The sequence below is a fragment of the Streptomyces aureocirculatus genome (assembly GCF_000720475.1).
GTDB lineage: Bacteria > Actinomycetota > Actinomycetes > Streptomycetales > Streptomycetaceae > Streptomyces > Streptomyces aureocirculatus.
The window spans coordinates 230687-345266 of record NZ_JOAP01000005.1 but is presented as its reverse complement, the minus strand read 5'-3'; the positions used below and the strand labels follow the sequence as shown (position 1 = coordinate 345266).

General features: G+C 72.2%; 97 protein-coding genes, 7 tRNA genes and 2 pseudogenes (2 of these 106 cut by a window edge). 31 read left to right on the top strand and 75 right to left on the bottom strand.

What is annotated here, in order from left to right:
* Positions 1-505, top strand: partial view of a DUF349 domain-containing protein gene (locus IG78_RS0106805; RefSeq protein WP_030560454.1) — the end only. It extends 725 nt beyond the left edge of the window; only the last 505 of its 1230 coding nucleotides appear in the window; its start codon lies beyond the left edge, outside the window; the stop codon is at positions 503-505.
* A 91-nt stretch (positions 506-596) separates the two neighbouring features.
* Here the strand turns inward: IG78_RS0106805 and IG78_RS0106800 are convergent, their stop codons facing one another.
* The 15 genes from IG78_RS0106800 to pgsA all read right to left on the bottom strand — a co-directional run bounded on the left by IG78_RS0106800 (position 597) and on the right by pgsA (position 16969).
* Positions 597-3284 (bottom strand): RelA/SpoT family protein, encoded by a 2688-nt coding sequence (locus IG78_RS0106800; protein WP_030560453.1) that lies wholly within the window; start codon positions 3282-3284, stop codon positions 597-599.
* A gap of 221 nt (positions 3285-3505) precedes the next feature.
* Positions 3506-4054 (bottom strand): adenine phosphoribosyltransferase, encoded by a 549-nt coding sequence (locus tag IG78_RS0106795; protein ID WP_030560452.1) that lies wholly within the window; start codon positions 4052-4054, stop codon positions 3506-3508.
* A complete protein-coding gene (secF, locus tag IG78_RS0106790; RefSeq protein WP_030560450.1) occupies positions 4051-5196 on the bottom strand; it encodes a protein translocase subunit SecF in 1146 nt (381 codons plus the stop codon). Before secF ends, IG78_RS0106795 begins: the two co-directional genes overlap by 4 nt.
* Before the next feature lies 1 nt (position 5197).
* The gene (secD, locus tag IG78_RS0106785) at positions 5198-7009 is read right to left on the bottom strand and encodes a protein translocase subunit SecD (protein ID WP_030560449.1); all 1812 of its coding nucleotides are present in this window, start codon (positions 7007-7009) and stop codon (positions 5198-5200) included.
* Between the two features lie 184 nt (positions 7010-7193).
* Positions 7194-7676: a preprotein translocase subunit YajC gene (yajC, locus tag IG78_RS0106780; RefSeq protein ID WP_030560447.1), complete on the bottom strand. Its 483-nt coding sequence runs from the start codon at positions 7674-7676 to the stop codon at positions 7194-7196.
* Between the two features lie 177 nt (positions 7677-7853).
* A complete protein-coding gene (gene ruvB, locus IG78_RS0106775; protein WP_030560446.1) occupies positions 7854-8993 on the bottom strand; it encodes a Holliday junction branch migration DNA helicase RuvB in 1140 nt (379 codons plus the stop codon).
* A gap of 97 nt (positions 8994-9090) precedes the next feature.
* Positions 9091-9702 carry a Holliday junction branch migration protein RuvA gene (gene ruvA / locus IG78_RS0106770; protein ID WP_030560444.1) on the bottom strand — a complete coding sequence of 204 codons (612 nt, stop codon included), beginning with the start codon at positions 9700-9702 and terminating at the stop codon, positions 9091-9093.
* Positions 9699-10256, bottom strand: coding sequence for a crossover junction endodeoxyribonuclease RuvC (gene ruvC / locus IG78_RS0106765; RefSeq protein WP_030560443.1), 558 nt, complete (start codon positions 10254-10256; stop codon positions 9699-9701). The genes ruvA and ruvC overlap by 4 nt, the downstream gene beginning before the upstream one ends.
* 194 nt (positions 10257-10450) lie before the next feature.
* Positions 10451-11203, bottom strand: coding sequence for a YebC/PmpR family DNA-binding transcriptional regulator (locus tag IG78_RS0106760; RefSeq protein WP_030560441.1), 753 nt, complete (start codon positions 11201-11203; stop codon positions 10451-10453).
* Between the two features lie 48 nt (positions 11204-11251).
* On the bottom strand, positions 11252-11860 hold the full coding sequence (gene pdxT, locus IG78_RS0106755) for a pyridoxal 5'-phosphate synthase glutaminase subunit PdxT (RefSeq protein ID WP_030560440.1): 609 nt from the start codon (positions 11858-11860) through the stop codon (positions 11252-11254).
* Between the two features lie 3 nt (positions 11861-11863).
* Positions 11864-12787: a pyridoxal 5'-phosphate synthase lyase subunit PdxS gene (gene pdxS / locus IG78_RS0106750; protein WP_030560438.1), complete on the bottom strand. Its 924-nt coding sequence runs from the start codon at positions 12785-12787 to the stop codon at positions 11864-11866.
* A gap of 175 nt (positions 12788-12962) precedes the next feature.
* Positions 12963-13508 (bottom strand): membrane protein, encoded by a 546-nt coding sequence (locus tag IG78_RS0106745; protein WP_030560437.1) that lies wholly within the window; start codon positions 13506-13508, stop codon positions 12963-12965.
* A gap of 511 nt (positions 13509-14019) precedes the next feature.
* A complete protein-coding gene (locus IG78_RS0106740; RefSeq protein WP_030560436.1) occupies positions 14020-15186 on the bottom strand; it encodes a glycosyltransferase family 4 protein in 1167 nt (388 codons plus the stop codon).
* A complete protein-coding gene (locus IG78_RS0106735; RefSeq protein ID WP_225881946.1) occupies positions 15183-16244 on the bottom strand; it encodes a phosphatidylinositol mannoside acyltransferase in 1062 nt (353 codons plus the stop codon). The genes IG78_RS0106740 and IG78_RS0106735 overlap by 4 nt, the downstream gene beginning before the upstream one ends.
* Positions 16241-16969: a phosphatidylinositol phosphate synthase gene (pgsA, locus tag IG78_RS0106730; RefSeq protein WP_030560433.1), complete on the bottom strand. Its 729-nt coding sequence runs from the start codon at positions 16967-16969 to the stop codon at positions 16241-16243. Before pgsA ends, IG78_RS0106735 begins: the two co-directional genes overlap by 4 nt.
* A 207-nt stretch (positions 16970-17176) precedes the next feature.
* On the opposite strand from pgsA, the gene IG78_RS0106725 reads away from it, so the two are divergent.
* A complete protein-coding gene (locus IG78_RS0106725; protein ID WP_030560432.1) occupies positions 17177-19387 on the top strand; it encodes an elongation factor G-like protein EF-G2 in 2211 nt (736 codons plus the stop codon).
* Between the two features lie 231 nt (positions 19388-19618).
* Positions 19619-21274 carry a hypothetical protein gene (locus IG78_RS0106720; protein ID WP_030560430.1) on the top strand — a complete coding sequence of 552 codons (1656 nt, stop codon included), beginning with the start codon at positions 19619-19621 and terminating at the stop codon, positions 21272-21274.
* Positions 21275-21394: 120 nt separating this feature from the next.
* Here IG78_RS0106720 and IG78_RS0106715 read toward each other — a convergent pair whose 3' ends face one another.
* The 4 genes from IG78_RS0106715 to IG78_RS0106700 all read right to left on the bottom strand — a co-directional run bounded on the left by IG78_RS0106715 (position 21395) and on the right by IG78_RS0106700 (position 25954).
* Positions 21395-21955, bottom strand: coding sequence for an HIT family protein (locus tag IG78_RS0106715; RefSeq protein ID WP_030560429.1), 561 nt, complete (start codon positions 21953-21955; stop codon positions 21395-21397).
* Positions 21956-22030: 75 nt separating this feature from the next.
* Positions 22031-24013 carry a threonine--tRNA ligase gene (thrS, locus tag IG78_RS0106710; RefSeq protein WP_030560427.1) on the bottom strand — a complete coding sequence of 661 codons (1983 nt, stop codon included), beginning with the start codon at positions 24011-24013 and terminating at the stop codon, positions 22031-22033.
* 148 nt (positions 24014-24161) lie between these two features.
* The gene (locus tag IG78_RS0106705; protein ID WP_030560426.1) at positions 24162-25391 is read right to left on the bottom strand and encodes a hypothetical protein; all 1230 of its coding nucleotides are present in this window, start codon (positions 25389-25391) and stop codon (positions 24162-24164) included.
* Positions 25388-25954: a DUF4365 domain-containing protein gene (locus tag IG78_RS0106700; RefSeq protein WP_030560585.1), complete on the bottom strand. Its 567-nt coding sequence runs from the start codon at positions 25952-25954 to the stop codon at positions 25388-25390. The genes IG78_RS0106705 and IG78_RS0106700 overlap by 4 nt, the downstream gene beginning before the upstream one ends.
* Before the next feature lie 166 nt (positions 25955-26120).
* Here IG78_RS0106700 and IG78_RS0106695 point away from each other — a divergent pair, with 166 nt between their 5' ends.
* Entirely contained in the window at positions 26121-26846 is a 726-nt protein-coding gene (locus tag IG78_RS0106695) for a 3'-5' exonuclease (RefSeq protein WP_030560425.1), read from the top strand.
* 122 nt (positions 26847-26968) lie between these two features.
* On the opposite strand, the gene IG78_RS0106690 is transcribed toward IG78_RS0106695, so the two are convergent.
* The 4 genes from IG78_RS0106690 to IG78_RS0106675 all read right to left on the bottom strand — a co-directional run bounded on the left by IG78_RS0106690 (position 26969) and on the right by IG78_RS0106675 (position 28385).
* A tRNA-Val gene (locus IG78_RS0106690) sits at positions 26969-27040 on the bottom strand.
* 16 nt (positions 27041-27056) lie between these two features.
* Positions 27057-27527: an SRPBCC family protein gene (locus IG78_RS0106685; RefSeq protein ID WP_030560424.1), complete on the bottom strand. Its 471-nt coding sequence runs from the start codon at positions 27525-27527 to the stop codon at positions 27057-27059.
* Positions 27528-27761: 234 nt separating this feature from the next.
* A tRNA-Val gene (locus tag IG78_RS0106680) sits at positions 27762-27833 on the bottom strand.
* 105 nt (positions 27834-27938) lie between these two features.
* Positions 27939-28385 (bottom strand): TIGR02611 family protein, encoded by a 447-nt coding sequence (locus IG78_RS0106675; protein WP_030560423.1) that lies wholly within the window; start codon positions 28383-28385, stop codon positions 27939-27941.
* Between the two features lie 191 nt (positions 28386-28576).
* Between IG78_RS0106675 and IG78_RS0106670 the strand changes: the two genes are divergently transcribed.
* Positions 28577-28990: an SsgA family sporulation/cell division regulator gene (locus tag IG78_RS0106670; RefSeq protein ID WP_003959770.1), complete on the top strand. Its 414-nt coding sequence runs from the start codon at positions 28577-28579 to the stop codon at positions 28988-28990.
* Positions 28991-29250: 260 nt separating this feature from the next.
* A pseudogene (locus tag IG78_RS0106665) lies at positions 29251-29814 on the top strand (CGNR zinc finger domain-containing protein); the annotation flags it as partial.
* Between the two features lie 133 nt (positions 29815-29947).
* Here the strand turns inward: IG78_RS0106665 and IG78_RS0106660 are convergent.
* The gene (locus tag IG78_RS0106660) at positions 29948-30139 is read right to left on the bottom strand and encodes a hypothetical protein (protein WP_030560420.1); all 192 of its coding nucleotides are present in this window, start codon (positions 30137-30139) and stop codon (positions 29948-29950) included.
* A 219-nt stretch (positions 30140-30358) separates the two neighbouring features.
* Positions 30359-30802, bottom strand: a complete 444-nt coding sequence (locus IG78_RS0106655; protein WP_030560418.1) for a hypothetical protein — start codon at positions 30800-30802, stop codon at positions 30359-30361.
* A gap of 226 nt (positions 30803-31028) precedes the next feature.
* Here IG78_RS0106655 and IG78_RS0106650 point away from each other — a divergent pair, with 226 nt between their 5' ends.
* Positions 31029-31565 (top strand): DsbA family protein, encoded by a 537-nt coding sequence (locus IG78_RS0106650; RefSeq protein ID WP_030560417.1) that lies wholly within the window; start codon positions 31029-31031, stop codon positions 31563-31565.
* A gap of 71 nt (positions 31566-31636) precedes the next feature.
* Here IG78_RS0106650 and IG78_RS0106645 read toward each other — a convergent pair whose 3' ends face one another.
* From IG78_RS0106645 to IG78_RS0106635, 3 genes are all read right to left on the bottom strand, one after another.
* The gene (locus IG78_RS0106645; RefSeq protein WP_030560416.1) at positions 31637-32461 is read right to left on the bottom strand and encodes a GNAT family N-acetyltransferase; all 825 of its coding nucleotides are present in this window, start codon (positions 32459-32461) and stop codon (positions 31637-31639) included.
* Positions 32462-32533: 72 nt separating this feature from the next.
* Complete coding sequence (locus IG78_RS0106640) at positions 32534-33355, bottom strand: aminotransferase class IV (protein ID WP_030560415.1); 822 nt, start codon at positions 33353-33355, stop codon at positions 32534-32536.
* A 35-nt stretch (positions 33356-33390) separates the two neighbouring features.
* Positions 33391-34443 (bottom strand): chorismate-binding protein, encoded by a 1053-nt coding sequence (locus IG78_RS0106635; RefSeq protein ID WP_030560414.1) that lies wholly within the window; start codon positions 34441-34443, stop codon positions 33391-33393.
* 156 nt (positions 34444-34599) lie between these two features.
* On the opposite strand from IG78_RS0106635, the gene IG78_RS0106630 reads away from it, so the two are divergent.
* The 5 genes from IG78_RS0106630 (at position 34600) to IG78_RS0106610 (ending at position 35079) form a co-directional block, all read left to right on the top strand.
* Positions 34600-34672, top strand: a tRNA-Gly gene (locus IG78_RS0106630).
* 42 nt (positions 34673-34714) lie between these two features.
* Positions 34715-34788, top strand: a tRNA-Cys gene (locus IG78_RS0106625).
* A 1-nt stretch (position 34789) separates the two neighbouring features.
* Positions 34790-34861, top strand: a tRNA-Val gene (locus IG78_RS0106620).
* Between the two features lie 30 nt (positions 34862-34891).
* Positions 34892-34963 (top strand) — tRNA-Val (locus IG78_RS0106615).
* Positions 34964-35004: 41 nt separating this feature from the next.
* Positions 35005-35079, top strand: a tRNA-Val gene (locus IG78_RS0106610).
* Positions 35080-35151: 72 nt separating this feature from the next.
* Here IG78_RS0106610 and IG78_RS0106605 read toward each other — a convergent pair.
* The 4 genes from IG78_RS0106605 to IG78_RS0106590 form a co-directional block, all read right to left on the bottom strand.
* Positions 35152-35460 (bottom strand): TFIIB-type zinc ribbon-containing protein, encoded by a 309-nt coding sequence (locus tag IG78_RS0106605; protein ID WP_078964756.1) that lies wholly within the window; start codon positions 35458-35460, stop codon positions 35152-35154.
* A 69-nt stretch (positions 35461-35529) separates the two neighbouring features.
* The gene (locus IG78_RS0106600) at positions 35530-36561 is read right to left on the bottom strand and encodes a phosphotransferase family protein (protein ID WP_030560412.1); all 1032 of its coding nucleotides are present in this window, start codon (positions 36559-36561) and stop codon (positions 35530-35532) included.
* A gap of 227 nt (positions 36562-36788) precedes the next feature.
* Entirely contained in the window at positions 36789-36992 is a 204-nt protein-coding gene (locus IG78_RS0106595) for a hypothetical protein (RefSeq protein WP_016644343.1), read from the bottom strand.
* 242 nt (positions 36993-37234) lie between these two features.
* Positions 37235-37501 (bottom strand): hypothetical protein, encoded by a 267-nt coding sequence (locus IG78_RS0106590; protein WP_030560410.1) that lies wholly within the window; start codon positions 37499-37501, stop codon positions 37235-37237.
* Between the two features lie 196 nt (positions 37502-37697).
* On the opposite strand from IG78_RS0106590, the gene IG78_RS0106585 reads away from it, so the two are divergent.
* Positions 37698-39191, top strand: coding sequence for a serine/threonine-protein kinase (locus tag IG78_RS0106585; protein ID WP_030560408.1), 1494 nt, complete (start codon positions 37698-37700; stop codon positions 39189-39191).
* Positions 39192-39248: 57 nt separating this feature from the next.
* Here IG78_RS0106585 and IG78_RS0106580 read toward each other — a convergent pair whose 3' ends face one another.
* From IG78_RS0106580 to cobT, 3 genes and pseudogenes are all read right to left on the bottom strand, one after another.
* The gene (locus IG78_RS0106580; protein WP_030560407.1) at positions 39249-40049 is read right to left on the bottom strand and encodes a TrmH family RNA methyltransferase; all 801 of its coding nucleotides are present in this window, start codon (positions 40047-40049) and stop codon (positions 39249-39251) included.
* A gap of 55 nt (positions 40050-40104) precedes the next feature.
* A pseudogene (cobA, locus tag IG78_RS45375) lies at positions 40105-41322 on the bottom strand (uroporphyrinogen-III C-methyltransferase); the annotation flags it as partial.
* A gap of 148 nt (positions 41323-41470) precedes the next feature.
* Entirely contained in the window at positions 41471-46060 is a 4590-nt protein-coding gene (cobT, locus tag IG78_RS51120; protein WP_249926083.1) for a nicotinate-nucleotide--dimethylbenzimidazole phosphoribosyltransferase, read from the bottom strand.
* A 6-nt stretch (positions 46061-46066) separates the two neighbouring features.
* Between cobT and IG78_RS52600 the strand changes: the two genes are divergently transcribed.
* Positions 46067-46771: a hypothetical protein gene (locus IG78_RS52600; RefSeq protein ID WP_157855767.1), complete on the top strand. Its 705-nt coding sequence runs from the start codon at positions 46067-46069 to the stop codon at positions 46769-46771.
* Between the two features lie 296 nt (positions 46772-47067).
* Here the strand turns inward: IG78_RS52600 and cbiE are convergent, their stop codons facing one another.
* The 6 genes from cbiE to IG78_RS0106535 form a co-directional block, all read right to left on the bottom strand.
* Complete coding sequence (gene cbiE, locus IG78_RS0106560) at positions 47068-48348, bottom strand: precorrin-6y C5,15-methyltransferase (decarboxylating) subunit CbiE (RefSeq protein WP_030560399.1); 1281 nt, start codon at positions 48346-48348, stop codon at positions 47068-47070.
* Between the two features lie 197 nt (positions 48349-48545).
* Entirely contained in the window at positions 48546-49196 is a 651-nt protein-coding gene (locus IG78_RS0106555) for a GNAT family N-acetyltransferase (protein WP_030560397.1), read from the bottom strand.
* A 174-nt stretch (positions 49197-49370) separates the two neighbouring features.
* Positions 49371-50192, bottom strand: a complete 822-nt coding sequence (locus IG78_RS0106550) for a MetQ/NlpA family ABC transporter substrate-binding protein (RefSeq protein WP_030560396.1) — start codon at positions 50190-50192, stop codon at positions 49371-49373.
* A 1-nt stretch (position 50193) separates the two neighbouring features.
* Positions 50194-51021 (bottom strand): MetQ/NlpA family ABC transporter substrate-binding protein, encoded by an 828-nt coding sequence (locus tag IG78_RS0106545; RefSeq protein WP_030560394.1) that lies wholly within the window; start codon positions 51019-51021, stop codon positions 50194-50196.
* A gap of 83 nt (positions 51022-51104) precedes the next feature.
* Positions 51105-51875 carry a methionine ABC transporter permease gene (locus IG78_RS0106540; RefSeq protein ID WP_051852409.1) on the bottom strand — a complete coding sequence of 257 codons (771 nt, stop codon included), beginning with the start codon at positions 51873-51875 and terminating at the stop codon, positions 51105-51107.
* Positions 51872-52966 (bottom strand): methionine ABC transporter ATP-binding protein, encoded by a 1095-nt coding sequence (locus IG78_RS0106535; RefSeq protein ID WP_030560391.1) that lies wholly within the window; start codon positions 52964-52966, stop codon positions 51872-51874. Before IG78_RS0106535 ends, IG78_RS0106540 begins: the two co-directional genes overlap by 4 nt.
* Positions 52967-53601: 635 nt before the next feature.
* On the opposite strand from IG78_RS0106535, the gene IG78_RS0106530 reads away from it, so the two are divergent.
* Positions 53602-53961 carry a hypothetical protein gene (locus IG78_RS0106530; protein ID WP_030560390.1) on the top strand — a complete coding sequence of 120 codons (360 nt, stop codon included), beginning with the start codon at positions 53602-53604 and terminating at the stop codon, positions 53959-53961.
* Position 53962: 1 nt separating this feature from the next.
* Positions 53963-54397 carry a hypothetical protein gene (locus IG78_RS0106525; RefSeq protein WP_030560389.1) on the top strand — a complete coding sequence of 145 codons (435 nt, stop codon included), beginning with the start codon at positions 53963-53965 and terminating at the stop codon, positions 54395-54397.
* Here the strand turns inward: IG78_RS0106525 and IG78_RS0106520 are convergent.
* The 3 genes from IG78_RS0106520 to IG78_RS0106510 all read right to left on the bottom strand — a co-directional run bounded on the left by IG78_RS0106520 (position 54394) and on the right by IG78_RS0106510 (position 56752).
* Entirely contained in the window at positions 54394-54903 is a 510-nt protein-coding gene (locus IG78_RS0106520) for a GNAT family N-acetyltransferase (RefSeq protein WP_030560387.1), read from the bottom strand. The genes IG78_RS0106525 and IG78_RS0106520 overlap by 4 nt on opposite strands.
* Before the next feature lie 40 nt (positions 54904-54943).
* A complete protein-coding gene (locus IG78_RS0106515; RefSeq protein WP_030560386.1) occupies positions 54944-55465 on the bottom strand; it encodes an RNA polymerase sigma factor in 522 nt (173 codons plus the stop codon).
* Between the two features lie 111 nt (positions 55466-55576).
* A complete protein-coding gene (locus IG78_RS0106510) occupies positions 55577-56752 on the bottom strand; it encodes a glycerophosphodiester phosphodiesterase (protein ID WP_030560385.1) in 1176 nt (391 codons plus the stop codon).
* Between the two features lie 467 nt (positions 56753-57219).
* On the opposite strand from IG78_RS0106510, the gene IG78_RS0106505 reads away from it, so the two are divergent.
* Positions 57220-57909 (top strand): lysophospholipid acyltransferase family protein, encoded by a 690-nt coding sequence (locus tag IG78_RS0106505; RefSeq protein WP_078964768.1) that lies wholly within the window; start codon positions 57220-57222, stop codon positions 57907-57909.
* Between the two features lie 83 nt (positions 57910-57992).
* Here IG78_RS0106505 and IG78_RS0106500 read toward each other — a convergent pair whose 3' ends face one another.
* The 5 genes from IG78_RS0106500 to IG78_RS0106480 all read right to left on the bottom strand — a co-directional run bounded on the left by IG78_RS0106500 (position 57993) and on the right by IG78_RS0106480 (position 64075).
* Complete coding sequence (locus tag IG78_RS0106500) at positions 57993-59534, bottom strand: MFS transporter (protein WP_030560382.1); 1542 nt, start codon at positions 59532-59534, stop codon at positions 57993-57995.
* A complete protein-coding gene (locus tag IG78_RS0106495) occupies positions 59531-60082 on the bottom strand; it encodes a TetR/AcrR family transcriptional regulator (protein WP_030560380.1) in 552 nt (183 codons plus the stop codon). The genes IG78_RS0106500 and IG78_RS0106495 overlap by 4 nt, the downstream gene beginning before the upstream one ends.
* A 101-nt stretch (positions 60083-60183) precedes the next feature.
* Complete coding sequence (locus tag IG78_RS0106490) at positions 60184-61155, bottom strand: aldo/keto reductase (protein WP_030560379.1); 972 nt, start codon at positions 61153-61155, stop codon at positions 60184-60186.
* Between the two features lie 196 nt (positions 61156-61351).
* A complete protein-coding gene (argH, locus tag IG78_RS0106485; protein WP_030560378.1) occupies positions 61352-62788 on the bottom strand; it encodes an argininosuccinate lyase in 1437 nt (478 codons plus the stop codon).
* Positions 62789-62881: 93 nt separating this feature from the next.
* A complete protein-coding gene (locus tag IG78_RS0106480; RefSeq protein ID WP_030560376.1) occupies positions 62882-64075 on the bottom strand; it encodes an argininosuccinate synthase in 1194 nt (397 codons plus the stop codon).
* Positions 64076-64257: 182 nt separating this feature from the next.
* Between IG78_RS0106480 and IG78_RS0106475 the strand changes: the two genes are divergently transcribed.
* From IG78_RS0106475 to IG78_RS0106455, 5 genes are all read left to right on the top strand, one after another.
* The gene (locus IG78_RS0106475) at positions 64258-69201 is read left to right on the top strand and encodes an HD domain-containing protein (protein WP_030560375.1); all 4944 of its coding nucleotides are present in this window, start codon (positions 64258-64260) and stop codon (positions 69199-69201) included.
* Positions 69198-69563, top strand: coding sequence for a hypothetical protein (locus tag IG78_RS0106470; protein WP_030560373.1), 366 nt, complete (start codon positions 69198-69200; stop codon positions 69561-69563). The genes IG78_RS0106475 and IG78_RS0106470 overlap by 4 nt, the downstream gene beginning before the upstream one ends.
* Entirely contained in the window at positions 69560-70189 is a 630-nt protein-coding gene (locus IG78_RS0106465) for a hypothetical protein (protein WP_030560371.1), read from the top strand. The genes IG78_RS0106470 and IG78_RS0106465 overlap by 4 nt, the downstream gene beginning before the upstream one ends.
* Before the next feature lie 115 nt (positions 70190-70304).
* Complete coding sequence (locus tag IG78_RS0106460; RefSeq protein ID WP_037684986.1) at positions 70305-71282, top strand: bile acid:sodium symporter family protein; 978 nt, start codon at positions 70305-70307, stop codon at positions 71280-71282.
* Positions 71283-71399: 117 nt separating this feature from the next.
* Positions 71400-76499, top strand: a complete 5100-nt coding sequence (locus tag IG78_RS0106455; protein ID WP_051852408.1) for an HD domain-containing protein — start codon at positions 71400-71402, stop codon at positions 76497-76499.
* Here the strand turns inward: IG78_RS0106455 and IG78_RS0106450 are convergent.
* The 7 genes from IG78_RS0106450 to IG78_RS0106420 form a co-directional block, all read right to left on the bottom strand.
* Complete coding sequence (locus IG78_RS0106450) at positions 76496-77041, bottom strand: arginine repressor (protein ID WP_030560367.1); 546 nt, start codon at positions 77039-77041, stop codon at positions 76496-76498. The two genes, IG78_RS0106455 and IG78_RS0106450, sit on opposite strands and share 4 nt — an antisense overlap.
* A 7-nt stretch (positions 77042-77048) precedes the next feature.
* On the bottom strand, positions 77049-78275 hold the full coding sequence (locus IG78_RS0106445; protein ID WP_030560366.1) for an acetylornithine transaminase: 1227 nt from the start codon (positions 78273-78275) through the stop codon (positions 77049-77051).
* Positions 78272-79189 (bottom strand): acetylglutamate kinase, encoded by a 918-nt coding sequence (gene argB, locus IG78_RS0106440; RefSeq protein WP_030560364.1) that lies wholly within the window; start codon positions 79187-79189, stop codon positions 78272-78274. The genes IG78_RS0106445 and argB overlap by 4 nt, the downstream gene beginning before the upstream one ends.
* Before the next feature lie 45 nt (positions 79190-79234).
* Positions 79235-80386: a bifunctional glutamate N-acetyltransferase/amino-acid acetyltransferase ArgJ gene (argJ, locus tag IG78_RS0106435; protein ID WP_030560363.1), complete on the bottom strand. Its 1152-nt coding sequence runs from the start codon at positions 80384-80386 to the stop codon at positions 79235-79237.
* A gap of 64 nt (positions 80387-80450) precedes the next feature.
* On the bottom strand, positions 80451-81479 hold the full coding sequence (gene argC, locus IG78_RS0106430; RefSeq protein ID WP_030560362.1) for an N-acetyl-gamma-glutamyl-phosphate reductase: 1029 nt from the start codon (positions 81477-81479) through the stop codon (positions 80451-80453).
* A gap of 309 nt (positions 81480-81788) precedes the next feature.
* Positions 81789-84008 carry an NADP-dependent isocitrate dehydrogenase gene (locus IG78_RS0106425; RefSeq protein ID WP_030560360.1) on the bottom strand — a complete coding sequence of 740 codons (2220 nt, stop codon included), beginning with the start codon at positions 84006-84008 and terminating at the stop codon, positions 81789-81791.
* A gap of 121 nt (positions 84009-84129) precedes the next feature.
* Positions 84130-84570 carry a MerR family transcriptional regulator gene (locus IG78_RS0106420; RefSeq protein ID WP_051852407.1) on the bottom strand — a complete coding sequence of 147 codons (441 nt, stop codon included), beginning with the start codon at positions 84568-84570 and terminating at the stop codon, positions 84130-84132.
* A gap of 62 nt (positions 84571-84632) precedes the next feature.
* Here IG78_RS0106420 and IG78_RS0106415 point away from each other — a divergent pair, with 62 nt between their 5' ends.
* A complete protein-coding gene (locus IG78_RS0106415; protein ID WP_030560357.1) occupies positions 84633-85586 on the top strand; it encodes an oxidoreductase in 954 nt (317 codons plus the stop codon).
* On the opposite strand, the gene IG78_RS0106410 is transcribed toward IG78_RS0106415, so the two are convergent.
* Positions 85583-87181 carry an alpha/beta fold hydrolase gene (locus IG78_RS0106410; protein WP_030560356.1) on the bottom strand — a complete coding sequence of 533 codons (1599 nt, stop codon included), beginning with the start codon at positions 87179-87181 and terminating at the stop codon, positions 85583-85585. The two genes, IG78_RS0106415 and IG78_RS0106410, sit on opposite strands and share 4 nt — an antisense overlap.
* Before the next feature lie 267 nt (positions 87182-87448).
* On the opposite strand from IG78_RS0106410, the gene IG78_RS0106405 reads away from it, so the two are divergent.
* Both IG78_RS0106405 and IG78_RS52410 read left to right on the top strand, forming a co-directional pair.
* Positions 87449-88438 carry an aldo/keto reductase gene (locus IG78_RS0106405; RefSeq protein WP_030560355.1) on the top strand — a complete coding sequence of 330 codons (990 nt, stop codon included), beginning with the start codon at positions 87449-87451 and terminating at the stop codon, positions 88436-88438.
* 330 nt (positions 88439-88768) lie between these two features.
* Positions 88769-89164, top strand: coding sequence for a DUF6314 family protein (locus tag IG78_RS52410; protein WP_063760713.1), 396 nt, complete (start codon positions 88769-88771; stop codon positions 89162-89164).
* A gap of 28 nt (positions 89165-89192) precedes the next feature.
* On the opposite strand, the gene IG78_RS0106395 is transcribed toward IG78_RS52410, so the two are convergent.
* Both IG78_RS0106395 and IG78_RS0106390 read right to left on the bottom strand, forming a co-directional pair.
* Entirely contained in the window at positions 89193-89654 is a 462-nt protein-coding gene (locus IG78_RS0106395; protein WP_030560352.1) for a GNAT family N-acetyltransferase, read from the bottom strand.
* Positions 89655-89721: 67 nt separating this feature from the next.
* Positions 89722-91164, bottom strand: a complete 1443-nt coding sequence (locus IG78_RS0106390; protein ID WP_030560351.1) for an aminotransferase-like domain-containing protein — start codon at positions 91162-91164, stop codon at positions 89722-89724.
* Here IG78_RS0106390 and IG78_RS0106385 point away from each other — a divergent pair.
* Positions 91163-92101 (top strand): DMT family transporter, encoded by a 939-nt coding sequence (locus tag IG78_RS0106385; protein WP_030560349.1) that lies wholly within the window; start codon positions 91163-91165, stop codon positions 92099-92101. The genes IG78_RS0106390 and IG78_RS0106385 overlap by 2 nt on opposite strands.
* 136 nt (positions 92102-92237) lie before the next feature.
* A complete protein-coding gene (locus IG78_RS0106380; protein ID WP_030560348.1) occupies positions 92238-92432 on the top strand; it encodes a DUF1918 domain-containing protein in 195 nt (64 codons plus the stop codon).
* 52 nt (positions 92433-92484) lie between these two features.
* Here the strand turns inward: IG78_RS0106380 and IG78_RS0106375 are convergent, their stop codons facing one another.
* Positions 92485-93708, bottom strand: a complete 1224-nt coding sequence (locus IG78_RS0106375) for a glycoside hydrolase family 10-like protein (protein ID WP_030560346.1) — start codon at positions 93706-93708, stop codon at positions 92485-92487.
* A gap of 184 nt (positions 93709-93892) precedes the next feature.
* Between IG78_RS0106375 and IG78_RS0106370 the strand changes: the two genes are divergently transcribed.
* Both IG78_RS0106370 and IG78_RS0106365 read left to right on the top strand, forming a co-directional pair.
* The gene (locus tag IG78_RS0106370; RefSeq protein WP_030560345.1) at positions 93893-94750 is read left to right on the top strand and encodes a 3-hydroxybutyryl-CoA dehydrogenase; all 858 of its coding nucleotides are present in this window, start codon (positions 93893-93895) and stop codon (positions 94748-94750) included.
* A gap of 236 nt (positions 94751-94986) precedes the next feature.
* On the top strand, positions 94987-95244 hold the full coding sequence (locus tag IG78_RS0106365) for a hypothetical protein (protein ID WP_030560343.1): 258 nt from the start codon (positions 94987-94989) through the stop codon (positions 95242-95244).
* 21 nt (positions 95245-95265) lie between these two features.
* Here IG78_RS0106365 and IG78_RS0106360 read toward each other — a convergent pair whose 3' ends face one another.
* The 9 genes from IG78_RS0106360 to infC form a co-directional block, all read right to left on the bottom strand.
* Entirely contained in the window at positions 95266-95808 is a 543-nt protein-coding gene (locus IG78_RS0106360; protein WP_030560342.1) for an NUDIX hydrolase, read from the bottom strand.
* 154 nt (positions 95809-95962) lie between these two features.
* Positions 95963-97312 (bottom strand): NsdA family TPR-like regulatory protein, encoded by a 1350-nt coding sequence (locus tag IG78_RS0106355; RefSeq protein WP_030560341.1) that lies wholly within the window; start codon positions 97310-97312, stop codon positions 95963-95965.
* Between the two features lie 406 nt (positions 97313-97718).
* A complete protein-coding gene (pheT, locus tag IG78_RS0106350) occupies positions 97719-100337 on the bottom strand; it encodes a phenylalanine--tRNA ligase subunit beta (protein ID WP_030560339.1) in 2619 nt (872 codons plus the stop codon).
* A complete protein-coding gene (gene pheS, locus IG78_RS0106345) occupies positions 100337-101467 on the bottom strand; it encodes a phenylalanine--tRNA ligase subunit alpha (RefSeq protein ID WP_030560338.1) in 1131 nt (376 codons plus the stop codon). The genes pheT and pheS overlap by 1 nt, the downstream gene beginning before the upstream one ends.
* A gap of 205 nt (positions 101468-101672) precedes the next feature.
* Entirely contained in the window at positions 101673-102821 is a 1149-nt protein-coding gene (locus tag IG78_RS0106340; RefSeq protein ID WP_030560337.1) for a sensor histidine kinase, read from the bottom strand.
* Between the two features lie 58 nt (positions 102822-102879).
* Positions 102880-103737: a TrmH family RNA methyltransferase gene (locus tag IG78_RS0106335; protein ID WP_030560336.1), complete on the bottom strand. Its 858-nt coding sequence runs from the start codon at positions 103735-103737 to the stop codon at positions 102880-102882.
* Between the two features lie 125 nt (positions 103738-103862).
* A complete protein-coding gene (gene rplT / locus IG78_RS0106330) occupies positions 103863-104246 on the bottom strand; it encodes a 50S ribosomal protein L20 (protein WP_030560335.1) in 384 nt (127 codons plus the stop codon).
* 96 nt (positions 104247-104342) lie between these two features.
* Positions 104343-104537, bottom strand: a complete 195-nt coding sequence (rpmI, locus tag IG78_RS0106325; RefSeq protein WP_030560333.1) for a 50S ribosomal protein L35 — start codon at positions 104535-104537, stop codon at positions 104343-104345.
* A 106-nt stretch (positions 104538-104643) separates the two neighbouring features.
* Positions 104644-105321, bottom strand: coding sequence for a translation initiation factor IF-3 (gene infC, locus IG78_RS0106320; RefSeq protein WP_213084188.1), 678 nt, complete (start codon positions 105319-105321; stop codon positions 104644-104646).
* A gap of 358 nt (positions 105322-105679) precedes the next feature.
* Here infC and IG78_RS0106315 point away from each other — a divergent pair, with 358 nt between their 5' ends.
* Positions 105680-106054: a DUF1844 domain-containing protein gene (locus tag IG78_RS0106315; protein WP_030560331.1), complete on the top strand. Its 375-nt coding sequence runs from the start codon at positions 105680-105682 to the stop codon at positions 106052-106054.
* Positions 106055-106097: 43 nt separating this feature from the next.
* Here IG78_RS0106315 and IG78_RS0106310 read toward each other — a convergent pair whose 3' ends face one another.
* The 3 genes from IG78_RS0106310 to IG78_RS51115 are packed head-to-tail and all read right to left on the bottom strand — an operon-like array spanning position 106098 to position 110297.
* On the bottom strand, positions 106098-106829 hold the full coding sequence (locus IG78_RS0106310) for an SseB family protein (protein WP_030560329.1): 732 nt from the start codon (positions 106827-106829) through the stop codon (positions 106098-106100).
* Between the two features lie 10 nt (positions 106830-106839).
* Entirely contained in the window at positions 106840-108024 is a 1185-nt protein-coding gene (gene mycP / locus IG78_RS0106305) for a type VII secretion-associated serine protease mycosin (protein ID WP_030560328.1), read from the bottom strand.
* Positions 108021-110297 (bottom strand): hypothetical protein, encoded by a 2277-nt coding sequence (locus IG78_RS51115; RefSeq protein WP_225881949.1) that lies wholly within the window; start codon positions 110295-110297, stop codon positions 108021-108023. Before IG78_RS51115 ends, mycP begins: the two co-directional genes overlap by 4 nt.
* 208 nt (positions 110298-110505) lie before the next feature.
* On the opposite strand from IG78_RS51115, the gene IG78_RS0106295 reads away from it, so the two are divergent.
* Entirely contained in the window at positions 110506-111708 is a 1203-nt protein-coding gene (locus IG78_RS0106295) for an amino acid deaminase/aldolase (protein WP_030560325.1), read from the top strand.
* A gap of 27 nt (positions 111709-111735) precedes the next feature.
* Here IG78_RS0106295 and IG78_RS0106290 read toward each other — a convergent pair whose 3' ends face one another.
* From IG78_RS0106290 to IG78_RS0106280, 3 genes are all read right to left on the bottom strand, one after another.
* Positions 111736-112701 carry a DUF2510 domain-containing protein gene (locus IG78_RS0106290; RefSeq protein ID WP_030560323.1) on the bottom strand — a complete coding sequence of 322 codons (966 nt, stop codon included), beginning with the start codon at positions 112699-112701 and terminating at the stop codon, positions 111736-111738.
* Positions 112702-112766: 65 nt separating this feature from the next.
* Positions 112767-114065: an HAD family hydrolase gene (locus tag IG78_RS0106285; protein ID WP_030560322.1), complete on the bottom strand. Its 1299-nt coding sequence runs from the start codon at positions 114063-114065 to the stop codon at positions 112767-112769.
* A 91-nt stretch (positions 114066-114156) separates the two neighbouring features.
* Positions 114157-114580, bottom strand: partial view of a 3-oxoacyl-ACP reductase gene (locus IG78_RS0106280; protein WP_030560321.1) — the 3' portion only. The gene runs 359 nt beyond the window's last position; 424 of the gene's 783 nt are visible here — the last part of the coding sequence; its start codon lies off the right edge, out of view; its stop codon occupies positions 114157-114159.

Below are 114580 nucleotides of genomic sequence, written 5' to 3'. Positions count from 1 at the left end.
CGAGGACGACCTGTGGAACCGCTTCCGCGGCGCCCAGGACGTCTTCTTCGCCGCCCGCAGCTCGGTGTTCGCGGAGCGCGACGCCGAGCAGTCGGAGAACCTGAAGCTGAAGGAGGAGCTGGCCGAGGAGGCCGAGAAGCTCGTCCCGGTGACGGATCTGAAGGCGGCCCGCGCGGCCTTCCGTTCCCTCAACGAGCGCTGGGAGGCCATCGGCCATGTCCCGCGTGACGCCCGCCCGAAGGTCGAGGGCCGGATGCACGCGGTGGAGCGGGCGCTGCAGGAGTCCGAGGAGGCCGAGTGGCGCCGGACCAACCCGGAGGCGCGGGCTCGGGCCGAGGGCCTCACGGGCCAGCTCCAGGCCGCCGTCGACAAGCTCCAGGGCCAGATCGAGACGGCGCGCGCCGCGGGCAACAGCTCCAGGGCGGACAAGCTCCAGAGGGAGCTCGACGGCCGTCAGGCGCTGCTTGAGCAGGCGCTCAAGGGTCTGCAGGAGTTCGGCGGTTAGCCAGAGGTCACATGCCGAGGGGCTTGCGTACGGTGCGTACGCAAGCCCCTCGGCATGTGCGGGCGGCCTCGACCCCGGCTCTGCGGGCCGCTCAGGGCCTTCGCGCCGACGTCACGCGGTACACGTCGTAGACGCCCTCCACTCCCCTGACCGCCTTGAGCACGTGCCCCAGGTGCTTGGGGTCGCCCATCTCGAAGGTGAAGCGGGAGGTGGCGACGCGGTCGCGGGAGGTCTGGACGGCCGCCGACAGGATGTTCACATGCTGGTCCGAGAGGATGCGCGTGACGTCCGAGAGCAGCCGCGAGCGGTCGAGGGCCTCCACCTGGATGGCGACGAGGAACACCGAGGACTGCGTGGGCGCCCACTCGACCTCGAGGATGCGCTCGGGCTCACGGGACAGCGAGTCCACGTTCACACAGTCGCTGCGGTGCACCGACACACCGCTGCCGCGCGTGACGAAGCCGATGATGGGGTCGCCGGGCACCGGCGTACAGCAGCGTGCGAGCTTGACCCAGACATCCTCGACGCCCTTGACGACGACTCCGGGGTCGGTGTTCGAGCGGCGCTTGGAGCGGCTGCGTGAGGGCGGTGTGCTCTCGGCGATGTCCTCGTTGGCGGCCTCCTCGCCGCCGAGCGCCTGGACGAGCTTCTGTACGACGCTCTGCGCGGTGACGTGGCCCTCGCCGATCGCCGCGTACAGCGAGGAGATGTCGGGGTAGCGCATCTCGTGGGCGAGGGTGACGAGGGAGTCGCCGGTGAGGATGCGCTGGATCGGCAGGTTCTGCTTGCGCATGGCGCGCGCGATGGCGTCCTTGCCCTGCTCGATGGCCTCCTCGCGGCGCTCCTTGGAGAACCAGGCACGGATCTTGTTGCGCGCCCGCGGCGACTTGACGAAGCCGAGCCAGTCGCGGGAGGGACCCGCGCCCGCGGCCTTGGAGGTGAAGACCTCCACCAGGTCGCCGTTGTCCAGGGTCGATTCGAGCGGTACGAGCCGGCCGTTGACCCGGGCTCCTATGGTGCGGTGGCCGACCTCGGTGTGCACCGCGTACGAGAAGTCGACCGGGGTCGCGCCCGCGGGCAGCGCGATGACGTCGCCCTTCGGCGTGAAGACGAAGACCTCGTTGCGCGACAGGTCGAAGCGCAGCGACTCCAGGAACTCGCTGGGGTCCTCGGTCTCCTTCTGCCAGTCCAGGAGCTGGCGCAGCCACGCCATGTCGTTGAGGTGGTCGTCCTTGCCACCGGACTTCCTCGGTACGTCGGTGCGCACCTTGGAGGCACCGGCGACGGCCTCCTGCTTGTACTTCCAGTGCGCGGCGATGCCGTATTCGGCGCGGCGGTGCATGTCGAACGTGCGGATCTGCAGCTCGACGGGCTTGCCGTTGGGGCCGATGACCGTCGTGTGCAGCGACTGGTACATGTTGAACTTCGGCATCGCGATGTAGTCCTTGAACCGGCCGGGGACCGGGTTCCAGCGCGCGTGGACGGTGCCGAGGGCCGCGTAGCAGTCGCGGACGGTGTCCACGAGGACGCGGATGCCCACCAGGTCGTAGATCTCCGCGAAGTCACGGCCGCGGACGATCATCTTCTGGTAGACGCTGTAGTAGTGCTTCGGCCGTCCGGTGACGGTGGCCTTGATGCGGGCGGCGCGCAGGTCGGCCTGGACCTCGTCGGTCACTATGGCCAGATACTCGTCGCGCTTGGGGGCGCGCTCGGCCACCAGGCGCACGATCTCGTCGTACATCTTGGGGTAGAGGATCGCGAAGGCGAGGTCCTCCAGCTCCCACTTGATGGTGTTCATGCCCAGGCGGTGCGCCAGCGGAGCGTAGATCTCCAGGGTCTCGCGGGCCTTCTTCTCCTGCTTCTCGCGCTTGAGGTAGCGCATCGTGCGCATGTTGTGCAGACGGTCGGCGAGCTTGATGACCAGGACCCGGGGGTCCTTGGCCATGGCGACGACCATCTTGCGCACGGTCTCGGCCTGCGCGGCCTCGCCGAACTTGACCTTGTCCAGCTTGGTGACGCCGTCGACGAGCAGGGCGACCTGGTCGCCGAAGTCACGGCGCAGTGTGTCGAGGCCGTACTCGGTGTCCTCGACGGTGTCGTGCAGCAGGCCCGCCATCAGCGTCGCGGGGTCCATGCCCAGCTCGGCGAGGATCGTGGTCACGGCGAGCGGGTGCGTGATGTACGGGTCGCCGCTCTTGCGCTTCTGGCCGCGGTGCCAGCGCTCGGCGACCTGGTAGGCCCGCTCGATCTGGCGGAGCGTGGCGGTCTCGATCTTCGCGTCGTTGCTGCGCACTATGCGCAGCAACGGCTCCAGGACCGGGTTGTACGGGTTGGAGCGCTGGACGCCGAGGCGGGCGAGGCGGGCCCGCACCCGGTTCGAGGAGCCGGAGCGCTCCGGCTTGCCGGTGGCGGCGGGCTTGGCGGGAGCCGGGCGCACGGGAGGGGTTTGGCGGACCGGCGGCGCCGGGTCGGCCCGGGGCGGGTCGGCGGGGGGCGTCGTCCGGGCGGGGCCTGCCGGGGGCGTGGCGCGGGGCGGGTCGGCGGGGGGCGTCGCCCGTGGCGGACCGGCGGGGGGCGTGGCCCTGCCCTGCGTGGTCGGCTTGGGGTCGGTTCCCGGCGCGGGGCGGGGTTCCTTGGCCGACTGGTGCGCCGCCTGCTCGCCCTGCGCGGACGTCCCGCCGGGCGCGCCCGGCGCCTTCTTCGCGGGCGCGGACGCCGCGGCCCGCTCGGCCTGCTGGGCGGACTTGGCGGTGGCAAGTGGCTGGGACTCGTCTGGCAAGAGCGCTCCCTGTGCGCGATCGGGTCCCCCGGTGAGGTCCCGAAGTCTCCATGGTATCGATCCTGGGCCAATGGCTCGCCCTCGGCCGGTGGGACGGCTCCGTACTGCAGAAACACCGGAGGCGGGTGCCGGATTCCGCCGGACCCGCCTCCTCGTGCTGTCGGGGTGCGGGGCGCCGCCTGCGCGGCGCCCGTTCCCGTCCCACCGTCTCCGTGTGCTTCTCAGACCGTGAGCAGGGCCTCCAGAGGGGCGCCGTCCAGGGCGGGAACCAGCCGCTCCCTGCCGCCGAGGAAGCCGAGCTCCATCAGTACGGCGACACCGGCCACCTCGGCCCCGGCACGGCGGATGAGCCGCAGCGAGGCCTCCGCCGTGCCGCCGGTGGCCAGGACGTCGTCGATGACCATGACACGGTCACCGGCGGCCAGGTCCTCGGCGTGCACCTCGATCTCGGCGCTGCCGTACTCCAGGTCGTAGGCCTGGCTGAGGGTCGCTCCGGGGAGCTTGCCCGCCTTGCGTACGGGAATGAAGCCGAGCCCGGCGCGCACGGCGACCGGGGCCGCCAGGATGAAGCCGCGCGCCTCCAGACCGACGACCTTCGTGGCCCCCGAGCGCACGCTCGACTCGACGAGCGCCTCGGTCAGGGCCGTGAACGCCACCGGGTCCGCGAGCAGCGGTGTGATGTCCTTGAACGTCACACCGGGCTCGGGGTGGTCCGGTACGTCACGGATGCGGCTGAGCAGCAGCGCGCTGGGATCGGCGAGCTCGGTCATCGGCGCTTCCCCGACGGGCGGCCGCGGCCGCGGTTACGGGCGGGCTGGGAGCGCGGACCCGAGCGCGGCCCGACCACGGCGGGCGCCGCGCCCTCGGACGCCGCGTCCCCGGGCTCGTCGTCCCGGCCGTCGTCACCCGCGGGCTCCGGGGCCTCCGCGGACTCGCCCTTGGCGGCGGCCGCCCTGCGCTTGGCGAGCACCCGCTTCTTGAGCGCCTTCATCTGCGGCTCGGTCTCCTTGAGATCGGCGACCAGCGGGGTCGCGATGAAGATCGAGGAGTACGCGCCCGCGGCGAGGCCGACGAACAGCGAGAGCGAGATGTCGTTCAGCATGCCCGCGCCGAGGAAGCCACCGCCGATGAACAGCAGCCCCGCGACCGGCAACAGCGCCACGACCGTGGTGTTGATGGACCGCACCAGGGTGCTGTTGATCGAGCGGTTGGCGACCTCGCTGTAGGTGAAGCGGGTCTGCTTGACGAGGTCCTTCGACTGTTCCTTGAGGCTGTCGAAGACCACGACCGTGTCGTACAGCGAATAACCGAGGATGGTCAGCAGACCGATCACCGTGCCCGGTGTGACCTCGAAGCCGACCAGGGCGTACACACCCACGGTGATGGTGATGTCGTGGATGAGCGCGATGAGGGCGGCAACCGCCATCCGCCACTCGAAGGCGATCGCCAGATAGATCACCACCAGGACCATGAAGATCGCCAGGCCCTGCCAGGCCTTGTTGGCGATCTGCTCACCCCAGCTCGGACCCACCAGGTCGGCGTTGATGTCGTCCGCCTTCATGTCGAACTCGTTGGCGAGCTCGGCCTTGACCTGGTCGGACTTGCCGGTGTCCACACCGGCGATCTGGATGCGCAGGGTGTCGTTGCCGAGCTTCTGTACGAGCGCGTCGTGACCGGAGGCCTTTTCCGCGGCCTCTTCCGCCTTGGCGACCGACACGCTGGTCTTCGGCGTGTTGAAGACGGCGCCGCCCTCGAACTCGATGCCCATGTTCAGGCCGCGCACCGCAAGGCCGACGATGGCCGTGATGGTGATCAGGATCGAGATGCCGTACCAGATCTTGCGCTTGCCGACGAAGTCGTAGCCGACCTCGCCGCGGTAGAGCCTGGCGCCGAGATCTCCCAGTTTCGACATCTCACGCCTCCTTCGGGGTGGTCGAGTCGACGGGGACGGTCGGACCGCTGGGGCGCGAGCGGCGCAGCGGCGGCTTGGCACCGAGACGCTTCGGGTCGAGGCCGGACCACTTGCCGCCGCTCGCGAAGAACTTCTTGCGAGCCATGATCGTCATCAGTGGCTTGGTGAAGAAGAACACCACCACGACGTCGAGGAGCGTCGTCAGACCGAGCGTGAACGCGAAGCCCTGGACCTTGCCGACCGTGACGATGAAGAGCACCGCGGCGGCGAGGAACGACACGAAGTCGGAGACCAGGATGGTGCGCCGCGCCCGCGGCCAGGCACGCTCGACGGCAGGCCGCAGCGTACGGCCCTCGCGGACCTCGTCCCTTATGCGCTCGAAGTACACGATGAACGAGTCGGCGGTGATTCCGATGGCGACGATGGCGCCACAGACCGCGGGCAGGTTCAGCGCGAACTTAATCGTCGGGCCGAGCAGCGTCATGATCGTGTACGTCAGCGCCGCGGAGACGAAGAGGGAGGCGATGGCGATGAGCGCGAGACCGCGGTAGTACGCCACCAGGTAGATGATGACGAGCGCGAGGCCGATGGCACCGGCGATCATGCCGGCCCGCAACTGCTCGCCGCCCAGGGCCGCGCTGACCGTGGTGACGCTCTGCTCCTTGAAGGTCAGCGGGAGCGCGCCGTACGACAGGATGTTGGCCAGGTCCTTGGCCTCGTCCTGGGAGAAGCTGCCGGAGATCTCGGCGTCGCCGGTGGTCAGCGCCTGGCTGACGTACGGGGCGGAGACGACCTCGCCGTCCATGACGATGCCGAACTCGTTCTGCGGCGGCTGCTTGCTCGCGAGCTTGCCGGTGATGTCCGCGAACTGCTTCGTGCCCGTCTTGGAGAAGTTCATCGTGACCTTCCAGCCAGCGGCACCCTGGGTGTCGTAGACGGCCTTCGCGTCATCGACCTCCTTGCCGTTGACCTCGGAGGGTCCGAGGATGAACTTGTCCCAGCCGTTCTTGTTCTCACCGCAGGCCACGACCGGGTCGGAGGGCTTGATGCCCTCCTTGACCTTCGCGCGGGCCTTCTTGTCGGTGCAGTCCAGCTTGGCGAACTGCTCCTGGAGCTGCGCGGTGGGGTCGCCGGAGGGAGTGGGCGACGGGTCCTTCTTGCCGTCGTCCTTCTTGTCCTTGGCCGGGTCGTCCTTGGCGTCGGTCGTCGAGGACGGGGTGGCGTCGGCCTTCAGGGCCTCGGTGACGGAGCGGCCCTGGGTCGTCGGCGTCCCGCTCGGCGAGGTCGCCTCCTCCTTGGGCTCGTCGCTTCCCTTGGGCTTGTCGCCGTCCTTGGACTTGTCGCCGCCTGACTTGTCCTTGCCGGAGTCCGACGGCTTCGGCGTCGGCTTCTCGGCGGCGCCGGTGCTCGGCTGCTGGGCCAGGACGGGCCGGAAGTAGAGCTGCGCGGTCGTGCCGACCTGCTCACGCGCCTGTTTGGCGTTGGTGCCCTTGGGAATGTTGACGATGATGTTCCGGTCGCCCTGGGTCTGCACCTCGGCTTCGGAAACACCCAGACCGTTGACACGGTTGTTGATGATGTCAACGGCCGTGTTCAGATTGGTCTGGTTGATCGCGTTCTTCTGGCCCGGCTCGTTCTTCGCCTCGAGCGTGATGCTCGTACCACCGGCGAGGTCGATGCCGAGACGGGGCGTCGTGTGCCCGGAGAGGAACATCCCTCCGGTCATCGCCACCAGGGCGATCATGATCAGGACCAGGGTGCGGCCCGGTTTCCCCTGGGCGGCCTGCTTGCGGCCCTTCTTGGGTGCTGCCACCTTCTCGTTCTCCCTGTCCAACCGTCCGGCCTGCGGGGTGCCTCCCCATCACCTGCGCTGAGCGGAGGCCTGCGTGGAGGGGACCCGGGCGGGCGGCCATGAAGTTGTGTCGAGACGCGGCGCGAAATCACCTGGGCGGGGGTGGTGGTGCGCGAGCGGGCGCACGCCGGTCCCCCGGCCGTGACTACTTCGCGCCGGACTCGCCGTCGGTCTTCTTCGGCTCTGCGTCAGCGGCCTCGGGGGCCTCGTCGGCCGCGTCCTTCTTGCCGAGGTCGATGCGCGAGTCGTCCGAAGAGTCCGCGGCGTCGGCGCGCGCACCGGTCTCGGTGAGGGAGGAGGCGTCGTCCGGGACCACCGGGGCGTCGTCGGACGCCGGCTCGTCCTCCGCACCGTGCACGATGCGGTTGTACTCGTCGTCGTCGAGGACGGCGCCGATGGAGTTCTTCGCGTACACCGCGTGGACGCCGGGGGCCACCTCGAGGAGGACAGCGTCGTCGTGGACCTCCTTGACGGTGGCGTACATGCCTCCGATCGTGCGGATGCCGGTGCCAGGCGTCATGTCACTGCGCATCTGGGCAGCCGCCTGCTGCTTCTTCTTGGCGGACCGGGTCATCAGGAACATGGCCCCGATGAGCACGATGAAGGGGAGGAGGGTCACGATATTCACGGGACGGAGTTTCCTTCGCACGACCGCGTAAGAGGGCGGCCTGATGGATGGGGGTGGGCGGCGCCGCCCACAAGGGCGGCATCGGCGGAGTCTAAGCGAGTCCGCACCTTACGAACAACGCTCAGCATGGCACCGCGGTTCCTGACAGGGCGACTCTCCGCGCCGCCGCGCGCCACGTCACGACCCGAACAAGTCCTGTTGTCCAGTTCCCGCTCCCTGCCGGGGCGGTACGAGACCCAGATGGGCCCACGCCGCGGGCGTCGCGACCCGCCCCCTGGGGGTACGGGCGAGCAGCCCCTCCCTGACGAGGAAGGGCTCGGCGACCTCCTCGACCGTCTCACGTTCCTCCCCCACCGCGACAGCGAGGGTCGAAAGGCCGACAGGACCGCCGCCGAACAGCTTCAGGAGGGCTGCGAGCACGGCGCGGTCGAGGCGGTCGAGCCCCCTGCCGTCGACCTCATAGACCCTCAGGGCCGCGCCCGCGATCTCGCGGTTGATCACGCCGTCCGCCTTGACCTGCGCATAGTCGCGCACGCGGCGCAGCAGACGGTTGGCGATACGGGGGGTGCCGCGGGACCGGCCCGCGATCTCGGCGGCGCCCTCGGCGTCGATGACCACGTCGAGCAGGAGCGCGGAGCGGTGCACCACGCGTTCCAGCTCCGCCGGTTCGTAGAACTCCATGTGCGCCGTGAAGCCGAAGCGGTCGCGCAGCGGCGGCGGCAGCAGGCCCGCGCGCGTGGTGGCGCCGACGAGTGTGAACGGGGGCAGCTCCAGCGGGATGGCGGTGGCGCCGGGGCCCTTGCCGACGATCACGTCGACCCGGAAGTCCTCCATGGCCATGTACAGCATCTCCTCGGCGGGCCGCGACATGCGGTGGATCTCGTCGAGGAAGAGGACCTCGCCCTCCTGGAGGGAGGAGAGGATCGCGGCGAGATCGCCCGCGTGCTGGATGGCGGGACCGCTGGTGATGCGGATGGGGGCGCCCATCTCGGCGGCGATGATCATCGAGAGGGTGGTCTTGCCGAGGCCGGGGGCGCCGGAGAGCAGCACGTGGTCGGCGGTGGCGCCGCGTGCGCGGGCGGCGCGCAGGACCAGGTCGAGCTGCTCCCTGACCTTTTCCTGGCCGATGAACTCGCCCAGGTCCTTGGGGCGCAGGGCGGCCTCGACCGCCTGGTCCTCGCCGTCGGCGGCGGCGCCCACGAGCCGCTCCGCCTCGGGCCCGCCGGGCCGGTCCGCTCCAGGCCCGCCGAGTCGCTCGGCCGCGTCGGCCGCGGCCTGTCCAGATGCGGCCTCGCCGGTCGTGTCGTCCCAGTTCATGCGGTGTGTGCCTCGCGTCCGTACGGGGGTCTGCGGTCTGTCGTGGGGGAACGCCGTGCCGCACCCGGGTCGATGGCGGGCGCTCCGGCCGTGGGGCTCAGCGCGTGCGGTTCAGGGTCTGGAGCGCGGCCTTCAGGAGCTGGCCCACCTGGGGGGTGCCCTCGGCGGCCTCGGCCTGCGGGGTCACCGCGGAGACGGCTTCGTCGGCTTCGCGCGTCGCGTACCCGAGGCCGATCAGGGCGGCGTGCAGTTGGTCGCGCCAGCCCGCGGTGACGGCCGTCCCGATGGCGGGGCCGCCGGTGCCGAGGGGCTGGCCGAGGCGGTCCTTGTACTCGAGAAGGAGCTTCTGGGCGCCCTTCTTGCCGATGCCGGGCACGGCGGTGAGCGCCTTCTCGTCGCCGGTGGCGACCGCGCGGCGCAGGGCGTCCGGGCTGTGCACGGCGAGCATGGCCTGGGCCAGGCGCGGGCCGACACCGCTCGCGGTCTGCAGCAGCTCGAAGGTCTGGCGCTCGTCGTCGTCCGCGAAGCCGTACAGCGTCAGGCTGTCCTCCCGTACGACCAACGAGGTGGCGAGCTTGGCCTGCTGGCCGACGCGGAGCGTGGAGAGCGTGTTCGGCGTGCACTGGACGGCCATGCCGACGCCGCCGACCTCGACCACCGCGGTGTCCGGCGCGAGTGCGGCGACGGGGCCGCTGACAAAGGCGATCATGCGGTACGGCCTTTCGATGCGTGCTGGTCCACTGCCTGCTGGAGGCGGTTCTTGGCCACCGCCTGCTGGAGGCGGTTCTGCGCGGGGGCGCGCCAGATGTGGCAGATGGCGAGGGCGAGGGCGTCGGCGGCGTCCGCCGGTCTGGGCGGTGCGTCCAGGCGAAGGAGGCGGGTCACCATCGCGCCGACCTGGGCCTTGTCCGCGCGGCCGCTGCCGGTGACGGCGGCCTTGACCTCGCTGGGGGTGTGCAGGGCGACGGGGATGCCGCGGCGGGACGCGCACAGCATGGCGACGGCGCTCGCCTGGGCCGTGCCCATCACCGTGCGGACGTTGTGCTGGCTGAACACGCGCTCCACGGCCAGGACTTCGGGCCTGTGCTCGTCCAGCCACTCCTCGATGCCCTGCTCGATGGCGACGAGGCGGTGGCCAAGCTCCGCGTCGGCCGGGGTGCGTACGACCCCTACGCCGCGCATGGTCAGGGGGCGTCCCGCAACGCCGTCGACGACCCCCACACCACACCGGGTCAGCCCCGGGTCGACCCCCAGCACGCGCACGTGACCCCTCCCATCGCCTGTCCATGCAGGTTATCGGGTCCCTCTGACAACGCGATGGGCCGACGGGGTGTGTCCCGTCGGCCCATGGGCGCCCCGTAGGGGCGCGGGTCAGTATCGAGTTGCGGCTGCGCCGCGGGGCGCGAGCAACTACGGACGGCCGACAGCCGCCGGATCACGAAAGCCCAGCGGAGCGCCTACGCGTCGACCTTGGCCATGACATCGTCGGACACATCGAAGTTGGCGAAGACGTTCTGCACGTCGTCGCTGTCCTCCAGGGCGTCGATGAGCTTGAAGATCTTGCGGGCGCCCTCCTCGTCCAGCTCGACCTGCATGGTCGGGACGAAGTTGGCGTCGGCCGAGTCGTAGTCGATCCCGGCCTCCTGGAGCGCGGTGCGCACCGCGACCAGGTCGGTGGCCTCGCTCAGCACCTCGAAGGACTCACCGAGGTCGTTGACCTCTTCGGCACCGGCGTCCAGGACGGCGCCGAGGACGTCGTCCTCGCCCAGCTCACCCTTGGGGACGATCACGACGCCCTTGCGGTTGAAGAGGTACGACACGGAGCCCGGGTCGGCCATGGAGCCGCCGTTGCGGGTCATCGCGACACGCACGTCGGAGGCCGCGCGGTTGCGGTTGTCGGTCAGGCACTCGATGAGCACCGCGACCCCGTTCGGGCCGTAGCCCTCGTACATGATCGTCTCGTAGTCGGCGCCACCGGCTTCGAGACCGGCGCCGCGCTTGACCGCGGAGTCGATGTTCTTGTTCGGGACCGAGCTCTTCTTGGCCTTCTGGATGGCGTCGAAGAGCGTCGGGTTGCCCTCGACGTCCGCGCCGCCGGTCCGCGCCGCGACCTCGATGTTCTTGATCAGCTTCGCGAAGAGCTTGCCGCGCTTGGCGTCGATCACGGCCTTCTTGTGCTTCGTCGTAGCCCATTTAGAGTGGCCGGACATCTGCCTGTCTCCTTCGCGTAACCCACCTCAGTACGAACGCCAGAGATCCTACAAGTATCGCGTCGGCTGCTTCGCCCGGACCATGTCCACAAAAAGGGCGTGCACCCTGTGGTCCCCCGTCAGCTCGGGGTGGAAGGACGTCGCGAGCACGTCGCCCTGGCGTACGGCGACGATGTGTCCCTCGTGCTCGGCGAGCACGTCGACGGCTGCGCCGACCGACTCCACCCAGGGGGCGCGGATGAAGACGCCCTCCACAGGGTCGCCCTCGATGCCCTTGACGTCCACCGCCGACTCGAAGGACTCGTTCTGCCGCCCGAAGGCGTTGCGGCGCACGATCATGTCGATGCCGCCGACCGTCTCCTGCCCCGAGCGGGGATCGAGGATCTTGTCGGCGAGCAGGATCATGCCCGCGCAGGTGCCGTACACCGGCAGGCCGTCACGCACGCGCGCGCGAAGGGGTTCGAGCAGGCCGAAGAGCACCGCCAGCTTGGAGATGGTGGTCGACTCGCCGCCAGGGATGACGAGGCCGTCGACCTCGGCGAGCTCCTCGGGGCGCCGCACCGGCCTGGCCACGGCGTCCGCCGCGGCCAGGGCGATGAGGTGCTCCCGCACGTCGCCCTGGAGTGCCAGGACGCCCACCACGGGGGTGTCGTTCATGGGTTACCAGCCGCGGTTCGCGTAGCGCTCGGCCTCGGGCAGGGTGTCGCAGTTGATGCCGACCATGGCCTCACCCAGGTTCCGGGAGGCGTCCGCGATGATCTTGGGGTCGTCGTAGAAGGTGGTGGCCTTCACGATGGCGGCGGCGCGCTTGGCCGGGTCGCCGGACTTGAAGATGCCGGAGCCCACGAACACGCCCTCGGCGCCGAGCTGACGCATCAGAGCGGCGTCGGCGGGGGTGGCGACGCCACCGGCGGAGAACAGGACCACGGGCAGCCTGCCGAGCTCGGAGACCTCCTTGACGAGCTCGTAGGGGGCGCGGAGGTCCTTGGCGGCGGCGTACAGCTCGTTGTTGTCGAAGCCACGCAGCCTGGCGATCTCGTTCTTGATCTGGCGCAGGTGGCGGACGGCCTCGACGACGTTGCCGGTGCCGGCCTCGCCCTTGGAGCGGATCATCGCGGCGCCCTCGGCGATGCGGCGCAGGGCCTCGCCCAGGTTGGTGGCGCCACAGACGAACGGCGTGGTGAAGGCGAACTTGTCGGAGTGGTTGACCTCGTCGGCCGGGGTCAGGACCTCCGACTCGTCGATGTAGTCGACGCCGAGGGACTGCAGGACCTGGGCCTCCACGAAGTGGCCGATCCGCGACTTGGCCATCACGGGGATGGACACGGCCTCGATGATGCCCTCGATCATGTCCGGGTCGGACATCCGGGCCACGCCGCCGTCCTTGCGGATGTCGGCGGGAACCCGCTCCAGGGCCATGACGGCGACGGCGCCGGCGTCCTCGGCGATCTTCGCCTGCTCCGGCGTCACGACGTCCATGATCACGCCGCCCTTGAGCTGTTCGGCCATGCCGCGCTTGACGCGGGCGGTGCCGACGGCGGTGTCCTCGGCGGTCTTGGGGGTGCTGGGGGGCGTGCTGGACACGGGGTGACCTCACTCGGTGACGAAGGCTGGGGCCGCGGGAACCGGGACCGGGACGAACGCGATGACATCCTGCGTTCGGCTTCCGTGGTGTTTCCCGCAGTACTGAGGAAACGTTCCGGGACCAGGCCACTGCAAGGGCCAATGGTGAGGCTGTGGATCGTTTTGCCGCCGCCGGTTACGTCCCGGGGCGGTCCGCGAGGGCCGCCGGTGCCACGTCGTCCATCTCGAAGGCCATCGGGAACGGCGCGTGCCCGGCGAGGTGGAACCAGCGGACCGTGCGGTGGCGGCGCAGGGCGCGGGCCGCGCGTACGGAGTCGTTGTGGAAGCGGCGGGCCATGGGGACGCGGCGGACCGCCTGGCCCAGTTCGTCGGCGGCCTCTTCGCCGCCCGGGGCCTCCCTGACCGCCTCGACCTGTTCCGCCTCCTCGAAGACGGCACGCAGCGCCTGGCTCAACTCGCTCTCGGCGACCTCGCGGTGCTCCTCCTCCGCCTGCCGTGCCGCGTGCGACGCCTCGTACAGGACGATGGACGCGGCCGGGTCGAGCATGCCGGAGGTGGCCAGCTCCTGGGTGACGGAGGCACGGCGCAGCAGTTGCGCGTCGAGGGCGGCGCGGGCCGCGTCGATGCGGGCGTGCAGGCGGTCCAGGCGGCCCGCGGTCCAGCTCAGGTAGAGGCCGATCGCGAGCAGGGCGACGGCGATCCAGATCAACGTGGAGGTCACCCCCGCACCGTATCTGGCGGGGGCGCCTTGGGCGGTTCGGGGCTGTTGGCCCCTGGCCCTGTGCCCCTCGGCCCCTTGGCCCCTCAGGTCCCGTTTGTCGGCCTTCGGCCTCGTCCTCAATCGCCGGACGGGCTTTTGTCGCCCTTCGGGCTCGTCCTCAAACGCCGGACGGGCTGTTGAGGGCCTCCCGGTTCGACCTTGAGCGCCGGACGGGCTGTTGGCTGCCTCCGGACTCGTCCTCAGACGCCGGACCGGCCTTTGTCGCCCTCCGGGCTCGTCCTCAACGTCCTCAAACGCCGGACGGGCTGTTGGGGGCCTTCGGGTTCGTCCTGTGCGCCGGGCGGGCTGTTGGGGCCTCTAGGTTCGTCCTTGAGTGCCGGACCGGCTGTTGGCGGGCCCGGAACTCGTGCTTGGACGCCGGAGCGGGTGTTGGCGGGCTCCGGGTTCCTGCTGTAGCGGCGGGGCGGGTGTCGGTGGCCCGCTAGCAACCAGCCGCAGCGTGTCCGGCGGGCTACAGCTTGTCCTTGGCCAGGCCGAATCTTGCGCGCAGGCTCGTGCGTTCGTCCGCGGCCACCGCTGTCGCGCCGTCGGTCACGGTCTCGTACACGGAGAGGATGTCCGCGCCCACCGTCGCCCAGTCGAAGCGGCGCACGTGCTTGCTGCCGCGCTCGCGGAGTTCGGTGCGGCGGTCGGTGTCGCTCAGGAGTCGTACGGCCGCGTCGGCCAGGGAGTCCGCGTCCTCGTTGGCGAACAGGTCGCCGGCCGCGCCCTGGTCGAGGACCTGGGCGAAGGCGTCCAGGTCACTGGCGAGCACGGGCGCGCCCGCGGACATCGCCTCGACCAGGATGATCCCGAAGCTCTCGCCGCCGGTGTTCGGGGCGACGTACACATCGACGCTGCGCAGCAGACGCGCCTTGTCCTCGTCGGTGACCATGCCGAGGAACTCCACCCGGGAGCGCAGCTCGGCGGGCAGGGAGGCCACGGCCTCCTCCTCGTCGCCGCGCCCCGCCACCAGGAGGCGGGCCCCGGGCCGCTCCTCGAAGATCCGCGGGAGGGCGCGCATCAGGACGGGCAGGCCCTTGCGGGGCTCGTCGATCCGCCCGATGAAGCCGATCGTCTCCCCCTGCCACTCGGCCTTGGGCTCGGCGCGGGCGAAGAAGTCGACGTCGACACCGTTCGGGATGACCACCGCGTCGCCGCCGAGGTGCTCCACCAGGGTGCGGCGCGCGTACTCGCTGACCGCGATCCGCGCGCTGATCTTCTCCAGGGCGGGCTGCAGGATCGGATACGCCGCGATCATGGCCCGTGAGCGCGGGTTGGAGGTGTGGAACGTGGCGACGATCGGCCCCTGCGCCGCCCAGCACGTGAGCAGACCGAGCGACGGCGACGTCGGCTCGTGGATGTGGACCACGTCGAAGGTGCCGTCGTGCAGCCAGCGCCGGACGCGCGCGGCCGAGATGAATCCGAAGTTCAGCCGTGCCACCGAGCCGTTGTACGGAACGGGAACGGCTCGCCCCGCCGACACCACGTACGGCGGCAGGGGGGTCTCGTCATCGGCGGGGGCGAGTACGGAGACCTCATGCCCGAGGCGGACGAGGTGCTCCGCCAGATCACGGATGTGGAACTGGACGCCGCCCGGGACGTCCCACGAGTAGGGGCAGACGATGCCTACCTTCACGGTGTCCCCTCGGCCGTCGTCTCCGGAGACGTCGATGCGGGCGGCGCCCCTGAGGACGGGGACGACGGTCCGGGCGGCGTCGCCTTCGGAGAGGCCGCCTTCGGAGAGGGCGCCTCCGTAGCGGGCCGCTTCGTAGCGGCAGCCTCCGTAGTGGGTGCCTTCGACGGGTCCAGGTCGGCCAGCCACAGGTGCTGCAGCATGTGCCAGTCCTCGGGATGCTCGGCGATGCCCGTGGCGAAGGCGTCGGCGAGTGCCTGCGTCATGGCGGCCGTCTTCTCCGCGCGCGTCCCCGTCTCGGGCACCTCGACCGGCGGGTGCACGCGGCCCCGCATGACTGGCGAATCGTCGTACCAGAGCGTCACGGGCAGCAGCACCGCACCGGTGTGCTGGGCGAGCGCGGCGGGGCCCGCGGGCATGCGCGCGCTCTCGCCGAAGAACTTCACCTCGACGCCGGACGCCGAGAGATCACGGTCGGCGACCAGGCAGACAACGCCCCCGGCGCGCAGCCGCCGGGCCAGCGTCCCGAAGGCCGAGCCGCCGGTGTGCGGCAGGACCTCCATGCCGAGGCCGCTGCGGTAGGCGACGAAACGGTCGTACAGCGACTCGGGCTTCTGCCGCTCCTGCACGGTCGTGAACGGGATCTCCAGCTTCGTGGTCAACCACGCCCCGGCCAGGTCCCAGTTGCCCAGGTGCGGGAGCGCGACGACGACTCCCTTGCCCGCCGCCAGGCCTTCGGTCAGGCGGTGCATGTCCTGCCCGGAGAAGCCGTTGCGGATGCGGTCCTTGCTCCAGGCCGGGAGCCGGAAGGACTCCATCCAGTACCGCATGTACGAGCGCATGCCCGCCTTGGAGAGCTCGGCCAGGCGTGCGGGGCTCGCGTCGGGCACCACGCGCGCGTAGTTCGCCTCAAGGCGCAGCACGCCCTTGCCCCGCCGCTTCCACGCCAGGTCGGCGATGGTGCGGCCGAGGCGCACGGCGGCGGGCTCCGGCAGCTTCTTGAGCGTGCTCCAGCCGACGCCGTACAGCGCGTCCGTGAGCTTGTCCGTGGCGGCGCTCATGAAGCCGCCTCGCTCTGCTGCGGCGCCTCCCGCGCGGCCTCCTGGTCCGCTTCCGCGGACTCCCTGCGCACGGTCACCACCCGCTGGACGAGCGTGACGAGGCTGCCGACGGCGACGATCCACAGCGCGATGGGCAGCAACACGTCGATGCCGGGCACGCCGAACTTGTGCAGCCCGGCGAGGCCCGCGGCGACCAGCGAGATCACAAGCCGCTCGGCGCGCTCCACCAGACCGTTGACGGCCACAGGAAGGCCGATGGCCTCGCCGCGCGCCTTCGTGTACGACACGACCTGACCGCTGGCCAGGCAGAAGAGCGTCACCGCGCACAGCACGTTGTCGTCGCCGCGGCCCGCGTACCAGAGCGCGAAGCCGCCGAAGATCGCGCCGTCGGCGACCCGGTCGAGGGTCGAGTCGAGGAACGCGCCCCACCGGCTGGAGCGGCCGAGCTGGCGCGCCATGTTGCCGTCGATCAGGTCCGAGAACACGAACAGGGTGATGACGACCGTGCCCCAGAAGAACTCGCCCCGGGGATAGAAGACCAGCGCTCCCGCGACCACACCGGCCGTACCGATGAACGTGACCGTGTCGGGGCTGACCCCGCGGCGGATGAGAAACGCGGCGAACGGTGTGAGGACACGCGTGAAGAATGCACGCGCGTACTTGTTCAGCATGGCCTTCCCGAGGGTCGGTGCCCTGGCGGCCCCGTTGGCCACCGGCTGGCCCATCGTAGTCACGCCCGCGGCACCCCGGCTCGCCCCCTCACGATCGCGTACGACGTATGGACGCACCGTGACACGGGTGCAAAGCTCGAAAGCACCGCGGGCGTCGCCGGAGCCGCCCCCGCACGCTCGGGTCCCGTGCGTCCGCGCACAGCCAGCATCCCTGAGGGGGCTGCGCCTCCTCAGCCATGCGCACGACCGGGAGGCCAAGGCATGGGCGACAAGGCGAACGCACACCCCGGAGCCGCCGGCAGGGCAGCGACGGCCGACCACCCCGCGTCCGTACGGAATGTGGTGCTGGTCGGCCACAGCGGATCGGGCAAGACGACCCTGATGGAAGCCCTCGCGCTGACCGCGGGGGCGGTGAACCGGGCGGGCCGGGTGGAGGACGGCACCTCGGTCTCCGACTACGACGACATCGAGCACCGCCAGCAACGTTCGGTACAGCTTTCCCTCGTACCCGTCGAATGGGGTGGCTACAAAATCAATGTCCTGGACACTCCGGGATACGCCGACTTCGTCGGTGAGCTGAGGGCCGGTCTGCGCGCCGCGGACGCGGCCCTTTTCGTGGTCTCGGCGGCCGAGGGCGCCGAGGGCATCGGCGGCGCGACCCGCATGGTGTGGGAGGAGTGCGCGGCGGTCGGCATGCCACGGGCCATCGTGATCACGCACCTGGAGACCGCGCGCTCCGACTTCGCGGAGATGACGCGCTCCTGCGCCGAGGCCTTCGGGGCCGACGACCCCGACGCCGTCCTGCCGCTGTACCTGCCGCTGTACGGCGAGCAGGGCCCCGACGGGCACGCTCCGGTGACCGGTCTGATCGGGCTGCTCTCGCAGCGGGTCTTCGACTACGCGTCGGGCGAACGCAAGGAGTCCGAACCGGGCCCCGACCAGTTGCCCGTCATCCAGGAGGCGCGCAACAAGCTCATCGAGGGGATCATCGCCGAGAGCGAGGACGAGTCCTTGATGGACCGCTACCTCGGCGGTGCGGACATCGACTACGAGACGCTCGTCCAGGACCTGGAGCACGCCGTCGCACGCGGCATCTTCCACCCGGTGCTCGCCGCCGCGCCCGCCGCCGAGGGCGCCCGCCAGGGCATCGGCACCGTGGAACTGCTCGACCTGATCACGGGCGGCTTCCCGACCCCCCTCGAGCACCCCGCCCCGGCCGTCACCACCCCCGCGGGCAAACCCCGCCCCGCCCTCACCTGCGACCCCCAGGGCCCCCTGGCCGCGGAGGTCGTGAAGACCGCCTCCGACCCGTACGTCGGCCGGATATCGCTGGTCCGCGTGTTCTCCGGGACCCTGCGCCCGGACGAGACGGTGCACGTCTCCGGGCACGGCCTGGCGGACCGCGGCCACGAGGATCACGATGTGGACGAGCGCGTGGGCGCCCTGTCCTCGCCCTTCGGCAAACAGCAGCGCACACTCAGCCAGTGCATCGCCGGCGACCTGGCCTGTGTGGCCAAACTCAGCCGCGCCGAGACCGGCGACACCTTGTCCGCCAAGGACGACCCGCTCCTGATGGAGCCCTGGGACATGCCCGACCCACTGCTGCCGCTCGCCATCCAGGCGCACAGCAAGGCCGACGAGGACAAGCTGTCGCAGGGCCTCTCCCGGCTGGTGGCCGAGGACCCCACCATGCGGCTCGAACAGAACCAGAACACCCACCAGGTGGTCCTGTGGTGCCTCGGTGAGGCGCACGCCGACGTCGCCTTGGAGCGGCTGCGCAACCGCTACGGAGTGCAGGTCGACCTGGTGCCGCACAAGGTCTCCCTGCGCGAGACGTTCGCGAGCAGGTCGACGGGCCGCGGCCGTCATGTGAAGCAGTCCGGCGGCCACGGCCAGTTCGCCATCTGCGAGATCGAGGTGGAGCCGCTGCCGGGCGGCAGCGGCATCGAGTTCGTCGACAAGGTCGTGGGCGGTGCGGTGCCGCGGCAATTCATCCCGTCCGTCGAGAAGGGCGTCCGCGCCCAGGCGGCCAAGGGCGTCGCGGCGGGCTACCCGCTGATCGACGTGCGCGTCACGCTGCTCGACGGCAAGGCGCACTCCGTGGACTCCTCCGACGCCGCCTTCCAGACGGCTGGCGCCCTCGCGCTGCGGGAGGCGGCGGGCGACGCCACCATCCATCTGCTCGAACCGGTCGCCGAGGTGCAGGTCCTCGTCGCCGACGAACACGTCGGCTCGGTGATGAGCGACCTCTCGGGGCGGCGCGGCCGGGTCGTCGGCACCGAACAGGCCCCCGGCGGGCGCACGGTGGTGCGGGCCGAGGTCCCCGAGATCGAGATCGGCAGATACGCCGTCGACCTGCGGTCCCTTTCACAAGGCACCGCCCGTTTCAGCCGGAACTACGCCCGGCACGAGCCGATGCCGCCGCAGTTGTCCCAGAAGATCCGTGAACAGGCGCAGGGTCCGCACAGTTGACGCACAGGTGACCTGAACCGGCCGGATGCCGCCCGTTCCGCCCCCCGTCGGGCGAGCGGCATTCGGCGACCCACTGCCGGATGTCAGTGCGCACCGATACGCTGATGACCTGATCAATGGCCGTGCCCGCCAGGTCAACAGGTGTGCCGGTCCGCGCAGTCGGGAACTTTGGGGACAACGCAGTCGGGAAGAGCCGTGGCGCCGAGCGCGGCGCGGCGATGGGGGCGGCAGGTGGCGGACGACGTATTCGACTTCAGGCCGGGGGCCCAGGTGCCCCTGGCGGGCGCCGCGGGACAGACCGCGGCGACGCAGGCCCTGGCGTCGGCGGCGTATCGCGACGGCGAGGTCGACGACATCCTCAAGGCCAACAGCGACTGGCACAAGTCCGTGGTGAAGCCCGGTCTGTGGTCGCTGTGCAAGCCCAACCTGGGTGAGGCCTTCTCACGGACCGTGCAGGTGCGGATGCTCGGCGGCGCCCGCCCGCCGCTCATCCAGTCCTTCGGCACGGAACCGCAGGTGGTCGTCGAGCACTGCCTCGCGGCCAATCGGATCCGCAGACAGCGCGACAGTTGGCTGACGGCGGTCACGGCCCTGTGCGGGCTGCTCTTCCTGCCCGGCCTCCTCGCCTGGCTCCTGGTGTTCACGGCCCGCAGATGGGTCACCAAGCAGAAGGACAAGCGCACCCACGCCATCGCCACGGCCCTGCTCGTGGCCCTCGGCGTGGTGGTCGCCCTTGTGCTCATCAAGCTGCCGTTCGACGGCTTCTGGGCCTGGTATCTGCGCCTGTGCGCCGTTGCGCCCGTGCTCGGCTGGTTCTGGGCCAAGCACGTGGCGGAAGGCACCGCGAGGGATCTGCGGGAGCGCTGGGACAGCCTGCTCGCGGGCGGTGGCGTCGGCGCGAAGATCCCCGAGGCGGTCCCCGGCAGCCCGGGCGAGACGGCGGCCGAGCGGCTGCGCCAGGGCCTCGCGCGCCTGTCCGCGGAGCAGCAGTCCAACTCCGTCTTCTACGCCGGGCCCAAGGGAATACTGGGCATGGGCACCCGCTGGGGCAGTTGGCAGCTCGCCGAGGAGCTCACCCCGCGCGACGACGACAAGGAGATCAACCCGTTCCGCAGTTGGGACGTGATACGCGCGGTGCACGACCAGCTCCGCATGCTGGAGCGCGGCCCCCTGCACACCGGCGGCTTCCCCAAGCCGTCGATAAAGCACTGGATCGTCACGCCCATCGGTGAGAACGCGGGCTCGGTGGCCCGCCCCTCGGGCACGGACGTCGACGCCTTCCAGATCAAGGGCCACGAGATACAGCGCATCTGCAACGAGCAGCAGTTCGGCAGCGGTGACCGGCACTACCTGGGCGTGCAGTTCACGCTCTGGGACGGCCAGCTTGTGATCACCATGCTGATCACGGTGACGGTGCTGCACGAGACGCTGCGCATCGAGGTCACGGGGCACGCGCTCGGGCCCGTGCACTCCCTGTTCACCAGCAAACCGGCGCCCAAGACGAAGACGGTCAGCAAGACCATCAAGTTCTGGGAGACCAAGACCCAGCAGCTACCGCTCGTCGATGCCCAGGAAGTGGTGCGCCTCGCGGTCCGCGCCCCCTTCACCTGGTATCCGCCGATCCTCGACTACCTGGGCGGCAAACTGGTCCTGCCCGAGCCGTTCGGCCTGCGGCACGCCTGGGCGGACAAGCCCTGGCGGCACCGCTTCATGGCCGACGACGCGCTGCGCGCGGCCACACCTGTGCTGCGTGTGGTGCACTCGGCGGCGCTGAAGGTCCTGGAGGAGAACGGCGTGAACACCGACCGCTTCGGCGCCCGCGCCACGTTCCTGAGCGGCGCGGTGCAGGACCCGGCCCCGAAGCAGGCGGACGTGTACAACGCGTAGGGCTCACCGCCGGTACGACGAGTACGACGACGAGAAGGGCCCGGGTGACGCGGCACGCACAGTGTGCGTGCCGCGTCACCCGGGCCCTTCCGCCGCTCCACTGGGCGCCCGCCCTGGGTGCTAGCCCTTCGGCCAGGCCTCCGCCAGCATCTTGCGGGTGTCCGCGAGCAGTTGCGGCAGCACCTTGGTGTGCCCGACGACCGGCATGAAGTTCGTGTCCCCGCCCCAGCGCGGCACGACGTGCTGGTGCAGATGCGCGGCGATGCCCGCGCCCGCGACGGTGCCCTGGTTCATGCCAATGTTGAAGCCGTGCGCCCCGGACGCGGAGCGCAGAGCCGTCATCGCCTGCTTGGTCAGCTCACCGAGCTCGGCGGTCTCCGGCCCCGTCAGCTCCGTGTAGTCGGCGACGTGACGGTAGGGCACGACCATGAGGTGCCCGCCGTTGTACGGGTAGAGGTTCAGGACCGCGTACACGTGCTCACCGCGCGCGATGACGAGCCCGTCCTCGTCCGACTTGGCCGGGATCGAGCAGAAGGGGCAGCCGTCGTCCGCACCCGGACCGCTGGGCTTGTTCTCGCCCTGGATGTACGCCATCCGGTGAGGCGTCCACAGGCGCTGGAACGCGTCCTGAGTCCCCACTCCGATCTGCTGCTCCGGCTCAGTCGTCATGGTGGTCAGCATATTCGCCGTCGGGGATGTGACGAGGGGCGGCCCCGGCGGGGCCGCCCCTCGGATCCCGCTCACGCGGGGAGCACATCACACCTGCACGCGGCGCTCCACCACATCGACGAGCTTCGCGATCGCCTGGTCACGCGGAATGCCGTTCTCCTGCGACCCGTCCCGGTACCGGAAGGACACCGAACCCGCGGCCATGTCGTCGTCGCCGACGATGACCATGAACGGCACCTTGCTGCGCTGAGCGTTGCGGATCTTCTTCTGCATCCGGTCCGACGAGGCGTCCACCTCGACCCGCAGACCGTGCTTCTTCGCCTCCTCCGCGAATGCCTGGAGGTACGGCACGTGCGCGTCACCGACCGGGATACCCACCGCCTGCACCGGAGCGAGCCACGCCGGGAACGCGCCCGCGTAGTGCTCCAGGAGCACCCCGAAGAACCGCTCGATGCTCCCGAACAGAGCCCTGTGCAGCATGACCGGCTGCTGCTTGGAGCCGTCCGCCGCGGTGTACTCGAGCCCGAACCGCTTCGGCTGGTTGAAGTCGACCTGGAGGGTCGACATCTGCCAGGAGCGGCCGATCGCGTCCTTCGCCTGTACGGAGATCTTCGGGCCGTAGTACGCGGCGCCGCCCGGGTCGGGGACCAGCGGCAGGCCCTGCTTCTCGGCGGCCTCGCGCAGCGCCTCGGTGGCCTCGGCCCAGTCCTCGTCGGAGCCGATGAACTTGTCCGACTCGGGGTCGCGGGTGGACAGCTCGAGCTCGAACTCGTTCAGGCCGTAGTCGCGCAGCAGGTCAAGGACGAAGGTCAGGAGCTTGTCCAGCTCGTCCGCCATCTGCTCCTTGGTGCAGTAGATGTGCGAGTCGTCCTGGGTGAAGCCGCGCGAGCGGGTCAGGCCGTGCACGACGCCCGACTTCTCGTACCGGTAGACCGTACCGAACTCGAACAACCGCAAGGGCAGCTCACGGTAGGAGCGCCCGCGCGACTTGAAGATCAGGTTGTGCATCGGGCAGTTCATGGCCTTGAGGCGGTAGTTCTGCCCGTCGAACTCGATGGGCGGGAACATGCCCTCCGCGTAGTGCGGCAGGTGCCCGGAGGTCTCGAAGAGGTGCTCCTTCGAGATGTGCGGGGTGTTCACGAACTCGTAGCCGGACTCCTCGTGGCGGCGCCGCGAGTAGTCCTCCATCACCTTGCGGACGACGCCGCCCTTGGGGTGGAAGACGGCGAGGCCGGGGCCGAGCTCCTCGGGGAAGGAGAACAGGTCGAGCTCCGAGCCGAGCTTGCGGTGGTCGCGCTTCTCGGCCTCGGCGAGGAACTCCAGGTGCGCCTTCAGCTCGTCCTTGGACGGCCACGCGGTGCCGTAGATGCGCTGGAGCTGCGGGTTCTTCTCGCTGCCTCGCCAGTAGGCGGCGGCGGAGCGCATCAGCTTGAACGCCGGGATGTTCCGGGTGGTGGGCAGGTGCGGACCGCGGCAGAGGTCCTTCCAGCACAGCTCGCCGGTCTTGGCGTCGAGGTTGTCGTAGATGGTCAGCTCGCCGGCGCCCACCTCGGCGTCCGCGCCGTCGGCGGCGTTCGCGGCGTTGCCCTTCAGGCCGATGAGCTCCAGCTTGTACGGCTCGTCGGCGAGCTCGACGCGGGCGTCGTCGTCGTTGGTGACGCGGCGCGAGAAGCGCTGGCCACGCTTCTGGATCTCCTGCATCTTCTTCTCGATGCGCTTGAGGTCCTCGGGCGTGAACGGCTCGGCGACGTCGAAGTCGTAGTAGAAGCCGTCACGGATGGGCGGGCCGATGCCGAGCTTGGCGTCGGGGAACAGCTCCTGCACGGCCTGCGCGAGGACGTGCGCGGTGGAGTGGCGCAGGATGTCGAGGCCGTCCTCGGAGGAGATCTCGACGGGCTCGACGACCTCGCCGTCGGCCGGCGCGTACGCCAGGTCCTTCAGCTCGTCGCCCACGCGGGCGGCCACGACGGTGCGCTCGCCGTCGAAGAGCTCGGCGGCCGTAGTGCCCGTCGTCACCACGCGCTCTTCCCGCTCGGAATCGCGTTGGATGATCACACGGACGTCTGACACCGGTCTCTCCTGCCTGAAGGGGGCTGCCCTGCTGGTACGGGGCCTGCGGCAGATCTGCTCCTGCACGCGCGACGAATCGTACCGAGCCACGGGGGTCCAGAGCGAAACGGTTGTCCAGGACGGCGGGCTCATGGCCAGGACGGCGGGCTCAGTCCTCGCCGCGCGCCTCCTCGAAGAAGTCCAGGTTCTCCTGCAGCGACTTCGTGAGACGGTCCCGCTCGGCGTCGTCCACCTGGACCGGCACCACCCTGGCGGCCCCCGTGAGCCTGCGGAAGCCGCCCCGGCTCTCCAGGCGGCCGTGCACCCGGATCGGCAGGCCGACCAGGTGCGCGTGCCCGGCGATGCGGTAGTCCTCCTCGTCCAGGGAGATCCGTACGTGCGGGATCTCCGCGCCGGCGAGCACCCGTACCCGCACCGTGCCCGGGCCCCGCGGTCCGGAGCGCCGCATGCGCACCACGGTCCCGGTGATCCGTACCGGTACCGCGGGCTCGGCGCGCAGATAGCGGGCGCTGGCCTCGCGAAGGACGGGCAGGTCGCCGGGCGAGAACTCGACGGGCCCGGCGGCCGCGGCGCACCCCTCCGGGACGCCCGCCGCGGGTGACCACTGGACGCCGACCCCGGCGCCCTCGGTGCCGCGGACGAGGGTGATGACGGCCTCGACCAGTTCATGGCTGACGCCCGCGCCGACGGCGCCGTCGAAGGCGTGCATGGCGCCGGTGGCCCGCTGGTAGTCGACGGCTTCGCGGGCGGCGTACAGCGCCTGGTGCAGGCGCACGGCGAGCGGCCGTCCGGCAGGCACGGGCAGGTAGGCGGTCAGGCGGCGGCCGCCGGGCGCCGGGCCGACCAGGACGCTCTCCAGTGCGGCCGCGGCGGGGCGGCGGTGCCGCGCGCCGTAGTACCCGGCCCGGGCGCGGGCGGCGAGCGCCCCCGCGAGGAGCAGTTGGCGGGCGGCGCCGCGAAGCTGTTCCTCGACGGTCCAGGACGCGGTGCCCGCGGGACCGCTCGGCACATCGCGCCACCAGGAGATCTCGTCGCTGGGCACGGCGAGGGCGACGAGCACGTCGCGGGCGGACGGCGACGAGCTGCGGGCGAGCGCGGTCAGGGCCTCGCCGATCAGGTCCTCGCTGTCGGGGAAGGAGCGGCTCTCCGGCACGAGCAGGCTGGTGCCGCCCGCGCCGGGGCCCGGCGGGGTCCAGCGGGAGTAGCGCCCCGGGGCGCCGCCGCGGCGGCGCCAGCCGTGCCGGGCGAGCAGCGCGCCGAGCACGGCGGGGTCGACCCGCGCGGGCTCGGGCGGGTCCGGCCGGCCGGTCCGGGCGTGGCCGGGGTGGGGGCGCGGACCGCGCGGTGGCGCGGGCTCCTCGATCGGGCGGTGCATCAGGGCCTCCCTCCCGTCCCGACGCGCGTCATGATCTCGCAGAGCGCCCGGTCGTCGAAGATCCGCGTGGTCGGGACACGGACGGTGGTCCTTCGACGGCCCGTCACCGGGTGTCCGGCGAGGTTGGTCCAGTAGCAGCAGTGCCGCAGGTCGAGCCGGTCGTGCCCGGCCCGCAGCCAGTCGTCGCGCGAGCGGGGCACGATCATCACCACGAGGATCTTGTGCACCGATACCGGGGTGCGGGCGAGCTTCACCAGGTGCGCGTTGTCCAGGGTGAAGGAGAAGACGGGCCCCGTCGGCCGTGGCGGGAGCTGGTAGGTGCACTTGAGCTGCACCTTGATGGTGACTTCGTCGTCCACCGTGTGTCCGGGGGCGCTGTGGCTGACGTGCCAGTCGATGCCGTTGTCCGGGAACGGCTGGGAGAGCGAGCACTCCGCCGCGGCGGCGACGGCGTGCAGATAGCCCACCTGAAGGGTCTCCATACAGGCGGTGGTGGCGAGATTGCCGCGCGGCGGTGCGATCCGCTCGGGCAGCAGCCCGCCCTGTTCGGGCTGCGCGAGCGCCATGTCCCAGAAGCCTTCCGAACCGGACGATCCCCGTTCGGGCGGGTCAACGACCGCGCCCTGTAACTGTGTTGTCTCCGGGCCGGGTTCGGCGCAAACGGCCCGGGTATCACCAGCGTGGGCGGTTACGCAGGTCAACTGCCGACGCGGAACGAGGAGTTGCGTCAGGATGACGTGCTGGTACGAGGGGCCATTGGCCGCATTCGACACGGAGACCACGGGTGTCGACGTCGAGACCGACCGGATCGTGTCGGCCGCCGTCGTCGTGCAGAACGGCGCGGGGGCCCGGCCCCGTGTCACCCGCTGGCTGGTGAATCCGGGCGTTCCCGTGCCCGCGGGCGCCACCGCGATCCACGGGCTCACGCAGGAGCATCTGGAGCGGACCGGGCGCTGGCCCGCTCCGGTCATGGAGGAGATCGGCCGCGAGCTGGCCGAGCAGGGCGCGGCGGGACGGCCGCTGGTGGTGATGAACGCGCCGTTCGACCTGACGCTCCTGGACCGGGAGTTGCGCAGGCACCGGGCGTCGTCGCTCGCGCGCTATCTGGAGAGCCATCCGCTGTGCGTCCTGGACCCGCGCGTCCTGGACCGCCAACTGGACCGGTACCGCAAGGGGCGGCGGACCTTGACGGATCTGTGCGCGCACTACGGCGTGGAGTTGTCGGGCGCCCATGACGCGGCGGCCGACGCACAGGGCGCGCTGGATGTCGTACGGGCGGTGGGGCGCCGTTTCTCCGGCCGTCTCGAGCGGTTGTCCGCGGCCGAGCTGCACACGCTGCAGGCGGTGTGGCACGCGTCCCAGGCGCGCGGGCTCGAGGCCTGGTTCGCGCGCAGCGGTTCGCCGGAGGCGGTCGACCCGGCGTGGCCGCTGCGCCCCGAACTGCCCGCGGCCGCCTGAGCGTTGCCGCACGCCGCCGGGGGTGCGGGGCAGGCAGGGTGCGAGGCAGGCAGGGTGCGGGGCCACCTGGTGCCGGCATGAAAAAACCGGTCCGTCGGAAGGACGGACCGGCATTCTCCGGGTGGGCGATACTGGGTTCGAACCAGTGACCTCTTCGGTGTGAACGAAGCGCTCTCCCACTGAGCTAATCGCCCGGGCGCAGAGAGAACATTACAGGTCCTGGCGCCGTTCGTTCAAACCGCTTCGCAGGTACGCGGCGAGACCGCGGCGGCCCGCCCGCATCATCAGGGCGTGGTTGATCAGGAACAGCGGCCGGCCGGGCACCGCGAGCCGCCGCATCAGGGGCTTGCGCACGTCGACCTCCTGGTCGTACGTCGCCCGGGCGCCGCCGTCGGCGGCGGTAACCGTCCAGCGGGCCCAGCCCTCGAGGTCGCCGGTCATGGAGATCTCCAGGACGCCGCGGTCCGGGTCGCGGTGGCGCTCGGTCGCGGTGATCACGAGGTCGTACGGGAGCAGCGAGCGCAGTCGCGCGGTGCCGTCGTGTCCGCCGGGCGTGGTCACCTCGCGCACCTGTGGCCACCACCGCGCGTAGTCCTCGGCCCGCTCGAGCACGCCGTACACCGTCGCGGGGTCGGCGGGCAGATTCCAGACGCTGCGGAAACGGTAATGACACCAGTCCATGACCCATAGTGTGCGGCCGGTTCGATATCCGTGCGACAGAACGGACGGATCGTCAACTCGAAGAAATAGGAACGAGTTATTCCGCAAGGGTTCGCACGGGGCGTGAATTCCCGTGAAAGGGCGTCACATACGGCCCCGGAGTTGACGGTGACCCCGAGCCGACATGACGGTGACCCCGAGCCGATACGACTGTGGCCCGGAGACCGTTTCCAGTCTCCGGGCCACAATCCCGGGTGGGCGATACTGGGTTCGAACCAGTGACCTCTTCGGTGTGAACGAAGCGCTCTCCCACTGAGCTAATCGCCCGGGCGCACAGAGAACATTACCCCATGTCAGAGGGTGCCCCCGACCACCCCGACCGGGACGGCCGACGCTTCGGCGGGGACGGCGCCCGTCCCCGCGCGCGGTGCGTCACTGATCGTTGATCTTCCACGGCATCTCGATGCCGAACTTCCACAGATAGATGCCGACCAGCGCGGCGACGATCACCAGGCCGATCACCGTGAGGATGATGTTGCGACGGCGCACCCGTGGGTCGAGAGCGCGCTGTGCCGCCTCCGTGACCTTCCGCTTCGTCCAGCGCAGCACAAGCTGTGCCCAGACGAACTCGGTCGCCCAGATCGCCATGCCACCGAAGATCACGACCCAGCCCGGTCCCGGCAGGGGCAGCATGATGATGCCGGCGACGACCACCGCCAGACCCACGATGAACACGCCGACCTGCCAGCTCAGGTGCAGCGTGCGCCGGGCCTTGATGAACTGCGGCGCCCTGGACCCGAAGGGCTTCTCGGCTTTGACCTGCTCGGCCACGTCGTCGACGGCCGCCGCCACCTTCGACTCGTCACTCCCCGTATTCATGCAGCCAAACCCTACCGGACGGAAACCCATCACCGGAATGGGCGTACGAAGCAAACGGACAGTCCGCCATACGAGCCCCCTAAAGCCACCCAAAACTCTCAGAGGGGTTTACAACGGCACCGTAGGTGGCATGTCGATTTCGCCGACGTGCGAATCCCCGAGCGCACACTGAGCGAAAGGCCCTGGCGCTTATGAACACCACGGTCAGCTGCGAGCTGCACCTGCGCCTCGTTGTGTCGAGCGAGTCCTCACTGCCTGTACCCGCAGGACTGCGGTATGACACGGCCGATCCCTATGCCGTGCACGCCACCTTCCACACCGGAGCCGAGGAGACCGTCGAGTGGGTATTCGCCCGCGATCTCCTCGCCGAGGGCCTGCACCGGCCCACCGGCACCGGCGACGTCCGCGTCTGGCCGTCCCGCAGCCACGGTCAGGGCGTCGTCTGCATCGCCCTGAGCTCCCCCGAGGGTGAGGCTCTGCTCGAGGCCCCGGCGCGGGCCCTGGAATCGTTTCTCAAGCGTACCGACGCGGCCGTGCCACCCGGCACGGAGCACCGCCACTTCGATCTCGACACGGAGCTCTCGCACATTTTGGCCGAAAGCTAGTCCGGTCACGTCCGGGAGCCGCAGGGCGCCGTCCGACTCGGGGCGACGGCGCGGGTACGCGCGCGAACGAGCAGGAAGCGACACACAACGCCATAACGGCAGGCAACAGGCACCGGCGCCGGTGCCGCGGATTTCCGCGGCACCGGCGCCGTGGCGTGCACGGCACGAGCCGCTAGCATCGGCCAGCATCGGCGGGCGCCCTCCCCCACGCTCTTGATGAGCGGGGGGAGACCCACTACCCCCAGGCCAGGGAGCGAATCGTGCTGATCACCCACGACACCCGGTGTGCGCTCGACGCCGTGGTCGATCTGGTGAACTCCGCGCCAGACGAAGAGAACGGCGGCAGCGGCGACGGTCTTGCGGACCTGGCGGCTCTGCACGGTTTCGTGCAGCGGCACGCGATCAGTGACGTCGGCGTGCTCTCGGAGAAGGACCTGGCGGCGGTGCACGGTGTCCGCGCCCGTTTCGCCGAGGTCTTCGCGGCCAAGGAGCCGCATCAGGCGGTCGCCCTGATCAACGATCTGGTCGCCGCCGCCGGCACCACGCCACGTCTCACCGACCACGACGGCTACGACTGGCACGTGCACTACTTCGCGCCCGGCGCCTCCGTCGCCGACCACCTCGCGGCCGACTGCGGGATGGCGCTCGCCTTCTTCGTCGTCGCGGGCGAGCAGGAGCGGCTGCTCCGGTGCGAGGCGCCGGACTGCCGCCGGGCCTTCATCGACCTGTCCCGCAACCGCTCCCGCCGCTACTGCGACAGCCGCACCTGCGGGAACCGGCTGCACGTCGCCGCGTACCGGGCCCGCCGCAGGGAGGCGGCGGGCCTGGAAGGCGAGGCGCACGAGGCGCACGGCACACCCGCACACGAGCCGCACGGCACACCCGAAGCGCACGGGACCGGAGCCGGGTCCGGAGCTCGGTCCGGGTCCGGGTCCGGACCCGGACCCGGACCCGGAGCTAGAGCAGCAGCAGATCGTGCAGTGATGCCATGAGGAGCAGGCTGCCGATCACCGCCAGGAAGATCATCAGCGGTGGCTGCGAGAGCGCGAAGAGGCAGCCCCGCGGTTCGTCGGCGGTCCCGCGCCCGTCGTCGGCGGTGCCCCGGCCGTCGGGCGGGACGGGATCGCTCTGTGTGGTGGTGTCCAGCATCTCGCGGTGATGATGGCGCAGCGCGGGCCCCGCACTTTACCAACACGCACGTTCCAAGGGGCAGTTCGCCGCATTCCGTGACCTTGGCGGGCCCGCTGCGGCGGACCTGCGAGCGGAGTCCGTGGATACGCTCGAACGGGATCCCGGCATGTGGAACGCCGGGCCGTGCCGTCAAGGACGGGGCCAGGGCCCGGCTCGGCTTCCGGGGCAGATCCCGGGTCAGATCCCGTGCTTCTTCAAGATGGCCTCGATGTCGCTGAAGTCCTCCGCGGGCGCGGCCTTCTTCCTGGCCGCGGGCGCGGCCTGCGGGCGGGCGGCCGGACCCAGGGACGGCGCGGACGCGGCGGGGGCGACGGCGTCGCGGCGGGCGGCCTTCGCGGCGGCCCTGCGCTCCTTGCGGGTGCCGCCGGAGCGGCGCTCCACGGCGCGCGTGGCGAGGAACAGCAGCCAGGCCGCGCCGAGCACCCCGAAGCCCGCCCAGGCGACGGGGCTGAAGGCGGTCTCGGCCGCCCACTCCACCGCCCCCGTCATGACCAGGCCGATCGGGACCAGCGCATACGCGGCGAGGCGGGCCGCGGCGAGGAAACGCTTGCGATAAGCCGTGACGGCCGCGATGCCAAGGCCGGCCGCGGCTACGGCGGAGCAGATGGTCTCGGCAATCATCCCGGTCCTCCAGGCGTACGGGCACAGTGCTGTGTCGCTTGTGTCCCTTCCATCCTGCACCGGGTGCGGTGCCTGAGGCCACGGCCGCAGCCGACATCAGGGAGATATCCGGGTAGCGGCTCCTCCCCAGGTGCCGGTCGGGGCGCCGCCCGGAGGGGTACGCCAGGTCCCGGCCGGTGCGCGCCCCGGGGTTCTGGAAGCCGGGGGTCCTGAAAGACTGTGCGCCATGAACGACTCTCCCCCCGCCGGCTCCGCCGGCCCCGCCGCTCCCCTGGTCATCGACGTCTGGTGCGAGTTGCAGTGTCCGGACTGCCGCACCGCCCTGGACGACGTGCGCGCCCTGCGTGCCCGCTACGGCGACCGCGCCGAGCTGCGGCTGCGGCACTTCCCCCTGGAGAAGCACAAGCACGCCTTCGCCGCCGCGCAGGCCGCCGAGGAGGCCCTCGCGCAGGGAAAGGGCTGGGAGTACGTCGAGGCCGTCCTCGGCCGGGTGGAGCAACTTGACCGTACGGGAGAACCCTTCCTGGTCGAGGTGGCACGTGAACTCGGCCTGGACGCGGAGGAGTTCGACACCGCCCTGGTGGACGGCAGGCACATCCTGATCGTCGACGCCGATCAGGCCGAGGGCGAGGCGATCGGCGTCACCGGGACGCCCACGTACGTCGTGGGCGACGAGCGCCTCGACGGCGGCAAGAGCCAGGAGGGCCTGCGCGGCCGCGTCGAGGAGATCGCCGACCGCCTGCTCGCCGACGGCCGGGACTAGGGCGTGTCCGATGGGTCGGGTGCCAGGTCCTGGTCCGGCGCGGCTGACGGGGCCTGCGCGACGGGTCCGGGTCACCACAGCCGTTTGTACAGCGCGTACTCGGTCGTCTCGTAGCCCAGGGACTCGTACAGGCGCAGCGCCGGGGTGTTCCCCGCGAAGACGTGCAGGCCGATGCGGTCCTTGCCCGCCTCGATGCTCTGCTGTTCGGCGAGGAGCATCAGGGAGCGGCCGTGGCCACGGCCGCGGTGTTCGGTGCCGACCTCGACGTCGTACACGAACACGTCGCCCTCGACCGTGGCGAGCCACAGCGTGCCGACGGCCGCGCCGTCGTGGATCAGGACGCTGAGCCTGCTGCCGGGTGTGGCCGCGCCCCCGGCGAGCAGCGTTCCGTAGTCCGCCGTGGCCCTGGCGTGGGCCTGTGCCTCCGGGATGCCGCACTCGGTCCAGTCCCGGGCGTAGCTCCGCCGGGAGTGCTCGGCCCAGGCCGTGAACTCCTCGGCCGTCATCGCCCGCGCCCGCACGCCCTGCGGCAGCGCGGGCGGCGCGGGCGGCAGCGTTTTCGCCATCCCGCGGCTGCGCTCCACATAGCCGAGCGCCGTGGCAAGGGCGAGGCCGCCGGGCGCCGTGACCGGCACGACCGCCGCGATCTCGGCGCAGCCCCAGCCGCGGGCCACCTCCTCGGCGGCGAGCGCCGCCACGGTCGCACGGCCCCGCCTGCGGTCCGGGCCGTCGATGCGCAGGTCCCGTATCTCCGCGAAGCGGGGACCGAAGTCCGCGTGGGTGGCCAGCCGGATCCGGCCGACGGGGCGGCTGTTCACGCAGACGTCGTAGTCGCGCGACTTGGCGCCCTCGGTGCTCTCGTGGAGCGGCCCGGACGGCCGCAGGGTCGTCGTCATCACGGGAGTTCTACCCGCTGGGCGCCCCCGCGTCATCCAGTTTTGCGCCCCCAGGTCCCCCGGCTCCCTCCCTCACGGGTCGAGGTCGTTCCCCGCCCGCTCCTCGAAGATCTGCATCGCCTTGGTCGTCACCGGGCCAGGGGCGTCCGGCAGTCGGCGGTCGTCGACGCGGTGCACGGCCTGCACGTCGCGCAGCGTCGAGGTGAGGAAGACCTCTTCGGCGCGGTCGAGGACGTCGAGGGGCAGGTCGGTCTCGTGCGCGTCGGTCCACTGGACGGCGAGTTCGCGCGTGATGCCGGCCAGGCACCCCGAGGCGAGCGGCGGGGTGTGGATCTCGCCGTCGATGACGACGAAGACGTTCGTGCCCGTGCCCTCGCACAACTGCCCCACCGTGTTGGCGAACAGCGCCTCGGTGGCGCCCCGCTCCTTGGCGCGCGCGAGGGCGACGACGTTCTCGGCGTACGAAGTGGTCTTCAGGCCGGTCAGCGCGCCGCGTTCGTTGCGGGTCCAGGGGACGGTGATCACTGCGGTCGAGTCGGGCCTGCGCACGGCCCCGTCGAGGGCGACGACGAGCGTGGGGCCCTTCTCGCCGCGGTCCGAACCGAGCGGCGAGAGGCCTCCGGTGTACGTGATGCGCAGCCGCCCGAGCGCCATCGGATTGCCGTCGAGGACGGCGGCGCAGGCGCGGCGCACCTCGTCCGCGTCCGGCTCCGGCAGGCCGAGGCCGCGGGCGGAGCGGGCGAGGCGGTCCAGGTGGCGGGTGAGCGCGAACGGCCGCCCCGCGACCGCCTTCACGGTCTCGAAGACGCCGTCACCGACGGTCAGTCCGTGGTCGAAGACGGAGACGTGCGCGGAATCGAGGTCCCGCAGCCCGCCGTTGAGCCATATCCTCACTGAGCCCCACCTTGCGAAGTCGGTCCGTGCACAGGTCATCCACCTGGTGCGTACGTGCCCGAGGCTACCGCCAGCAGCCTGGCCGCCTTCAGCTCCGTCTCGCGCCACTCCCCCTCGGGGTCCGAGCCCCAGGTGATCCCCGCCCCCGTGCCGAACCGCAGTACGGCGCCGCCGTTCCCGTCGGTCCGGTCCACCCAGAACGTGCGGATGCCGACGGCCAGCTCTCCCGTGCGCCGGTCCGCGTCGACCCAGCCGATGCCGCCGCAGTACGGGCCGCGCGGCGCGGTCTCCAGGGAGTCGATGACGCGCAGGGCACTGGACTTCGGGGCGCCGGTGACGGAGCCGGGCGGGAAGGTGGCCGTCAGGAGCTCCGGCCAGCCGACGGCGGCGCGCAGCTCGCCGCGGACGGTGGAGACGAGGTGCACGAGGCCGGGGTGCTTCTCCACCACGCACAGGTCGGGCACGGTCACCGTGCCCGAGGCACAGACCCGGCCCAGGTCGTTGCGGACGAGGTCCACGATCATGACGTTCTCGGCGTAGTCCTTCTCCAGGAGGTCCGCCTCGGTGCGTCCTGTGCCCTTGATGGGCCCGGACTCGACGACGTCGCCCGCGCGGCGCAGGAACAGCTCGGGCGAGGCGGTGGCTATCTCCACGCCGTGGCCGGGCAGCCTGATGGTGCCCGCGTACGGGGCGGGGTTGCCGCGGGCCAGGAGCGCGGTGAGGGCGTCCACGTCGGCGGGAGCCCTGTCCTCGGCCAGTGGCGCGGAAAGGACCCGGCAGAGGTTCGCCTGATACACGTCGCCGGCGGCGATGTGGGCCCGTATGCGACGCACACCTTCCGTGTACGCGGCGCAGTCGAGCGATGACGTCCAGTCACCGGCGGTGGGGCCGCGCCAGGCTCCCGGCACCGGCGCTGGCACGGGCTCCGTGCGCACCCGCCCGAAGCGGGCGCACACGAGCCGGCCCTCGAAGTCCGCGGACACCGCCCAGAAGCCGGCGGACTCCAGGGCGGAAGGGTCGCTGGTCACGTCCCGGAGATCGGTCGCGACGAGGCCGCCGAAGCGCGCCATGGGAGACAGGTCGTGCACGTCTGCGAGTCTATGACCGGCGTCCCGAGGGCGCCCCGGGCCTCCTGCGGCGATGCGACAACCCAGCACGCTGCGCAAACGCGTTTTTGTACTGGCCCAGGAATCCGCTAGAGTTCAACACGTCGCCGGGACGCGGAAGCGGGCCGGGAAAGACAAGCGGACGTAGCTCAGTTGGTAGAGCGCAACCTTGCCAAGGTTGAGGTCGCCAGTTCGAACCTGGTCGTCCGCTCGCAGGAACAGCGGGGGATCTTCCCGAACCCCCGTAACTCCTGGTGGAGTGGCCGAGAGGCGAGGCAACGGCCTGCAAAGCCGTCTACACGGGTTCAAATCCCGTCTCCACCTCCAAGGACGATTAGCTCAGCGGGAGAGCGCTTCCCTGACACGGAAGAGGTCACTGGTTCAATCCCAGTATCGTCCACTGGAACCTCTGATCGTTCAGAGGTTTCCCGCGCGATTAGCTCAGCGGGAGAGCGCTTCCCTGACACGGAAGAGGTCACTGGTTCAATCCCAGTATCGCGCACGCACAGGTCCCCAGCGGGGGCCCGCGTCGCAGGTTGACCCGCGCGATTAGCTCAGCGGGAGAGCGCTTCCCTGACACGGAAGAGGTCACTGGTTCAATCCCAGTATCGCGCACCAGCTCCACGAAGCCCCCGGCCGTCTCCACGGCCGGGGGCTTCGTCGTGCGTACCGGTCGGGGCGCCCGGCCGGTCAGGAGGAGAAGAGCATGTGCCCGAAGCTCTTGTGCCGCTTGTGGCCGTGGTGACCGTGGTGGCCGTGCTGATCCTGGTGGTGGCCGGTGTGCGGGGCGCCCCACGCGGGCGCGGGCGCCGCCGGATAGGCCGGAGCGGCCGGCGGTGCCGGTGGGGCCTGGTGCCCGCTCCACTGGCTCTCCAGGCGGGTCAGGGCTTCGAGCTCACCGTAGTCGAGGAATACTCCGCGGCAGCCGCCGCACTGCTCGATCTGGACGCCATTGCGGTTGTACGTGTGCATCGGTGCGTGACACTTGGGGCACTGCAAGGTCGGCTCAACTCCTCGACGGTGGTGACTGCTTCGCCGGATATCTGCCCGGCTACGGTGCAGTGCACCCTACTTCGTGCAGGTCGGCGCCAAGTCGGGCGGGACGGCGGCCATCCGGCGGCAGGCGTCCACGAACGTCTCCTCGACCTCGTCGAGGGCCCGCTCCGCGGCCACCGCCTTGGCTATCGCGAGGGCCGCGGTCTGCACGGTCAGCGCGCGGGCCGGGACGTCGAGGACCAGCCAGGGGTCCGCGCCGTCCGCGGGCACGGCCGGGCCGCCCGCCGCGCGGTAGGCGTTCAGGAACCGTGTCCACTCCTCAGGCAGGAGCAGCCCGCAGGCGTACCAGGCCGCGGGGCGGGCCAGGTCCCAGGCCGGGTCGCCGGTGCCGAGGTCGTCGATGTCGATGAGCCGCCAGTGGTCGGCGGGCGCGGAGCCGGGGTAGCCCGGTCGCGGTTCCGTGTGCGGGTGGACGAGGTGGCCGAGGCGGGGGTCCGGCGGCGTGCGCACGAGCTGGCCCAGGTGCAGGTCCCCGTGGCACAGGAACGGCCGTCCGGGGCAGGGCGCCTCGTCGCGGGCCCAGGCGGGCAGCACCGCCCAGGCGCGCTCCACCGGGGACGCGGCGGGGTGCGGGGCGGCCGCCCGCAGCCTGGCCACGGCGCGGGCCGCCTTCTCCGGGCCCCGCATCGGCGGCAGCGCCTTGGGGAGCCGGGCGAGCGGGGCGCGGTGCAGTCGGGCCAGGAGGGTGGCTGCCGCCTCCCAAGGAACAGTGTCCGGGCCGTACGGGTCGTCCCGGTCGACCGGGACACCGTACGGCCAGAACGTGACCAGGCGGTCGTGCAGGCGGGTCGGCCGTGCGGACAGCGGGGCGAGGAGGGTGTCCGCGAGGCCGGGGTGTGCGGCTGCCGCGAGGCGTGCCGTCAGGGCGGACTCGGGTGTGCCGGGCGCGTGCGCCTTCGCCACCACCTGGGCGTGCCGGACGACCGTGGCGTCGGTGCGGTCGGCCAGGACGGCGTGCGGTTCGCTGCAGGCGCAGCCCTCGCTGTGGCGTGCCCTGAGTCTGGCCTGTGCGGTCAGGGCGGGGGTGAGGGTGGTCACGTGGATCGATCCCGGAGTGCTCGGAGTGTGCGCTGAGCGTACGGGGTCGCGCGGGCCGTCCCGGCCCACAGCGGGAAACCGGCCCCACCCACGGCCGGGTACAGGACAAAGAAACAGCCCGCGCAGCTCCCCAGCTACGCGGGCTGTCGTGCCGTCCGCCGCACCCCCGTCCCCACGGGGTTTCATGGCCGGATGTCCCCGCCCGGACCGCTCTTCCGGGCCCGGGGCGCCGCTCAGCGCCCCAGCATCACGCCCACGGACGACGCTTGTGTGACCACTGCCTCCCAGCCGCCGAAGGCGACCGTGAGCAGGGCTGCCAGGGGGAGGACCATGAGCGTGGCCACCAGGGGGTGGCGCGTTCCGGACGGCCGGACGCCCAGGGTGGAGAGCTTTCGTCCCTGTGTGCGGATCATCGTCCGCGGCGCGGTGTCCGCCATGGTTCGCTCCCTTCCTGACCTTGTCGCGTACTGCGTTGGATCGGTGCGGTGGTGCTGTGCGCGCACCGTGGAATGCGGGTAGCGGCGAGTGCTGACCTCGGGGGACGAGTGCTGCACCCGCCGCTTGACCTCAAACTTAGGCCGATCGTGGCCGGAGGTCGTCATGCCCTCGTACCCATTGGCTGGCCTCCCGGAGGATGACCGCTCGTCACACAAGTACTCCCGTGGGTGGAGACGAGGGCCTAGGCCTCGGGGTCTTCCCGGAGGGGACGTCCCGACCGCTCGGAGCTGTCCTCACGAGGGACGGGCTGCTCCACCAGAGCAAGGACCCGGGTCGACATGAACCGTGCCGTGCGGACCACGGAGCCGCTGCGGGTGACTTCGCTCACTTCCACCACTCCCCTGCGGACGGCCGTCTCGACCCGGCGGCCGGCCCGGCTCGCCACCACTTCGTACGTACGTGTCGTGTCCCCGGCGTCCACCACTATCTCCACGCGGTCACCCTTCACGCGATCAAACCCCCTTCAGCGACGGGCGGTTGACGGGCCGGAAGCCGGGAAACGCCCCGTGTTCCGCGGCTCCTGACCACTCTTCGAGTTTCCCACCCGGCACTGACAATCCGTCGGCCCGCGAGGGCGCGGCCTCTGCACGTGCCCGGCCGCGGAAACGTAAGCTGTGGCTCGTCAGACGGACCGGGCAGCGGGGATGAACATGGCGATGATGCGCCTGAGGCGCGAGGACCCGCGTGTCGTCGGCTCGTTCAGGCTGCACAGGCGGCTGGGCGCCGGCGGTATGGGCGTGGTCTATCTGGGCTCCGACCGCCGCGGTCAGCGCGTCGCCCTGAAGGTGATCAGACCGGACCTCGCCGAGGACCAGGAGTTCCGCTCGCGCTTCGCCCGTGAGGTGTCGGCGGCCCGGCGCATCCGGGGCGGCTGCACGGCCCGGCTCGTCGCCGCGGACCTGGAGGCGGACCGGCCCTGGTTCGCCACCCAGTACGTGCCGGGGCCCTCACTGCACGACAAGGTCGCCGCCGAGGGTCCGCTGTCCGCGGCCGAGGTCGCCGTCATCGGTGCCGCGCTCTCCGAGGGGCTCGTCGCGGTGCACGAGGCGGGCGTCGTCCACCGTGACCTCAAGCCCTCGAACATCCTGCTGTCCCCCAAGGGGCCGCGGATCATCGACTTCGGCATCGCCTGGGCCACCGGCGCCTCGACCCTGACCCATGTGGGCACGGCCGTCGGCTCCCCGGGCTTCCTCGCGCCCGAGCAGGTGCGCGGGGCCGCCGTCACCCCCGCCACCGACGTGTTCGCGCTCGGTGCCACGCTCGCGTACACGTCCATGGCCGACTCGCCCTTCGGGCACGGCAGTTCCGAAGTGATGCTGTACCGCGTCGTGCACGAGGAGGCCCAGTTGCAGAGCGTGCCGGACGCTCTCGCCCCGCTCCTTCGCGCCTGTCTCGCCAAGGACCCGGAGGAACGTCCCAGCACGCTGCAACTGTCGCTGCGGCTCAAGGAGATCGCGGCCCGCGAGGCCCAGGGCCTCAGCGACGTACGGCCGCCCGCGCCCCGCAACGACCAGGACCGCCCCACGGGCCGCCTCGCGGAGGGGTACGACACATACGAGGACCAGCGCACGCAACGGCGCACGGCCCCCGGCACCCCCCCGCCGCGCACCGGGCCCTCCCGCACCGGCTCCTCCCGGAACGGGGACCCTCGTACGGGAAATCCACGTACCGGAGACTCCCGTACGGGAGAGGCGCGTGACGGAGACTCACGCGGCGGGGACCCCCGTACGGGGGGCTCACGCACGGGTGGCTCGCGAACAGGGGGCTCGCGCACCGGCGGATCCCGTACCGGTGGCGGGCCCCGGACCGGTGGTTCGCAGGCCGGTGCGCGGTCGGGCGCCCCGCGCGACGGCTCGCGCCCGGGCGGCAGGCCCGCGCCCCGCAGCGGCGCTGGGCGCAAGGGCGGCCCGCGCACCACGGGCACGGGGCGGCGGCCCGCCAACCCCCGGCTGCTGCGGCAGCGCCTTTTCGTGTTCGTCGTCGTGACCCTGCTCGTCGCCCTCGGGATCGCCGCCGCTCAGGGGTGCCAGGGGCCCGCGCGGGGGCTCGGGGCCGGGCAGGACGCCGTACGGGTCGTCGGTCAGGGCCAGGTGGGCGACGGGACGGAGCTGCCCGGAACCGGTACGCCCCGCGGCTGAGGCTCCGTACCGGAGGAGCGGCGCCCTTTTCTCGTACTCGCGTACGGAAACCCGCGCTCAGGTCTGCGGACGGCCCGTCGCCACCGCGTAGAACGCGACCGCTGCCGCGGCGCCCACGTTGAGCGAGTCCACGCCATGTGCCATCGGGATGCGGACCCACTCGTCGGCCGCGACGAGGGCCTGCGTGGACAGTCCCTCGCCCTCGGCGCCGAGCATCAGGGCGACACGGTCCATGCGGTGGGGAGCCGTCTCGTCGAGGGTCTTGGCCTTCTCGTCGGGGGTGAGGGCCAGCAGGTTGAAGCCGGCCTCCCTGACCCCGTCGAGGCCTCGCGGCCAGGAGTCCAGGCGCGCGTAGGGCACGGAGAAGACCGCGCCCATGGAGACCTTCACCGACCGGCGGTAGAGCGGGTCCGCGCAGTCCGGCGAGAGCAGCACCGCGTCCATGCCGAGGGCGGCGGCGGAGCGGAAGATCGCACCGATGTTGGTGTGGTCGTTGACCGCCTCCATGACCACGACGCGGCGGTGCCGCCGGAGGATCTCGTCGGCCGTGGGCAGCGGCTTGCGCTGCATCGAGGCGAGGGCGCCGCGGTGCACGTGGTAGCCGGTGACCCGCTCGGCGAGGGCGGGGCTGACGGCGTAGACCGGTGCCGGGACCTCGTCGATGACGTCCCGCATGGCGTCGACCCACTTCGCGGAGAGCAGCATCGAGCGCATCTCGTAGCCCGCGAGCCTGGCGCGCCTGATCACCTTCTCGCCCTCGGCGATGAACAGGCCCTCGGCGGGCTCGCGCTTGCGGCGCAGCTCGACGTCGGTCAGGCCCGTGTAGTCGCTCAGGCGCGGATCGTCGGGATCGTCGATGGTGAGGAGATCGGCGGGGGGGGGGGGGGGGGCGGGGTGGGCGGGGGGGGGGGGGGGGGGTCATCGCGGCCACCGAGCCGATCACGATGACCGCCGGGGGCTTCACCTCGTGGGTCCGTACCGCTTCGGCGACCGTCCCGAGGGTCGCGTCCACGCGGCGCTGGGCGGCCGTCGTGCCTTCCTGGACGAGGGCCAGCGGGGTGTCGGCGGGCTTGCCGTGGGCGATCAGGGCCTCGGCGATGCGGCCGATCTTGTCCACGCCCATCAGGATCACCAGCGTGCCGCGCAGTTGGGCGAGCGCCTTCCAGTCGACCAGGGAACGCTCGTCGTCGGGCGCGACGTGCCCGCTGACCACGGTGAACTCGTGCGCCACGCCCCGGTGCGTCACCGGGATACCGGCGGCGCCCGGTACCGAGATCGAGCTGGAGATGCCGGGCACCACCGTGCACGCGATGCCCGCGTCGGCCAGGGCCTGCACCTCTTCCATGCCGCGGCCGTAGACGAAGGGGTCGCCGCCCTTGAGGCGGACCACGGCCTTGCCCTGCTTGGCGTGCTCGATCAGCGCGTTGTTGATGGCCTCCTGGGCCATGAAGCGGCCGTAGGGGATCTTCGCCGCGTCGATCACCTCGACGTGCGGCGGGAGTTCGTCGAGGAGGTCGCGCGGGCCGAGCCGGTCGGCGATGACCACATCGGCCTCGGCGAGCAGCCTGCGCCCGCGGACCGTGATCAGGTCCGGGTCGCCGGGGCCGCCGCCGACGAGGGCGACGCCGGGGGTGCGGGTGCGGTGGTGCGGTGCCACCAGGCTGCCGTCGCGCAGCCCCTCCACCAGGGCGTCGCGGATGGCGGCGGTGCGGCGGGGGTCGCGGTCCTTGGCCTCGGCGGTGAGTACCGCCACGGTGACGCCCTCGCTGCGGCCGGTGGCGGGCGTCCAGGCCGTCGCCGCGTCGGCGTCGTCGGAGCGTACGCACCACACGCGGGACCGCTCCGCCTCCGCGGATGCCGCCTCGTTCGCGGCGTGGTCGCTGGTGGCGACCAGGGCGTACCAGGTGTCGGCGAGGTCGCCGTCGGCGTAGCGGCGCCGCTCCCAGGTGATCTCGCCCGCGTCGGCCATCGCCTCCACGGACGGTGTGGCTGACGGGGACACGAGGAGGATGTCGGCGCCCGCGGCGATGAGCGCCGGGAGGCGGCGCTGGGCGACCTGGCCGCCGCCGAGGACGACGACACGGCGGCCGGCGAGACGGAGGCCTACGGGGTAGGCGGGGTGTTCGGCCATGACGGTACGGCTCCTCGTCGGCGCGGGGCGATGGGCGCTACGGCTCTGGAGCGGCCCTGACGTGCGGATTTTAGAGGTCGCTCCAGCGTAGGGCGGGAGTGGGTCCGGTGCTACGGAGCACAGGACCCACTCCCGCCGCGCCGAGGGACTACTTCTCGGTGACGCCCGCCGAGTCGAACGTCGCGACCTCGTGCATCGCGCGGGCCGCGCTCTGCACGACGGGCAGGGCGAGCAGCGCGCCGGTGCCCTCGCCGAGGCGCAGGTCCAGGTCGACCAGGGGACGCAGGCCCAGCTTGTTCAGGGCGGCGACGTGCCCGGGCTCCGCGCTGCGGTGACCGGCGATGCAGGCCGCGAGGACCTCGGGGGCGATGGCGCGGGCGACCAGGGCCGCGGCACCCGCGCTCACGCCGTCCAGGATGACGGGGGTGCGCAGCGAGGCGCCGCCGAGGAGCAGGCCCACCATCGCGGCGTGCTCCAGGCCGCCGATGGCGGCGAGCACGCCGATGGGGTCGGCCGGGTCGGGCTGGTGCAGGTCGAGGGCGCGGCGGACGACCTCGATCTTGCGGGCGTGCGTCTCGTCGTTGATGCCGGTGCCACGTCCTGTGACCTCGCCGGGGTCCGTGTCGGTGTATACGGAGATCAGGGCGGCGGACGCCGTGGTGTTGGCGATACCCATCTCGCCGGTGAGCAGCGCCTTGTTGCCCGCCGCCACCAGGTCGCGGGCGGTCTCGATGCCCACCTCGATGGCGGCCTGCACCTCCTCGCGGGTGAGCGCGGGGCCGGTCGTCATGTCGGCCGTGCCGGGCCGGATCTTGCGCGGCAGCAGGCCGGGCGTCGCGGGGAGTTCACCGGCCACGCCCACGTCGATGACGCAGACCTCGGCGCCGACCTGGTTGGCGAAGGCGTTGCAGACCGCGCCGCCACCGAGGAAGTTGGCGACCATCTGGCCGGTCACCTCCTGGGGCCAGGAGGTGACGCCCTGGGCGTGCACGCCGTGGTCGCCCGCGAAGATCGCGACCGCTGCGGGCTCCGGGATCGGGGGCGGGCACATCCGGGACAGGCCGGAGAGCTGCGCGGAGATGATCTCCAGCATGCCGAGCGCCCCGGCGGGCTTCGTCATGCGCTTCTGCCGCTCCCACGCCTCGCCGAGCGCCTTGGCGTCCAGCGGGCGGATGTTGCCGATGGTCTCGGCGAGCAGGTCGTGCGGCTCCTCGCCGGGCAGCGCGCGACGGCCGTACGTCTCCTCGTGCACGACCCAGGACAGCGGGCGCCGCTTGGACCAGCCGGCCTGCATCAGCTCCGGCTCGTCCGGGAACTCGTCCACGTACCCGACACACAGATACGCGACGACCTCCAGGTGCTCCGGCAGGCCGAGGGCGCGCACCATCTCGCGCTCGTCGAAGAAGCTGACCCAGCCGACGCCGAGGCCCTCGGCGCGGGCGGCGAGCCACAGGTTCTCGACGGCGAGCGCAGAGGAGTACGGGGCCATCTGCGGCTGGGTGTGCCTGCCGAGGGTGTGGCGGCCGCCGCGGGTGGGGTCGGCGGTGACGACGATGTTCACCGGGGTGTCGAGGATGGCCTCGATCTTCAGTTCCTTGAACTGCTTGGCGCGGCCCTTGGGCAGCGACTTGGCGTACGCCTCGCGCTGGCGCTGGGCCAGTTCGTGCATGGTGCGCCGGGTCTCCGCGGACCGGATGACCACGAAGTCCCACGGCTGGGAGTGCCCCACGGAGGGCGCCGTGTGGGCCGCCTCCAGGACACGGAGCAGGACCTCGTGCGGGATCGGGTCGCCGCGGAAGCCGTTGCGGATGTCGCGGCGCTCGCGCATCACCCGCAGGACGGCCTCGCGCTCGGCGTCGGCGTAGCCCGGAGCGGGCGGTTCCACCGCGCGGTCGGCGGCGAGGGGCTCGGCCGTGAGGGGTTCGGCCTGCTCCGGTGCGTCGGCATCGGGCTCCTCGCCCTCTTCGCGGAGGGCGCCTGCCTCCACCGCCGCGCTCGCCACGCTCATCGCCTCGTCGGCGCTGGCTGTGGCTGCTGTGTCCTTCGCGGCTGTGGTGTCTGCCGCGACCGCTGGGTCCGCCGCGTCGGTGGTGAGCAGCAGGGCCCTGGGGCCGTCGTCCGCGGCCGCCGGTGCGGCGGGTGTGGTCGGGTCGGTCAGGTCTTCGGACCCGTCCTCGATGAGGAGGACCGGAACGGGCTGCTGCCCGGCCTGGTGTGCGGGGTCGGTGGGTCCGGCCGGGTGAGGTGCGTGCATCGGCTCGTCGGGGTCGGTCGTCGCCGGGGCGGACGGGAACGGGGAGCCGTCCTCCGCCGCGTCGACGGGTGCGGGTGCCGCCCCGGTGGGCACGGCCGTGGGCCGGTCTCCGTCGCGGGGTGCGGGCACGGTGGCTGTGGGCTGCTGCCCGGCGTCGGGGGTGGCGTCGGGCGCGGAGTCCGCGCCCTGCCCAGTCTCCGGCGCGGCCTCGGCCTGTCCCGGGAACCGGTTCGCCGGTACGGCTGCGGGGTCCTGGTCGGCCTCGGCGGTCTGCTGTGCCGGGGCGCCGGGGCCGCGGGGCGCGGCCTCCGGCTCCGGTGTGAAGTACTCGGGCGGCACGGACATCGGGCTCGGCGGTGTCGGTGCGAGGTGCGGTGTGGTCGGCACCGAGCCCTCGACCGGCACGAACTGGCCGAGGGGCGCGGGCGCTTGGGCCGCGTGGGCCTGCCCGGCAGCGGCGGCGTCCGGCAGCCCGGCACCGGCGATGTGCGGCCCCTGCGCGGCATGCGCGGCGGGCCACGGCTGCGCGGCGTCGGGGGCCTGCGGGGCGACGGCGTACTGCGGGGCGGGGCGGGCGGCCGCACCGGCCTGCCCGTCGGGGTGCGCGTCCGGCATGGGGGTGCCCTGGGCTCCCGGGGTTCCCAGGGTTTCCGGGGCGGCCGCGGGGTCGGTTCCTGCGGCGGCTGCGGGCGCCTCGTGCGGGAGGGCAGCGCCTTCCGGCGCGGGGGTGGGCGCGGACGCCTGTGTGGGCGTAGGCATGGTCACGGCCTCCGTCGCGGGCTCCGGGGCGGAGGGGGGCGCCACGGTGCCCTGACCTGCTGCGCCGGGGATGTCGGCCGCTGGGGTGTTGGGTTCGGGTGTATTGGTGGGCGGGGCGTCGGGGCTTGGGCTTGTGCCGGTGGCGACGCCGGGGTCCGGGCCTGTGGCGGTGGCGGTGGCGGGGCCTGTGCCGGTGGCGGTGGCGGTGACTACGCCGGGGCCTGTGCCGGCGCCGACGCCAGTGCCGGGGCCCGTGCCGGGGCTGAGACCGGGGCCCGTGTCGGTGGCGACGCCAGTGGCAGGGCCTGCGTCGGTGCCAACGCCGGGGCCGGGGCCCGTGCCGGGGCTGAGACCGGAGCCCGTGTCAGTGGCGACGCCAATGGCAGGGCCTGCGTCGGCGCCGACGCCGGGGCCGGGGCCGGGGCCCGTGCCGGGGCTGAGACCAGGGCCCGTGTCGGTGGCGACGCCAGTGGCGGGACCTGCGTCGGCGCCGACGCCGGGGCCGGGGCCCGTGCCGGGGCTGAGACCGGAGCCCGTGTCAGTGGCGACGCCAGTGGCAGGGCCTGCGTCGGTGCCAACGCCGGGGCCGGGGCCCGTGCCGGGGCTGAGACCAGGGCCCGTGTCAGTGGCGACGCCAGTGGCGGGACCTGCGTCGGTGCCGGGGCCTGTGCCAGGGCCGACGCCAGTGCCAGTGCCAGCGCCAGAAGCGTCCACGGCCGCCGCGGGCTCCTGCGGGGCGTGCGCCGCCTGCTCCCCGTACGCCGGGGCGAAGTCCTGCGTCGCCGCGGGCGCGTGCGGGGCGCCCTCGGCCGCCGGTGCTCCCGATGCCTCCGGTGCGCCGGGGGCGGGGGGTGCGAAGGCGGGGCCCGAGCCGTCCGCGGGAGCGGAACCGCCGGTCGAGGCCGCCGCAGGGCCGGGCTCGTCGGCCGGGGCGTCCGCAAGGCCGGACCCGCCGGTCGAGGCATCCCCGGCACCGGACCCGCCGGCCGGGACGCCCGCAGCGTTGCCGTCCGCCGGAGCCGCAGCCTCCGCCACGACCGCGCCGCCGACCGGAGCGGAGCCACCCGCCGGAGCCGGGGCACCCTCCGGAGCCTGGCCACCGCCCGCGGCCGCAGCACCGGACACGTCCGAGACCAGGCCCTCGCCCGCCGATACGGGTGTGGCCTCTGTGGCCGGAGAGCCACCCGCGCCTACCGGGACGACCGTTTCTGCTGGTACCCGCTGGGGTTCCTGCGGCTGCGGCGACCACGCCGCGGCCCCCTGCGGCGGGATCTCGCCGAGCTGGGGACCGGGCAGGACGGCCGCGTCGTCGCGCGGGATGTCCAGGTACTCCGGGCCGCTCATCGGCGGGCCCGCGTGCCGTACGGGTGGCCTGCGGTGCGGCGTGCCGTCCGCGGGTCCGCGGTCGGCAAGGGAGCGGACGGGGCTCGCGGCGCCGTCGGGCACGGCGGGCGCGGCCGGACCGCGGTGCAGCGGGCGTCGGACGGGGTTCTGGTGCGCGGCGGGGGTGGTGCCGTTGTCGTGCGACGCGGGCCTGGTGTGGTGTCCGCCGGGCAGGGTCACGCCGGTCAGGTCGACGGAGCCGCTGTCCCGGCCGGAGGTCTCGTGCGGTCCCGGCTGGTGCGCGGGGCGGCCCTGACCGACAGCCGACTGCCCGGAACCGACCGCCGAACGCTCGGGCCCGGCCACCTGCTGCTCGGCGCCGCCCACTTGCTGCTCGGGCACCCCCGCTTGCGGCTCGGAGCCACCCACGGACTGCTCAGAACCGACCACCTGCTGCTCGAAGCCACCCACGGGCTGCGCGGGACCACTGGCCTGCTGCCCAGCACCACTCACCGGCTGCTCAGCACCACCCGCCGGTTGTTCGGGTCCACTGACCTGCTGCCCAGCGCCACCCACCAACTGCTCGGCGCCATCCCCCACCTGGGCGGACACCGGCTGCCCTGCGGCCTGTGCATCGGCGGCGAGGGCCCGCCCGACAGCCGCCGCCCCCGCGTTCGGGTGGGCGGCGCCCGGCTGCTGCACGGCATCGGCCGCCGCGGCGACGGCCTGGGCGGGCGCACCCTGGGCCGGTCCCCGCTGCCCCTGCGCCTGCTGTCCCCGCTGGGCCCGATGGGCATGCTGCGCCTGCTCCGCCTGCTGCACCTGCGGTCCCGCCATCGTCGGCTGTCCGGCGCCAGGCTGCGCAGCACCCGGCTGCGCAGCACCCGGCTGCGCAGCACCCGGCTGCGCGGTCTGCGCCTCGCTCCACGCGCCCTGGGCACCCGGCATCAGCAGCAGGTCGTCGTCCTCGGCGGGGTTGTCGGAAGGGTCGAGGAAGGTGTACGCGGCCGGCGCGGGGACGCCCGGCTGCTCCACCCTGCCTGCGCTCTCCGGCAGTCCCTCGCCCGGGACCTGGCCGGTGTCGGTCATGCGTACCCCTCGCCCATCGGTTAGTCCTTCTTTGACCGCCCGTCATCAACAACGAGCGCACGTGCCGCGCGGCACGCACCGCGTACGGACCACAGGCATTGTCGCGGTAGCACCGCCGCCGTGGCAGCTTGATCGGCCACGGTCCGCTGTGGACTGCGCCACGTCGCGCGCCCCGCGGTCCGCCGTACCACACGCACCCCCCAAAACGGGCGAGCTTTGCGGACTTTGACTGACACAGACCAATGAATCGCCGGGCGCCCACGTGCGGCACAACGATCGGCCAGCCTACCGCGCACGGCGCGGCGGGGGGCTCGCGAGGGTCAGAGCGTGCGGTCGAGAAGCAGCGCCGAGACCAGGAAGGCGACGGTCCGCTTCCGCTCCGTCCAGGCGCGGGTGTCGAGCTCGACGGACTGCAGCAGGGCGCACTCGACGGCGTACCCGTGCTCGGACAGGTCCCGGCCGAGGAGTTCGGCGTCGTCGCGGGTGGCGGCGTGGGTGACGATGCGCTCAGGGCGGCGGTCGGCGACGGCGGAGACCACGGCCGCTCCGCCGCCGCCGACGCGGACGACGTCCGGCTCGGGCAGGTTCTCCAGGACGTGCGGCGCGGTGCCATGCACGATCTGGGCGTGCACGCCGAAGCGGCGCACGGCGGCGGTCGTGCGGGCGCAGGCGTCCGGGTCGCGGTCGACGGCGATGACGGCGGCGCCGAAGCGGGCCGCCTCCGCGGCGAAGGCGCCGGTGCCGCAGCCGATGTCCCAGACGAGGTCGCCCACGCGCGGGCCGAGCCGGGCCAGTTGGGCGGAGCGGATGCGGTCGGTCTCGCCCTCGCCGAGTTCCTGTTCGCCGCCGTAGCTCGCCGCGGGCAGCGCCCAGCCGCGGGGCTCCGTGGCAGGGTCGCGGCCCGCGATCCAGCCGTCGTGGGGGCCGGTGCCGCCGGATCCGCCGGATCCGCCGCCGTTTCCGGAGCCCCCGGGGCCGCCGGTACCCCCGGGACCCCCGGTGCCTCCGATGACGATGACGACGTTCGGGTCGCGCCAGGTGTGATCGGCGGCCTTGTCCGAGGTGACGACGCTGACCTGCTCGCGCTCGGTGCCGAGTTCCTCGCAGATCACGAAGGTGCGGTGGACGCCTTCGAGGAGCAGGCCGAGTTCGGCGGGCCCGGCGCCGGGCGAGGTGAGGACGGCAACCTTGCTGTGCGCGCGGCACACGTTCACGGCCCGGCGCAGGGTGCGGCGGTGGGCGACCACGACCTGGGTGTCGTCCCAGGGCATCCCGGCGCGGGCGAAGGCCTGGGCGACGGCGGAGACGGCAGGCACCACCTCGACCTCGAGGCCGAACTCGGGGGCGCGCAGCGTACGTACGACGCCGAAGAAGCCGGGGTCGCCGTCAGCGAGGACGACCGCGGTGCCCCGGTGGGCGGCGATACGGCGGGCGGCGAGGCCGACGCTGCCGAGCCGGATGCGCTCGGCGGTCGGGGGGACCTCGGGCAGGGCGAGGTGGTGGGCTGCGCCCGCCACCAGCGTCGCGGCGCCAAGGGCCGCGCGCGCCGAGGACGTCAGCGGCGAGCCGTCCCAGCCGATCACCGTGACCCGGTCGGCCATGGTCGTCTGTCTCCTGGAGTCTCGGGTCGTACGGTGCGGATGGCCGCGTGCGTTCAGACGGAGCGTACCTGCTGTCGACCAGGGGGCTTCGCCCCTCTCCCCCTTGGTCGGCCCTTCGGGCCTCGTCCTCAGACGTCCTCAGACGTCCTCAGACGCCGGACGGGCTGACTCGCCCTCCGCCGACAGCGGAACCGGCGTCAGTTCCAGTCGGAGAACGCCGTGTAGCCGCTCTCGGCCAACTGGTCGGTCACGCCTTCCAGGTCCTCGGGGAGCAGGCTCCAGACGATGAGGTCGGTGCGCAGGTCGAGCCAGCCGCCGAGCGGGTCGCCCCCGTTCCTGACACGTGCTATCCAGGCGCCGCGCAGGACGCCCTCGCTGATACAGCCGATCTTCTGGGCCACCTGCTGGGCCGCGGTGTTGTCGGCGGCCGTACGCAGCTCGATGCGCTCGAACTTCTGGTCGTGGAAGAGCCACTGGGCGGTGGCGAGGGCGGCTTCGGAGGCGTAGCCCTCGCCGCGGGCCCAGGGGGCGGTCACATAGCTCAGCTCGCCGGAGCGCACCCGCCAGTCGGTGCGGCCGACACGCACGGTGCCCACCAGGCGCTGGGTGAGGAACTCGGTCACGGCGAGAACGATGCCGCGGCCCTCGGCGCGTTCGGCGGGGGCGAGGCGGGTGATCCAGTCGCGGGCGTCGGCCTCGGTGTACGGCTGGGGCGCGGCGGTCCAGGCGGTGACGAGCTCGTCGTTCATCATCTCCGCGTACGCGGAGATGTCGGCGTCCTCGAGCGGGCGCAGCACCAACCGCTCCGTACTGAGGGAGATGTCGGGGAACCCCGAGGCTGTAGTCATGCGCCGCTCCGTAACCTTCATGGGCCTGTCGTTCGTCGAGTCGTCGAGGGCCTCAAGGACCTCCAGGCCTGCTGAAGTGCATAGCATGCAGCATGGCGGCGCGAAGACGCACCACGGGGTCCGCTCCGCGCGCCGGAGCGGACCCCGTGGACGGGGACGGTGCACGAGGGTGTGTCAGCCCGCCGTGACCGGCAGGACCGACCCCTTGTACTTGTCCTCGATGAACTTCCTGACCTCGGGCGACCGCAGCAACTTGGTCAGCTTCCTGACCCTCGGGTCGTCCTCGTCGCCCTTCTTCACGGCGAGGACGTTGTTGTACGGGTTGTCCTTCACGGACTCCAGGAGAACTGCGTCCCGCTTCGGGCTGAGGCCCGCGTCGAGCGCGAAGTTGTTGTTGATGACGGCCGCGTCGACGTCCTTGAGGGAGCGCGGCAACTGCGCGGGCTCCAGGGGCTTGATGGTGAGCTTCTTGGGGTTGGCCGCGATGTCCTCGGGGGTGGCGTTCGCGCCCGTGCCCTTCTTCAGCTCGATCACCCCCTTGGAGGCGAGCAGTTCGAGGGCCCTGCCCTCGTTGGTGGTGTCGTTCGGTACGGCGACGGTCGCGCCGGAGCGCAGCTCCGTCACGTCCTTCAGCTTCTTGCCGTCGTCCGCGTACACACCCATCGGAGGCAGGTACACCTCGGTCACCGCGACCAGGTCCGCCTTCTTGGACTTGTTGAAGTCGTCCAGGTAGGGCTTGTGCTGGTAGAGGTTGGCGTCGAGGGAGCCCTCCTGGAGCGCGGTGTTGGGTGTCACGTAGTCCGTGAACTCCCGCACCTGGAGGTCGAGGCCTTCCTTCTTCGCCAGGTTCTGCTGGATGTACGCGAGGACTTCACCGGCCGGTGTCGGGGTGGCCCCGACGACGAGGGTGTCGCCGTCGGAGCCCGAGCCGCAGGCGGTCAGGCCGAGCGACAGGGCCAGGGCCCCGGCCGCCGCGGCGATGCGGGTCCCGCGCACGTCAGAACGCCGCGACGACGGCACCGTCGTACTTGTCGTCGATGAACTTCTTGACCTCGGGCGAGGTGAGGAGCTTGACCAGCTTCTTCACGCGCGGGTCGTTCTCGTCGCCCTTCTTCACGGCGAGGAAGTTGCCGTACGGGTTGCCCTCGGCCTTCTCGGCGGCGAGGGCCTGCTCGGCCGGGTTGAGGTCGGCCTCCAGCGCGTAGTTGCCGTTGATCACCGCGGCGTCGACGTCCTTGATGGTGCGCGGCAGGGCGGCGGCCTCCAGTTCCTTGAACTTCAGGCCGCGCGGGTTGTCGACGATGTCCTTCGGCGTGGCCGCGAAGCCGACGCCCTCCTTGAGCTTCAGGAGGCCGTGGTCGGCGAGCAGCTTCAGGGCGCGGGCCTCGTTGGTCGTGTCGTTCGGGACGGCGACCGTGGCGCCCTTCTTCAGCTCGTCGAGCTTCTTGATCTTCTTCGAGTAGATGCCGAGCGGCTCCAGGTGCACCGTGGCGCCCGGGACGGGAACGATGTCCGTCTTGTTCTTCTTGTTGAAGTCGTCCAAGTAGGGCTTGTGCTGGAAGTAGTTCGCGAAGACCTCACCCTGCTGCGTCGCGGTGTTGGGCGTGACGTAGTCGGTGAACTCCTTCACCTCCAGGTCCAGGCCCGCCTTCTCGGCCAGGTTCTTCTTGACGTAGTCGAGGATCTGGCCCTGGGGCGTCGGGGTCGCGGCGACGACGAGCGGGCCGTCCTTGTCGGAGCCCTTGTCGGCGCCGCAGGCGGTCAGCCCGAGGGTGAGGGCTCCGGTGGCCAGGACGGCGGCGGTGATCTTGATGGTGTTACGCACGAAAAGTGCCTTTCTCCATGGGTGGTACACCCGCGCGGTGGTGGTGCGGGGTGGTGCTGGGGGAACTCGGGACGCCCGGGAACTCAGGAAGCGATCTTCACCGGTTCCGGCGTGGTGGTGTCGGTGGCGGGCTTGGCAGTGTCGGTGGCGGGCTTGGCACGGAGCAGCTTGAGCCGGGGCGCGGCACCGGAGTGGCCGCCGCGCCGGTGCAGCCTCCGCGCGGCGTAGTCGCCGACGAACTGGATGATCGAGATGACCACGGCGAGTATGCCGACGGTGATCCACATCAGTTCGGTCTCGAAGCGCTGGTAGCCGTAGCGGACCGCGAGGTCGCCGAGGCCGCCCGCGCCGACGGTGCCGGTGATCGCCGAGTAGCCGATCAGGGCGACGATCGTGGTCGTGGTGCTGGAGATCAGCGACGGCAGGGACTCGGGCACGAGGACCTTGCGGACGATCGTCCAGGTGTTGCCTCCCATCGACTGCACGGCCTCGACCAGGCCGTGGTCGACCTCGCGCACGGCCGTCTCGACCAGGCGCGCGAAGAACGGGATGGCGCTGATCGCGAGCGGCACGATCGCGGCGTCGCGGCCGATGGTGGTGCCGACGATGGAGCGGGTGAAGCCCATCAGGGCGACCATGAGGATGATGAAGGGCATCGAGCGGCCGATGTTGACGACCTGCCCGATCACCTTGTTCACGAGCGTGTTCTGCAACAGGCCGCCCCGGTCGGTGAGGACCAGGAGCAGGCCGAGCGGCAGGCCGACGGCGACGGCGATGAGCGCCGACCAGCCGACCATGTAGAGCGTGTCCCAACAGGCCTGCTCCAGCAGGGGTCGCATCTCCGACCAGGTCACTTGGCACCTTCCTTCACCAGCGTGGCGGCGGTCGCGGGAGCGCCTTGGCCGTCTTGGGCCGGGATCCCGGCGGGCGCGTCACCCGCGGCGGCCCCGACGACGTCGATCTGGAGGCCCTGTTCGCGCAGGAAGCCGATCGGGACGACGTTCTCCTCGAAGCGTCCCGGCAGCTCGATGCGCATCCGGCCGACCTGCTTGCCCGCGACGGTGTCCATCGCGGCGCCGAGGATCGAGATGTCGATGTTGTACGTGCGCGAAAGCTGGGAGATGACCGGCTGGGTCGCGGCGTCGCCGTGGAAGGTCACGTCGACGACGGTGCGGTCGGTGCCGGTGGCGTCGCCGCTGACCGGGAAGAGCGCGGCGGCGAGCTGCGAGCCGGGGGTGGCGAGCAGTTCGGTGACGGTGCCGGACTCCACGATCCGGCCCCGCTCCATCAGCGCGGCCGAGTCGCAGACCGACTTGACGACCTCCATCTCGTGCGTGATCAGCAGCACGGTGAGGCCGAGCTCGCGGTTGAGGTCGCGCAGGAGCGCCAGGATGGAGCGGGTGGTCTCGGGGTCGAGGGCGCTGGTCGCCTCGTCCGAGAGCAGCACCTTCGGCTCGCCCGCCAGGGCGCGGGCGATGCCGACGCGCTGCTTCTGGCCGCCGGAGAGCTGCGCCGGGTAGGACTTGGCCTTGTCGGCGAGGCCGACGAGATCGAGCAGCTCCAGTGCCTTGCGGGAGCGTTCCCTGCCGGACAGGCCGAGGATTTCGAGCGGCAGCTCGATGTTGGCCTGGACGGTGCGCGAGGACAGCAGGTTGAAGTGCTGGAAGACCATGCCGATGCGGTTGCGGGCGGTGCGCAGTTCCTTACCGGCGCGCGGGCCGCGGCCCGCGAGGGCGGTGAGGTCCTGGCCCGCCACCGTCACGGTGCCGGAGGTGGGGCGCTCCAGGAGGTTCACGCAGCGGATCAGCGAGGACTTGCCGGCACCGGACTGGCCGATGACGCCGTACACCTCGCCTTCGCGCACATGGAGATCGACTCCGTCGATGGCGGTTACTTCACGACCGCGTGAGCGGTAGACCTTGGTAAGGCCGGAAGTGGTGATCACTGGGGTTTCCGTCACTGTCGAGTGCACGGCGGGGTGTCGCCGGGGCACGGGGCATTCGTTCGGAACGCGGCACGGTTCTCGCGATATCGGGAGGAACCGGAGGACGTGTGCGCGGGGCAGGCTCGCTTCCTACGGTGCGTACGTGACTCCTGTGGCGTACGTGGCGTAGTGGCGGGGCACAGCGGCTTCGCTTCGGGGCGCGAGGCTCTCGGTGGTGCGGGGGCCCTCAGAAGGCGCACATTCGACACATACAACGAGCACCGGGCGTCGTGATCGCCTCGGTCGCAAGGGTGCGGCTGCTCGTCGTGGTCATGCGGACCAGTAAAACACGCGTGAGGTCGCGTCCCACCACTGCTGTCCGTATAGCGGACAAGCTTTGACCGTCAGGAGAGACGGCACGCTCGCTGCGGCGCGGGTCCCTGGCGCCGGTGAACATCTCCATGTCACCCGCTGTGGCCTGCGCGGATACGGCTGGCAGGCTCTGAAAGTCGACAACGGCCGACAGCTCGGACGCGGTATGCGTGTGGTCAACACCACGGTGTTCGTCCCGGCGGCGCGGTCGGCCGTGAGACCCACGGGCGCGGGCCCCCGGGGCCGGGCACGCCGGGCCTTTTGGGCCGTAATAGGGTCTCGGCATGCTCGTTGCCCTGACCATTGCGACCTCCGTGGCCGCACTCGCGCTCGCGGCCTGGTGCGGATTCGCCGCGTACCGCGACCAGCCGACGAAGGACTGGCACTTCATCGGCATGGGTGTGGTCACCCTGCTCGCCCTGGTCCAGTTGATCGTCGGCATCGTCCAGTTGGCGCGGGGCGAGGACCCCGCGCAGGGCACGACGATCTTCGTGGCGTATCTGATCGGCTCGTTCGCGTGCGTGCCGGGGGCCGGCTTCATGTCGCTCGCCGAGCGCACCCGCTGGGGCTCGCTGACCGTCGCCGCGGGCGGCGTGGTCCTGGCCGTACTCGAAGTACGGCTCTACGACATCTGGGGAGGCTGAGGTGACGGTGACGGACGAAGGCCCCCGCACCAGGCAGAAGCTGATCAGTGGTCCCGGCATCCTCCTTGTGTGGCTGTACGGGGTGATGGTCGTCGGCGCCGTGTCGCGCTCGGCGGTGCAGATCTCCACGGACTTCCACAAGGCCCCGCTCGCGTACACGCTGTCCGCGATCGCCGGTGTCGTCTACGGCTTCATCACGTACTCGCTGGTGCGCGGCGGGGAGCGGGCCCGCAGGGCGGCCCTTGTGTGCTGCGCCGCCGAGCTGGCCGGAGTGCTCGCCGTCGGGACCTGGACCCTCGCGGAGCCCTCCGCGTTCCCCGATGCCACGGTCTGGTCGGACTTCGGGATGGGCTATCTGTTCATCCCCGTGCTGCTGCCGGTGACCGCCGTGTTCTGGCTGCGCAGGCCGCGCAGCCAGCACGGGGCGAGCGCCTAGGCGCTGGTCACGTACGCGCCCGCTTCGACGTCCTTGGAGAGGGTGACCACCGTGAGCCGGTCGTCCACGCGCCGGGTGTCCACCGGGGTGTAGCCGTGCTTGCGGTAGAGCTGGAGATTGCTCTCGCTGCGGTGGCCGGAGAACAGCTCGAAGCGCTTGGCGGAGCCGCCCTCGCCGAGACGCAGCTCAATGGCGTGCAACAGACGGCCGCCCAGGCCGTGCCGCTGCATCCGCGGGTGCACGATGAGCTTGCCGATGCGGGCGGTGCCCGCCGCGTCGACCGTGCCGCGAACGGAGGCCACCACCTCCTCGCCCAGGCGCGCCACCAGGACGCTGCCCGCTTCGAGCTCGGCCTTGATGGAGTCCAGGCTCTGCGTCAGCGGCTCGATGGAGTAGTCGCCGTACAGCTCGGCCTCGCTCTGGTAGCAGAGGTACTGCAGTTTGAGGATCTGCTCGGCGGTTCGGCCGTCGGCCGCCGCCTCCGAGATGGTCACGCTCATGCCCATGTGTGCATGCCTCCCGCTCACCTGCTCCACCGGTTGTCCCTCACTCCTTTCCCCATGGGTCAGGAGTCGCAACCTCTTGCGCGAGCATTCTGCGCAGGCATCCCAGGCAACGGGAACGTTCCGGTCCCAAAGATCCTTGTGACATTCCCAACTCCCCTGCGATTTCGCGGTAGGTGAGGTCTTCGGGCGACAGAAGCGCAAACATGAGACGCGGGCAGCGGCCGGGCAGTCTGCGCACCGCGGCGTACAGCGAGCGGTGCCGGTCCGCCCGCAGCGCCCGCTGTTCGGGGCCGCCGCACGGGTCGACGGGCTCGGTGACGTAGGCCCGCTCCCGGCGGGCGGTGGAACGGGTGCGGCGCACCTCGTCACGGACGGCGGCGCGGAGCCAGGCCGGGGGGTCGGCGGGCGGCTCACCGGTGTCGAGGTGTTCGAGCAGGCGCAGCCAGACCGCCTGCTCGATGTCGCCGGGCTCGGTGCCGCTGCCGTGCGCCTCGGCCGAGACCTCTGCCGCGAGCAGCGGACGCAGGGCGGTGACGAGGCCGGAGGAGAGCGAAGGGGTCATGCCGACGTGGACGCGGTCGTTCCGGTACGGGTTTCCGTCACGACCGCGCCTCACCCCAACCGGGTCTCCTCGCCCCCAAGTTGACGACAGGGTGCCGGAGCGGCCGGTGGGTCAGTCGTCGGTGAAGTCCGCGGCGGCGAGCAGTGCCGTGTCCGGGTTGTCGGAGAAGATCCCGTCGATGCCGGTGGCGAAGTACGCCTTGAGCGCGCCGAAGGCGTCGCCGTACGCGTTCGGGTCCGTGCCCTTCTTGAAGTCGGCGGGCAGGAAGGTGTTCTCGTTGCGCATCGTGTAGGGGTGCAGGAGCAGGCCCTTGGCGTGGGCGTCGCGGACAAGCGTGGTCGGCTCCTGGAGCCTGCCGTCGGGGCCCTTGGGGATGATCAGGTCGAGGGTGGGGCCGATGCCCTTGGCGTACGAGGCCAGCCAGCGCAGCCCTTCGGGCTTGACGAGGTCGGCGACGGTGCGCGGGTCGCCCGCCGTCACGAAGTCCCACGGGCGCGAGGAGGCCGAGGACAGCAGGACGACGCCGGGCGCGCCGACGAGCTTGTGCAGGCGCTGGATGCTGCTCGGCTCGAAGGACTGGAGGAAGTTCGGGGAGTTGCGGTGGTGCCGGTCGTAACGGCGGAGCAGCTTGGCGAGCCGTTCCTCCAGGCCGAGGCCGAGCCCCCGGAAGTAGGTGGGGTGCTTGGTCTCGATGTGCAGCCAGACGCGCTTGCCGCGGCGGCGCCCCTCCTTCTCCGCCCAGCGGAACACCTCTTCGAGCGTGGGCACCTGCCAGCGCCCGTCGTAGAGGGTGTTGCGCTGCCGGGTGCCGGGGATGCGCTCCTTGGCCCGCAGCGTCTTGAGCTCGGCGAGCGTGAAGTCCTCGGTGAACCAGCCGGTGAGCTTGACGCCGTCGACGGACTTGGTCGTCCTGCGCCCCGCGAACTCGGGGTGCGCGGCCACGTCCGTCGTACCCGTGATGTCGTTCTCGTGACGGCATACGAGGTGGCCGTCCTTGGTGGGCACGACGTCCTGCTCGATGACGTGCGCGCCCATGTCCAGGGCGAGTTGGTACGAGCCGAGGGTGTGCTCGGGCCGGTAGCCGCTCGCGCCGCGGTGCGCGACGACGGTCGGCACGGGCAGGTCCCGGTACCCGCCGCCGTGCCCGTGGCCGTGCCGCTCACCGGCTCTCGCCACCCCCGGCGCCCCTATGGCCGCCGCGCCCGCCCCGAGCACCGCGGCTCCCAGCACCGCGCGCCGCCCCGGGCTCGTACCCGTCTCCCGTCGCCCCGATTCCTGCGTCGCCATCGCGCGCTCCTCCCTGTGTACTGCCGCGTGCCGCCTTGCACCTGACAAAGCGGCACGATCGTAGGTGTGATCATGTGACGAAAGGGAGGCCGGGGGTCGAACGCCTGGCTGACGCCGCGTGTCGAGCGCGCTCACACCCGGGGGCGGGGCGGCAGGTGTACGCCTCGCGGCACTGGGCACTCGTGCCGGTGCGGGGTTCGTGAACGGAGCGGAAGTGCGGACGGCGCGTACGCCCCGGCTCGGGAGCGCCAGCGGACTTCCAGCCGTAAGCGGAACCCGGAGTGAGAAGCACCACTCGGACAAGCCACGCAGTTCGCACGGCGATACCGTCGTCGCGGTGGGGTCCTCGCGGGGGCGACAGCAGCCAAGAACAGGTCAACTGTGCGTATCGGTCGGATGAACCCGATGTGCAATCGACGGGGGCCCGCGAGTATGGTCCTCACCTGCACAGACTCGTCGTCGACCCGTTGACACCGGAGGACCTGTTGTCCCGTCTAGCGCTCATCAAGGCAGTGCTTGGACCGATCTTGCGCCTGATGTTCCGCCCGCGGGTAGAAGGCGCCGAGAACATCCCCGGTGATGGACCCGTCATTCTGGCCGGAAATCATCTGACGTTCATCGACTCGATGATCATGCCGCTCGTGTGCGACCGGCCCGTCTACTTCATCGGCAAGGACGAGTACGTCACCGGCAAGGGCCTCAAGGGCCGCCTCATGGCCTGGTTCTTCACCGGCGTCGGCATGATTCCCGTGGACCGCGACGGGGGCCGCGGCGGGGTGGCCGCCCTGATGACCGGGCGCCGCATCCTCGACGACGGCAAGGTCTTCGGCATCTATCCGGAGGGCACCCGCTCCCCCGACGGACGGCTGTACCGCGGCCGTACGGGGATCGCCCGGCTGACCCTGATGACCGGTGCGCCGGTGGTGCCGTTCGCGATGATCGGCACGGACAAGTTGCAGCCGGGGGGCAAGGGGTTGCCGCGGCCCGGCAAGGTGACCGTGCGGTTCGGTGAGGCCATGGAGTTCTCCCGGTACGACGGGATGGGGCGCGACCGCTATGTGCTGCGGGCGGTGACCGACTCGGTGATGACCGAGGTCATGCTGCTCTCCGGGCAGGAGTATGTGGACATGTACGCCACCAAGGCCAAGGCCGCGTAGGCTTCCGCCCGGGTTTTTTACGGCGTGCCCGCACCGGTGCCGGGGGTTCCTCCCGGCGCCGGGGCGGGCGTTTTGTGTAAGTGTCAGTGCTCGATGCCCTCTTCCAGTTTTTGGCCCTTCAGGAGGAACCAGGCTGCCGCTGCCGTGGCCAGCAGGACCGCGGCGCCTACCCCCGCGGCCAGGCGGAGGCCGTCCACGAAGGCGTCCTGGGCCGCGGCCAGCAGGGGTTCGGCCTTGTGGGCCGGGAGGCCCGCGCCCGCTTCGACGGCGCCGCCCAGGGAGTCGTGGGCCGCCGACGCCGCCTCGGCGGGGGTGCCCGCGGGGGTGGTGAAGTCGCGGTACACACCGGTCACGATGGAGCCGAGCAGGGCGATGCCGAGCGCCGCGCCGAGCTCGTACGCCGTCTCCGAGACGGCGGACGCCGCGCCCGCCTGTTCCTTCGGCACGCTGGACAGGATCACGTCGGCGGTCACCGTGAAGGAGAAGCCCGCGCCGACGCCCACGACCAGGAGGGCGGCGCCGAGCAGCGGATAGCCCGTCTGCTGGCTCAGCACGGTCAGCGAGGCGAGCGCGAGGCCCACCGCCGCGAGACCGCCCGCGACCACCGCGCGCACCGAGTACCGGCGCGCCACCGTACCCGCCATCAGACCCGCCGTGACGGCGCCCACGGCCGCGGGCAGTTCGGCGAGACCGGCCTCGAACGGCTGCCTGCCCTGCACCAGTTGGAGGAACTGGGAGAGGAAGAAGACAAGACCGGACAGGCCGAGGATGGTCAGCAGATCGGCGAGGACCGCCGCCGAGAACCCGCGGTTGCGGAAGAGCCGCATGTCAAGGAGCGGCGCGGGCAGCGTGAGCTGTCGGCGTACGAACCAGGTCAGGGCGGCCGCGCCGATGACGCCGGAGGCAAGGACGTCCCAGCGCAGGCCGTGCGCCGCCGCCTCCTTGATCGCGTACACGACGGCGATCATGCCGATGAGCGAGAGCACCACGCTGATCAGGTCCCAGGGGCCCGGCGCCGGGTTCTTCGACTCGGGAAGGAACTTGATGCCGACGACCACGAGGACCGCCATCACGGGCAGGTTGATCAGGAAGACCGAGCCCCACCAGAAGTGTTCGAGCAGGAAACCGCCGACGACCGGGCCGACCGCCGCGCCCGCCGACGCCATCGCGCCCCACACGCCGACGGCGATGCTGCGCTCACGCGGGTCGTGGAAGATGTTCCGGATCAGCGCGAGGGTGGACGGCATCAGGGTCGCGCCCGCCACACCGAGCAGCGCACGCGCCAGGATCATCAGCTCGGGCGTGGTGGCGTAGGAGTTGAGCACGGACACCGCGCCGAACGCGACGGCGCCGGTGAGCAGCAGCTTCTTGCGGCCGATGCGGTCGCCCAGGCTGCCCATGGAGACGAGCAGACCCGCGATCACGAACGAGTAGACATCGCCGATCCACAGCAACTGGGTGCCGGACGGCTTCAGGTCCTCACTGATGTACGGCGTCGCGAGACCGAGGACGGTCGCGTCCACCGCGACGAGCAGCACGGCCAGCACGAGTACGGCCAGGGCGAGCCAGCGGCCCGGGTGCGGCGCCACCTCCGACGGCCGTATGCGCTGTTCGGTGCCTGTCATGATTCCACTCTCCGTCGTGCGCCGCCGATCAGCAGCTCGGCGATCATGTATGAGATGTCCTTGGCCGCCACGCGGCCGTCGAGCACGGCCCAGGCGCCGGAGCCGACGAGCCCGTACAGCGCCTCCGTGAGCCATGCGGCGCTCAGGTCGATGCGGAACTCCCCGCTCTGCTGTCCGCGCCGGAACAGGGCCGCGATCCGGTCGTCGAGGCGGGACCAGCCCTCGTGCTGGGCGTCGCCCTCGAAGAGCTGGTTCTCCGTGACGAGGAACGCGAGCAGGCCCGCGGCGGGCTCGATCTCCTTGATCAGGCGCCGCAGCGCGGCCTGCGCGCTGCCCTCGTCGAGCCGGGCGGCGTCCATGGCCGCCTCGCACTCCTGGATGCCGAGCTCTTCGAGGGCGCGGATGAGCGCGTCGCGCCCCGCGAAGTGGCGGTGCAGCGTGGCGCGGCTGAGGCCGGCGGCCCTGGCGACCTCGTCCATGGTCGAGGAGCCCTTACGGGTGAGCTGCGCGGCGGCACTGCGCAGCACTTGGTCACGATCGACTGGCATGAGACAACCATAGGCCATTTGAGACATCTTTGTCTCACGCGCAGGTGGAGTCTGCTGGCAGGTGCCGTGGGGTGGAGCCGGGGTGGGCCGGGGTGCGGTGATCAGTGCCAGGGCAGGGCGGACCGCGTGGCCCAGTACGCCGCGGGCTCCTCCGCCAGGGCCGTCAGCCGGTCCAGGTGCTCCTCGTCCAGGTCGACCGCCGTCGCGTGCAGGTTCGACACGAGCTGTACGGAGGTGGCGGCCCCGGAGAGGACGACGCCCGCCCACGGCTGCCGCAGGACGAGGGCGAGCGCCACCGCGTCGCAGCCGTGCCCGGTGGCCTCGGCTGCGGCACGCAGGGCGGCGGGCGCCTGCGGCCCCGCGAGGCGGCCGTTGGCCATGCCCTCCTTGACCAGGACGGTGAGCCCGGCGTCGTGCGCCTCCGCGAGGGCGGGCCCCGCCGAGGTCTCCAGGGCGTTGTAGGTGGCCTGGACGGTACGGAAGAGGCACTCGCCGCCGACGGTGACATCGAGGGCGGCGCGGATCGCTGCGGCCTGCTCGGGCCCGCTCACGGAGAGCCCGACGGTGACACCGCTGTCCGCGAGACCGGCGAGGCGGGCGTGCAGCTCCTTGTCGGTGAGGGCCGGGCTCTGCGGGGTCACCGAGTGGATCTGGTAGAGGTCGAGCCGGTCGCCGAGCAGCTCCGCGCTCTCGGCGCGCTGGCGGTCGTACGCGGCGACGCTGTGGTCCTTGACCTCGTGCGCGTCGGCGTCGGTGCGCCAGTCGGCCGTGTACGTGTAGCCCCACTTACTGCCCACCACGACGTCATGGGCCTCGGGCCGCACCCGCAGCCAGTCGGCGAGGAACTCCTCCGAGCGGCCGTAGGAGCGGGCCACGTCGATGTAGCGCACCCCGAGCGCGTACGCGGCGTCGAGGAGTTCCAGGGTGCGTTCGCGCAGGGCCTCGACGCTGCGTGCGGGAGGTAGGTCCTCCTCGCGGCCCAGGGTGATGTAGCCGGGCCTGCCCACCGCGGCGAGGCCGAGGCCGAGGTGGGCGGTCGGGGTGGTCGCTGCGTCCAGGCGGGCGAAGGGCATGCGCGGGCTCCACGTCTGAGGGGGTGCACGCGGGCTTCGCGTGCACCCCCTCAACGTAATCGGCGGTGGGCGGTCGGGCTCGGGCGGCCCGGTCAGGGCCTCGCGGGGCGGGCCCCGGGCCCGCCCCTTCCCGAACGAACCAGGGGCGCCGCGCCCCCCCCTGCGCCCCCGCTCATCGGCGCTCCGCGCCTCGTCCTCAAACGCCGGACGGGCTGTGATTCGCCCAGCGGCGCTGCTCCGCCACGTCCGTCTTGACCTCCGCCAGTTGCGCGGCCACCGCCGAGGGGGCAGTCCCGCCCCTGCCGTCGCGGGCGGCCAGCGCGCCGTGGACGTTCAGGACCGAGCGGACCTCCGGTGTCAGATGAGGGCTGATCTTGGCGAACTGCTCGTCCGTGAGCTGGTCGAGTTCGATGCCGTGCGCCTCGCACTCCTTGACGCACTCCCCCGCCACCTCGTGCGCGACGCGGAACGGCACGCCCTGTTTGACCAGCCACTCGGCGATGTCCGTGGCGAGCGAGAAACCGGCCGGCGCCAGCTCCTCCATGCGCTCGCGGTGCACGGTGAGCGTCGCCATCATGCCGGTGAAGGCGGGCAGCAGGACCTCTAGCTGATCGCAGGAGTCGAAGACCGGCTCCTTGTCCTCCTGGAGGTCGCGGTTGTACGCGAGCGGCAGCGCCTTGAGCGTCGCCATCAGGCCGGTCAGATTGCCGATGAGGCGGCCCGACTTGCCGCGGGCGAGCTCCGCGATGTCGGGGTTCTTCTTCTGCGGCATGATCGACGAGCCGGTCGAGAACGCGTCGTGCAGGGTGACGAAGGAGAACTCCTTCGTGTTCCAGATGATGACCTCTTCGGCGATCCGGGAGAGGTTCACGCCGATCATCGCGGTGATGAAGGCGAACTCGGCGGCGAAGTCACGGGAGGCCGTGCCGTCGATGGAGTTGGCGGCTGAGCCGTGCTCGAACCCGAGGTCCGTGGCCACCGCCTGCGGGTCGAGCCCGAGCGAGGAGCCCGCGAGCGCCCCGGACCCGTACGGCGAGACGGCGGTCCGCGCGTCCCACTGGCGCAGCCTCTCCGCGTCCCGCGACAGGGACTGGACATGGGCGAGCACATGGTGGGCGAAGAGCACCGGCTGGGCGTGCTGGAGGTGGGTGCGGCCCGGCATGGCGACGTCCGGGTGCGCCTCGGCGAGGCCGATGAGCGCTTCCTGGAGCTCGGCGATCAGGCCGCCGATGATCCGGGCGTGGTCGCGCAGATACATCTTGAAGAGGGTGGCGACCTGGTCGTTGCGGGACCGGCCCGCGCGCAGCTTGCCGCCGAGGTCGGGGCCGAGCCGCTCCAGGAGGCCGCGCTCCAGGGCGGTGTGCACGTCCTCGTCGGCGACGGTGCCGACGAAGGACCCGTCGGCGACGGCTCCTTCGAGCTGGTCGAGCCCGGCGAGCATGCGCTCCAGCTCGTCGGCGGTGAGCAGTCCGGCCGTGTGGAGCGCGCGCGCGTGGGCGCGGGACCCCGCGACGTCGTACGGCGCCAGACGCCAGTCGAAGTGCACCGAGGCCGAGAGCCGGGCCAGGGCCTCTGCCGGGCCGTCCGCGAACCGTCCGCCCCAGAGCCGGACGTCACCGCTGTTGCTGCTCACTGCACGCGCTCCTTGGAGAAAAGGGTGATGTACGTCCGCCTCCCCGGCGCCGTGCGCTTCGGGGAGGCGGACCTCACGCTGCCGCTCGGGGCCTCAGGCCAGGTCCCGCTTCGCGGCGATCTTCGAGGACAGGCCGAAGATGTCGATGAAGCCCTGCGCCTTGGACTGGTCGAAGGTGTCGCCCGAGTCGTAGGTCGCGAGGTTGAAGTCGTACAGGGACTGGTCGGACTTCCGGCCGGTGACGACGGCGCGGCCGCCGTGCAGGGTCATCCGGATGTCGCCGCTGACGTGCTGGCTGGCCTCGTCGATGAAGCCGTCGAGGGCCTTCTTGAGCGGGGAGAACCACAGGCCGTCGTAGACCAGCTCGCCCCAGCGCTGCTCGACCTGCCGCTTGTACCTGGCCAGCTCGCGCTCGACCGTGACGTTCTCCAGCTCCTGGTGGGCGGTGATCAGGGCGATGGCGCCGGGAGCCTCGTACACCTCACGGGACTTGATGCCCACGAGCCGGTCCTCGACCATGTCGATCCGGCCGACGCCCTGGGCACCCGCACGCTCGTTGAGCTGCTGGATGGCCTGGAGGACCGTGACCGGCCTGCCGTCGATGGCGACCGGCGCGCCCTCCTTGAAGGTGATGACGACCTCGTCGGCCTCGCGCGGGACCGCGGGGTTGGAGGTGTACTCGTACACGTCCTCGATGGGCGCGTTCCAGATGTCCTCCAGGAAGCCCGTCTCGACGGCGCGCCCGAAGACGTTCTGGTCGATGGAGTACGGCGACTTCTTGGTGGTCGCGATCGGCAGGCCCTTGTCCTCGCAGAAGGCGATGGCCTTGTCCCGGGTCATCGCGTAGTCCCGGACGGGGGCGATGCACTTGAGGTCGGGGCCGAGGGCCTGGATGCCGGCCTCGAACCGCACCTGGTCGTTGCCCTTGCCGGTGCAGCCGTGCGCCACGACGCCGGCGCCGTGCTTGTTCGCGGCGGCGACGAGGTGCTTGACGATCGTGGGCCGGGACAGGGCCGAGACCAGCGGATACCGGTCCATGTAGAGGGCGTTGGCCTTGATCGCCGGCAGGCAGTAGCCCTCGGCGAACTCGTCCTTGGCGTCGGCGACCTCCGCCTCCACGGCACCGCAGGCGAGCGCGCGCTTGCGGATGACGTCCAGGTCCTCGCCGCCCTGGCCGACGTCCACGGCGACGGCGATGACCTCGGCGCCCGTCTCCTCGGCGATCCAGCCGATGGCGACGGAGGTGTCCAGGCCGCCCGAGTAGGCGAGTACGACGCGCTCGGTCACGGGGTTTCTCCTCACAGTGCATTCGCTCGCTCAGTGCATTCATTCACTGACATGCATGAGTATGCACTCCTCTGCATGGTTCGTCAATCGGCCACTCGGTCGCCCGGTCACGCCCCGTGGCGTCCGGGGCGGTGCCATCATGTTTCTCCGGCCCGGGGAGAGGGCCCGGGGGCGGAGGGACCATGACGACACGGGGGCGCTGCGCGCTGCTGATCGGTATCGGGCACGTGCCCGCGGCGGCCGGGCTCTTCGAACCGCTCGACGATGCCGTCGACGCCGACCTCAGGCTGATGAACTCCGCCCTCGGGGCCGCGGGCTACGACGTCACGACCCTGCACAACGCCGGTCTGAACGAGATCAGGACCCGCATCCACGAGGCGGCCCGCGACGTCCCCGAGGGCGGCACCCTGCTGCTCTACTTCACCGGGCACGGAATCCGCGCCGGCGGCATCGACTATCTGGTGCCGTTCGACGCCTTCCCGCCGGCCGACGGCGACTGGCAGGAGCCGTACATCGACTCGCTGCTCCCCGCGAGCATCAGCCCCTGGCTGAAGGCTTCCACCGCGGGCACGGTGGTGTGGGCCGTCGACGCCTGCCGCACCGAACTCGCCGCCGACGACGTGCCGTTCGGCAACAGCGTCGACAACGGCCCGCCCGGCGGCGGCTTCGCCGTGCTCATGGGCTGCTCGGCGGGTGAGCGCGCGGGCAGTACGGGCGAGGGCAGCTTCTTCACCCGGGGCCTCGCCGAAGCCCTCAGCCCGCTGACGCCCGCGCGCGCCGTCGAGGACGTCTTCGACGCCGCCGCCGCGCGGACCAAGGCAGTGGCCCACCGGCACGGGCGGGCGCAGAACGCCTTCATCCACTACGGCACCAACTTCGAGGCCCGTACCAGGAGCACGGACATCTGCGAGGGGCGGCCGCTCCTTGAGGCCTGGCAGGGGGCCGTGCGGGACACCTCGCTGTGGCAACTGGTCGACGACCGCGGCCAGGGCTGCGTCGTCCGGTTCAAGGACTGTCTGAGCGCATTCGTGGAGCGTTGCGCGTTCACCCTGCACCGCGCGCAGGAGCGGCTGCCCCACGAGGACCCGTGGTCCGACGACACCTTTCCCGTACGCCTGCTGTGCGACCGTCTTCCTTCGCTGCTGCCCGCCGGTGCCACGCTCTCCGCGGTGGAGGTCGCCACGCTCGTCGCGGCGCCCTTCCTCCGGGAGGCCGCGTGGGCGGAGCGGCTGAGCCAGGCCGCCGAGATCGCGCCGGAGTCGCTGGGGCGCAGGCCCGGTGCCGACGCGTACCGCAGGCACTACGAGCAGATCGCCGAACAGCACGTGCGGGTGGCCCGCAAGGCCACGGAGTGCCGGGCGCGCGAGCGCACCGAGGACGCGGTGGCCGTCACGATGTGGCTGGTGCACCGGTGGGTGGCGGACCGGTTCGAGACGGACGACGAGGCCGTGCCGTCGGCGACGGCGGACGAGCTGGCCGCCGGGCTGCTCCAGAACGCGGGCGCCGTGCCCGACCGGGTCCAGGAACTGTCGGGGCTGCTCCGGGCGGCGGCCGCGGGCATCGGGCTCGACGAGCCGCCGGAGGACCTCGCCGGGCGGGCGCCCGCCAAGGTGCTGCTGCCCGGCGGCCACCAGCCACTGCGGCTGCGTCCGCTGGCGGCGCTGCTGCGGCTCGCGGGCGCCCTCGCGGTGGACGTGCGGACGTTTCCCGAGGTGGTGGCCGAGCATCTGGCTGTCTCCGATCCGGTACTGCCGCAGGAGGTCGTCGGCCTTGTGTCCCAGCCCGAGCTGCTGAGCTGGCAGTCCGAGGGCAGCGCGCTCCATCTGGACGTCCCGTGCCCGCACCAGGCGGTGCACGCCGCGCTCATCGACGTCGCCCACCAGGCGGACCAACTGGCCGGACAGGTGGCGAGCCTCGCGGCGACGCTGCCCGCGCCCGAGGCCACGCTCCTTGCCGCCGTGCCGACCCGGATCACCGACCGCGACCTGCGGCCGAGCCGCTCCCGCGACCGGACTTCCTACGAGGTCCCGCTGCTGCGCTTCCACCTCGCGCAGACCGAGGTACGCGAACTCCTCATGGGTGAGCAGCTCTACGGCGGCGAACCGCAGCTCGCGCTGCGCGAGCTCTACCAGAACGCCATGGACGCGTGCCGCTATCGCGCGATGCGCTGGAGGTACCTGGGCAGTGTGGGCGCCTCGCCAGCGCCCTGGACCGGCCGGATCTCCCTCGTCCAGGGTGAGGACGACCGCGGCAGGTACGTCGAGTGCCGGGACAACGGCGTCGGCATGAGCGCGGACCAGCTCAAGTACACCTTCACGCGCGCGGGCAGCCGGTTCGAGCAGTCCAAGGCGTTCCGGCGCGAGCAGTCGCGCTGGCTGCGGCACGATCCGGGGCTGCGTCTCTACCCCAACAGCCGTTTCGGGATCGGCGTGTTCAGCTACTTCATGCTCGCCGACGAGATGTCGATCGTGACCAGGCAGGTGAGCGCGGAGGGAAACCCGGCCGAGCACGCGTTGCGGGTGGACATTCCGAGCAGCGGCAGCCTCTTCCGGATCAAGTGGCACGAGGGGCCGGGAGACAGCCTGCCGGAGGGGGGAACGAGGGTCCGGCTGTATCTGCGGCCGGGCCACGCGACGGACGGGCTCTCGTGCGTCGGCACGCTGCGGGATCTCGTACGGGTCAGCGAGTTCGACCTGGAGGTGCGGGACGCGGCCGGGACCGGGCACACCTGGGAACGAGGGGTGCTGCAACCCGGCGTCGGCGGCGGCTCGATGAAACCGCTGGAGGCGGTGCCTGGTGTCCTGTGGTGGGTCGGCGAGGACGGCGGTGTGCTCTGTGACGGCATCACCACGGACGTACGCCCTTTCGGGTACGTGCTGAACCTGACGGGTCCGCACGCGGGACAGCTCAACGTCAGCCGCAAGGAGCTCCAGGACTACGACCGTGACTGGGAGCTGCGGAACTGGCGGGCGGGCGCCCGGAAGCTGAGCGAGTGGCCGCAACTGAGGATGGAGTGGCTCTGGGACCTTGAGCAGCGCAATCTGCCGGTGGCACGGGCGCTGTGGCGCGAGTGGCGCGGCACGGGCGTCACCGCCACGCGTGCGGACGGGCACCGGCACTCGCTCGACGTGCAGGGCTGGTTCTGGCTCGACCGGGCCATCGCCTCCCAGAGGGGGCAGCACCCCGGCGACGGAATCCACCCCTGGCGTGCTGCCGCTCTGCGTGTGTCCCACGCCGCCGTGAAAGGTTCCACCCCCAAGAGCCTTGTCGGTTACCCCGTACCGGAGCCAGGAGACGCCGCGGTGCAGGAAACCGACATCATCTGGTGGAACGTCCTGCTGCGCGCCGCCGAGCAGGAGACCACGGTGACCGACGTCCTCCGGCGGAAGCGGCGGCTGCGCATCGCCCACTCGCACGAAGCCCCGCCCGCCGTGCACGGGGAGGGCTTCGACGAGAAACCGGGCCGGATCGACATGGGGCTCGCTGAGACCCTGTCCGGCTCCTTCACCGCGGACCTGCCGACCAACGTGCGGCACAACGGCGCGGTCACCCGCGAGACGGGCTGCCTCGTCCTGACATCCCAGAAGCTGGCCGAGCCCTTGGGCCGAGTCGTCGCACGGTACGAGCGCTGGGCACATTTTCACCACGCGCCCCCGCTGTCCGTTCCCGCCCATCACCACGACCACGTGTGCACGGAGAGCGACATCGCCCACCTCTTCCTCGACGACACCACCACGTACGAGAGGTCGCTCGTCCCCGTGTCCGGTGCGCGACAGGTGCGGGAAGTGTGCAGGCGCACCGGTACATCGACACCCGATGTACTGCGTCTGCTCGACGAGTTCTCCTGGCTCGGCTGGAGCGCCCCGGCCGCCGGGACGGTCCAGGCGTGGATCGACCCGGACGAGGAGACCGACAAGGTCCTCGCCCGGTTCGCCGACGCGGAGCAGGAGCCCGGCACCTTGTGCTGGGCCGCGACGATCTCGGTGGCCGCGAGACGGCAGTGCGACCTCGCGACCGCCGAGGAGGACCTTGCCCGGGTCGCCGCAGCGACGGGGCTGACGTTCGAGCGACGCTACGCGGGCGACGGCCGCGGCGGTCCGTTCGTGCCGTCACCGGACACCGGGACGTTCGTCGACACGCTGAACAACAACGGCGTGCTCCTCGAGCGTGGGGTGAATCTCGAGGAACTGGGCAGGGCGTCCCGTAGGCTGTCGGACGCGGCCGAGATCACCGGTGTGGTCGAGGACCTGCGGGCGGCCAAAGTGGCGGTACCCACCGACGTGCGCGCCATCATCGCATGGCCGGCCTTGCCGCTGCGCAGCCGTTACGCACTGTCCGGCAAGGAAGCCGCCAGCGATGACGAGGACTACCCGGCCGACCGGCTCACAGCGTCCGGACTCCTCTACACGGCGGAGTGCCTGCACGAGTCCCTGGGCGAGGTGTGGAGTCTCGCCCGCCAGGAAGCCGACCGGTTCGGCCTCACGGTGCCGCCGCTTCCGGAGGAACTGACGACGTGGCGGCCGAGCTCACACATGAACAGGCTGCTGATCAACCAGCCTCTCCACCACGGCCAGTTCCACCCCGCCACCTGGAAACCGCTGATCCTGTCGTCCTTCGCCCAGTACGCCCGTGACCATCAGATCGGCACCGCCACGGCCTACGCCCGGATGTCCGTACTGAGGCCCATCGGCGCTCTGGTGCCCCCGCTCTCGCCGCGGGAGCGGGACGCCCTGCCCATGACGGTTCCCTCCGCGCGGGACGTGGTCGCGCTCTCCCGTGACCAGTGGGTCTCACGGGAGGGAGAGTTGTGTGCCCTCGACCTGGTCAGCATCGCGGGGCGCCTCGGCGAACCCGTCCCGGACACGCTCCGGCGCATCGCTCCCTATCTGCCGATGCTCCCCGCGCCCGTCCAACTGCCCCCGCCGCCGGACACGATCCCCCTGTGGCAGGACCTCGCGATCCTCAGCGAGCACCTGGACGGCCGGCTCCCCGCCCTGACCGGCCGGGTGAGCGCCCGTCACATCGCCCGCGCCGCCGACGCCGTCGACGAGCCCGAGCCCTGGGTCACCGCACGCCTGCGTGAGTACGCCACCTTCTTCTCCCTCGACCTGGACGACGCCCCATGACACAACCCCCGCAGCTCCCCCACGACTTCGACACCGCCTACGCGGACGAGGACCTCGGTGAGGTGAGCGATCCGTTCACCGTGAGCCCCACACCCGAGGGCCACGCCTCCGTACGAGGGCGCTGCCCCCGTTGTCACGGCAGGACGGCCACCGAGTACCGGCACGGCGTCCCCGGAAGCGGTGCGGGGACAGGGACGAAGGGCCCGCTGGACGCGGACGCGGCGCTCCTCGTCCAGGAACGGCACTTCTGCGAGTGCGGCCACCCGCATCCGCGGCTGCCGTCGAACGCCGTCTTCATCGGCTGCGGAGCGAGCTGGTACGTACGGTCCCTCGTTGCCCTCGGCCCGAGCGGCACCCCGTGACGGCCCAGTCCGACCGCCGCTGGGCCGAGCTGGCGCGTGAGCTGGAGTTCACACAGCTCGACGAGTTGCGCCGCCAGGCGGAGGGCTGGCGTACGGGCCTGACCGGCCTCACGGCACTGCTGGCCGTCCTCGCCGTCCTCAAAGGCCGCGACGACCTGAACGGGCTGCCGGACGCCGCCCGCCGCACGGCCCTCGGCCTGATCGCCGCCGCGTTCCTGCTGCTCCTCGCCGGTTCGGTGCTGGCCGTGCGGGCGGCACACGGGCGGCTCGGTGAGCGCACCCTGCTCGCCGGGCAGGCGCTGCGGCGCTGGACGGAGGATGAGGTCGTGCGCGTCACCGAGGCGCTGCGCCGCGCCTCGGTGTGCTGCGTGCTCGGCGTCGCGTGCGCCGCCGGTGCCGTGGGCCTGGCCTGGGCCACGGCCGAATCGCCCGGGGACGGTCTTGTGCGGGTGAGCACGACGTCCGGGGAGCGGTGCGGCGAGTTCCTCGGGTCGGGCAGGGGCGGGGTCTCGCTGCGCGCCGAGGGCACCGGGAAGACCGACGGCGGGAAGGCGCGACGGGTCACGCTGCCCGCCCGTACCGTCATCTCCGTGACCCCGGTGGACGGTTGCGGCGCCGCCAAGTGAAACGGCGCCGCCCGAGGCCTCGTACGTCCGACAACGCACGCCCCGGCGACACATGTAGCGACCATATATCGAGACGGGGTTGCACCGCCCGGGTGACGCCACGTTGCATCGCCGGGTGCAGACCGATCACCCCTCCCCCGGCAAACCGGCCCCCGCCCCGGGCACCCCCGACCGTGCCGCGCGCCGCGCCGTCACCGTCTTCCCGCTGCTCGTCCTCGCCGCCGGCGGGCTCGGGCTCGCCACGCCAGGCACCTTCGGGGGCTGGAAGGAGAGCGTGCCGTATCTGCTGGGCGTGGTCATGTTCTGCATGGGGCTCACGATGACGCCGCAGGACTTCAAGGGAGTCGCGCGGCGGCCCTGGGCCGTGGCGCTCGGCCTGGTGGCGCACTACGTCATCATGCCGGGCCTCGGCTGGCTCATCGCCCACGCGCTCGACCTGTCGCCGCAGTTGGCGGCGGGGGTGATCCTGGTCGGCTGCGCGCCGAGCGGCACCGCGTCGAACGTCGTCACCTATCTGGCGCGCGGCGACGTCGCCCTGTCCGTGTCCGTCGCCACCGTCTCCACGGTCCTCGCACCGCTCGTGACCCCGCCCCTGACCCTGCTCCTCGCGGGCGAGTACCTGCCGGTGGACGCCGGTTCGATGGTGACGGACATCCTCAAGACCGTGCTGCTGCCCGTCATCGCCGGGCTCGTGGTGCGGCTGTGCTTCGGGGCGTACGTGGACCGAGTGCTCGGTGCGCTGCCCTGGCTGTCGGCGGGGACCATCGCCGTCATTGTCGCGGTGGTCGTGGCGGGCAGCGCGGAGGCCATCAAGTCGGCGGCCGGCCTGGTGTTCGTCGCGGTCGTCCTGCACAACGGTCTCGGGCTCGCGCTCGGCTACGGCGCGGGCAAGGCGGCCCGGCTCGGCGCGCCCGCGTCCCGTGCCATGGCCTTCGAGGTCGGCATGCAGAACTCCGGCCTCGCCGCGTCCCTCGCGACCGCTCACTTCAGCCCGCTCGCCGCGCTGCCCGCCGCGGTGTTCTCCGTGTGGCACAACGTGTCCGGAGCCGTGGTCGCCGCGTGGATGTCCCACCGGGCCCGGCGGGCGGCATGACGGTCCCGGGCACGAGGCCGTGGACGCGGTCCGTGAATGGCTCAACCACGCCGGTGAACCCGTCAGTTGGCCCCTCCCGGAAGTGCGACGATGAGGCCTCGCACACGGGGGGTCGGCATGGCATCACGTACAGCACTGCTCATCGGTGTCGGTGAGACACCTGACGCCGCCCACCGGTTCGACTCCCTCGAAACACCGGTCGCCGCCGACCTGCGGGCGCTCGGGGCCTCGCTCAGGGCCGCGGGGTACGAGGTGCGCACGGTGCCGGGGGCCTCGCGTGCCGAGATCATCACGACCGTGGACGAGGTGTCGCGGGGCGTCCCCGACGACGGCACCCTGCTGATCCACTTCACCGGGCACGGCATCCGTGTGGGCGGCACCGACCACTTGGTCCCGGCCGACGCGCGAGCCCCGCGGGGCGAGGGCGACGGCAACGGCGACGGCGACGGCGCCGAGTGGACCCAGCCGTACCTGGACACCCTCCTGCCCGCCGACATCAGCCCGTACCTCACCCACTGCCGGGCGGGCACCGTGCTGTGGCTGATCGACGCCTGCCGGGGCGAGCCCGCCGACGGAGTGTTCGGCAGCAGTGTCCTCAAGGGGCCGCCCTCGGGGCGGTTCGCGCTGCTCACGGCCTGCGCGGCCGGGCAGCGGGCAGGGTACTCGGCGGGCGGCAGCTTCTTCACCCTCGGTCTCGCGGAGGCCTTCCGGCCGTTGACGCAGGCGCGGACGGTGCAGGAGGTCTTCGAGACGGCGCGGCAGCACACGCTGCGCACCGCCCGCCTGCACGGCGCCGCGGACCAGGAGCCGCAGGTCCGGTACGGCACGGAGCGCGAGGCGCAGGCGCGCGCCGCGGTCGTCTGCGAGGGCCGTCGGCTCCTGGAGGCCTGGCGCGACGCCGTCGCCGGCACCGCGCTGTGGGAACGGGTCGCGGAGGACGACGCCGCGGGCGTGCCCCAACTGCGGGAGTGTCTCGGGGAACTGGTCGAGACGTGTGCGCAGGTCGTGCACCTCGCCCAGGAGCGGATGCCCGACCCCTGGGCCGACGACGACTTCCTCGTCCGTGTCGTACGGGACCAGTTGCCCCGCCTCGTCCCCAAGACGCAGACGCTGTCCGCCCTCGAAGCCGCCGCGCTGGTCGCCGCGCCGCTGCTGCACGAGGTCGCGTGGGCGCGGCGGCTCAGCCACGCGAGCGACATCTCGCCGTACACGGCCTGGCACCGTAAGGACGGCGACGCGTGGCGGCGCCACTACGAGCAGGTCGCCGAGCACCACCCGCACATCAAGAAGAAGCTCTCGGACTGCCTCATCGGCGCTCGCCCCGAGGAGGCGCGCGACATCGCCCTGTGGCTGGTGCACCGGTGGATCGCGGAGCGGTTCGTGACGGACGAGACGGCCGTGCCCGAGGTGGAGTCGCGGGCGCTCGCCGACGCGCTGTGCCCGGGACCGCGCGCCCGCGAGCTGTCCGCCGCGCTGTCCCAGCTCGCCGCGGGCATCGTGCTCGGCCCGCCCGCGCCGGACCGTGGCCGACGCCAGGACCTGGCCTTCCCCGTGCTCGGCGGCGCCCGGCAGCCGCTGCGCTCCGACGACCTCGCCGGGGTGCTGCACCTGGCCTGTCTGCTCGCCCTGGACGTCCGCGTGCTGCCCGAGGTGCTCGCCGAGCACCTGGCCGTCCGCGACCCGGTCCTGCCGCAGGACGCCGTCAACGCCGTGCGCGACGCCGACTGGCACACCGCGGACGGCGACCTCCATCTGGACGCGGCCTGCCCGCACCCGGCGCTGCACGCCGCGTTCGCGGGCGTCGTGGAGCAGGCGGACGAGCTCACGGACGCGCTGCGCGACACCGCCAGAGGGCTGCCCGCGCCACGGGCCGCGCTCCTGTCCGGCCTGCCCGCCCGCGTCACCGATCGCGGGCTTCGCCCCGCCGAGGACCGCGGCCACCGGGCGTACGACGTACCGCTGTTGCGCTTTCAGTTGTCCCAGACCGAGGTCCGCGATCTGCTCATGGGCGAGCGCATCTACGACGGCGAGCCGGACCTGGCCCTGCGTGAGCTGTACCAGAACGCCATGGACGCCTGCCGCCATCGCGCGCTGCGCCACCGCTACCTGCGGAGCAGGGGCGCACACCCTGCACCCTGGTCGGGCCGGATCGTCTTCACCGAGGGCGAGGACGAGCGGGGCCGCTACATCGAGTGCCGGGACAACGGCGTCGGCATGGGGCTCGACCGGCTCAAGAACACCTTCACCAAGGCGGGCCGCCGCTTCGAGCAGTCCCGGGCCTTCCGCCAGGAGCAGGCGACCTGGCACCGCCACGACCCCGCCCTGCGCCTCTACCCCAACAGCCGGTTCGGCATCGGGGTGTTCAGCTACTTCATGCTGGCCGAGGAGATGACGGTGGTGACCCGCCCCGTCGGCACGGACGGGATCCCGGCCCGGCGGGCCCTGCGGGTGGACATCCCCGGCAGCGCGAATCTCTTCCGGGTCCAGGAGTACGACGACGCCTTCGCGGCGGAGGGGGACGGGCTCCTCGAAGGCGGCACCCGGGTGCGGCTGTACCTGCGGGACTCCGCGGGCGTGTCGAGGGTCTCGCCGGTCGCCACCCTGGAGCGGCTTGTGATGGTGAGCGAGTTCGCGCTGCGGGTGCGGGACGCCTCGGGGCGGCAGCGGAACTGGGAGCCCGGTGTGCTGCGCTACGCGTCGGCGGACGACGGGACCACCGAGTACGTCGAGGCGGTTCCCGGAGTGCTGTGGTGGGTGAGCGGCCAGGGCGCGATCCTCTGCGACGGCATCGGAACCGACAAGAAGCCCTTCGGCTATGTCCTCGATCTGACCGGCCCGCAGGCCGGGACGCTCAGCCTCAACCGCAAGAAGCTCCAGTCGTACGACAGGGAGTGGGAGGCGCGGCAGTGGGCGCGCGGCGCGGGGGCGCTCGCCGAGTGGCCGGATCTGGACATGGCGTGGCTGTGGCGTCTGGAGCGGCACAACCTGGCGGCGGCCCGCACCGTGTGGGAGCAGTGGCGCGGGCGGGGTGTGCGGGTGCGCGACCATGACTTGTGGGGCGGCCAGGCCCTCGACCTGGACTCCGCGGGCTGGTTCCACTGGGACGTCCGGGTCGTCCGCGGGAGGTCCCGGTACGGTGTGGAGCGGGACTGGCCCGAGGTCGCGGCGCCGTGGCGGGCCGCGGTGCTCGGCGGCGGGCGGCTTTCTCAGCAGGCGATGCCAGTTTCGACCGCGGGGCACCCGGTGCCCGAGCCGGGCTGGGCCCGCGTCGCCCAGGGCGCCCCGCCGGACTGGGGCACCCGGATCAGCGCCGGCCGGGAGCCGCTCGACTGGCGGGTGGTCGTGGCCCTCGCGGACGGCACGGGCATGACGGTCCGCGAGGTCGTGCGCGCCGCGCGCGGCCTGCGGATCGTCCACCCGGTCCTGAAGCCGCCCCGGGTGCTGTGCCGCCCCGCCGCCGCGGGCGAGGGCCGGGACGGTCTGGACTGGACACCCGACCCGTGCGACGCACAGATCATCGAGGGGCTGCTCGCACGGGGCACGCGCAATGGCTGGCAACGTGCGGGCCGACGCAAGAACGAGAACGACTACGAGCACGCGCCGGACGACCTGGGCGGTCTGGTACGAACCTCCCGGGCGGCGCGGGAACCGCTCGGCCGCCTCGCCGAGCGATGCGCCAGGTTCGCACCGTTCCTCTCCTCCCCGCCGCCGGTCGCGCCCGACCACCACGTGGACCACGTGTGCGACGCGACGGACCTCGCGCTGCTCTACCGGGAGGGGCCGCGAGGCTGGCGCCGCGTCCGGTGGCCGTGGGACGTCATCGAGATCGCGGACACACAGCAGCTCTCGCCGCTGGAGGTGCGCGAACGGCTCGCACGGTTCGCGTGGCTCGGCTGGACGGCACCGGACGCGGACGCCGTACGGCGGTGGGCCGGGGTGCCGTGGGACATCTCCGTCGTGCTGCAGGCCTACTGCGTGCCGGATCCGGACGGCCGCCTCACGCTGCCGTGGGCGGCCACGTTCGCGCTGGCGGCGGAGTGGGAGGTGCCGCTGCGCAAGGCGGAGAAGATGCTCGCACGCTGGGCGGACCACCTGGGCCTCGCGCACACCCGGCGGTACCGGGAGAAGTCGGCGGCGGGTCGGCTGGTTCCGGTGCCGGAGACCGCGAGCGTGCTGGGCCGTGCACACACGGGTGGGCTCACACTGGAGGACGGTCTGTCCCTGCGCGACCTGGCGTTCGTCCGGCCGCAGAGCACGTCCTGGGACGACCTCGCCGTGGTCCTGGAGGACCTGCGCGAGGCGGGTGCGGACGTGCCCGCGGCGGGCGGCCTGCTGCGTGCCTGGGAGGAGCTGCCGGTGCCCAGCCGGTACGCGTTCTCCGGTTCCGACCCCTCGCTGGACGCCGCCGACTACCCGGTCCTGCCGACGGCCGACATCCTGTTCGCGTCGAGCATCGACCTGAGGACGCCGCTGGCCACCACGTGGAAGACGGCGCGCCGCGAGGCGAAGCGCGTGCGCCTGGAGGTGCCGGACCTGCCGACCGAGCTCGCCGGTTTCCGCCCCGGGCGCGAAGAGGGCCAGGCACTGCTCGACTGGGGCGAAGAGCACTACGAAGAGTGGGCCGAGCCCCCGCGCTGGGCCGCGCTCACCGCCGAACGCCTGGTCACGTACGCCCGCAGCCGCCACATCGGCGCCCGGGCCGCGTACGAACGCCTTTCGCCCCTCCGGGAGCTGGGCGCGCAGATCCCCGAGCTGGACCCGGCCGACATCGCGAACCTGCCCGCAGGCGTCCCCGACGCCCGGGACGCCGTCGCCCTCGGCGCGGCCCATCGCGTCTCCGCGCCCGGCAGCCCGCTCCGCCCCCTCGACCTGCTGAGCCTCGCCGGACGACTCGGCGAACCCGTCACCGTCACCTGGCGGCGCATCGTCCCGTATCTGCCCCTGGAGGCGTCGCCCCCGGCTCTCGACCCGGCCGCCGTACCGGAGGAGCTGCCCCGCTGGCAGGACCTGATCGTCCTCTCGGTCCACGCCGACGGCGCGCTTCCGGCGCTGAGCGGGCGTCTCACGCCGGAGCAGATCCGGTTCGCCGCCGACGCCGTGGACGAGAGCGAGGAGTGGGTCGCGGAGCGCCTCGGCCGCTATGCGGCGCTGTTCGGCCTTGAGCTGCCCACTCTTCCCAGCGGGCTCCCCGCCGAAGAGCCGGACGCCGCGAACTAGTGCTCGTTGGACGCGAGGCGCAGCAGGTGGTCGGCGAGTGCCTGGCCTCCGCTCGGCTCCCTGCTGATCAGCATCACCGTGTCGTCACCGGCGATCGTGCCGAGGATGTCGTGCAGTTCGGCCTGGTCGATGGCGGAGGCGAGGAACTGCGCGGCGCCCGGCGGGGTGCGCAGGACGACGAGGTTGGCCGAGGCCTCCGCGGAGATCAGGAGTTCCACGGAGAGGCGGCGCATCCGCTGCTCCTTGGCGGACTCGCCGAGGGGGACGCGCGGGGTGCGGAAGCCGCCCTCGCTCGGCACGGCGTAGATCAGGTCGCCCTCGGTGTTGCGGATCTTGACGGCGTTGAGCTCGTCGAGGTCGCGGGAGAGCGTCGCCTGGGTGACGGTCAGGCCGTCGTCGGCGAGCAGCTTCGCCAGTTGGCTCTGGGAGCGCACCGGCTGCCGGTTGAGGATGTCCACGATCCGGCGGTGGCGTGCGGTGCGGGTCTGGGGCACGGCGGGTCCCGCGTGCTCAACCGGCCCGTTGTCCTGCGCGTGACTCATCGTCGTCTCACTCCCCGGATCGTCCTTCCCCGTCGGCCGCGTCGGCCCGGTCGGCCGCGACGGCCTGGTCGAGGGCGCCGGGCAGGGCCCGGAGGAAGGCGTCCACCTCGGTGTCGCGCACGTTCAGCGGCGGCATGAGCCGTACGACATCGGGGGCGGGCGCGTTGACCAGGAAGCCGGCGTCCTGAGCCGCCTGCTGCACCCGCGGTGCCAGCGGCTCGGTGAGCACGATACCCAGCAGCAGTCCCTCGCCCCTGACATGGTCGACCAACGCGTGCCCGGCTGACTCAATTGTGCCGCGCAGCTTCTCGCCGGCGCGCTTGGTGTTCTCCAGGAGCCCCTCGGCCACGATCGTGTCGATGACGGCGAGTCCGGCGGCGCAGGCCACCGGGTTGCCGCCGAAGGTGGTGCCGTGCTGGCCGGGGGTGAGGAGCTCGGCCGCCGCGCCGAAGGCCACGGTCGCGCCGAGGGGCAGGCCGCCGCCGAGACCCTTCGCGAGCGTGACGACATCGGGGTGCACGCCTTCCTGCGCGAGATGGGCGAACCAGTGGCCGGTGCGGCCGACCCCGGTCTGCACCTCGTCAAGGACGAGGAGGGTGCCGGTGGCGCGGGTGATCTCGCGGGCCGCCCTGAGGTAGCCGACGGGCGGCACGACGACGCCGCTCTCGCCCTGGATCGGCTCGACGATCACGAAGGCGGTGTCCTCGGTGACCGCGGCGCGCAGGGCCTCGACGTCGCCGTAGGGGACGTGCGTGACGTCTCCGGGCAGCGGCAGGAACGGCTCCTGCTTGCCGGGCTGTCCCGTGAGGGCGAGCGCGCCCATGGTGCGGCCGTGGAAGCCGCCCTCGGTGGCGACCATGTGGGTGCGCCCCGTACGGCGGCCGATCTTGAAGGCGCCCTCGTTGGCCTCGGCGCCCGAATTGCAGAAGTACACGCGGCCGTCGCGGCCGAAGAGGTCGAGGAGGCGCTCGGCGAGGGCGACGGGCGGTTCGGCGACGAACAGGTTGGAGACGTGGCCGAGCGCGCCGATCTGCCGGGTCACGGCCTCCACCACAGCGGGGTGGCCGTGGCCGAGCGCGTTCACCGCGATACCGCCGACGAAGTCGGTGTACTTCGTGCCGTCCGCGTCCCACAGGGTGCTGCCCGCGCCGCGCACCAGCGGGATGCGGGGCGTGCCGTAGTTGTCCATCAGCGCGCCCTGCCAGCGCCGGGTCAGGTCCTGGTTGGTCGTCATGCCGGTTCCCCCTGGCTCGGCTCGTCCGGCACGACCATCGTGCCGATTCCTTCGTCGGTGAAGATCTCAAGCAGGATCGCGTGCTGGACGCGCCCGTCGATGACGCGCGCGGTGTTGACGCCGTTGCGCACGGCGTGCAGACAGCCCCGCATCTTCGGCACCATGCCGCTGGAGAGATCGGGGATGAGCTTCTCGAGCTCCATCGCCGTGAGACGGCTGATGACGTCGTCGTTGTCGGGCCAGTCCTCGTAGAGGCCCTCGACGTCGGTGAGCACCATCAGCGTCTCGGCACCAAGCGCCGCAGCGAGTGCCGCAGCCGCCGTATCAGCATTGACGTTGTAGACATGCCCCGTGTCACCTTCGTCCTGGGAGCGGGCGATCGAGGAGACGACCGGGATGCGGCCGTCCGCGAGCAGCGCCTCGATGGCGCCGGTGTCGATCTCGGTGACCTCGCCCACCTGGCCGATGTCGACCGGTTCGCCGCCGATCAGCGGCCGGTGCCGGGTCGCGGTGATGGTGTGCGCGTCCTCCCCGGTGAGGCCGACGGCGAGCGGTCCGTACTCGTTGAGCAGGCCCACGAGTTCGCGCTGCACCTGCCCGGCGAGGACCATGCGTACGACGTCCATGGCTTCGGGCGTCGTCACGCGAAGCCCCGCCTTGAACTCGCTGACCAGGCCCTGTTTGTCGAGCTGGGCGCTGATCTGCGGGCCGCCGCCGTGCACCACGACGGGCTTGAGGCCCGCGTGGTGCAGGAACACGACGTCCTGGGCGAAGGCGGCCTTCAGCTCGTGGTCCACCATCGCGTTGCCGCCGAATTTGATGACGACGGTCTTGCCGCGGTGGCGGGTCAGCCAGGGCAGCGCTTCGGTCAGGATCTGTGCCTTGGGCAGTGCGGTGTGCTTGCGGGTGCTCATGGGCTTTCCAGGTGGAGACGGACGTACCGCTGCCTGCGGGACGGCTTACGACGAGTACGCGCTGTTCTCGTGTACGTAGTCGGCGGTGAGGTCGTTCGCCCAGATCACGGCCGACGCGGAACCGGCGGCGAGATCGGCGGTGATCCTCACCTCGCGGTAGCGCATGTCGACGAGGTCGCGGTCCTCGCCGACGGAGCCGTTCTTACAGACCCAGACGCCGTTGATGGCGACGTTCAACTGGTCGGGCTCGAAGACGGCGCTCGTGGTGCCGATGGCGGAGAGCACCCGGCCCCAGTTGGGGTCCTCGCCGTGGATGGCGCACTTGAGGAGGTTGTTGCGGGCGATGGAGCGGCCCACCTCGACGGCGTCGTCCTCGCTCGCGGCGCCGACGACCTCGATGCGGATGTCCTTGCTCGCGCCCTCGGCGTCGCCGATGAGCTGGCGGGCGAGGTCGTCGCAGACGGTGCGGACCGCCTCGGCGAACTCCGCGTACGCGGGGCTCACCCCGGCCGCGCCGGAGGCGAGCAGGAGCACCGTGTCGTTGGTGGACATGCAGCCGTCGGAGTCGACCCGGTCGAAGGTGAGGCGGGTGGCCTCGCGCAGCGCCCGGTCCAGGTCGGGAGCGGGGACGTCGGCGTCGGTGGTGAGGACGACCAGCATCGTGGCCAGGCCGGGGGCGAGCATGCCCGCGCCCTTGGCCATGCCTCCGACGGACCAGCCCGCGCCCTCGGCCACCGCCGTCTTGTGCACGCTGTCGGTGGTCTTGATGGCGATGGCGGCCTTCTCGCCGCCGTGCGCGGACAGGGCACCGGCCGCGGTGTCGACGCCGGGCAGCAGCTTGTCCATGGGGAGCGTGACGCCGATGAGCCCGGTCGAGGCGACGGCCACCTCGCCCGCGTCGACGCCGAGGGCGCCGGCGACCCGCTCGGCGGTGGCGTGGGTGTCCTGGAAACCCCGCGGGCCCGTGCAGGCGTTGGCGCCACCGGAGTTCAGGACCACGGCCGCGACCTGTCCGCCCTTGAGCACCTGCTCGGACCACAGGACCGGCGCGGCCTTCACGCGGTTGGACGTGAAGACTCCCGCGGCGGCCGTGCGGGGCCCGTCGTTGACCACGAGGGCCAGGTCGGGGTTGCCGTTCTGCTTGATTCCTGCGGCGATGCCCGCCGCCCGGAACCCCTTGGCTGCCGTGACACTCACTGCGTCTCCTTGTTCGTCGCGGTCGCGGGCGCCATGTGCGGCACTGCCTGCGTGCGCACGGCGCTCATGGCGCGACACCGATCGTGGAAAGCCCCAGCTCCTCCGGGAGCCCGAGGGCTATGTTCATGCTCTGCACCGCGCCGCCCGCGGTGCCCTTGGCGAGGTTGTCGATGGCGCTGATCACGATGACGCGGCCGGACGCCGGGTCGTGGGCGGCCTGGACGTGCACGGCGTTGGAGCCGTACACCGAAGCCGTCGCCGGCCACTGGCCCTCCGGCAGGAGCCGCACGAACGGCTCGTCGGCGAAGGCCTTCTCGTACGTCGCGCGCACGCTGTCCGCGGTCACGCCGGGCCGGGCCTTGGCGCTGCACGTGGCGAGGATGCCGCGCGGCATCGGCGCGAGGGTCGGCGTGAAGGAGACCGTGATCCGCGTCCCTGCGGCGGCGCTCAGGTTCTGGATCATCTCGGGCGTGTGCCGGTGCGCACCGCCCACGCCGTACGGCGACATGGAGCCCATGACCTCGGAGCCGAGCAGGTGCGGCTTGGCCGCCTTGCCCGCGCCCGAGGTGCCGGACGCCGCGACGATCACCGCTTCGTCCTCGACGAGCCCGGCGGCGTACGCGGGGAAGAGGGCGAGCGAGACGGCCGTCGGATAGCAGCCGGGGACCGCGACGCGCTTGGTGCCCGCGAGGGCGGCGCGGGCGCCGGGCAGCTCCGGCAGGCCGTAGGGCCAGGTGCCCGCGTGCGCGCTGCCGTAGAACTTCTCCCAGTCCGCCGCGTCCCGCAGCCGGAAGTCGGCTCCCATGTCGACGACGAGCACGTCCGGGCCGAGCTGTTCGGCGACGGCCGCGGACTGGCCGTGCGGCAGGGCGAGGAAGACGACGTCGTGCCCTGCCAGGCTCTCGGCGGTGGTCGGCGCCAGGACGCGGTCGGCGAGCGGGGCCAGGTGCGGCTGGAGGGCGCCAAGGCGCTCACCCGCGTTCGAGTGGGCGGTGAGAGTGCCGATCTCCACCTCGGGGTGCACGGCCAGGAGCCTCAGCAGCTCGCCGCCCGCGTACCCGCTCGCTCCTGCTACCGCTGCGCGTACCGTCATGGATTCCTCCTGCGTGTATGGCATGAATATACAACGCGCCGCACGTTTATGCAATGGAGGGTCGGAGTCGCCCCGGACAGTGGCTGCTGGTCAGGCGCCGCAGGAGCCGACGAGACCGGGCCCACTCCCCTCCCCCAAGGTGATCGACGCTCGGCCCATCATGGCACCGGGGCCGCGCGGACCGGCAGCGACGGCTGACAGTTCAGCAGCCTGAACGATCGGCGCCCGCACACCCCTCCGCCCCGGTCGGCGGGCTGCCGACCGGGGCGGAGGGGTGTGCGGGCGCCGGGGCGCCGGGCACGGGGTGCGTCAGGCGAGCGAGGCGATCGCCTGGTTGAACGTGGCCGACGGGCGCATGACCGCCGAAGCCTTCGCCGGGTCCGGCTGGTAGTAGCCGCCGATGTCGGCGGGCTTGCCCTGGGCGGCGATCAGCTCGTCGACGATCGTCTGCTCCTGCTCGGTCAGCGTCTTGGCGAGCGGCCCGAACGCCTCGGCGAGCTTGACGTCATCGGTCTGCTTGGCCAGCTCCTGAGCCCAGTACAGGGACAGGTAGAAGTGGCTGCCGCGGTTGTCGATGCCGCCCAGCTTGCGGCTCGGCGACTTGTTCTCCTCCAGGAAGGAGGCCGTCGCGCGGTCCAGGGTGTCCGCGAGGACCTGGGCGCGCGCGTTGCCGGTGGTCTGCGCGAGGTGCTCGAAGGACACCGCGAGCGCGAGGAACTCGCCGAGGCTGTCCCAGCGCAGGTAGTTCTCCTTGACCAACTGCTGCACGTGCTTGGGCGCGGAGCCGCCGGCGCCGGTCTCGAACAGGCCGCCGCCGTTCATCAGCGGGACCACCGAGAGCATCTTGGCGCTGGTGCCGAGCTCCAGGATCGGGAACAGGTCGGTCAGGTAGTCACGCAGGACGTTGCCGGTGACGGAGATCGTGTCGAGGCCCTCGCGGATGCGCTCCACCGACAGCTTGGTGGCCTCCACCGGGGACAGGACCCTGATGTCGAGGCCCTCGGTGTCGAACTCCGGCAGATACGCCTCCACCTTGGCGATCAGGTTGGCGTCGTGGGCGCGGGTGGCGTCCAGCCAGAAGACGGCCGGGTTGCCGGTGGCGCGGGCGCGGCTGACGGCCAGCTTCACCCAGTCCTTGATCGGGGCGTCCTTCGTCTGGCAGGCGCGGAAGATGTCGCCCTCGGCGACCGCCTGCTCGATGAGGACGCCGCCCTCGGCGTCGACGAGGCGGACCGTGCCGGTGGTGGGGATCTCGAAGGTCTTGTCGTGGGAGCCGTACTCCTCGGCCTTCTGCGCCATCAGACCGACGTTCGGGACCGAGCCCATGGTGGCCGGGTCGTAGGCGCCGTTGGCCCGGCAGTCGTCGATGACGACCTGGTAGACGCCCGCGTAGGAGGAGTCGGGGATGACCGCGAGGGTGTCGGCCTCGCCGCCGTCCTTGTCCCACATGTGGCCGGAGGTGCGGATCATGGCCGGCATGGAGGCGTCGACGATGACGTCGGACGGCACGTGCAGGTTGGTGATGCCGCGGTCGGAGTCGACCATCGCCAGGTCCGGGCCCTCGGCCAGCTCGGCCTCGAAGGACGCCTTGATCTCGGCGCCGTTCGAGAGCGACTCCAGGCCCTTGTAGATGCCGCCGAGGCCGTCGTTCGGGGAGAGACCGGCCGCGGCCAGGTCGGCGCCGAAGGCCGCGAACGTCTTCGGGAAGAAGGCGCGTACGACATGGCCGAAGACGATCGGGTCGGAGACCTTCATCATCGTCGCCTTGAGGTGCACCGAGAACAGCACGCCCTCGGCCTTGGCCTTGGCGACCTGCGCGGTGAGGAACTCGCGGAGGGCGGCGACGCGCATCACGGAGGCGTCGACGACCTCACCGGCGAGGACCGGGACGGACTCGCGCAGAACCGTGGTGGAGCCGTTGTCGCCGACCAACTCGATCTTGAGCGCGCCGTCCTTCTCGATCACGACGGACTTCTCCGTCGAGCGGAAGTCGTTCTCGCCCATGGTGGCGACGTTCGTCTTGGAATCGCCCGTCCAGGCACCCATGCGGTGCGGGTGTGCCTTGGCGTAGTTCTTCACCGAGGCGGGGGCGCGGCGGTCGGAGTTGCCCTCGCGCAGAACCGGGTTGACGGCGGAGCCCTTGACCTTGTCGTAGCGGGCGCGGATGTCGCGCTCCTCGTCGGTCTTCGGGTCGTCCGGGTAGTCCGGCAGCGCGTAGCCCTGCTCCTGCAGCTCGGCGACGGCGGCCTTGAGCTGCGGGATGGACGCCGAGATGTTCGGCAGCTTGATGATGTTCGCCTGCGGCGTCTTGGCGAGTTCGCCCAGCTCGGCGAGCGCGTCGTCGATGCGCCGGCCCGCCTCCAGCCGCTCCGGGAAGCTCGCGATGATCCGGCCCGCCAGGGAGATGTCACGGGTCTCGACGCTGACACCGGCCGTCGAGGCGTACGCCTGGATCACGGGCAGGAACGAATGCGTCGCGAGGGCGGGGGCCTCGTCAGTGTGTGTATAGATGATGGTCGAGTCAGTCACCGGGTGCTCCGCTCCACGTCTGCAACATTGCTCGACATCAAGATATCTCGTGACGGTGGCGGCCAGGACAGGGCCCTGGCGGACATCGTCCGTCCGGTCGGCGGGACGCGCCACGACGGCCTCACCGCGGCAGGCCGGGCGCCCACACCCCCGCCGCCGTGCCCTCGCGGACGTGCTTCTCGTACGCCGTGACCTTGCCGTGGATGATCTCCAGGCTCTGCTGGAGCTCGGCGACCCGCTCCCGGACGGCACGCTCGTGGGCACGCAGCAGCGCGAGCCGGTCCGGTTCGTTCCCGGGTCCTGAGCGGACGAGCCGCGCGAACTCCTTCAGGGTCGCGATCGGCATGCCCGAGGCGCGCAGGCGGTTGCACAGGGCCAGCCACTCCACGTCGGCGGGGGCGTACGCGCGCCGCCCGCCGCCGGTCCGCGGGATCGGCCGCAGGAAGAGCTCCTCGCGTTCGAAGAAGCGGAGCGCGTGCACGCTCAGGCCAGTGGCGTCGGCCACTTCCCCGATCGACAGACCGGCCTTGTCCCCGGGGGCGGCGCCCTGCGGCCGCTCCATGTGTCCTCCCGCGCGCTCCGAGCTTGATCTAGATCGCAGTCTAGGTTCTAGCGTCCTGCCCCATGACTCGCACCAGCACCCCCTTCACCGCTGCCAGCACCGCCGACGAGGTACTGAAGGACATCGACCTCACCGGCAGCACCGCAGTGATCACCGGTGGCTACTCCGGCCTCGGCCTGGAGGCGACCCGGGCCCTGGCCCGCGCCGGGGCCCGGGTGATCGTCCCGGCACGGCGGCCCAGGACGGCGGCGGCCGCGCTGCGCGACATCCCCGGCACCGAGGTCGCCGCGCTCGACCTCGCGGACCCCGAGAGCATCCGCGCGTTCGCCGACGGGCTGCTCGCGGCGGGCCCCGCCGCCCGGGTCGACATCCTCATCAACAACGCCGGGATCATGGCGTGTCCGGAGACACGCGTCGGCCCGGGATGGGAGGCGCACTTCGGGGTGAACCACCTCGGCCACTTCGCGCTCGTCAACCACCTCGCCCCGGCCCTGACCCACGGCCGCGCCCGCGTCGTGTCCGTGGCCTCGTCGGGCCACTTCCTCTCCGGCATCCGCTGGGACGACCCGCACTTCAGGCGCGACCCCTACGACCGGTGGCTCGCCTACGCCCAGTCCAAGACGGCCAACGCCCTGTTCACCCGGCACCTGGACGCCCTCACCGGTGACCGCGGCCCGCGCGCCCTCGCCGTGCACCCGGGCAGCATCCTCACCCCGCTGCAGCGCCACATCCCGCGCGAGGAGCAGATCGCGCAGGGCTGGATGGACGCGGCAGGGGCCCCCGCCGACGGCTTCAAGACACCCGCGCAGGGCGCGGCGACCGCCGTGTGGGCGGCGACCTCACCGCTGCTGGAGGCGCACGGCGGCGCGTACTGCCAGGACTGCGACATCGCCGGGCCCGCCACCACGGACGACATGCTGATCGGCGGCGTCAAGCCCTGGGCGGCGGACCCGGAGGCAGCGGCCCGGCTCTGGGACCTGTCCGCCGGCCTCACCGGTCTCGACGCCTTCGCCTAGGGCCTGTCAGTGACCCGAGCGGTCGGTGCCGGGCAGTCGACGTCCCGCCCGGGCAGCGCGCCGCCGCCGAGGTAGTCGTTGACGGCCCGGTCGGCGCACGGCACGCGCGTCAGCCCCTCGATGTCGCGGCCGTAGACGCCGTGGGCGCGGATGTCGGTGGCCACGAGCCGGGAGCCGCGCAGTGCCCGGTGCATGGCGAGGGCGTCGGCGAAGCGCGTGTGGTCGCGCTCGGCCTGGAGCATCAGGACGGGTACGTCGTTGTCGACCGTGACCGCGGGTTCGCGCGGCGGCTCCTCGAAGAACAGGCACGGCGCCGTGATGCCGTTGACGAAGGGACCGAAGACGGGCTCGGTGGCGCGGCTGCGGACACTGTTCCTCCAGTACGTCTCCGTGGCCGAGGGCCAGCCGCCCGCGGGCCAGCCGCCGTCGCCGCACATGAAGATCATGCCGCCGAGCATGCTGTCCGCGACCTCGGGCGAGCCGAGTGTCTTCAGCATCGCGGCGAGTTCGGGGCCCGGCTCGGTCAGCTTCCCGCGGTCGGCGGCGACGAGGTCGCGCACCAGGGCGGCCAGCAGCGCGTCGTTCTCCGCCTGGGTGAGCGGCTGTTTGAGGATCATGCGCAGCAGCGGGGCGGTCAGCCGTTGCCCGGCCACGGGCAACGGCCGCCGCTCCGCGTGCGCGAGCACCTCCTCGACCCGGGCCCGGACCTCGGCGGCGGTGCGGCCGAGCCGGTACGCCGCGTGCCGCCGCGCCGTCCAGGCGGCCCACTCGTCCAGGGCGCGCTCGGCGGGCGCCCCCGAGCGCCGGAACTGCTCGTACTGCGTGGCGGCGGGGTCGGTGACGGAGTCCACGACGAACCGGTCGACGCGGCGCGGGAACATCTGCGTGTACGTGACGCCCAGGTCGGCGCCGTAGGACACGCCGTAGTACGACAGGGTGCGGCGGCCGAGGGCCGCGCGGATCACATCCATGTCGCGGGCGACGTCGCGGGACGAGGCGTGCGGCAGCAGTGCGCGGTTGTCGCCGTGCTCGTGGCAGCGGCGCGCGTCCTCGCGGGCGTCGCGCACCGCCGCGTCGAAGCCGGCGCGCGCACTGGTGGTCACGGGTGGGGCGGGCCGGTCGGCGGGGGCGCAGACGAGAGGGGTGCTCTCGCCGAGGAAGCGCGGGTCGAAGCCGATCAGGTCATAGCGGTCCGCGACGTCCTTCAGCGCGGGGCGCAGCGCGAGGGTGTGGGCGAGGCCGGGGCCGCCGGGGCCGCCCGGGTTGGAGAGCAGCACGCCGCGGCGCTCGCTCGCCGGGGCGGTGGCCTCGACGCGGGAGATCGCGATCTCGATGGTGCGGCCGTGCGGGTCGGCGTAGTCGAGCGGGACGGTGACGTAGGCGCAGCGCGCGCCCGCCGCGTTCAGTTCCTTCTGGGCGGCGGGGCAGGGGGTCCAGTCGAGGCGCTGGTGCTCGTAGGCGGCGAGGTCGGGCCCGGCCGGGGGCGCGGGGCGACCGGTCAGGGTCTGCGCGGGCAGGCCACCCGCGAGGACGGCGGCGAGACCGAGCCCCAGTGCGATTCCTCGTCGGGCGGTGGTCGTGAGGGTGGCGCGCATCGTGCTCCTCGGGACGTCGTACGGCCGGTGGACCGACGCTACGAACCCACGGCCGGGGCGGCCATCCGGCCAGCAGGAGCCCCGGCCCTGGGGACAGCCCCCGGTGTCCTGGCTTCGGCCTTGGCTCCGGCCCTGGTCGGCTCCGGCTCTGGCTCTGGCTCCGGCCCTGGTCGGCTCCGGCTCCGGCCGCCGAGACACGCTTGCGATGAAGCGCACTCCAACTCCTAGTGTCAGGGACGAAATCACCGCACCACCTGGAGGCTGACCATGAACGGCATACCCACGCGCAGGCTCGGCGCCCTGACGGTCTCCGCCCAGGGGCTCGGCTGCATGGGGATGAGCGACGCCTACGGCTCCTCGGACGACGACCGTTCGATCGCCACCATCCACCGCGCGCTCGACCTCGGCGTCACCCTCCTCGACACCTCCGACTACTACGGCGGCGGGCACAACGAGGAGCTGCTCGGCCGGGCCCTCGCGGGGCACCGCCGTGAACAGGCCGTCCTCGCCACGAAGTTCGGCTTCGCCAACCGGCTCGGTGAGCCGGTGCGGCTCCGCGGCGACGCCGCCTACGTGCGCGAGGCCTGCGACGCCTCGCTGCGCCGGCTCGGCGTCGACCACATCGACCTGTACTACCTGCACCGCGTCGACCCGCAGGTGCCGATCGAGGAGACGGTCGGCGCGATGGCCGACCTGGTCGCCGCCGGGAAGGTGCGCCACATCGGCCTGTCCGAGGCCGGCGCGCGCACGATCCGGCGGGCCCACGCCGTGCACCCCATCGCGGCGCTGCAGAGCGAGTGGTCGCTGTGGACGCGGGACCTGGAGGACGAGATCGCACCGGTCTGCCGGGAGCTCGGCATCGGCATCGTGCCGTTCTCACCGCTCGGCCGCGGCTTCCTGACCGGCCGTCTCACCTCGGTGGACAGCCTGGAGGCGGGCGACATGCGGCGCGGCCAGCCGCGGTTCGCCGACGGCAACCTGGAGCGGAACCTCGCCATCGTCGAGGCCCTCGACGGCCTGGCCGCGCGGCGGGGCGTCACGGCGGGCCAGCTCGCCCTCGCCTGGGTGCAGCACCGGGGCGACGACGTGGTGCCGATCCCGGGCACGCGCCGGCAGACCTACCTGGAGGAGAACCTGACGGCCGCCACGCTCGAACTGTCCCCCGACGAGCTCGCCGAGATCGACGCGGTGGCGCCCCTGGGCAGTGTCGCGGGACCCCGCTACGACGAGAAGAGCCTGGCGGCGGTGGACAAGTAGGACGAGCCCCGCGCCGAGTAGCCTGCGGGTATGTCCTTTCCCGTGCCCTCCTGCGATGAGCGCGCCGACGCCGCGGCCGAGCCGGTGGGGCCCGAGCCGACCGGCCCCGTGCACGCGGTGCCGGACGTGCTCGCGTTCCTGCTCGGGAACTGGCGGGTCGAGCGGACGGTACGGGACTTCGCGGGCGCGGCGGCGGAAAGCGGTGGGGCGACAGGGAGCGGCGCGACGGCGGAAAGCGGCGCGGCGACAGGAAGCCGTGGGGCGGCGGAAAGCGGCGCGGCGACAGGAAGCCGTGGGGCGGCGAGGAGCGGCGCGGCGGCAGGACACGGCGTGGCGGCCGGTCCGGCCGAGGGGCGGTTCAGCGGGACGACACGCTTCACCCCGCTCGACGGCACGGGCCCGCGCCCGACCGCGGCCCCCGCGGGCCTGCTGCACCACGAGTCCGGCACGTTCACCTGGCACGGCGTCGCCCGGCCCGCCGAGCGCACCCTGCGGTTCCTGCCGGGCGAGGGGCCGGGCACCGCCGCCGTGCACTTCGCCGACGGGCGCTTCTTCCACGACCTGGACCTGCGCTCGGGCCGTCACACCGCCGACCACCCGTGCGCGCGGGACCTGTACCGCGGCGCGTTCGAGGTGTACGACGCGGACCGCTGGCGCACCCGGTGGCGGGTGGCGGGCCCCGCCAAGGACCTGCTCCTGACGACGGACTACACGCGCCTGCCGTGACCGTGCCCGCGCTCGGGCCGCCGCCGGGTCACTGCTCCCCGAGCAGCATCCAGTGCTCGGGGTGGTCGAGGCCGGTGAAGCCCACCTTCTCGTACACCCCGTGCGCGTCCCCCGTGGCGAGCAGCACCCTGCGCAGCCCGTACGGGGCGAGGTGGTCCCGTACCCCGGCCGCGAGCGCGGTGCCGAGCCCCTTGCCGCGCACCGAACGGTCGATGTAGACGTCGCAGAGGAAGGCGAACGTGGCGTGGTCGGTCACCACGCGGGCGTAGCCGACCTGGGTGCCCGAAGCCTCCTCGTACACACCGAAGTTGAGCGAACCGGCCACGGACGCGTCCTGCTTGCCGCGCGTCCTGCCGATGGCCCAGTAGGCGTCCTGCGACAGCCACTGGTGGATGCGGCAGAGATCGAGGCGGGCGGGGTCGGTGGACAGCTCGTACCCGTCGGGAAAGGGGAACGCGCGCTTGTCAGGGGCTTCGTACTCGTTGGTCATGACGCGAGACTCGCAGGACCGCCGCCCGGCGTCGAGTGTCTTTCGCCGCTCCCGCACGCGCCCTTCCTCACACAAGCACCTCGTCGCACGCTACGCGCAGCCTGCGGACACCCTCGGTGATCTCCCCGGGACCGGCGAGCGCCGCGAAGCTGACCCGCAGGTGACCCGCGGGCGGTTCCGCCGCGAAGTACGGGCGGCCCGGCGCCACCGCCACCCCGGCGCGCGACGCGGCCGCGGCCAGGGCGGTTTCGTCGGTGCCGTCGGGCAGTCGCAGCCACAGGTGGTAGCCGCCGACCGGGACGTGCGGCAGCGCGAGCTCGGGCAGGCGCAGCCGCAGCGCCGCCGCCATCGCGTCCCTGCGGTCCCGCAACTCGACGGCCACGGTGCGCAGATGGCGCGGCCAGGCCGGGGAGCCGACGAGTTCGAGCGCGGCCTCCTGGAGGGGTCTCGGCACGAAGAAGTGGTCGACGACCTGGATGGCGCGCAGCCGCTCCAGGACGGGCCCGCGCGCGGCGAGGGCGCTCACGCGAAAGTTCGGCGACGTCGCCTTGGTCAGCGAGCAGACGTGCACGACGACACCGTCCCTGTCGTCCGAGGCGAGCGGCCGGGGCAGCGGCCCCGCGTCCTCGTGGACCAGGCGGCGCACGAAGTCGTCCTCGACCACGAACGCGCCCGCCTCGTGGGCGATCCGCAGGACCTCGGGGCGGCGCTCGGCGGACAGGACGGCGCCGGTGGGGTTCTGGAACAGGGGCTGGCAGACGAACACCCGCGCGCCGGTGGCACGGAACGCGGCGGCGAGCAGGTCGGGGCGTACGCCGTCGGTGTCCACGGGCACCGGCACCGGGCGCAGCCCCGCGGCCCGCGCGATCGCGAGGAGGCCCGGGTAGGTGGGCGATTCGAGCAGCACGGGCGCGCCGGGCGGGGCGAGGGCGCGCAGGGCCGTCGTCAGGGCGCTCTGCCCGCCCGCGGTGATCAGGACCTCGGCGGCGGTGATCGCGCCCCCGATGCCGCGCGCGAACCACTCCCGCAGCTCCGGCAGGCCCTCGGCCGGTGGCCGGTCCCAGACGCCGGGGCGGCGGCCCGCGCGGGCGAGCGCGGCGGCCATCGCGCGCTCGGGCTGCAGCGACGCGTGCAGATAGCCGCCGCTGAACTCCACGACGCCGGGCGACGGCACGGCGAGGGTGGCGAGGACGCCGGAGGCGTCGACGGACCGGGGCACGACCTCCGTGGCGGCGTCCGCGCTGAGTGTCACCTCCTGCCAGGAGGTGTCCCCCACGGCCGCGGCGACGCCCGCTCCCTGCGGCTGCGCCCGGAAGGCCCCGGCGCCCGGCCGGGTGACGACGAGCCCCTCCGCGGCGAGCTGCGCCAGCGCACGCGACACGGTCACCGGGCTCACCCGGAACCGCTCGACCAGCGCCCGACTGGACGGCAGCTTCCCACCCGGAGAGTAGCGGTCCAGCTCACCCCGCAGCTTCTGCGTCAACTCATTCACACTGCTACGCTCATGCATGAACGCACAGGATAGCGCTACTGCCTCCCGACGGATAACAGTCCCGGCCACCGCGCCCACGGGAGCCCCGGCCCCCGACCGCCGCCGCGCAGGCACCGTTCAAGCCGCGCTCGGCGTCGTCGCCTTCTCCCTCACGTTCCCGGCTACCGCCTGGGGCCTCGAAGGCATCGGGCCCTGGTCCCTGGTCGGTCTGCGCTGTGTGCTGAGCGCGGTGATCGCCGGTGGCTGTCTGCTCGCGCTGCGCGTTCCCGTGCCGCCGCGGGCCCACTGGGGCGGACTCGCGGTCGTCGCGGGCGGTGTCGTGATCGGGTTCCCGCTGCTCACGGCCCTCGCCCTGCAGACGTCGAGCACCGCGCACGCGGCCGTGGTCGTCGGCCTGCTGCCCCTGACGACCGCCGCGTTCTCGGCGCTGCGCACCGGCGTCCGTCCATCGCGCACCTTCTGGACGGCGGCGATCGCGGGCGCGGTGGCGGTCCTCGGGTTCACGGTGCAGCAGAGCGGCGGCGCGCTCTCCACCGCCGACCTGTATCTGTTCGGCGCGCTCCTGGTGTGCGCCGCCGGTTACACCGAGGGCGGCCGGCTCGCCCGGGTGATGCCGGGCTGGCAGGTCATCGGCTGGGCCCTGGTGCTCTGTCTGCCGCTGTCCGTCGCCTGGTCGGCCGTCGCCCTGGCGCACGAGTCCTTCGAGCTGACGGCGCACAGCACGGCGGGCCTGCTCTACGCGGCGATCGGCTCACAGTTCCTCGGGCTGCTCGTCTGGTACCGCGGCATGGCCGCCATCGGCATCCCGAAGGCCAGCCAGCTCCAGCTCGCCCAGCCCCTGCTCACCCTGTTCTGGTCGCTGTTCCTGCTCGGCGAGGAACTGACGCCCGCGGCGCCGCTGACGGCGGTGGCGGTCCTCGTGTGCATCGCCGTCACCCAGCGGGCCCGCGGCTGACAGGTGGGCGCCCGGCGGCCGTCACCCGGCGCCCGCGCGGGGAGGCGGTGACAGAGGAGGCGCCAACAGCCGACACCGGTCGTACACTGACGGCCACGCACCGCCACCACTGTGATCCAGGAGGAGGGCACTCCCCATGCAAGCATCCGTGGGCGACCGGCTGCTGATCCACGGCAGGATCGTCGGACAGCACGACCGGACGGCGGAGGTCATCGAGGTCCTCGGCGCGAACGGCACCCCGCCCTATCGCGTGCGGTTCGATGACGGGCACGAGACTCTCATGTCACCGGGCCCGGACACCGTCGTACGGCACTTCGGCACCGGCGAGTGAGCACCGGGGCCCGGGCCGCCCGACCCGGGCCCGGGCCCCGGCACCGCGGCGCTCAGCCGGCGCGGACGCGGTAGTGGTCGTCGACGACGCGCTGCATCGCGCCGATCCGGTCGGCGACGACGTGCTTCGCCGAGTAGAAGACGTGCCCGCGCACGTGCGGATAACCCTTGGCGAAGGTGAGGTGCCGGGACAGCTCCGCGGGGTCCTGCCACGGCGCGGGCTGCGCCGGGTCCCCCGCCTTGTAGAGGGCCTCCCCCACGTAGAGCCGCACGCCCGTGCCCCGCGCCACCTCGTCCCACCAGGGCACCAGCTTGGCGTAGTCGGCCGCGGCGAGCCCGATGTGCCAGTACAACTGCGGGCAGATGTAGTCGATCCACCCCTTGCGCACCCAGCCGCGCGTGTCCGCGTACAGATCGTCGTAGGTCTGCACGCCCGCCCGGGTGTCCGAACCGGTCGGGTCGGTCGCCGCGTTGCGCCACACGCCGAACGGACTGATCCCCAACTGCGTGCGCCTACGCACCTTCTTCACCCGTACGCCCATCTCCCGCACCATGCGGTCGATGTTGTCGCGGCGCCACGACGCCCGGTCGGGGAAGCCGCCGCCGTAGCGGGCGAAGGCGTCGTCGTCGTCGAAGTTCTGGCCCGCGACGGGGTACGGGTAGAAGTAGTCGTCCCAGTGGACCGCGTCCAGGGGATAGCGGCGCACCGCGTCGAGCATGGAGTCCTGCATGAACCGCCGCACCTCGGGCAGCCCGGGGTTGTAGTAGAGCTTCCCGCCGTACGGCACGACCCAGTCGGGGTGCAGTCGTGCCGGGTGGGACGGAACGAGGCGGGTCGGGTCGGTGTGCATGGCGATCCGGAACGGGTTGAACCAGGCGTGCAGCTCAAGGCCTCTTCGGTGCGCCTCGCGCACGGCGGTGCCCAGCGGGTCCCAGCCGGGGTCCTTGCCCTGGGTGCCCGTGAGGTACTCCGACCAGGGCTCGAACCGTGACGGCCAGAAGGCGTCCGCGGTGGGGCGCACCTGGAGGACCACCGCGTTCAGACGGCGGCGGACCGCTTCGTCCAGATACGTGATCAGCTCCGCGCGCTGCTGGTCGGCGGACAGTCCCGGCTTGGAAGGCCAGTCGATGTTGACGACGGTCGCCACCCACATACCGCGCAGCTCGCGCCCCCGGTGCCGGGCCGCGGGCGCCGCCACCGCGTCCCCGGACACCGCGAGCCCGGCGGCGACCGTGGCCGCCGCCATGGTGAACGCCCGACGTGACATATGCCTCATGAAGTCGCCCCTCGAGTCAGGATTCCTCCGGCGATCGCTGGCCGTGCGGCAACAGCATGCCCGACCCGGACCGGATCTCACCGCAGGTTGCGGAGTAACGTTCACCGGCGAGGCAGGCACCGGCACCGTGCGGGGGACCCTGCCGGACCTGTTGATCAGCGAAAGGCACGAGGTGACCGACTCCATGGCCGACATTGCGCGCGTGGGAGTAGTGGGCTGCGGCCAGATGGGCGCGGGGATCGCGGAGGTCTGCGCCCGTTCCGGCCTGGATGTGATGGTCGCGGAGACCACCGGTGAGGCCCTGGAGATCGGCCGCACCCGGCTGTGCAACTCCCTGGCCAAGGCGGCCGAGCGCGGCAAGATCTCCGAGGAGGAGCGGGACTCCGCGATGGAGCGCCTCAGCTTCACCACCGACCTCGGCGAGTTCGCCGACCGTGACCTCGTCATCGAGGCGGTCGTGGAGAACGAGCAGGTCAAGACCGAGATCTTCCAGGTGCTCGACCATGTGGTGACGCGCCAGGACGCCATCCTCGCCTCCAACACCTCCTCCATCCCGCTGGTGAAGCTGGCCGTGGCGACCTCCCGCCCCGACCACGTCATCGGCATCCACTTCTTCAACCCGGCCCCCGTGCAGCAGCTCGTCGAGCTGATTCCGGCGCTGACCACGTCGGAGGGCACCATCAGCCGGGCGCAGGTGCTGGTGGAGAAGGTGCTCGGCAAGCACGCGATCCGCGCCCAGGACCGCTCGGGCTTCGTGGTGAACGCGCTCCTCATCCCGTATCTGCTTTCGGCCATCCGGATGTTCGAGTCGGGCATCGCCTCGCGCGAGGACATCGACAACGGCATGGAGATGGGCTGTGCCCACCCGATGGGCCCGCTGAAGCTGTCCGACCTCATCGGCCTCGACACGGTGGCGTCGGTCGCGGACAGCATGTACGAGGAGTACAAGGAGCCGCTGTACGCCGCTCCCCCGCTGCTCCAGCGCATGGTCGACGCGGGCCGCCTCGGCCGCAAGACCGGTTCCGGTTTCTACACGTACTAGGTTCCGCTTACCGGGACGCGACCTCGGAGCAGCTACGCTCCGTAGCTGAATTCAAGTCAATTTTCGGTCAGTTCACGGGCCCGGCACTCATCGAGTGCCGGGCCCGCGCCATTCACACACCGTGTGCGCGGCGGGCTCGCATATGCCCTTCGCACACGCTGTCGCCCCGACCACCTGGCGAGTTGACTTTCCGTGCGCACAGGGGGGAAGTGACCGCTACCGAAAGGAGCTGACTCGTGACCACCGACCCCGAGCGTCCCGTGGTCCCGGAAGAACTCGCAGAGTTACGACGCAGCCTGGACGTGGGCCTCGCCCGCGTCGACGGACGGCTCGCGTTACTCACGCAGAGCGACTCCCAGCACACCAAGGACCAGGATGACCTGTCCCTCCGGATCACGGCCCTCGAGCACAACAGGTGGCCCCTGCCGGCCCTCGCCGCCCTTACGTCGATCGGGGCACTCGCGGTGGCGGTCTGGCAGGCCCTCGGGCGCTAGGGCCGAGCCGGGACAGGACCGTTAACGCGCGTCCTGGCCAAGACGCAGATGGTGCAGCATGAGGAGTGCCGCCGCCATATTGGCGGCCGGGACCTCGCCCCGCCCCACCATGTCGGGGACGAGCTTCAGTGGGACCCACTCACGTCGGTCCGACTCGAAGTCGTCCTGAGGGTGGCCGATGTAGGTCCCCTCGTCCGACCAGTAGATGTGGTGCCGGGCGTCGGTGAGACCGTTGGACGGCTCCACGCTCATCAGGTGCCGCAAGGGTCCCGGCCGCCAGCCGGTCTCCTCCTCCATCTCGCGGGCCGCCGCGCCTGCGATGTCCTCGCCGTCCTCGACGACCCCCGCGGCCAGTTCCCAGCCCCAACTGTCGGTGATGAAGCGGTGCCGCCACAGGAGCAGCACCTCGTTGGCCTCGTTGACGACCGTGGCGATCGCCACCGGCCGCAGTTGTATCAGGAAGTGGTCGAGGTGTCGCCCGTCGGGTAGCTCGACATCTGCGAGATTGACGGTGAACCATCGGTTTCCATACACAGTTTGTTCGCTCTGTTTCGTCCACTGCACGGTTCTGCCACCTTCCGCCGAATAGATGGCAATATCGCAGCAGGAGAGTGTGCAGAGCACTCCGCGCACGGCAGAGCGAAGTAGCACGTGTCATGAGTCGTTCCGCCCCCGGCCCTCCGGCGGCGCGGAGTTCGCGCGGTACCGCGCGGTGTTGCTACAGCGGTACCCGCAGTGCCCCGTCGATGAGTTCGGCGGCCTCGGCCGTGCCCGCGCAGTCGCTGCGCACCAGGTGCTCGCGCACCGCCCGCAGCCGGTCGCGCAGCCGCTGGGACTCCATCCCCCGCGCCTGTTCCGCCATTTCCACCGCCGTCGCGACGGCCTCGTCGGTGTTCCCCTTGCGCAGTTCGATCTGGCTCAGCATGGCGAGCCGGTGGACGCGGCCTCGGTCGTGCGCCGGGGTGTCCACGGCCGCCGCGGCGTGCTCGTGCGCCCCGGTGAGATCGCCGAGGCTGAGCAGTGCCTCCGCCACCTGTACGTTCACCAGGCCGGGCTGGACATAGCCCGTCTCGTCCGGCTCGCGCCCCCGCCGGATGCGGTCGGCCGCGGCCTCGGCACGCCGGATGCACGACAGGGCGCTGCTGCCGTCGCCCAGGTGCGCGTACGACTTGGCCTGCATCGCGTACAGGTCGGACGCGAGCGCCGGGGTGATGTCACGTCCCGCGGCCCGCAGCGCGGCCTCCGCGAAGGCGACCGCCTGGCGGTACTCACGCATGAAGAGCGACTGGTTGACGAGCAGCGCGATGACATAGGCGCCGAGCCCGCGGTCACCACTGGCCTTCGCGAGCCGCAGGGCCTGGTGGAAGTAGCGCTGCGCCAGGCCGTGCGCGTCCGAGTCGTAGGCGCAGATGCCCGCTATCGCCACCAGGCCGCCCGTGGCCCGGTGGAGCTGACGCCCCATCGCGTCGGTGTAGCTGCCCCGCAGCAGCGGGGCCGCCTCGGCGTTCAGGAAGCCCACGATGCGGGTGCGCGTGGCCACCCCGCCGGTCTTGCGGTACATCTGCTCGTAGTGCGCCCTGGCCATCCGCATCATGTCCACGTCCGCCATGCTGACCGGGTGCCGGCCGCCGCGTGAGACGTCCACGTCCTCCGGCGGGTTCTCCCACTCCCACACCGGCATGACCGCGGGCGTACCGGTGACGGCGGGGGCGCCGAGCAGATGCGGGCGCTGCTGTTCGTCCGAGCGCCACAGCGCCGTGGCCCGCTCGACGAACCCGGAGAGCGTGGAGGCCATCGAGCTGTGCCTGGCGGCCGTGGAGCCGGGCACCCCGAGGCCGATGTCGTCGAGCGTGACCGTGCGCCGCAGACGTCCGGCGAGCACCTCACAGATCAGGTCCGGCACCTGGCCGCGCGGGCGCTGGCCCTTCAACCAGCGCGCCACGGCGGTGTGTTCGTATCTCAGCGAGAGGCCTCTCGCCCTGCCTGCCTGGTTCACATGGGCGGCAAGACCCGCATGCGAGATGCCCGCCTCGTCGAGGATCGCGTCGAGCAGGGTGTTGGGCTGCATGAATGCCCTCCGTCGGCTCCGTGCGACCCAGCGTAGTCGCACTCCCCTCACACGGGGTGTGAACGGAGTGCCCGCATCCGCTCGGTGCGCGCTCTGCCACGCCGGGCGCGGGCCCGGTTGACTGAGAGCCCTCACCAAGGAGGCGGCCGGGCCGCCGGCTCCCCCCTCATACAGTGCGGCGGCCCCACTGTGGCGCCGTCCGTAGGCCGTCGTCTGCCTGGTAACTCCGCGACGGCCCGGACGGCGCAGGCCGTACCACGCCGGGCGGTGTTCAGCTCATGGTGCGGGCGCACCGCCCGGTCTCCGCCTGCGGCGGGACACGCAACGAGTGAGGGGCGCATCCGCCTTCGCGGATGCGCCCCTCAACTGCCTTGCGTGCCCGCGGTGTTCCCGCGGGCGCCGGGTACTAGGCCCCGCGCAGCACCGCGCCGGTCACCTCTGCGGCGCGCGCCACGGCCGCGTCGCGTGCCGCGGAGGCCTCCTCGACGGTCAGCGTGCGGTCGGCGGCACGGAAGCGCAGCGCGTACGCGAGCGACTTCTTGCCCGCGCCGAGCTGCTCACCGGTGAAGACGTCGAACAGGCGGATGCCCTCCAGGAGTTCACCGGCACCGTCGCGCAGAAACGCCTCGACGACGGCCGCGGGCACGTCCTGGTCCACGACGAGCGCGACGTCCTGCGTGGCCACCGGGAAGGTGGAGATGCGCGGCGCCCGCAGCGCACCCTCGCCCGCCTCGGCGAGGACATCGAGGTTCAGCTCCATGGCGCAGGTGCGGGCGGGCAGGCCGAACGCCTTGATGACGCGCGGGTGCAGCTCGCCCGCGTGGCCGACGGAGATGATGCCACCGCGGCTGCCGTCGGCGCCCTCGGCGCTGTCGGCCCCCTCAGCACCCTCGGGGGCCTCGGCGCTCTCCAGGTAGACGCTCAGCTCTGCGCAGCGCCCGGGGTGCCACGGGCCGTACTGGCCCTGCTGGACGATGAGTTCGGCGCCGGCCTCGCGGGCCACCGTGCGCGCCGACTCGACGGCGTCCGCCCAGTCGGACGGGCGGCCCTTGCCCCACCAGCCGGCCTGCTCACGGGCGCCGGTGAGGACGACCGCGACGTGCCGGGGCTGCTCGGGCAGGGTCGCGTCGAGCGCCGCGAGCTCCTCGTCCGTGGGACGCCGGTCGACGGGCGGGGTCGCGGCCGGGGCGGTCTCCCCCGAACCCGGGTGGAAGACCAGACCGGTCTCGAACAGCGCCAGGTCGTGGCTGCCGCGCCCGTCGTTGCGGCGCAGCGTGGCGAGCAGGCCCGGCAGCAGCGTCGTACGGAGAGCGGGCTCCTCGTCGGACAGCGGGTTGACGAGCTTGACGACACGGCGGTTCGGGTCGTCCGCGTCGAGGCCGAGCTGGTCGAAGACCTGCTCCGCGACGAAGGGGTAGTTCGGCGCCTCGACATAACCGGCGCCCGCGAGCGCGCGGCCCACGCGCCGGTGCAGCCGCTGCCGCCCGGTCAGGCCGCGCCCGGCGGGGGGCTTGGGCAGCGTCGAGGGCAGGTTCTCGTACCCCTCGAGGCGGATGACCTCCTCGGCGAGGTCGTTGATCTCGGCGAGGTCGGGCCGCCAGGACGGCACCGTGACGGTCAGGGAGTCCTGCCCGTACACGTCGCAGCCGACCTCCTGGAGACGGCGTACGACGGTCTCGCGGCCGTAGGCGACACCGGCGACCTTGTCCGGGTGGTCGGCGGGCATCGAGATGGTGTGCGGCGCGGAGGGCGCGATGACCTCCGTGACACCGGCCTCCGCGGTGCCGCCCGCGAGCAGCACGAGGAGGTCGACGGTGCGCTGCGCGGCGGCGGACGCGGCCTGCGGGTCGACGCCGCGCTCGAAGCGCTTGGCGGCCTCCGAGTACAGCTTGTGCCGGCGCGCGGTGCGGGCCACGGCGACGGGGTCGAAGTGCGCGGCCTCGATGACCACGTCCGTGGTGGCCTGGGCCTCGTCCGACCCTCCGAAGGAGTCGGACGCGGCGACGACGGTGTCGGCGATCTCGGTGTTGGCGCCGCCCATGACGCCCGCGAGGCCGATGGGGCCGCGCTCGTCGGTGATCACCAGGTCCTCGGCGCCGAGGACACGCTGAGCGCCGTCGAGGGTGGTGAACTTCTCGCCCTGCTCGGCCCGGCGCACGCCGATGGCGCCCTGGACGCGCGAGCGGTCGTAGGTGTGCAGGGGCTGGCCGAGCTCCAGCATCACGTAGTTGGCGATGTCGACGGTCAGCGAGATCGGGCGCATGCCCGCCTTCTGCAGGCGGCGCATGAGCCAGAGCGGCGAGCGGGCGTCGGGCCGCAGCCCGGTCACCGTGCGCGCGGTGAAGCGGTCGCACCCCGCCGGGTCGCTGATCCGTACCGGGTAGCCGAAGGAGTTCGGCGCCGGTACGTCGAGCAGGGCCGGGTCGCGCAGCGGCAGGCCGTAGGCGGTGGCGGTCTCACGGGCGACGCCGCGCATCGACAGGCAGTAGCCGCGGTCGGGCGTGACGGCGATGTCGAGGACCTCGTCGACCAGTTCGAGCAGCTCGATGGCGTCGGTGCCCGCCTCGTGCTCGGGCGGCAGGACGATGATGCCGTCGCCGCCCATCGCGGTGGAGTCGCCCATGCCGAGCTCGTCGCCGGAGCAGATCATGCCGTGCGAGGTCTTGCCGTACGTCTTGCGCGCGGCGATCGCGAAGTCGCCGGGCAGGACCGCGCCGGGCAGGACCACGACGACCTTGTCGCCGACGGCGAAGTTCCGGGCGCCGCAGACGATCTCCTGCGGCTCACCGGTGCCGTTGGCGGTGCCGACGTCGACGGTGCAGAAGCGGATGGGCTTCTTGAAGCCCTCCAGCTCCTCGATGGTGAGGACCTTGCCGACGACGAGGGGGCCCTTGAGGCCCGCGCCGAGCTGTTCGACGGTCTCCACCTCGAGACCTGCCGCGACGAGCTTGGCCTGCACATCGCGGCCGGTCTCGGTGGCGGGGAGGTCGACATACTCCCGCAGCCAGGAAAGCGGGACCCGCATCAGATCTCCATCCCGAACGGCCGGGTGAAGCGCACGTCACCCTCGACCATGTCTCGCATGTCTTCTACGTTGTGGCGGAACATCAGCATCCGCTCGATGCCGAACCCGAAGGCGAACCCGCTGTACTTCTCGGGGTCCACACCGCAGGCCGTCAGGACCTTGGGGTTGACCATGCCGCAGCCGCCGAGCTCGATCCAGCCCTCGGAGGAGCAGGTGCGGCAGGGGCGGTCGGGGTTGCCCACGGACTCGCCACGGCACACGTAGCAGACCATGTCCATCTCGGCGGACGGCTCGGTGAAGGGGAAGAAGTTCGGCCGGAGCCGGGTCTTCATGCCCTCGCCGCCGAACAGCTCCTGCACCATGTGGTCCAGGGTGCCCTTGAGGTCGGCCATGGTGAGGCCCTCGTCCACGGCGAGCAGCTCGACCTGGTGGAAGACCGGGGTGTGGGTGGCGTCCAGCTCGTCGGTGCGGTACACGCGGCCGGGGCAGATCACGTACACCGGCGGCTCGCGGTCGATGAGCGAGCGGATCTGCACGGGTGAGGTGTGGGTGCGAAGGACGACACCGGAGTCCTCGGCGTCCGCGGCCTTGCCGCCCTGGACGAAGAACGTGTCCTGCTCGCCGCGGGCCGGGTGGTCCGGGCCGATGTTCAGGGCGTCGAAGTTGAACCACTCGGCCTCGACCTCGGGGCCCTCGGCGACCGCGTAGCCCATGGCCACGAAGATGTCCTCGATGCGCTCCGACAGCGTGGTCAGCGGGTGCCTGGCACCGGCCGGTACGCGGTCGTGGGGCAGCGAGACGTCCACGGCCTCCTCGACCAGGACGCGTGCGTCCCGCTCGGCCTCCAGTTCGCTCTGGCGGGCGGCGAGCGCCTTGTTCACGGCGCCACGGGCCATGCCCACGCGCTTGCCCGCGTCGGCCTTGGCCTGCGGCGGCAGCGCGCCGATCTCCCGGTTGGCCAGCGCGAGCGGCGAGGTGCCGCCGGTGTGGGCGGTCTTGGCCTCCTGGAGCTGGTCGAGGTCGGCGGCGGCCGCGAAGGCGGCGAGCGCCTCGTCCCGCATGCGCTCGATCTCTTCAGGTTTCAGTGCCTCGACTTCGACAGGGTCGTACGACTTGTTCGGTGCCGACATCTCTTCCCGTGCTTCCGGTTGGCTGGCGGATGGTCCCCGTCAACGAGTCGGAGACGACTGGTCCTGAGAATGTCCCGAAATGGGGGACACAAAGGTGCCAACGACCGAGTCTAACGGGGTGCTGGTAACGGATGAGCCCGCGGGCTGCTCATGGCCCCCCGTCACTCACCACCCTGCCTGACGCTTCGCGGCCCCTTCCATTCCATCACTGCAGATACGCCGGAGCCGCCACGGGCAACGTAAATCGGAACTGGGCGCCGCCGCCCGCCGCGCGGCCCACGGTGATCGTGCCGCCGTGCGCTTCGACGATGCCCTTGACGATGTACAACCCCAGTCCCGTCCCGCCGCGTTTGCTGCCCCGCCAGAAGCGGGTGAAGACGCGGCCCATCGACTCCTCCGGAATGCCGGATCCCTCGTCGCTGACGGTGACCGCGGTTTCGGCCGCTCCCCGCACGCGCAGGGACGGCGAGGGCGCCACATCGATAGTGACCGTTCCCTCACCGTGGCGCACCGCGTTTTCCAGGAGGTTGCTCAGAATCTGGTCGATCTTGTCGGGGTCGGCCCAGAGGTCGGGCAGCGGCTGCTGCACCCGTACCAGGAAGCGGTCCGCCTCCTGACCCGCGGCGACATGGGCCTGGATGTGCCGTCCGACGGCCGCGCCGATGTCGACGGGCTGGCGGCGCAGCTCCAGGCGCCCGGAGTCGATCCGGGAGATGTCGAGCAGCTCGGCGATCAGCCGGGTGACGCGGTTGGCGTCCGCGTCCACGGTCTCCAGCATCAGCCGTTTCTGGTCGTCGGTGAACCGCTCCCACTTGGCGAGCAGCGTCGCCGTGAACCCCTTGACGGACGTCAGCGGCGAGCGCAGCTCGTGGGCGACGGTGGCGATCAGCTCGGCGTGGCTGCGCTCCGTGCGGCGCCGGGCCTCGGTGTCGCGCAGGGAGACGACGAGGCGGCGCAGCGGTCCCGTGGGGCGGGTGCGGACGTAGCGCGCGGACACGAGGACTTCGCGGCCGCCGGGAAGGAGCAGGTTCCGCTCGGGCTGGGCGACCCTGATGGCGAGCCCGTGGTAGGGGTCGGTGAGCTGCCACCAGCGGCGCCCTTCGAGGTCCTCCAGGGGCAGCGCGCGCTCGATGGAGACGCCGAGGGCGTCGGCGGCGCGGACGGCGGTGATACGGGTCGCGGCCGCGTTGAAGCAGATGACGCGCCCGGCCTCGTCGGCGACGACGAGGCCGTCGGGCAGGTCGTCCGGGTCGATGCCGAGCTCGGCGGGGCCGGCGTCCGCGGGGCCGGTGGGGCCCGCGGGAGGGCACAGGATGTCCCTTACTCCCGGTGGTCTGCTCGTGCCGACGCTCATGTCCGCTTATCCCCGCCTCTCGGGCCTGGCGCAGTGGGCCTGTGAGCCCGACACACTACTAGCCGGGGGTGACGGAGCGGCACCCTCCGGCGGCGCGCTGTGCACGGGCGGAGGCATAGAGGCATACGGCTGCCGCGGTCGCCAGGTTCAGGCTCTCGGCGCTTCCGTGGATCGGAACGCGCACCACGGCGTCCGCGAGTGCGCGGGTCTCCTCCGGCAGGCCCCAGGCCTCGTTGCCGAAGATCCAGGCGGTCTCGGTGCCCATGGTGCCCTGGTCGAGCTCGGCGTCGAGGTCGTCATCGCCCGCGCCGTCGGCGGCGAGCACTCGTACGCCCGCGCGCTTCAGGCCGCGTACGGCGTCCTCGACGGGTACGCCCACGGCGACCGGCAGATGGAAGTGCGAGCCGACGGAGGCGCGCACGGCCTTGGGGTTGTACAGGTCCACGGAGGCGTCCGTGAGCACCACGGCGTCGGCGCCCGCGGCGTCGGCGCACCGCAGCACGGTCCCGGCGTTGCCGGGGTCGCGCACATGTGCGAGCACGGCGACCAGCTTGGGCCGCCCGGCCAGGATCTCCTCGAACGGCACGTCGAGGAACCGGCAGACCCCGACGAGTCCCTGCGGGGTGACGGTGGTGGAGATGTCGGCGATGACGCTCTCGTCGGCGAGGTGCACGCGCGCACCGGCGTCCCGTGCCGCGCCCACGATGTCGGCGTACCGCTCGGCGGCCTCGACGGTCGCGAACAGCTCCACCAGCGTGGGCTGCCCGTCCCCGCGGTGCCCGGCCCCCTCCCGCACGGCCTGCGGGCCCTCGGCGAGGAACAGCCGCTCCTTGCCGCGGAAGTTCCGCTTGCCGAGCCGCCGGGCAGCGCTGACGCGCGGCGAACGCGAGGAAATCAGTTCGGGACCGTGTGCCATCGAGTCGCTTTCAGAGTTCGGAGAGGGTTCCAACGTCAGCCGGCTCGCCGAGGGACGCAAACGTGAGTGGACCCGTAGGCCACCGGGCCTACGGGTCCACTCACGTCGCTCGGCTCAGTGCGACGTCACGCCGCCTTCGGGGCGTTGACGTCCGACGGCAGCGCCTTCTGCGCGACCTCGACCAGGGCGGCGAACGCGTTGGCGTCGTTCACGGCCAGCTCGGCGAGGATCTTGCGGTCCACCTCGATGTTGGCGGCGTTCAGACCCTGGATGAAGCGGTTGTAGGTGATGCCGTTGGCGCGGGCAGCGGCGTTGATGCGCTGGATCCACAGCCGACGGAAGTCGCCCTTGCGCTTCTTGCGGTCGTTGTAGTTGTAGACGAGGGAGTGGGTGACCTGCTCCTTCGCCTTGCGGTACAGGCGCGACCGCTGGCCGCGGTAGCCGCTGGCCTGCTCGAGGATCGCCCGACGCTTCTTGTGGGCGTTGACTGCCCGCTTGACGCGTGCCACTTGTTAACTCCTTGTAGCGGGGCCGCGGTGTTCCTCACGCGGCCCGGAAACGTATGGGTCCCGGTCCTGACGTACGGCGCTTCGCGCGCCGGCACGTCACTTGCCGAGAAGCTTCTTGATCTTCTTGGCGTCGCCCGGGGCCATCTCGGCGTTGCCGGTGAGGCGACGCGTCAGACGGGACGACTTGTGCTCGAGCAGGTGGCGCTTGCCGGCGCGCTCGCGGAGCACCTTGCCGGAGCCGGTGATCTTGAAGCGCTTGCTGGCACCGCTGTGCGTCTTGTTCTTCGGCATAGCGCCGTTCTCTCCTCGTCGGTGGCACTCCGATGCCCGGTCGTGGAACCGGGCATCCGGGAGCGTCGTGGGTGTCGGTTGCGACCCCTGGACTCGCGTCCGGGGATCAGGCCTCGGCGGGAGCCTCGGCCGGGGCCTCGACGGGGGCTTCGGAAAGCTCTTCGCCTTCCGCAAGCTCGTCCTCGGCGACGTTCTGCGACTTGCCAGGGTTGGCCTTCGCGTCAGCCTTGCGAGCCGCCTGGGCCTCACGGGCCTCGGCCATCGCCTCGGTCTTCTTCTTGTGCGGACCGAGAACCATGATCATGTTTCGGCCGTCCTGCTTCGGGTTCGACTCGATGAACCCGAGGTCCTGGACATCCTCCGCGAGCCGCTGCAGCAGCCGGAAGCCGAGCTCCGGACGGGACTGCTCGCGACCACGGAACATGATCGTGATCTTGACCTTGTCGCCCTGCTTGAGGAACCGGACGACGTGACCCTTCTTGGTGTCGTAGTCGTGCGGGTCGATCTTCGGCCGGAGCTTCATCTCCTTGATGACCGTGTGCGCCTGGTTCTTGCGCGCCTCACGGGCCTTCATGGCCGACTCGTACTTGAACTTCCCGTAGTCCATGAGCTTGCACACGGGCGGACGGGCGTTCGCCGCGACCTCGACCAGGTCGAGGTCGTACTCCTGCGCAAGCTCCAGGGCCTTGGCAAGCGGAACAATCCCGACCTGCTCGCCGCTGGGGCCGACAAGTCGCACCTCGGGAACGCGAATCCGGTCGTTGATGCGGGGCTCGGCGCTGATGGATCCTCCTCGGTAGCACCACGCGACGGTCTGGCGGACAGCCGCGTTACGTCTGTTGTTACGACCAACCGGCACCGGAGCACAAAAATGCCCCGACCGATCACTGAAGGGGCTCCATACACTTACCGGAGCACCTCCGCAGTGATCGCGGGGCGCACATCCGACGGTCCGCCGCACTGCGGCGACCGCCTGACCGGTGACCCGCCGCCCCTAGGAGCAGCCAGGTGGGAGATCGGAGCCTCCACTTGTGGGCCGGGCACTTGCGTTGGCACGCGGGTGTCCAGCCGGTCGTTACACAAGGTTAGCAGGTCCTGGGGGGTGGGGCTAACGCGCACGCGGCGGCTCTAGGGTGAGGGGCATGAGTGACACGAGCCCCGCCGCTTCCCCCGCACCCCAGAGCCCCGACTTCGACGCCATGACCCGCGACATCGCGGACGTCCCCGCGGTCGAGGTGATCACCACGGTCGCGGTGCACCTGATGAGCGCGGCGGCGGTGAATCTGGGCCTGGCCGAGGAGGGCGCCGCCCACAAGGACCTGGACGAGGCCCGCAAGCTGATCCAGGCACTCGCCGGTCTTCTGGACGCGAGCGCCACGGAGGTCAGCTCCTTCCACGCGGCCCCGCTGCGGGACGGCCTGAAGTCGCTGCAGCTCGCGTTCCGCGAGGCGTCGGTGGTGCCGGACGAGCCCGGCCAGGGCCCCGGCGAGAAGTACACGGGCCCCGTCTTCGGCTGACGGCCCCGCGCCTTCCCGCCCTCCGCATCATCCGCTTATCTGCTTATCCGCGTACGTACAGGGGCTCGCCCGGTGGCGTCGCCTCGGCCGGCAGGAGTGCCAGGTCGAGGCCGCGTACCAGGCGGGCCCTGAGTGTTTCGTCGGCGGCGAGGGTCTCGGCGACGCGCTGGGCGGCGGGTGCGGGGGCGGTGGCCGGATCGAGGACCAGGGCGAGGGTGCCGTCGGCCGTGCCGGGGCCGAGGTGGGCGCGCAGCACGGCGGGCTCGGCGGCGACGACCGCGCGTACGGCGGCGACGACGGCCGGGTCCGTGAGCGCGTCGGAGCTGCGGCGGCCCTCGGCGAGGGCGATCAGGGCCGGGCGGTTCAGCTCGTAGGGGACGGGGCCCGCGAGGTCGAGCACGATGGTGTCGGCCTGCTCGTGGGCCGCGGCCTTGAGCGCCTGGTGCAGCGGTACGGCGACGGGGCGGGCCTCGGGGTCCCACAGGGCGAGGGCCGCGGTGGAGGTGAAGGCGGGAAGCGCGGTGCGGTGCCCGGCCTTGAGCGTGGGCACCGCCATGTCACTGGTCTTCTCGCGCCGAAGCCCGTTCTCGTCCTCCTCGACCTCCCCGAGCACGGCGACGACGGGTACGAGGAGCCGGGCGCCCGCGAGTGCTTCGAGGACCGGGCCGTGCGCGGTGCGGTCCTGCTGCCATGCGGCGAGCGCCGCTGCGAGGGCCGGGTCGGCCGATCCGTCGTCGTCGGAGAAGCCGGGGTCGGGAATGTTCTTGTTCGCCACGGCACCGACCCTAGCGCCGGTGTCCGAGCGCCCCCCGCCGCCCCCGCCACAGCGCGACGCCCGCCACGAGCAGGCCGACGCCGAGCGCTCCTGCCACGGGGCCTGCCCAGGCGGCGGGTCCGCCGTCGTCGTCGGGGTCGTCGGGTCCTGGCCCGAAGTACTTCTTCGCGTGCGCGGTGGTGCGCAGCGACGACCGCTGCTCGATCTCGCCCGCGCGCGCGAGGGCGGCGACCGGGTCGATGAGGCCGAAGCCCCGGGAGTCGTCGCGGCCGCCCGCGGGGGCGTCCCGCGCGGTGTCCTGGAGGAGCCGTTTGATCTGCGCGGGGTCGAGCCCGGGGTGCGCCGCGCGGACGAGGGCGACGGCGCCGGACACCATGGCGGAGGCGGCGCTGGTGCCCCAGCCCTCGTAGTACCTGCGGTTGGGGTCGGCGATCACCACGTCGTCGCCGGGGGCGCTGACGGTGGCGTACCAGCGGCGGGTGGAGAAGGGCGCGCGGACGCCGTCGCTGTCGACGGCCGTGGCGGCGATGACGCCGGGGTACGCGGCCGGGTACGAGATGTGGTCGCCGCGCTCCCCGCCGTTGCCCGCGGAGGCGACGACGACGGCGCCCTTCTTCAGGGCGTACTGCACGGCGGCGTCCTCCGCCGGTTCCGGGTGGGCGGACTTGGAGTCGTCGCCGAGGGAGAGGTTGATGACGTCGGCGCCGTGGTCGGCGGCCCAGCGGATGCCTTCGGCGAGGGCGTTGCCGCGGGTGGAACGGGCCTTCTTGCGGGCCGGGTCGCCGTCTTCGAGGATCACCCGCACCGGCAGGACGCGGGCTTCGGGCGCGATGCCGAGCACGCCGTCCCCGCGGTTCTCGCCGTGGCCGTGCCCGGCGACGATCCCGGCCATCGCGGTGCCGTGCCGGGCCCAGGACTTGGCGCCCCTGCGGGCGCCGAAGCCGACCATGTCCTTGCCTTCGAGGACGTTGCCCGCCAGGTCGGGGTGGGAGGCGTCGACGCCGGTGTCGAGCACGGCGACGGTGACGCCCGCGCCCTTGGTGGTGCGCCAGGCCTGGTCGGTGCCGAGGGCGTCGAGGGCCCACTGCTGGGCGCGGATGCCGTCGTCGGCGTACGCGACGGGGGTGGCGGGCGGCAGCGCGAGCGAGGTGGCGAGGGCGGTGACGGTGACCGCGGCGGCTCTGCGGATCCTCATGTGGGCTTCTCCGTGGCCGCGGTGACGGTTTTGCGCAGGCTCCGCTCGACGCGGTCGGCGATGCCCTTCGCGTCGTTGCCGAGTCCGGCCTGGGCGGGGGCGGAGGTGGCGCCCGCCCTCATGGCCTCGGCCGCGGGCTCGGGTTCGGTGACGGTGCGGCCGTCGGCGAAGCCGGAGACCGCGTACGCGACGACGGGGGCGTCGGGCAGGACGGACAGGGTCCAGGTGGCGCGCTGGGAGTCGCCGAAGCCCGCGGCCGGGGTGCCTGCGGCCGCGTACGGGCGGGGCATCAGGTCCGGGCGGGTGTCGAGGCCCTCCTCGGTGAACCTGCTGCGCAGGGCGTTCATCGCCTCGGCGTCGGCCTTGGTGAACAGCAGGCCCACGGTGGTGACGTGACTGCTGGTCGCGTCCGCGTACGTGGCGCGCAGCAGGCGCAGGCAGCCTGCGGGGGCGAGGGCCTTGCGCAGGAGCGGGTCGAAGGCGTGCCCGCAGCCGCTGTCGGGGGCGACGGCGAGGCGGTTCCAGGTGCGGTCGGCGCCGCCGGGGCCCGCGCCCTCGCCCTTGATCGACGGCGGGAACAGCTTGTCGACGGGCACGCTGTGCCAGAGTTCGCCCGCCGCCACGTACGCGCTCCGCGAGCCGCCCGCCGCGTCCGACTCGCCGGTCAGCCAACTCCCGGTCGCCGCGCCGCCGATGAGGCCGAGCCCGAGGACGACACAGGCCCCGGCGGCGGCCACGCGGGTCCGCGCCCAGTCGCCGACGGGGCGCAGCCGGGTGGTGGTGTCGTCGTACAGCGCCGGCCGCGCGAGAAACACGAAGGGGCGGCCTGTGCCGGACCCCGGCGTCAGATCGACCGCACCGACGGCCCGCCGCGCGGCGGCGGCGCGGCGCGCGAACCCGCGAGCGGGCTCCTGGGTGGTGGCGGTACGGCTCGCGAACCCGCGTGCGGGCTCCTGGGTGGCGGCGGCCCGGCTCGCGGATCCGCCTGCGGGCTCCTGGGCGGGGGCAGTTCGGTGCGCGAACCCGCGTGCGGGCTCCTGGGTGGTGGCTGCTTGGGCCGTCGGCTCCGGTGTCCTCGGCGCGGCGGCCGCGCGTGACCTCGGCGCCGTGCCGGACGCCCGTGCGGGCGCCGCAGTCGCTGCGTCAGCCGACTTGGGCGCGCGCGCCGGGCGGGGCGGTACGCCCGGCCGGGGCGGCGGCACCACCGGGGCTTCCGGTGCGGTACGCCGCGAAGTCGGCGTGCGGGGGCGGGCCTTCGGCGCACCGAGCGGTGGTGCGTCCGGCAGGCGTGCGGAAGCGGGCGGGGGCGGCGGGGAGTCGGGAAGCCGCGCCGATGCGGGCGGCGGGGCGTCCGCCGGCCCTGCCGGGGCGGCGCCCCTGCTCACCGGCCGCGGCGGCCGCACCCGGTCGAACGGCGCCAGCAGTTCCTCCACGAGGGAGGACCGCTCGGCGGGGCCGTCGGGGGCGAGGAAGTCACCGGAGCCGTCCGGGCGGCGGCCGGGGTCGGCCGCTCCGGCCGGTTCGGGCGCGCCTATCGCGTCGGCCGGGCCGACGCGACGACCGGGGACGGCCCGATCCACCGCGCGCCCCGCCCCTGCCCCGCCCACGGCACCCGCACCCGCACCCGCACCGCCGGAGGCACCCGTGACCTCCAGCGCACCCGCACCACCGGAAGCACCCCTACTGCCCGGCGCACCCGCACTGCCCGACGCACTTTGGCCACCGGAGACACCCGAAGCACCCGACACCCCCGCACCGCCGAAGGCTGCCGCACCGCCGGAAGCACCCCCACCGCCGAAGGCAGCCGCACCGCCGGAGGCACCCGAAGCACCCCCGCCGTCCGCCCCCGCCCGCAGAGACGTATCGCCCAGCGCCGCCGCACCCTCGGCGAACCCTCGTACCCCCTCGGCGGGGGTCGGCGGCCGGGCGTCGGGGAAGCGCGCGGTGGTGGGCGAGGGCGGTGGCGCGGCCGGGGTCGCGGGGGGCGCCAGGACGAAGCCGTCAGCGACATCCGTCCCCGGTACGAAAGCCTCGCCCGCGTCCGGTCCAGGTACGAAAGCTGCGCCCGCGTCCGGTCCCGGTACGGGATTGCCCGCGGCCGGTCCAGGTACGGAAGCGTCGCCCGCGTCCGGTCCAGGCGCGAAGTCACCGGCCGCGTCCGGTCCAGGCGCGAAGTCACCGGCCGTGTCCGGGCGGGGCGCGAAACCGGCAGTCGCGGCAGTCGCGGCCGGCGGAGGCGGTGTCCCGGTGCTGTCCGGGGAGGGGTTCGGCACCCGTGGAGGGGTGCCGGGGCGTGGGGGGACGGGGGGCCGTCGCGCCTCCGTGCTCATGCACCCCCCGTTCCTTCGCGTCGCGCGCTCCCTACGTGCGCGTCACTCTACGGGCTGGCACGAGGGCCGAGGGAACCCAGTCCGAAGGCCGTGGTGATCTGCCCGGATCATCCCCCTACCCCCGGGTAGCCGGGTCTGGCAGGCTGCCGTCATGAGAGGCCGAGCCGCAGACCGGGCCCGCTACGACCGGGCCACAGCGCATCTCGACGCACCGCTCGCGATCGTCGATCTGGCCGCGTTCGACGCCAACGCGGACGATCTCGTGCGCCGGGCCGGAGGCAAGCCGATCCGGGTGGCGAGCAAGTCCGTGCGCTGCCGGGCACTTCTGGAGCGGGTGCTCGCGCGGGACGGCTTCGCGGGGATCATGTCGTTCACGCTCGCCGAGTCCCTCTGGCTGGCCCGCTCCGGCTTCGGGGACATCCTGCTCGCCTATCCGTCGGCCGACCGCGCCGGCTTCGCCGAACTGGCCGCCGACCCCGAGCTGGCCGCCGCCGTCACCGTGCTGGTCGACGACCCGGCGCAGCTACGGCTGATCGACGACGCCCGGGCGGGCGGCCGCGAAGAGGTGCGGGTCTGCCTGGAGTTGGACACCTCGCTGCGGTTGCTCGGGGGCCGGGTCAGGATCGGGGCGCGGCGCTCACCGCTGCACGAGCCCGCCCAGCTCGGCGCCCTGGCCCGGGCCATCGCCCGGCGGCCGGGGTTCCGCCTCGTGGGCGTGATGGCGTACGAAGGCCATGTGGCCGGGGTCGGGGACGCCGTTGAGGGGCGCCCTGGCAGGTCACGGGCGGTGCGGACGATGCAGGCCGCCGCCCGCAGGGAGCTGGCGGCCCGCCGCGCCGCCGCCGTGGCGGCGGTCCGTGCCGCCGCGCCCGGCCTGGAGTTCGTGAACGGCGGCGGGACGGGCAGCGTCCAGCACACCGCGGCGGAGGAGGCGGTGACAGAGATCGCCGCCGGGTCGGGCCTGTTCGTGCCGCGCCTGTTCGACAACTACACCTCGTTCAGCGGGCGTCCGGCCGCGCTCTTCGCCCAGCCGGTCGTCCGCAGGCCGGGTCCCGGCGTGGTCACCGTGCTCGGCGGCGGCTACCCCGCGTCGGGCGTCGCGGGTGCCGACCGGTCCCCGGTGCCGTATCTGCCGGACGGGCTGCGGTACGACGCCCAGGAGGGCGCGGGCGAGGTGCAGACCCCGCTGCTCGGGGCGCCCGCGGACGACCTGCGCATCGGCGACAAGGTGTGGTTCCGGCACGCCAAGGCCGGTGAGCTGTGCGAGCGGTTCGAGACGCTGCACCTGGTGCGGGGCGATGTCGTACAGGACTCCGTGCCGACCTACCGGGGTGAGGGCCACACGTTCCTCTGAGGGCGCCGGGGAACCAGGAGCCCGGTCTCACCGCCCGGGTTCGACGCTGCTGCCCACTCCCCCGCCGGTTCCGCCGCCCCCGACCGGCCTGATCCCGTCCACGACCTCGTCGATGTCGGACAGAGGCGGGGCGCCCCGGCCCGCGTCGACGGTGAAGCGGACCATCACCATCGCCTCGGAACCGGTGCTCGACGGGAAGGCGAGGGACTGGACGTAGCCGCCCGCGCCCTCCGCGGTGTGCACCCGCCAGCGTACGAAGTAGCCGCTGCGGCCGCCGACCGCCACGGTGCCGGCCTTGACCTGCCGGTGCCGGGTGATGCCGCCGAACGGCTTGCGGTTGAGCGAGTCCTCCTCGTACGCGGCGTCCGCGGCGTCGACGATGTCGGCCTCGGCGAGCTTTTGCGGCGAACGCTCGTCGCTGCCGGTCACGGTGGACGACGTGATTTTTCCCTGGCGGCAGCGGCCGGGGTCGCCCGGGCAGTCGTAGGTGCCCGGGGTCTGCAGGGCGAGTTCGTTGCCGACGGTGTCCTCGGCCTTCTCCCAGCCCTTCGGTACCGGCAGCGTGATGCCGTTGAGCTGGTCGACGAGGGTGTCGGGGTCCTCCGTCGAGGACGGGGAGGCGGCGGACCCGGAGGATCCGGAGGGCACCGGGGACGCCGTCGACGTCGCGGGGTCCGGCTCGTGCGGCTCCGAGGGCGCGGGCCCGGCCGTCGGGTCGCCGTCGTCGTCCTGGAGGACCAGGAAGCCGGTGACGATGGACGCGATGAGCACGGCCCCGGCGGAGCACAGGGCGATGGCCTTGGCGCGGCCCCCGCCCGTCCGCGCGGGCAGCGGCGCGGCCGCGGTGGCGGCGAACCCGGGCCGCGGCTGCGCCAGGTGGACCGTGGCCTCGGGGCTGCGCCGGTGCTCGGTCCACGCGGACCCGTCCCACCAGCGCTCGACGGCGGGGCGGGACGGGTCCGGGTACCAGCCGGGAGGAGGCGGCATGCTCATCCCGGCACTCTAAGGCCTCCCGCGGGGCCGGGCCGGGGGCCGGGACCGCGCGCCCGGCCGTGCGGTCAGTGCACGGTGTCCCGCTGGTCGGGGACCACCGAGCCGTTCGCGCGCAGGACGGGGCCCTTGCGTCCGTCGGGCTCGTTGTACGCGCCGGTCGAGCAGGGATACGTACCGGACTTCTGTGGCAGCGGCTCGATGAACATGGGGTTCACGACCCAGCGGCCGTCGGCGTTGTCGTACGCCCGGCACATGAACTCGCTCTTGTTGCGGTTGAGCACGAGGTGGGCGCCCGTCGCGTCGCCGACGAACGTGACGTCGGTGTCGGCGTCACCGCCGCCGACCGCTATCCGCTTGCCCCAGCTCTGCTTGTCCCAGGCCTTCTTGCCCTTGATCCGGTAGATCTCCTGGTTGATGAAGCAGCGCTTCCCGTCGATGTACGGGATGGTCTCGCCCTTGTTGGCCCCGATGCCGCCGCAGCCCTGGTTCCGGGTGGTGATGCGGCCCTCGCGGTCCAGGACGGACCGGATGGCGACGGTGTGCTTCCGGTCGATGCCGACGCCGCGCGCCCACACCTCGGCGACGGGCTCGGAGCCCGCGGAGACGATGTAGACGTCGAATCCGGCCTTCTTCAGGGTGCGGATCAGATCGCGCTGCTGGTCGTAGTAGCGGGCGTAGCCGGGCACGGTGTGGCTGCCGATGGTGCGGGTGGTGCCGATGGGCGCGGCGAGGGCCTCCTTGCGGGCCTTCTTCGCGTACGACTCCACTTCCTTGACGGTGTGCCCGGCGAACAACTGCGGCACCCAGGCGTACTGGGGGACCGTGCGGCGGTGGTTCCAGGTACCGGCGAAGGCGGCGGCGCCGCTCATCGTGGTGCCGTCCTCGCGGATCTGCAGGATCTCGTCCGCGCACGCGTCGTCCGTGGACGTGGGCAGCGGCCTGCCGACGGGCACCGTGGTGCCGCAGGCCTTGGTGAGGGCGCGGTGGCCCGCGTCCGTCATCCACTTGCTCGATGACTTCCAGCTCTTCGGGCGCAGGATCTTGTCGTGCCGCAGCGCCCAACTGATGGTGGCGTCGGTGACGTCGTTCTTGGTGATGGTGTTGTCCCAGTCGAAGGCGGCGACCGGGCGCTTCTTGCCGTGTCCGAGGTGCGGGTTCGAGCAGGTGCCGCGCTCGTCGATGACCTTCTGGAGGCGGGCGCGGTTGTCGCCGTACCAGGAGAGCTTCTTCGAGAGCTGGGGGCAGTGGGCGCCGGTGTGCGGCGCGGGCGCGGCCGTGGCGGCGGCCGCGGGGAGCGTGACGGGCCCGGCCACCAGGGTGGCGGCCGAGGCCAGCGTCAGCGCCAAAACGTTTCTGTTGCGCATGTGCGTGGACGCTACAGCAGTCTTACGAGGTACTTGAAGTCCCGTACACCCGGTCCTGCTGGTGCCTGTCCACGCAGGCGCTCCCGGTGGGCTACAGGGGCGTCACGTACGCCCCGGAGATGCCGCCGTCGACCAGGAAGTCGGTGGCGTTCACGAACGAGGAGTCGTCGCTGGCGAGGAACGCGACCGCGGCGGCCAGCTCGTCGGCCTCGGCGAAGCGGCCCGCGGGGATGTGCACGAGGCGGCGCGCGGCGCGCTCGGGGTCCTTGGCGAACAGCTCCTGGAGGAGGGGGGTGTTGACAGGGCCCGGGCACAGCGCGTTCACGCGGATGCCCTCGCGCGCGAACTGCACCCCGAGTTCGCGCGACATGGCGAGCACGCCGCCCTTGGAGGCGGTGTACGAGATCTGCGAGGTCGCGGCGCCCATCCGGGCCACGAACGAGGCCGTGTTGATGATGGAGCCCTTGCCCTGGCGCCGCATGTAGGGGATCGCGGCCTTGCAGCAGAGGTAGACG

Excerpts from the sequence above, each read along its gene's own strand:
- IG78_RS0106475 (WP_030560375.1), top strand. The coding sequence starts at position 64,258 with ATGACGACACGGGGGCGCTGCGCGCTGCTGATCGGTATCGGGCACGTG.
- IG78_RS0106315 (WP_030560331.1), top strand. The coding sequence starts at position 105,680 with ATGAGTGACACGAGCCCCGCCGCTTCCCCCGCACCCCAGAGCCCCGAC.
- IG78_RS0106510 (WP_030560385.1), bottom strand. The coding sequence starts at position 56,752 with ATGGCGACGCAGGAATCGGGGCGACGGGAGACGGGTACGAGCCCGGGG.
- secF (WP_030560450.1), bottom strand. The coding sequence starts at position 5,196 with ATGTCGAAACTGGGAGATCTCGGCGCCAGGCTCTACCGCGGCGAGGTC.
- ruvB (WP_030560446.1), bottom strand. The coding sequence starts at position 8,993 with ATGAACTGGGACGACACGACCGGCGAGGCCGCATCTGGACAGGCCGCG.
- IG78_RS0106445 (WP_030560366.1), bottom strand. The coding sequence starts at position 78,275 with ATGACGACCAACCAGGACCTGACCCGGCGCTGGCAGGGCGCGCTGATG.
- IG78_RS0106675 (WP_030560423.1), bottom strand. The coding sequence starts at position 28,385 with ATGAATACGGGGAGTGACGAGTCGAAGGTGGCGGCGGCCGTCGACGAC.
- IG78_RS0106385 (WP_030560349.1), top strand. The coding sequence starts at position 91,163 with ATGAACGCACAGGATAGCGCTACTGCCTCCCGACGGATAACAGTCCCG.
- IG78_RS0106290 (WP_030560323.1), bottom strand. The coding sequence starts at position 112,701 with ATGAGCATGCCGCCTCCTCCCGGCTGGTACCCGGACCCGTCCCGCCCC.
- IG78_RS0106500 (WP_030560382.1), bottom strand. The coding sequence starts at position 59,534 with ATGACAGGCACCGAACAGCGCATACGGCCGTCGGAGGTGGCGCCGCAC.
- IG78_RS0106450 (WP_030560367.1), bottom strand. The coding sequence starts at position 77,041 with ATGAGTCACGCGCAGGACAACGGGCCGGTTGAGCACGCGGGACCCGCC.
- rpmI (WP_030560333.1), bottom strand. The coding sequence starts at position 104,537 with ATGCCGAAGAACAAGACGCACAGCGGTGCCAGCAAGCGCTTCAAGATC.
- IG78_RS0106530 (WP_030560390.1), top strand. The coding sequence starts at position 53,602 with ATGCTCGTTGCCCTGACCATTGCGACCTCCGTGGCCGCACTCGCGCTC.
- IG78_RS0106410 (WP_030560356.1), bottom strand. The coding sequence starts at position 87,181 with ATGCGCGCCACCCTCACGACCACCGCCCGACGAGGAATCGCACTGGGG.
- IG78_RS0106595 (WP_016644343.1), bottom strand. The coding sequence starts at position 36,992 with ATGGCGGACACCGCGCCGCGGACGATGATCCGCACACAGGGACGAAAG.
- cbiE (WP_030560399.1), bottom strand. The coding sequence starts at position 48,348 with ATGGCCGACCGGGTCACGGTGATCGGCTGGGACGGCTCGCCGCTGACG.
- IG78_RS0106645 (WP_030560416.1), bottom strand. The coding sequence starts at position 32,461 with ATGACGACGACCCTGCGGCCGTCCGGGCCGCTCCACGAGAGCACCGAG.
- pheT (WP_030560339.1), bottom strand. The coding sequence starts at position 100,337 with ATGCGGGTCCCGCTTTCCTGGCTGCGGGAGTATGTCGACCTCCCCGCC.
- IG78_RS0106340 (WP_030560337.1), bottom strand. The coding sequence starts at position 102,821 with ATGAGCGTCGGCACGAGCAGACCACCGGGAGTAAGGGACATCCTGTGC.
- IG78_RS0106390 (WP_030560351.1), bottom strand. The coding sequence starts at position 91,164 with ATGCATGAGCGTAGCAGTGTGAATGAGTTGACGCAGAAGCTGCGGGGT.
- IG78_RS0106660 (WP_030560420.1), bottom strand. The coding sequence starts at position 30,139 with ATGCTGGACACCACCACACAGAGCGATCCCGTCCCGCCCGACGGCCGG.
- IG78_RS0106725 (WP_030560432.1), top strand. The coding sequence starts at position 17,177 with ATGGGCGACAAGGCGAACGCACACCCCGGAGCCGCCGGCAGGGCAGCG.
- IG78_RS0106295 (WP_030560325.1), top strand. The coding sequence starts at position 110,506 with ATGAGAGGCCGAGCCGCAGACCGGGCCCGCTACGACCGGGCCACAGCG.
- IG78_RS0106420 (WP_051852407.1), bottom strand. The coding sequence starts at position 84,570 with ATGGAGCGGCCGCAGGGCGCCGCCCCCGGGGACAAGGCCGGTCTGTCG.
- IG78_RS0106405 (WP_030560355.1), top strand. The coding sequence starts at position 87,449 with ATGAACGGCATACCCACGCGCAGGCTCGGCGCCCTGACGGTCTCCGCC.
- mycP (WP_030560328.1), bottom strand. The coding sequence starts at position 108,024 with ATGAGGATCCGCAGAGCCGCCGCGGTCACCGTCACCGCCCTCGCCACC.
- IG78_RS0106585 (WP_030560408.1), top strand. The coding sequence starts at position 37,698 with ATGAACATGGCGATGATGCGCCTGAGGCGCGAGGACCCGCGTGTCGTC.
- IG78_RS0106700 (WP_030560585.1), bottom strand. The coding sequence starts at position 25,954 with ATGGCGCTCGCGCAGCCCGAACAGGGCGGGCTGCTGCCCGAGCGGATC.
- IG78_RS0106375 (WP_030560346.1), bottom strand. The coding sequence starts at position 93,708 with ATGAGGCATATGTCACGTCGGGCGTTCACCATGGCGGCGGCCACGGTC.
- IG78_RS0106285 (WP_030560322.1), bottom strand. The coding sequence starts at position 114,065 with ATGCGCAACAGAAACGTTTTGGCGCTGACGCTGGCCTCGGCCGCCACC.
- IG78_RS0106670 (WP_003959770.1), top strand. The coding sequence starts at position 28,577 with ATGAACACCACGGTCAGCTGCGAGCTGCACCTGCGCCTCGTTGTGTCG.
- IG78_RS0106415 (WP_030560357.1), top strand. The coding sequence starts at position 84,633 with ATGACTCGCACCAGCACCCCCTTCACCGCTGCCAGCACCGCCGACGAG.
- IG78_RS0106470 (WP_030560373.1), top strand. The coding sequence starts at position 69,198 with ATGACACAACCCCCGCAGCTCCCCCACGACTTCGACACCGCCTACGCG.
- IG78_RS0106735 (WP_225881946.1), bottom strand. The coding sequence starts at position 16,244 with ATGAGCGCCGCCACGGACAAGCTCACGGACGCGCTGTACGGCGTCGGC.
- IG78_RS0106650 (WP_030560417.1), top strand. The coding sequence starts at position 31,029 with ATGAACGACTCTCCCCCCGCCGGCTCCGCCGGCCCCGCCGCTCCCCTG.
- IG78_RS0106555 (WP_030560397.1), bottom strand. The coding sequence starts at position 49,196 with ATGACTACAGCCTCGGGGTTCCCCGACATCTCCCTCAGTACGGAGCGG.
- IG78_RS0106490 (WP_030560379.1), bottom strand. The coding sequence starts at position 61,155 with ATGCCCTTCGCCCGCCTGGACGCAGCGACCACCCCGACCGCCCACCTC.
- IG78_RS0106355 (WP_030560341.1), bottom strand. The coding sequence starts at position 97,312 with ATGCAGCCCAACACCCTGCTCGACGCGATCCTCGACGAGGCGGGCATC.
- pheS (WP_030560338.1), bottom strand. The coding sequence starts at position 101,467 with ATGTCGGCACCGAACAAGTCGTACGACCCTGTCGAAGTCGAGGCACTG.
- IG78_RS0106380 (WP_030560348.1), top strand. The coding sequence starts at position 92,238 with ATGCAAGCATCCGTGGGCGACCGGCTGCTGATCCACGGCAGGATCGTC.
- IG78_RS0106455 (WP_051852408.1), top strand. The coding sequence starts at position 71,400 with ATGGCATCACGTACAGCACTGCTCATCGGTGTCGGTGAGACACCTGAC.
- IG78_RS0106695 (WP_030560425.1), top strand. The coding sequence starts at position 26,121 with ATGACGTGCTGGTACGAGGGGCCATTGGCCGCATTCGACACGGAGACC.
- IG78_RS0106655 (WP_030560418.1), bottom strand. The coding sequence starts at position 30,802 with ATGATTGCCGAGACCATCTGCTCCGCCGTAGCCGCGGCCGGCCTTGGC.
- argB (WP_030560364.1), bottom strand. The coding sequence starts at position 79,189 with ATGAGCACCCGCAAGCACACCGCACTGCCCAAGGCACAGATCCTGACC.
- IG78_RS0106495 (WP_030560380.1), bottom strand. The coding sequence starts at position 60,082 with ATGCCAGTCGATCGTGACCAAGTGCTGCGCAGTGCCGCCGCGCAGCTC.
- IG78_RS0106515 (WP_030560386.1), bottom strand. The coding sequence starts at position 55,465 with ATGACCCCTTCGCTCTCCTCCGGCCTCGTCACCGCCCTGCGTCCGCTG.
- IG78_RS0106715 (WP_030560429.1), bottom strand. The coding sequence starts at position 21,955 with ATGCTGACCACCATGACGACTGAGCCGGAGCAGCAGATCGGAGTGGGG.
- pgsA (WP_030560433.1), bottom strand. The coding sequence starts at position 16,969 with ATGGGCCAGCCGGTGGCCAACGGGGCCGCCAGGGCACCGACCCTCGGG.
- IG78_RS0106395 (WP_030560352.1), bottom strand. The coding sequence starts at position 89,654 with ATGACCAACGAGTACGAAGCCCCTGACAAGCGCGCGTTCCCCTTTCCC.
- IG78_RS0106335 (WP_030560336.1), bottom strand. The coding sequence starts at position 103,737 with ATGGCACACGGTCCCGAACTGATTTCCTCGCGTTCGCCGCGCGTCAGC.
- IG78_RS0106520 (WP_030560387.1), bottom strand. The coding sequence starts at position 54,903 with ATGGGCATGAGCGTGACCATCTCGGAGGCGGCGGCCGACGGCCGAACC.
- IG78_RS0106760 (WP_030560441.1), bottom strand. The coding sequence starts at position 11,203 with ATGTCCGGCCACTCTAAATGGGCTACGACGAAGCACAAGAAGGCCGTG.
- IG78_RS0106370 (WP_030560345.1), top strand. The coding sequence starts at position 93,893 with ATGGCCGACATTGCGCGCGTGGGAGTAGTGGGCTGCGGCCAGATGGGC.
- IG78_RS0106685 (WP_030560424.1), bottom strand. The coding sequence starts at position 27,527 with ATGGACTGGTGTCATTACCGTTTCCGCAGCGTCTGGAATCTGCCCGCC.
- argC (WP_030560362.1), bottom strand. The coding sequence starts at position 81,479 with ATGACGGTACGCGCAGCGGTAGCAGGAGCGAGCGGGTACGCGGGCGGC.
- ruvA (WP_030560444.1), bottom strand. The coding sequence starts at position 9,702 with ATGATCGCCTTTGTCAGCGGCCCCGTCGCCGCACTCGCGCCGGACACC.
- pdxT (WP_030560440.1), bottom strand. The coding sequence starts at position 11,860 with ATGAACGACACCCCCGTGGTGGGCGTCCTGGCACTCCAGGGCGACGTG.
- IG78_RS0106795 (WP_030560452.1), bottom strand. The coding sequence starts at position 4,054 with ATGACCGAGCTCGCCGATCCCAGCGCGCTGCTGCTCAGCCGCATCCGT.